This window comes from Thalassorhabdomicrobium marinisediminis, assembly GCF_003072065.1.
In the GTDB taxonomy this organism is placed as follows: domain Bacteria; phylum Pseudomonadota; class Alphaproteobacteria; order Rhodobacterales; family Rhodobacteraceae; genus Octadecabacter; species Octadecabacter marinisediminis.
Map to the genome: position 1 here is coordinate 1 of NZ_QCYG01000010.1, position 115,343 is coordinate 115,343.

The following is a 115,343-nucleotide window of genomic DNA, read 5'->3' on the forward strand; positions in this document are numbered from 1 at the left end:
TAGTGGGTTCCCATTCTTCATACTCCATGCAACTCTCTGAATTCTTACAGAATTTGCACTTCGTTTGTGAATCCACCGGGCTCCAGCGAAATGTCTCATAAGGTTAGTTATGTAAAGTGCGCCGCTCGCTGCGCGTTGAAAGGCGGTCGTCGCCTGACCCGCGCCCGGTTGATAGGCGCTGAGACCGCCAGCCTTTAGAGCTGCACCCAGTCGGCGGGGGGTTTGCCTTTGCCGGGGTGGACCTCGCCGCAATTGGGGCAGGTGCGCGCGTCGATGTCGGTGTCGAAAGCCTCGTAGATCTTCGGCAAGGCCGAAACGATCCCTTCCGCGCCGTCGAGCGTTACCTCCGCACGGTGGACAAGAGCCTCGCAGTTGAAGCAGAACCACTCGAACCCCTCGGTCATGCCGGGCTGGCGCGGGGCCTCGACCACGATACCGATGGACCCCTCCTGTGGCCGCTGCGGCGCGTGACGGACGTGGGCGGGCAGCAGGAACACCTCGCCTTCGCGCACCGGCACATCATAGATTTTGCCCCCGTCCGCAATCTTGAGCATCATGTCGCCCTTCTGCTGGAAGAACCACTCTTCGACCGGATCGTCATGGAAATCACTGCGGGTGTTCGGGCCACCGACAACCATCACGATCATGTCACCTTCTTTGTGCAAAAGCTGGTTGCCCACGGGCGGACGCAGCTTGTCGGCGTTCTCCTCGACCCATTTTTTGAAGTTGAACGGCTTGAGTGTCGGATGGGTGGACATGGGACTCTCCCTCGGGATGGCGCGGCGTTGTGGGCAGCCTAAAGCGATCCGGACCACCGGAATACGGATTTCCGCAAATGCCGCTATCCGGTTTCCTGATAGCCGAGGCCTCAGCGCAACATCAGCGCGGTTCCAGCAAGGGCCACCGCGCCAGCCCCAATGAGGCGCGGCAACTGTGCGGGGCGCTGGCCGGTGAGCGCGGCAAGTAAGAGCGCGGCGAAAACCACCTCAAGCGTGCCAAGGGTGGCGACACTGACGACCGTGGTGGTTTGCAACGCCAGAAATTGCAGAAACTGGCCGAGGCTGAGCGCCAGCGCCGCCAGCAGATGCCATGGGCCGTGATCGACCACGAGCGCAGTCAGGCGGCCTTTGCGGCCCCGTCGCAGGCTTGCCGTCGCGACGATCCAGACCAACCCGGCGAGCGCGCCGATGCAGGTGCCGAGCGCCGCGTCGGGCAAGGGCTCAAGGGCCGCGCTGCGCAGGGTATAGGCCAACGCGTAGGCCCCCGCCGAGCCGACGCCGAAGGCCAGCCCGATGCGGCTGAGCGTGCCCGTCCGCAGGGCGCGGGGCGGCAGGTAGATCATCACCCCCGCCAACACCAGCGCGGCCCCCGCGAGGGTCGCACCGTCCGGTAGTTCCGAGAGCATGACGAAGGCCAGCGGCAGCCCGAACACCGGCGTCAGGCGGCGCAGCAGGCTCGCGGTGACAGGGCCGGTGCGCTCAGTCGCTCGGAACATCCATGTGCGGCCCAGCACGGTCGAGAGCAGCCCCGCCGCCACGAAAAGACCAATGGCGGGGGCCGTGTCGGGGGCCAGCAGCGCGTCCAGCGGCACGCGCCCCCAAAGCGCCCAGATGCTGAAGGTCAATGCGGCGGTCACAAGGACGGAGAGGAAGACGCCATTGTCCCCCCGTGCGGTGGCCCGCCCCCGCTGGATCGCGACGCCCGCCGCCCCATAGGCCAGCGCGGCGAGCAGCGCGTAAAGCTCCCCGATCATCGAGGCGTCTTCACAGTTTTAGCCCGCACCCCTCGAAAGCCTTTCGGATGGCGTCTTTCTCGGCGTCGGTCAGCTCCAGCATGGGCGGGCGCACGCGGCCGCCGACCTGCCCCAGCAATTCCTGCCAGTATTTGCCGTGGGCTGTGGGCTTGCCGCCGGGCTTGCTGTCGTGGATAGCCTGCCGCACCGGATCAAGGCTGTCGCGCACCCGCCGCGCCTCTGCAAACTTACCGGCAAAGGCAAGCTCGGTGTATTCGTGCATCCGCAGGTCGTTGGCCGTCTGCAACTGGTAGGGCGGCGAGGAACACAGGTAAAGCTGCCAGCCCAGTTCTTCGATGTTGTCGAGCCAGTCCGGTTCCGCCGAGGTGGAGACGAGGATCTTGTCGCCCACCATTTCCGTCAGGCGGACATACATCTCGCGCGGGACGGAATATTTGATCGCCATGATGTTGGGCAGCTCCGCGATGCGGGCGCAGGTCTCAGGCTCCATCAGATAGCCGCTGTCAGGGTGGCTCCACATGGCGATGCCGATGTCGAGCCGGTCGCACAGGTGCTTGTAGTATTGGTAAAGCGCCTCGTCCCGGTCGGTCATGAAGCTGAGCATCGGCGCGTGGACAACAACGTAATCCGCGCCGCAGTCCTGCGCATGGCGGCCCAGTTCCAGCACGGTGTCGAGGTTCTGGTCCGAGATCGACATGATCGTGCCCGCCTTGCCCGCGCATTCGTCCACGGCGATGGACATGTTACGCTTGCGCTCGTCCAGCGACATGGACCAGAACTCACCCTGCTTGCCCGCCACGAAGAGGCCCTGGATTTTCAGATCGTCGATCCAGTGGCGGATGTTCCGGCGCAGGCCCGCTTCATCAAGGTTCAGGTCCGCGTCAAACGGGTTGAGGGCGGCGGCCCAGATGCCGCGCATGGTCTCGCGCGCGTGGGCTTTGGCGTCGTGCTTGGCGTAGTTCATCGGGCGGACTCCGGCTTGAGGGCTGATTGCCCGCACTAGAGCGTGATGTGGCCGCGAATGCCAATCGGAGCCGCTCTAAGTGGATATTCATATTCCCTATAGCAGAGCGTTTTGGGTTTCGCTTATATAAGGGAGGTGAACAAGGAGGCAGCCATGAAAATCGGGCTTATCGGGGGCGGCGCCATTGGCCGCTATGTGGCGGAGAGGTTAACGGCGCAGGGCGACGGGCCCCATGCGCTCTTGGTGCGACCCGGGCGGCTAGACGAAGCAAGCGGCGACGGGATCGACCGCTTTGGGAGCGTGGCGGACCTGCCGTCGGACATCGACCTGATGGTGGACTGCGCGGGGCACGGGGCGTTGATCGAACACGGTGCGGCAATTCTCGAACGGGGCATCGACCTGATCACCGTCTCGCTGGGGGCTTTGGCGGACCCGCAGCTTGAGGCGCAACTGACGCATGCGGCAGAGGCCGGCGGGGCACAATTGCATCTGGCCAGCGGGGCCATCGGCGCGTTGGACGCCTTGCAGGCCGCACGGGTCGGCGGGCTGACCGACGTCACCTATACGGGCCGCAAACCGCCGAACGGCTGGCGCGGCTCCCCTGCAGAGGACCACCTCGACCTTGACGCCTTAAATGAGGCGGCGACCCATTTCGAAGGCACCGCCCGACAGGCGGCCACCGACTATCCCAAGAACGCCAACGTGGCCGCCGCCGTCGCGCTCGCGGGGATCGGCTTCGACGCTACACAGGTCCGGCTGATCGCCGATCCGCAGGTGACGGCAAACATTCACGAGGTCACCGCCAAAGGCACCTTCGGCCAGTTCACCTTCCATATCGAGGGCACCGCCCTGCCCGACAATCCGCGCAGTTCCGCCCTTGCGGCGATGAGCGTGATTGCCGCGATCCGGCGACGCCGTGCCGCGATCACCACGTAAGGCAAGCAACCATGGCCTCGAACCACACCCGCATCGTCGACCGCGCGCTCACCCGCCTCAAGCTGCGACAGCTGCGTTTGCTGGTGAAGGTGGGCGATCACGGCAGCATCCAGCACGCCGCGCGGGAGCTTGGCATCTCGCAACCCGCCGCCACCAAGATGATCCAGGATCTCGAGCTTGATTTCGAGGTGCAACTGTTCGAGCGCACCAATCGCGGCGTCGTGCCCACAGTTTTCGGAGAGGCGTTGATCCGCCACGGCAAACTGATCTTCGCGCAGGTGTCCAACGCGGCGCAGGAGCTGGACGACCTGAACGAGGGCAACAGCGGGCGGGTGGTGGTCGGCACCCTGCTCGCCGCCTCCCCTGCCCTTTTGCCGCGTGCGATCAACCGGCTGGTGCAGGACCGCCCCAACGTTGCCGTGAAAATCGTCGAAGGCACGAACGAAGCCCTGATGCCGGCCCTGCGTTCGGGCGAGATCGACCTGATCGTCGGACGTCTGCCCAGCCACCGCCACCGCGCCAAGATCGAACAGGAGCAGTTCTTCGAAGAGAAGGTAATGGTCGTCGCGGGGCCGGATCATCCCTTGGCTGCGGCGCAGTCCGTATCCTTCGACCAGCTTGAACCCTTCGGCTGGATCCTGCCCCCGATCGAGACGACGTTGCGACGGCAGACAGACCAGTTCTTTGTCAAACAGGGGCAATACCTGCCGCCCACGGTCATCGAGTCGGTGTCCTACCTTGCCAACCGGTCGTTGTTGCGGTCGAGCACGCTGCTCGGCCTGCTGCCCGCCCCCGTGGCCGCACTGGATATCGAGGCCGGATTGCTCAGTGCAATCGATTGGGATGTGCCCTTTGGCCGCCGTCCGGTCGGGGTGTCCTATCGCGGCGACGGAAGCCTGTCCCCGGCCGGAGCCGCCTTCGTGCAGGCCTTGCGGGATGAGGCGGCGGCGATGCGCCCCTAGTATCAAGGAAACGGATACCAGTATACGGCCAATTCCATTGAGGTGATGGCCGACCCTGTGGGACCGTGCCCCCGATCCCGGACAAGCACGAGGCCCCCCATGAGCACCTATCCCGAACTCAAGCTCTATATCGACGGCGCATGGCGCACGACCTCAGACGATATGGCGGTGATCAACCCCGCCACCGAAGAGGAGATCGGCCGTTTGCCCAAAGCGGCGGTCTCGGACCTGGACGACGCGCTCACCGCGGCCGAGGCCGGGTTCCGTCTGTGGCGGCGCACCGCCCCGCGCGCCCGTGCCGACCTGATGCTGAAGGCCGCCAAGCTGCTGCGCGAGCGGCAGGAAGAGATTGCCTGCTCGATCACTGCCGAACACGGCAAGCCGCTGGCGCAGGCCCGGCTTGAGGTGATCCGCGGGGCCGAGTTCATCGAATGGGACGCGGGCGAGGCCGTGCGCACCTATGGCCGCGTCATCCCGTCAGCCCAAGGCGTGCGCTACGTCGTCCACCATGAACCCGTCGGCGTGGTGCTGGGCCTGTCGCCGTGGAACTTCCCGATGAGCCAGCCCTGCCGCAAGATCGCAGGCGCGCTGGCCAGCGGCTGTTCCATCATCCTCAAGGCCGCCGAAGAAACCCCCGCCGGAGCGCAGCACATCGTGCAGGCGTTCCACGACGCGGGCCTGCCCAAAGGGGTGCTGAACCTCGTCTTCGGGGATCCCGCGCAGATCTCCAGCCACCTGATCGCGCAAGAACCTGTGCGCCTTGTCGCCTTCACCGGCTCGACCGCCGTGGGGCAGCACCTGACGACGCTCGCCTCGCAACACATGACCCGCGTGTTGATGGAGCTGGGCGGCCATGCCCCCGTGATCGTCTGCGACGATACGGACGTCGAGGCCGCGGCGACAAGCTGCGCCATCCGCAAATATCGCAACGCCGGACAGGTCTGCACCTCGCCCACGCGGTTCTTCGTTCACGAAAGCCTTTATCAACCCTTCGTCGACACCTTTGTTCAACGCGCCAAGGCGGTCGTCGTGGGCAACGGCGCCGAGGACGGGGTCGAGATGGGCCCCCTCGCCAACGACCGTCGCGTGCCCGCGTTGCAAGCCTTGGTTGAGGATGCTCGCGCCAAGGGGGCCGACGTGCTCACCGGCGGCGCACGGCACGGCAACACCGGCTATTTCTTCCAGCCCACGGTGCTGGCCCATGTCCCCGACGAAGCCAAGGTCATGCAGGAAGAGCCCTTCGGCCCCCTTGCCGTCATCAACCCCGTCGCCTCACTGGATGAGGCGATTGCCAAGGCGAACAGCACGGAATTCGGTCTGGCTGCCTACGGTTTCACCAACCGCGCCGACTATATCGAGCGCATGTCCGACGAGGTCGAGGCGGGCAACATTTCGTTCAACACGCTCGAAGCCTCCCTGCCCGAGACTCCCTTCGGCGGTGTGAAGTCCAGCGGCTACGGACGCGAAGGCGGCACCGAAGGGCTGGAGAACTACATGAACGTCAAAAACATCTCGCACAGCATGAAGATCGTTTAAGCGGCGCGGGTTGGGGCGACGGCAAACTTCGGCGTCGAGCCTATAGTAACCGTGCCGACCTAGCAGCTATTCCCCGTTGCAACACCGCATGCTTTGCAGAAGACGGCCCACCGCTGCCGCTCACGCCCATCGCAGGATGCTGCGTCGCGGTTCGGCGAAGGCGTTTCGCAAGGTTTTGGCGCAACAGCGTGATCGAAATGCCGAGCCAGACTTGAGACCCGCGTGAGAAACTGAATATATTGCAACATATGAACTCGCGATGCTCGACTATTCACTGCGAGGGACACACAAGATGTCGGATCGAGCTTTTGGGGTTTAATTCATGAGACGATGGTTTTGGTATGCAGCCGCGGTGTTCGTTTTAGCCGTCGGAATAACGTCCTGCTCAAAAACACAAGATTATATATTCGGATGCAACAATCCGACCGGTTATTGTAGAGGAAATGTGCCCGACGCTCATGCTGTTGGGGGACCTGCATGGTTTCTATGGCGCGCCACGGCTCCAGAGCGGCTGGCTTATTTTAGTGAGAAGTGTTCAGCATTCGATCCATCGCAGTCCGCCCAGGATGTCAGGTCATGCGCTCTTGATACAATAGAACGCGAAACCCATCATTATTGCGTCATGTATTACCTGCCTCCGATGAGGCCGAGTAATGACGCGGAGGCGGCAGATCGTCGGCGCAATTTTGAAAACTGCAAACGGAACGTCTTGTCACAACACGGACTGTGAATCTCGACAATCCGGTTTTAGACAGCCCCCCTCACGATCTGCCCTTCGGGGCTTTCTTCGCGCGCGCCACATCCGCTTCGTTCCAGAAACCGATCCAGATGCCCTCGTCCTTTTCGACCTCGGTCAGGCGGTCGACGCGGGCGTCGGTGATGGTGGTGCGGGTGCGCAGACGTTCGGTCCAGCGCAGCAGCTCCGCGCCCAGCCGGTCGCGGGTCTCGGCATGGGCGGGATCGTCGCCAAGGTCGCGGAACTCCTGCGGGTCGGTCTCTAGATCGAACAGCATGGGGCGGAAGCCGGTGACATGGACCAGCTTCCAGCGCCCGTCAAAGACCATGACCGCGCGGCTGTCGCGGATCTCGGTGCCCAGCAGGGTCCGCGCCTCACGGAAGGCGAAATCGTATTCGGACACGGCCGTGCCACGCGGCCAGTCTTTGGCTCCGTGCAGCAGCGGCATCAGGGAGTGTCCTTCGAGAATGTGGTCCGGCACCTCGCCGCCCGAAGCTTCGATCAAGGTCGGGACGAGGTCGATGGCTTCCACAAGGTCGCTGTTCACCGTCCCGCGTGTGGCATCCGCTGCCGGGTCGGGATCGACCACAATCAGCGGCACGCGGACGGAAGGATCGTGGAACAGTTCTTTCTCGCCCAGCCAGTGGTCGCCCAGATAATCCCCGTGGTCCGAGGTGAAAACGATGAGCGTATCGTCAAGCTTGCCCGCCGCTTCAAGATGGGCCATCAGCACGCCGATCTGGTCGTCGATCTGGGTGATCAGGCCCATATAGGCGGGGATGACGGCCTCGCGCACGTCATCACGGGCCATGCATTTCGAGGTGCGATGCGCGTGATAGGCCGCGAGCAGCGGGTGCGGGTCTTGCAACTCTTCCTCACTGCGGATCGCGGGCGGCACGTCCCCTGCTCCGTACATGTCGTGATAGGGCGCGGGCGCGATGTAGGGCCAGTGCGGCTTGATGTAGGACAGGTGCAGGCACCACGGATCGTCGCCCGCCTGATCGATGAACTCCATCGCTCGGGTGGTGGTGTAGTTGCTTTCGGAATCCTCCAACTTCACCCGCGCAGGCCGGCCTGCGTTCTGCATCAGCCAGCCGGACAGGATCGTGCCGTCCTCGTCCTCGCCCGAGTTGGCCCAATCCTCCCACGGGTTTTCCCCGTCGTAGCCCTGTTCGTTCAGGTAGGCGTTGTAATGCGACGGCATCTTGCCGCCCGTGGGGTGGACCCCGTCGAGCCTGTCCCAGACCTCGAACCCGCATTCCGACAGCAGCGCCCCGATGTCCGAGGATGTCTCGACCCCCAGCCGCTGCATCCCTTCGATGTCGGCGGTCATATGGGTCTTGCCGCAGAGCACCGTGCGCAGGCCGTGGGGGCGAAGGTATTCGCCCAGCGTCCGTTCCCCCACCTTGAGCGGCACCATGTTCCAGCTTGAGCCGTGACTGCGCACATAGCGGCCGGTGTAAAAGCTCATCCGGCTGGGGCCACAGATCGGCGACTGCACATAGGCGCGGTCAAAGCGCACGCCACGGGTCGCCAGCGCATCAATGTGTGGCGTGCGGATCGACGGGTGGCCGGTGCAGCCCAGATAGTCGAACCGCAACTGGTCGCACATGATGAACAGGATGTTGCGCGGGCTCATGTCACCAGAGAACGCTTCTGGAACTGCTCCTCTTTATAGCGTTCTTCCTTGAGGATCGTCTCGAGCGTGTCGACGGCGGCGCGAATGTCGTCCTCGGTCGTGAACAGCGGTGTAATGCCGAAGCGCATGACGTTCGGGGCGCGGAAGTCTCCGATGACATTAGCGGCGATCAGGGCTTGCATGGCGGCATAGCCGTGCTCGAACGCGAAAGAGACGTGACTGCCACGGGCCTGCGGGTCGCGCGGGCTGACAAGGGTCAGGCCGGGGCAGCGGGCCTCAACCTCTTGGATGAACAACTCCGACAGTTCAATGGACTTCGCGTGCAGGTCGTTCATGTCGACCTTGTCCCAGATGTCGAGTGCTCCTTCCAGCAGCACGAACGAGGCAATCGACGGTGTCCCGATGCGCATCCGTTCGATCTTGTTCGGCATGGGGCGGTAGTCGGTGTCGAAGGCAAAGGGCGCTTCATGGCCATACCAGCCGCTCAGCACGGGTTCGACCCTGTCCAGCAGACGCTCGGCCACATGGATGAAGGCCGGCGCGCCGGGGCCGCCGTTGAGGTATTTGTAGGTGCAGCCGATGGCGAAATCCGTGTCGCAGCCCGCGACGTCCACCGGCACCGCCCCGGCGGAATGCGCCAGATCCCAGACCACCACCGCGCCCACGGAATGGGCCTTGTCGATAATCGCCTTCATGTCGTGGCGGCGTCCGGTGCGGTAGTCCACCTCGGTGATCATCACCACGCCCACCTCTTCGGTGATGCCGTCCATGACATCTTCGGGGTCCGGTGTGCGCAGCTCGTGGCCGGCGTCCTTCAGCTTCATCAGCCCCTCGACCATGTAAAGGTCCGTGGGAAAGTTGCCGTTGTCCGACAGGATCACCTTGCGGTCCGGCACCAGCGCCATGCCTGCGGCGACGGCTTGGAACACCTTGATCGACAGGGTGTCACCCACCACGGTCGTGCCCGCAGGTGCGCCGATCATGGCACCGACACGGTCGCCCAAAGTGTTGGTCTGCATGAACCAGTTCTTGGTGTTCCAGCCCTTGATCAGCTCCGTCCGCCATTCGTCATTAAGAAACCGCGTCATCGCGGGAACGCTGGCCTTCGGCATGGGCCCAAGGGAGTTGCCGTTGAGGTAGATCATCCCCTCGGGGAGGTCGAATTGGTCTCGGGTCCATGCGAAATCGGTCATGGTGTCTCCTCTCAAGGTGGGGCGGCCTGTCGTGCGAAAGCATGTCGCGGCAAGGCCGGGGCGGTCAGCCGGTCTTTGTCGCAGATACCGGACCGCGCTTATCCGTGCCTGTGTATTGCTGCGAAGTTGGTATGCCAATAGCCGATAGCAAAACCGCCTGAGGCCCGCGCTCCTCTGGCCCCGCAAGTTTTTGCTACATTCCGCCGCCCTCCGGAACACATGCCCGACCGCGCGGGTTTTACCTTCAACCCGAAACACGCAACCAAGGAGCCGCTATGTCGACCGAGACCTTTACCGCGATGGAGAGCCCGCAGGACCAGCCGGGGGATGAGCACAAGATGGACCCGAAACCGGACTACGCGCCGCGCTACGCCGGTTCCGACCGGCTCAAGGGGAAGTCCGCCCTGATCACCGGCGGGGATTCCGGGATCGGGCGCGCAACGGCGGTGCTCTATGCCCGTGAAGGGGCGAATGTGGCGATCGTCTATCGCAATGAGACCCGCGACGCCGAAGAGACGCAGAGATTGATCGAAGCGGAAGGCGGCAAAGCGCTGCTGATCGCGGGCGACGTGGGGGAGAAATCCTTTTGCGAGGATGCCGTGCGACAGACCCTCGACCGGTTCGGCCAGTTGGACATTCTTGTGAACAACGCCGCCGAACAGCACGCCCAGCAAGAGCTTGAGGACATCGAAGAAGCGCAAATCGAGCGGACCTTCCGCACGAATATCTTCGGCACCATGTTCATGACGCAAGCCGCCCTGCCGCATTTGGAGAAAGGCGCGCGGATCATCTGCGTGACCTCGATCACCGCCTACAAGGGGCAGGATCTGCTGGTGGATTATGCTTCGACCAAGGGGGCGATCCTCGCCTTCCTGCGCGCCATGTCCAGCAAGCTCGCCTCGCGCGGGATTCTGGTCAACGGCGTGGCGCCGGGGCCGATCTGGACGCCGTTGATCCCGGCCTCCTTCCCCAAGGACGCAGTCGAGGATTTCGGCAAGAACGCGCCCTTGGGCCGCCCCGGACAGCCAAACGAAGTGGCCCCGGCCCTGCTGTTCCTCGCCTCCGAGGATTCGTCTTACATGACGGGGCAGGTCCTGCATCCGAACGGTGGCACGCTGATCGGCGGCTAGGTCGGCCCCGGCCCCTTAACATCGGCCATTTGTCATAGCGCTTGACAAATGGTCACCCCCTGCCCGATTTTGTCGCCAGATGGCCGCTGCGCGGGTCCTGCGTTTCTACGCAAACGCGCGGCGCCACGGCACATGAACGGGAGCATTCACCATGAAAACCACCCTCACCGCCGGCCTTCTGGCCGGTGTCGTCGCGTCCTTCGCCGCACAAACCTCCGCGCAGGACATGTCGGCGCAGCAGGCTATTGAGGCATTGAACCTCGGCGCCTTGGCCGAGCTTTACGAGAGCGGCGCTGCAGGTCCGGACACCTCGCCCGCGGAAGCCCTTTTGATCGACATGGGTGCGCTCACGTCCGAGGATCTGGGCGACAGCGAGGCCGCTTCCGCCAAGCTCGACCGCTTTGTTGCGGACCTTCAGGACCGGTCGGAAAGCTACATCGGCAACGTCTCGGACCGCAACATCGTCGAGCGCGTCCTCAAGGCCTGGGACGAGGCGACGGTGATCGAGGATGAAGCGGTTCTGGGTCTGCTCAACGGGCTGGTCGATCAGGGGTTCATGACCGGTTACAATGTGCTCGATACCGCAGACTTGTCGAACTTCGACCCCGAACTGATGCTGCGCTACGGTCACAGCAGCATCGACCACGCGGTGCAGCTTCTGTACCTGATGAAGCGCGAAGGCTTCGACCCCAAGGTGCAATTCACGCCGAAATCCTCGGCCTTCGTGTTCCTGCCGGAATGGGGCGAGCCGCCGGCCAGCGTCGTGACCTTCGACAGCGGTACGATGGTTAACGTGATGGTGGAATACAACCTCGACTTCGAGTTCTCGTCGGTCGAGCGCAAACAGGCCTTCATGGACCTGATCAACGATTACGCCAAGCGCGATGACGAGGATGAGGCCGGGTTGATCATCGACGCCTGGTGGCAGCCGTTCTACCGGTCCTACGTGCCGATGGACCGGTATGAGCCGCTGAGCGAGAACCGGGTGCAGATCGGCGGCTATCAGGCCGATATCGTGACCCTGCCCGCCGACGCCGCCCCCATGGTCGAGAAGATCGCCACCGTCGACGGGGTGGGTGAGGTTTCCACGACCGAGATCTGGGTGAACCCCGCCTTCTATCGCTACATGGTCGGCGACTTCAAATAAGCCCCGAACCAACCCATGGCGCGCTCCGGTCGGGACCGGGGCGCGCTACATCTGTGCGGGGCGCAGCTTGACGAGACATGTGTGCGCGATGGGCCCTTGCGCGAGTTTCGAGGTGCCGCGATCCTCGGTCAGCACGTTGGGATTGCCGTTCAGGCACAATCCCTCGACCTGACGGGACGGGTTGAACCACGCCCCCGTCGCCATCTGCGCCACCCCCGGCCGCACCGCATCATCCAGCACCACCCGCGCAAGACAGGCACCACGGCTGTTGAACACCTCGACCGCCGCCCCATCGGACAAGCCCCGCGCGGCTGCATCCTTCGGGTTGAGGCGCAGCCGTTCCAGCCCGCCGGGCCGGTCGCCCTGGCTGACGAGGCCGTGGTCCAGTTGCGAATGCAGCTTGGTGCGCGGCTGGTTCGAAATCAGGTGCAGCGCGTCCGTGTCACCGTTGCCAAGCCACTCGAACGGCTCAAGCCAGGTGACGTGGCCCGGGCAATCGTCATAGCCGAAACTGTCGATCTCGGCGCTCCAGAGTTCGATCTTGCCACTCTTGGTGGGGATCGGATGGGCCTGCGGATCGGCGCGGAACGCCTCGAACATCACATTGGGTTTGTCCGGGACGGGCACCTTGTGCCAACCGCGCGCGCGCAACGTGTCATAGTCGGGCAGCTCCACGCCCGCAGCGCGGGCACGGTTGCGGCTTTCGCCGTAAAGGTGGCGCTGCCAGCCGTCTTGGTCGCGCCCCTCGCTAAAGGCCGCGCCCAGCCCCATGCGTGTGGCCAGCCCGTGGAAAATCTCATAGTCGTTTCGGGTCAAGGGCGGCGGCGCGGACACCTGTTCCATGGCGATGATGTAAGGATCCCGCCCGCTCATGCTGATGTCGGAGCGTTCCAGCGGGTTGGTGCAGGGCAGCACGATGTCCGCGTGTTGCGCCGTGGCCGTCCAGCACCAATCGTTAACGACAACGGTGTCCGGGCGGCGCCACGCCGCGCGCAGCCGGTTGAGGTCTTGATGGTGGTGGAACGGGTTGCCCCCCGCCCACCAGATCAGGCGGGTGTCGGGGTAGGTCAGCTTCTGCCCGTTGTAGTCGAACGCTCCGCCGGGGTTTTCCAGCATGTCCGTGATCCGCGCGACGGGGATGAAGCGCTGCACCGGATTGGCCCCCTGGGGCATCGCCGCATAGGGCAGGCTGTGGTTCTCCAACCCCAGCGAGTTCACCGCCGAATAGCCCAGACCGAAGCCCCCACCGGGCAGCCCGATCTGGCCCAGCATCGACGCCAGCGTGATCGCGGCCCAAAAGGGCTGTTCCCCGTGATCCTGCCGCGTGAGGGACCAACTGGCCGAGATCATGGTCCGTTTGCGGTGCATCTTGCGCGCAAGTTCAAGGATCACCTGCGGATCAATGTCGCAAATTCCGGCGGCCCATTGGGCAGTCTTGGGCGTGCCGTCCTGCGCGCCGGTCAAATAGGCGGCGAAGCGGTCGAAACCCACTGTGCAGCGGTCGAGAAAGGCCTGATCGTGCAGCCCCTCGGTCAGCAACGTGTGGCACAGACCCAGGATCATCGCCACGTCGGTCGAGGGGCGCGGGGCGATCCACTGTGCGTCTAGGGCGGCGACGGAATCGTCGCGAAGCGGTGAAACAGTGACGAATTCCACCCCGTTTCGCCGCGCGTCCAGCATGGCTTCGCGCTGCCGGTGCCGGCCCGTGCCGCCTTGGGAAATCTGCCCGTTGCGCAGGGGCAGTCCGCCGAAGGCGACGAACACTTCACTGTTGTCGACGATGCTCTGCCAATCCGTGGTGTCCGCCGCCGCAACCCAGAACCCGCCGATCACATGTTCGCAAATCACCTCTCCCGCAGCGAGGCTGTAGGTATTCACCGACGTCGTATGCCCGCCAATCAAGTTCAGGAATCGCCGCAGATGGCCCTGCGCGTGGTGGAACCGGCCGGCGCTGGCCCACCCGTAGGACCCGCCGTAAATGGCCTCATTCCCGTAGGTCTGCGTCACGCGGGTCAGCTCGTCCGTCAGAAGGGATTCGACCCTGCCCCAGCTGACTTCGACGAAATCATCCGCCCCGCGCCGGTCGCGGTTGCGGCCTTCGGGATCCTCCAGCCAGCCCTTGCGCACCATCGGCGCGGTGATCCGCGTGGGTCCGTCGAGCACGCCGAAATAGCCCTGCGCGATGTTCGACGGATCGACGTCCTCTTCAAAAGGATGCAGCGCCTGCAGGGTCGTGCCGTCTGTCTCGGCGCGGTAGGTGCCCCAATGCATCGCGGTCAGGGGCATGTGACTGCGGTCGGGTCGGTCAGTCATCGGTCAGAAGTCCCGTGGCAATGTCACAGCAGGTTACCAAATGGGTCGTGAAGCCGCCCCGGATCGCCGCGCGGGTGGCGGCCGTTTTGTCCGCGCCCGAGGTCGCAAGAAGCCCAAGCTCTTTGCCGCGCATCTCCGCGACGGTCGTGCCCATGATCCGGTCGTCAATCTCGCCGGGGATCGGCTGGCCCTCGGCGTCGATGAAACGCCCGCAAATCACCGCTGCGGCCCCCCTGGCGCGGTAACGCTCCAACGTCTCAAGCCCGACCACACCGCTGCGCAAAACGTGACTGTCTTGGCCAACAGAGCCTGCGGCGAACAGCACCTTGTTGCAAGTGCGGATCGCGTCGAGCTGGGCGGCGATCACCGGCTCTTGCCGCAGCAGCGCCGCAAGTTCCGGACTGTCCAGCAACAGCGGCGCGTGCAGGTTGATGCAGTTGGCGGAGAACTTCATCGCCAGATTGGCCGAACAGGTCTCGGCCGCGAATCCAAGCGGCGTCGCGCGTGAGCCCACAAGCTGCACGATGTCGAGGTCGGGCATGGCGATCTCTTCCACCTCGGTCGAGATGTGGAACACCGTCTCGCCCCAGGACACGCCGAGCCGGTCTCCGGGCCCAAGCAGGTCCGGCAACAGCTCGGCCGCCGCCCGCGCGACCCGCAACAGGGTCGCCTGCGGATCGTCCGGCAGGCCCGGCACCACGAGCACATCCGCCAGCCCGTATTTCTGCTTTACCTCTTCGGCCAGCTTGCGTTCGCGGAACACCTCCGGCTGCAGCGACACGCGCACATAGCCCTTGGCCCGTGCCTGTGCCAGGTAGTTGACCACCGTGCTGCGCGACAGGCCCAACCGTTCGGCAATCGCCGCCTGGCTCATGTCGTCGTGAAAATAACACCAGGCCGCCTCGATAATCTGCTGTTCGGTGCGGGATTTCAGGCCGTTACCGGGCAAGGCGCGCCCTCCGGTTGCGGAACACCAGCATCAGCACGACGATCGCCAGCACGTAGGGCACGCTTTCCGTCAGTTGCTGGGGCAGGCCCAGCCCCTGCATCCGGAAGCCGAAGGCATCGACCAGCCCGAACAGGAGCGCCGTCGGCAACACCCAAAGCAGCCGCGCGTTGCACATCATCACGATCACCAACGCGATCCAGCCGCGCCCGGCGCTCATCCCGTCGGTGTAGAGTGTGACGTTCGAAATCGAAAGCTGCGCGCCACCCATGGCGCAAAGCGTGCCGCAGGTGATCAACGCTGACGTCTTGAGCGCCTCGGGCGAGACGCCCACCGTCCGCATCGCCGCATCGTTCTGCCCCGCCGCGCGCAGACGCAGCCCGTATTTGTGGTTTTTCAGGAACCAATGCACCACGAAGACCATGATCACCGCGAACCAGACCAGGATCGACTGCCCCGAGAGAAAGTCCCCCAGCAGTGGAATATCGGCCACCGGGCCAAGATCGATGCGCGGCAGTTGCACAATGCGGGGATCGTCAAACTGGCCCGACACGCCGAAAATCTGCCCCAGCAGGAACGCCGTCAGCCCGATGGCCAGCACGTTGAACCCGATGCTGACGATAATATGGTCGCCGCCGCGCGTGACGCCGAAATAGGCAAAGACCAGCCCCGACAGCGCCCCGGCCACCATGGCGACCCCCAACCCCGCAAGCGCGTTGCCGGTGTAATAGGTGCCGACCACGGCGAAGAAGGCACCGATCAGCATCATGCCTTCGAGCGCGATGTTGAACACGTTGACCCGTTCGCACAGCGCGCTGCCGATGGCGGCCAGAAGCACCGGCGTGAACAGCCGCGGGATCGAGTCCATCAATGCGCTGTCGAAAAACATCTAGCGGCCCTTTCCGTCACGACCCGAGAGCATCTTGCCCGCCACACCCGAGAGATACAGCACGATGATCGCCTGAATGATCTGCCCCACCTCACGCGGGATGCCGACGCTGCGTTCCATGCCGATGGCCCCGGTGGCCAGGGCAGCGAAGAAAAAGGCGGTGATCGGCGTGACCCAGGGAATGATCGCGGCCATGAGCACGGCGGCAATCCCCGTCCAGGCGTAAAGCGGCGCGGTGAGCATGCCGTCGATAAAGCGCTGGTTCATGCCGAAGACAGCGACGAAGCCTGTCATCCCCGCAATGGCACCGCTGATCATCAAGGTGCGGTAATAGAGCCTGCGCGTGGGAAAGCCCGAGGCCCGCGCGAAGCCCACGCTGTAGCCCTGCATCCGCACCCGGTAGCCGAAGACGCTGGTGCGTTCGAGGACGATCACGACAAGCGCGGTGATACCGATCAGCACGATCCCGTAGTCAAGGATGGTGCCGGTGAACCGCGGCAGGCCCGCTTCGCGCAGAATGCGGAAAGATTGCGTCGCCCCGCTGTTCACGTCGCGGAACGGGTGCGAGACGAAGTAGGACGCAAGATAGACCGCCGGATAATTCAGCAAGAGCGAGCCAATGAGCAAAGGCACATTGGTCGCCCGTTCGATCAACCCCGCCAGCATGGCCCAAAGGGCCGCGACCACCATGGCCCCCAGCAGCGCCGAGACGGTGACGACCAGTGGCGGCGCGGGCAGATAGACCCCGATCATCGCCGCGGTCAGCCCGCCCAGCACCAACTGGCCCTCGGCGCCGATGTTGAGCAATCCGGCGCGGAACGACACCAGCACCGACATGGCTACTCCAAGCAGGATCGCGAAGCGGCTGAGCGTGGAGTAAAGGTTGAAATTGTTGCGCCCGCCGAAGGCTCCGTTGAGGAAGGCCAACACGGCTTCGCGCGTGGGGGCAAAGGCCAGCAGAAGCACCAGCCCGAGGGCGACCACCCCGATGGGCAGGGCCACCTTGCGCAGGGTTCGGGTCATGCCGGCACCCCTTCCCGTCCGCCGGTCATCGCGGCCCCCACGGCGATGGCGTCCAGCCCGTCGCGCGGGAAGATGGCGTTCAAGGCCCCGTCGCAGAGCACGCCAACGCGGTCGGACAGGGCGAACAACTCCTCAAGGTCGCTGCTCACGAGAACCACAGCGCAGCCGGTCGCCGCTAATTCGAGGATCTGCTTGTGGATGAAGGTAATCGCGCCTACGTCGACGCCCCAGCAGGGGTTCTCCACCACCAGAAGCTGCGGGCGGGCCGACAACTCACGCGCGACGACGATCTTCTGCTGGTTCCCACCCGAGAGCTTCGCCACCGTCTGCCGGTCCGAGGGGGTGCGGATGTCGAAGCGGTCGATCAGGTCGCGGCTGAACTTGCGGATGCGGGATTTCGTCAGGAAGCCGCGGGTGGAAAAGGCGCTTTTGCCCTCGCGTCCGGCGATCAGGTTTTCCGCAACGGAGCCCGCCTGCGCCAGCCCCATCGCCATGCGGTCCTCAGCCATGTAGCCCAGCCCCAGCGCGCGGCGCGCGGCCACGTCGAGCGGCAGGATGTCACGGCCCGCGAAACGCACCGCGCCCTGTGCGCCTTCCAGCCCGACGAGCGCGTTGACCAGCTCTTTCTGGCCATTGCCGGACACGCCGGCGATGCCGAACACCTCGCCCGCGTGGACCTCGAAGTTTACGTCGCGCAGGGCGGGCTTGCCCTGTTGCCGCTGCACGGTAAGGTTGGCGACCGAAAGCACCACATCGGCCCCCGCGGCGCTGTGTTTCTCAACCACCTCAATCCTATCGCCCACCATAAGCTCGGCCAGTTCTGCCGTGTTGGTCTCTGCCGTGGCCCGTTCGGCCACCAGCTTGCCCCGCCGCATGACCAGAATCCGGTCGGCGTTGTCCATCACCTCATCCAGCTTGTGGGTGATCAGCACGATCGACGTGCCCTGCGCCTGCAACCGCGCCAGCATCCGGTACAGCGCGATGCTTTCCTGCGGCGTGAGCACCGCCGTCGGCTCATCCAGAATGACGACCGAAGCACCGCGATAGAGCAGTTTGACGATCTCGACCTGTTGACGCGCATCGACGGGCAGATCGGCCACCTTGCGATCCAGATCGAGGGCGAAATCGAAGTCGCGCAGGATCTCTGTCGCCCGAGCGCGGTGGGTGGCAAGGGGGATGCGCCCACCGCGGCCGGTGTCCTCTTGTCCGACGATGATGTTTTCCAGCACCGTCAGATCAGGGTAGAGCATGAAATGCTGGTGCACCATGCCCAGCCCCGCCGCAATCGCGTCGCGCGCCGACCGCATCGCCTGTGGCCGCCCCGCGATTTCCACCGTCCCCGCGTCCGGATCGAGCAGCCCGAACAGGATGCCCATGGTGGTGGATTTGCCGGCGCCGTTCTCTCCGATCAGGGCGAGGAATTCGCCTTTGCGCACTTCGAACGACACGTCTTGCAAGGCCTGCGTCGCTCCGAAGGCCTTGCTGATGCCCGACAGGCGGCAGACCGCAGGCGTTGACGTTTCATTCTGCTTCACACGCGCCCCCACGGTCGGCCTGCCTTCCATTTACCGCCACGCCTGCAGCGGCCTGAACCCTTCGGTTCAGTTCGCCATCAGCGGATCGTTGACCTCAAGCGTGCCGTCGATGATCTCTTGGGCGATGGCCTGCACCTGTGCGGCCACCTCGGGATCCTCTGCGATCATGCAGCCACTTTCGGCCATCACGGCAGGATCGCTCAGCGCCACCGCGCCCATGCCACCCTCGGCCAGCCCGTAAGAGGCAAAGTGCGCCTCAGCCCCGCCCTGAATGGCTTCGATGGACTGCAGGATCGCTTCGTCCACCTGCTTGAGGGCGACGTCATACATCTGCCCCGGTGCCGCGTCGCACTGGATCGTGTCCACGGCCATGGTAATGAAGCCCTGTTCGCTCGCCGCTTCGAACACCCCGTAGGAGCCGCCCGCAGCCGCGCCGTAGATCACGTCGGCCCCGGCCGCACTCAGCGCCAGCGCCTGTTCCTTCGCGCGCACCGGATCGGAGAAGGCGTTCTGCCCGCCGACCCAGCGGGTCTCCACGGTCACATCGGGGTTCACGTGCTTCGCGCCATCGGCAAAACCGCCGGTGAAGCGGTGCATGAAGGGAATGTCGATCGGGCCGACCACGCCGACGGTGCCCGTCTCGGTCTTGAGGCCGGCGATTGCGCCCATCAGGAACGACGATTCATGCTCGCGGAAGACAGCGCAATGCACGTTGGCGGGGCGCTCCTCGGACGGGCAAGCATCGACCAGAAGAAAGTCTGTATCCGGCGCGGTGGGGGCGACTTCCATCACGCCATCCACGGCCGAGAAGCTGATGCCGATAATGATATCCGCGCCGACGCTGGCGGCGGCATAAAGGTTTTCGAGCATCGCTTGCGGAGCTTCGCTTTCATAGGTCTCGACGCTCGCGCCGATCTGCTCACCCGCGGCTTCCGCGCCGGCCCGTCCGAGAACGAGGAACGGGTTGTTCCCGATGGGGTTCGGCGTGATGTAGATGATCGAGGTGTCCTGCGCCGTGGCCGCCGCTCCCGAAAGCGCAAGCGTCAACCCCGTTGCCAAGGCCGTCGTCAGGTATTTTGCCGTGAAATGTGCCATCTGGTCTGGCTCCCTGTTGTGTCAGCTCCAAGCCGCCCCTGCGGCCCTGTTCACCCGCCTTGTAAGCCGCATCGGCGGCACACGACAAGCACGGAATGAACCCTCCATACCGCAGGCTCCGCGATTTTTGCACAAATGTCAACGCGCCTGTTTTTTGTGTTTTTTCTTTCCTTTCCGGAATTGACGGTGCTAAGGATTGGCCGGTCAAACCGGACAGGGGGAACGAGTCATGCTTAAGGCGCAAGTGTTGGAAGCGGTCGAGGCGATCCGAAAGCGAAGCGACGTGGTGCCCGAACTGGCGCTGGTTCTGGGGTCCGGCCTGGGGCCGCTGGCGGACCATATCGACGGCGTGACGATCCCCTATTCCGAGATTCCCCATTTTCCCGTCTCGACCGTGCAGGGTCACGACGGGGTTCTGATCGTCGGCACCCTGTTCGGCCGCACCTGCGTGGCGATGCGGGGTCGGGTGCATATGTATGAAGGTTATTCCGCGCAAGAGGTCACCTTTCCGATGCGGGTCATGGCGGCCCTGGGCGCGACGACCACGGTGATCACCAATGCCGCCGGTGGCATGGGCGATGGCATGGTGGTGGGCGACATCGTCGCCATCGAGGACCATCTGTCGCTGGCTGTGGCCGCCGGGTTCGACCCCTTGCGCGGCCCCAATGAACCCGCCTTCGGTGAGCGGTTCGTGTCAATGAACAAGGCCTATGACCCCGAGCTGATCGCGCTGGTGCAATCTCTGTCGCCGATGGTGTCGCGGGGGGTCTATGGCCATGCCATCGGCCCCAGTTTCGAGCCCCCGGCGCTGATCCGGTTCCTCAAGCAGGCGGGCGTCGATCTGGTGGGCATGTCCACCGTGCCCGAAGTGATCGTCGCGCGGCACATGGGGCTGAAGGTTCTGGCGCTTTCGGCCGTGACCAATATCGCCGTCAGCTCCGTCAACGACGCCCATGTCACCAACGAGGATGAGGTCTGGGAAGCGGTCAAACTGGTGCAGCCCAAGCTGCTCACGTTGATGGAGGCGCTGATCCCCGTCCTGCCCCGCGCCGACAGCGGGTCCGCAGCATGAACGTGCAGGTCGATACCTTAATCCACAACGGCACCGTCCTGACCATGGATGCCGAACGCACGGTGCATGACGGAGGTTTCGTCGCGCTCACCGATGGCAAGATCAGCCATGTGGGTCCCGCGTCCGGCGCCGCAGAGCTGGCCGCGACGACTCGCATCGACGCGCAGGGCGGGCTGATCCTGCCCGGCTTCATCAACACCCATTGCCACGCGGCGATGGCGCTGTTTCGCGGGCTGGCGGACAACGTCAATCTGGACGGGTTCCTCAACACTGTCTGGGCCGCCGAAGCCGCCCACATCACGCCCGAAACCGTCGAACAGGGCGCGGCGCTGGCTATGGCGGAAATGGCCCTGGGCGGGGTGACCCATGTGCTGGATATGTATTGGTATCCGGACGCCACCATCACCGCCGCGCGGACCGTGGGCCTTGGCATCACCTCGGGCCCGCCGATGTTGAACGTCGAGGGCGTGGACGGGCTGTCGTGGGACGACCGGATCGCTTTCACGCGCAATTTTCTGGCCCGCTATACCGAGGTTGACGGGGTGCAGCCGATGCTGGTGCCCCACGGGTGCTATACGCTCGATGCCGACAAGCTGGCACAGATCGCCCAGCTTGCGCAGTCGGAGGGCGTCGGCGTTCATATCCACGCGGCCGAAGCCGATTGGGAAATGGACCTTGTGCAAAAGGCCTATGGCACGACCCCGATCCGCGCGTTGCAGCAGGCCGGTCTGTTGGAGCAACCGCTGTTGCTCGCCCACGCGGTGCATCTGGACGACGCCGAGATCGACATGCTTGCCGCCGCGAACGTCGCCGTGGCCCATTGTCCGCTGTCCAATGCCAAGCTCGCCTCAGGCACGGCGCGGATCGGCGATCTTGCGGCTAAGGGCGTAACCCTCTCGCTGGGCACGGACGGGCCGGCCAGCGGCAACGACCTTGATATGTTCGCCACCATGCGCCTTACCGCGCTGCTGCACAATCTGCGCACCGGCACCTCGGACACGCTGCACGCCCGCGACATCGTCGCCATGGCGACCTGCGGCGGGGCGGCCGCGCTGGGTCTGGCGGACCGGACCGGCACGCTTGAGGTGGGCAAACAGGGCGACGTGACCGTGATCGCCACCGATGCACCGCACAACGTGCCCACTTACGACCCCTATTCGACGCTGGTGTTCAGCGCCGGCCGCAGCGACGTGCGCCACGTCTTCGCGCGCGGCCGGGCGATCGTCAGCGACCGCGCGCTGACCACGCCGGTCGCGCCGCTGATCGACGATGTGAAACGGCTGGCCACAGCCATCAGAAGTGAGACGACGTAATGGCATTTCGTGCAATTGAATGGCTGGATGACAGCGACACCCTGCAGCTGATCGACCAGAAGGTCCTGCCGCAGCAGGTGCGCTATCTTGAGCTGAACACCACCGCCGAGATTGCGCGCGCGATCCATGACATGACGGTGCGCGGTGCGCCCGCCATCGGGGTCGCCGCCGCGTTCGGCATCTTGCAAGCGGCCCGCAGCTTTGCCGACGCGCCCGCAGAGGAGATGCAGAGCGCCCTGCAACAGGCCGACGCGGTGCTGCGGGCCTCGCGCCCGACGGCGGTCAACCTGTTCTGGGCGCTGGACCGGATGAAGGCCGTCTGGGCCGATGCTACAGATCCCGCCAACCTGCCCGCGGCCCTACACCGCGAAGCACTGGCCATCGAGGAAGACGACATCGCCGTGAACCGCGCGATTTCCGCCGAGGCGCTGAAGATCCTGCCGCAGAAGGTGACGTTCTTCCACCACTGCAACACCGGATCGCTTGCCACCGTCGATCTGGGCACCGCGCTTGGCATCATCCGCAGCGCCCATGAGGCGGGGCACGAGGTGTTCGCCTACCTTGATGAGACCCGCCCCCGCCTGCAGGGAGCGAAGTTGTCGTCGTTCGAACTGCTGGAATTCGGCGTGCCCCATGCCATCGTCGTGGACGGCGCGTCAGCCCATATCATGCGCACACAGGACGTGGACATCGCCGTGGTCGGCTGTGACCGCGTCGCGGCGAACGGCGATGTGGCCAACAAGATCGGCACCTATAACCTCGCCCTCGCGGCCGCCGACAACGACGTGCCTTTCTATGTCGCCGCCCCCATGTCCACCATCGATTTCGCGACCCCCGACGGCGACGCCATCGAGATCGAGGAGCGCGACAGCGCCGAAGTGACCGAGATCAACGGCCACGCCATCGCGCCGCCCGACGCGCCCGCGTTCAATCCGGCCTTCGATGTGACACCGAACCGCCTGATCGCGGGGATCATCACCGAATACGGCATCGCCCGCCCGCCCTTTACCGACAGTCTGGCCGCGATGCGAACCGCACAGCAAAATGCCCTCAAGGAGGACGTATGAGAAACGAAAAAACCACCGAAGACATCGCACTGGGCATCCGCCGCCGCGTCTTCGAACATGCCATGCGCAACAACGGCGGGTATCTGTCTCAGGCCTGCTCGGCCGCCGAGCAGCTCGCCTGGCTCTATAACGAAGAGCTGAACCTTGGCGCGCCGACCTTGCCGATGATCCCGAAACCCTTTGAGGGGGTGCCCCATGCGGACAACCCCGATTACCACACTGGCGCGGGTTACAACGGCCCGTTCGAGCCCGAGTTCGACCGGCTGTTCATCGCGCCCGCGCATTACGCGCTCGTCGCCTATGCCACGCTGGTGGAAACCGGACGCATGGCCGCCGAAGGGCTCGAGATGTTCAATCAGGACGGCTCAAGCGTCGAGATGATCGGCGCGGAGCATTCGCCGGGGATGGAGGTTCACAACGGCACACTTGGCATCGGTCTTTCGACCGCCGCCGGTCTGGCCTGGGGGCGCAAGCGGCGCGGCGAAACGGGCCGGGTTTGGGTCTATATGTCCGACGGCGAGGTGCAGGAGGGCCAGACCTGGGAAGCCATTCAGGCCTGCGCGCATCACCGGATCGACAACGTCAAGGCGATCATGGATGTGAACAACCAGCAATGTGACGGCGCCATGGACAGCGTCATGGAAGTGCGCGACATCAAGGCCAAGATCGAAGCCTTTGGCGGCGTCGCCGTCGAGTGCGACGCCCACAATCTTGACGAGATGCGCGAAGCGGCCAAAACCCCGCACGAGGGCAAGCCGCTGATCATTCTGGCGCAGTCCAACCCGTTCCACGCGATGCCGATCCTGGAAGAGCGGTTCCCCCGCCTCCACTACGTGCGCTTCAAATCCGAAGAGGAACGCGCCCGCATGAATGCCTCAATCGCCGAGTCGCTGGGTGTCGAACCCATCGACTACGCCCACTAAGCCGGAGTTGTCCCAATGGTAGAAATGGTAAACCGCCCCTATGAGGCGGCCTTCGAAAAACACGCCTTGGCCAATCCGGACGTCTTGTGCATCTCGGCCGACCTCACCTCGTCGTGCGAGATCGACAAGTTCCGCGACAACCACCCCGACCAATTCCTGTCGATGGGCATGGCCGAGCAGAACATGATGAGCTTTTGCGGCGGCCTTGGCCTCGCCGGTTACCGCCCCTTCGTGCACACCTTTGGCGTGTTCACCTACCGGCGGCCCTATGACCAGCTCATGGCGTCGATCGCCTATCCCCGGCGCAAGGTGCGGATCATGGGTTTTCTGCCCGGTATCACCACCCCCGGAGGCATGACCCATCAGGCCATCGAAGACATCAGCGTCATGCGGTCGATGCCGAACATGACGATCCTCGAGACCGGCGACGCGACCGAGGTCGAAAGCATCTGCGAAGCCGCAGACAGCATCGACGGTCCGGTCTATTGCCGCGTGCTGCGCGGCTCGGTCCCGCGTCTGTTCGACACGCCGATTGTCGTGGGCCAGATGCGGGAGATCTCGCTGGGCGAGGACGTGTTGATCGTCACCGCGGGCATCACAACCGAAGAGGCGCTGCGCGCGACGGCGGCGTTGGAAAAGGCCGGTGTGTCGGTGCGGCACCTGCACCTCAACACCATCAAACCGTTCAACGATCAGGCGCTTCTGGACCATATCAATTCGGTCAGGGGCGGTGTGATCACCCTGGAAAACCACGTCACCGAAGGTGGAATAGGGTCGCTTGTGGCCGAAGTCATGGCCGACAACGGCGTTGGCAAGAAGTTGCGGCGGCTGGGCCTGAAAGACACCTACGCCCACGGCGGCAGCCGCGCCTATCTGATGCGCTATTACGGGCTGGACGCGCTGGCGCTGACGCAAGGGGTTGAAGAGCTTCTGGGCCAGCCGCTCAACATCACCGAAGACGATCTGGCGCAGGCGCGGGTCGAGGCGGTTCATTCGCTCGCCAAGGCCGAAGGCCTCTGATGGAGCGTTTCACCGTCACCTATCGCATCGTGGCCGACGACGACCACGATGCCGCCGCCCGTGCCGATGCCATCGCGCTTGAGGATACCGTCGAAATCCCCCGCGACGTGGTGCCCAAGGGCTACGTCGAGGACGTGATCCTTGGCCGGGTCGAGGATGTCACGCCCACGGGCGACGCCGTCTGGTCCGCGCGGATCGCCTATCACATCGACAGCGTCGGCCACGATCTGGCGCAGCTGCTCAACGTGATCCTGGGCAACGCCTCGATCTTGCGCGGCGTTAAAGCGGTGGACCTGACGCCCGACGCCGCCCTGCGCGCGCGCTTTCCCGGCGCGCGGTTCGGCGCGGCGGGCGTGCGTGCGCTCACCGGACGCAGCACTGGCGGCTTTGTCTGCCCGGTGATCAAGCCGCAGGGCACCTCCTCGGACAGTCTTGCCCAATTGTGCTACCTGACCGCCGTGGCCGGGGCCGATATCGTGAAAGAGGATCACGGCCTTGCCGGGCAGGACGCCGCGCCCTTCCGGGAGCGCGTCACCGCCTGCGCCGCCGCCGTGGCCCGCGCCAACGCCGAACGGCAAGAGAAGGGCGACCAGACGCAGGCGCTGTATTTCCCAAACATCAGCGGCCCCGCCCACAAAATCCACGATAACGCCCGTTACGCCCGCGATGCCGGTGCCGATGGGCTGCTGATCATCCCCGGGCTTTACGGCTTCGACGCGATGAACCAGCTTGCGCAGGACGATGAACTGGACCTACCAATCATGGCGCACCCCAGCCATCTGGGGCCCTATGTGCTGTCGCCGGATCACGGCTACGGCCACGGGATGCTGTTCGGGCAACTCATGCGTCTTGCGGGGGCCGATATCTCGGTCTTTCCCAACCATGGCGGGCGCTTCGGCTTCTCGGTTGAGGAATGCGACGCCATCGTCGCCGATTGCCGGGACCCATCAGGGGTCGGCCCCGCAATCCTGCCCAGCCCCGGCGGCGGCATGTCGGTCGAGCGCTTGCCCGACATGCAACGACAATACGGCGCGGATTGCGTCTATCTTCTGGGTGGCAGCCTGTTGCGGGCGGGGGATGGCATCGGTGATGTGATCCGGGACATGCGCCGCGCCTTGACCCCGTAGGGCAATCGCAAACGTGGGTGAAAGAATTATTGCATATATCTAAAAATTTTAGATAGTCTGATCTTGCAAGAAGATCGGAGCCGCCCATGACCGAAACCGCCCACCCCGACCCGACCGGACAACAGCCGCCTGTCGGGGCCCTGTTGCGGGCGGCGCGGCGCAGTCAGAACCTGACCTTGCAAGAGCTTAGCACCCGCTCCGGCCTCTCGGTCGGCTACCTGAGCCAGATCGAGCGCGACATCGCGACCCCGTCGCTGGGTTCGCTCAACCGGTTGGCGGCGGCGCTCTCGCTGGATCTGGGGCACTTCATTCCGCTGCCCAATGCCCGTGGCCTTGTCACCCGCAAACAGGATCGCGAAACGATCTGGGTGCGCGAGGGCGGCATGACCTATGAACGGCTGCACGGCGAATTCGTGGGCGCGGCCTTCTCCGCGTTCCTTATCACCATGCCCGCCGGGTTCGTGACGGAAACCGACATTCACACGGGTGAGGAGTTCGTCGAGGTGCGCAGCGGCCGGGTGATCTTTACCATCGGTGAACGCGACTACGATCTGCAGGCTGGCGACACGCTGCATTTCAACTCCGACCAGCGCCATCAGGCCCGCAACCCCGAAGGCGATCCGGCGGTGCTTTTCTGGCTTGGCAACGGTCCGACCTTCCAGATGACCCCGCAATCGGGCACCTCGGCGTGACCGGGGCCAGCCGACTTCCCCTGATGTGGCTGGCGCAGCGCATCGGCATGATGCTTCTGACGCTGCTGGCGATCATCACCCTGACCTTTGCGCTGATGCACGCGGTGCCCGGCGGGCCCTTCGTGTCGGAGAAAATGCTCGCCCCCGAGATTGAAGCCGCGCTGAACGCCAAGTTCGGATTGGATCAGCCGATCTGGCGGCAATACCTCAATTATCTGGGCGGCGTGCTGACCTTCGATCTGGGACCGTCGTTCAAATACCCCGGCGTCAGCGTCAACAGCATGATCGCCGACGGACTTGCCGTGACCGCGCAGACCGGGCTTCTGGCGATGATCTGCGTGGTGGCCGTGGGTGTGCCCGCGGGGATCGTAGCGGCCCTCAACCGTGGGCGCTGGCCGGACACGCTGGCGATGTTCCTTGCCAGTCTGGGCATTGCCGTGCCCTCTTACGTTATCGCCACGGTGGCGCTTTACATCTTCGCGCTGCGGCTTGGTTGGACCCCGGCCTTCGGGCTGGACGACTGGCGCGGCTACATCCTGCCGGTTGTGGCGCTGTCGGGCTTCTGGATGTCCTTCGTCGCGCGCCTCACACGGTCCAACCTGCTTGAGACGATGTCGCAGGACTACATCATGACCGCCCGCGCCAAGGGTCTGCCCGCGCGCACGGTGATGCTGCGCCACGGGCTGCGCAATTCGCTGATTCCGGTGGTCACCGTGCTGGGGCCCGTGGTGGCCAACCTGCTGACCGGAAGCTTCGTGATCGAACAGATCTTCGCCTTGCCGGGGATCGGCCGGCATTTTGTGCAGTCGATCACCAACCGCGATTATACCGCGATCATGGGGATCACGATTTTCTATGCGGTCTTCCTGATGCTGATGATCCTGATCGTCGATCTGCTTTACCTCTGGCTTGACCCGCGCATTTCATACGGAGACCGCAAATGACCCGACCGGCCATTGCGCCTGATATGTGGCTGCCCCTTGATCCGCAGACCGGGCGCCCGGGCGATCCGGTGGTGGGCAGCGCCAGCCTTGGCTTCTGGGCCGGAGTGCGGTCGCGGCTCTGGCGGCACCGTCCGGCGATGGCGGGGCTGGGGTTCATCATCCTCCTTATCGTGGCGGCGGTGTTCGGGCCGATGCTGTCACCCTACAGCTACTTTCAGCAGAACCTTGAGCTGTCGAACCTGCCGCCCGTCTATCGCCCCTATACGGTGGCCGAGGGCGTGCAGGTTCACGTCAACACCAGCAACCTAAGCCTTTACGAGGTCGGCGACGGGGGCGGGCTGACCGGCCTGCTGCGGCCGGACGGGCGCGACATGATCAACCGTCAGACCACGTGGGAAATTGCGGGCAAGACCGTGGTGCTGGACTACGGTCAGCGGCCCGCCGTGCTGACCATTGACGGCGAGGTCGCGCAAGCCGGCGGGCGCAAGCTCAACCGGCGCAACCCCTTCGGCACCGACCAGTTGGGCCGCGACGTGCTTGTGCGGCAGCTTTACGGCGCGCGAATCTCGCTGCTGGTGGCCGCCGCCGCCGTGCTGGCGAATTTCGTGATCGGCGTGGTCTATGGCGGGGTTTCCGGCCTGCTGGGCGGGCGCGTGGATGCAGTAATGATGCGCATCGTCGAGATCGTCGCGACGATCCCGCTCACGCTTTATGTGATCTTGATGATGGTGGTGCTGCAATCGGGGCTCCTCTCGGTCGTGCTGGCGATCGGCACCGTCTATTGGGTGGACATGGCGCGGGTGGTGCGGGGGCAGATCCTGACGCTGAAAAGTCAGGACTACGTCGCCGCCGCGCGCACCATGGGGGCCTCGACCTCGCGCATCCTGTTCAAACACCTGCTGCCCAACGCCTTTGGCCCGATCCTTGTGACGCTGACCATGCTGATCCCCTCGGCTATCTTTATCGAAAGCTTCATGAGCTTCATCGGCCTTGGCGTGACACCGCCACAGGCAAGCTGGGGGACGCTGACCTCGGAAGCGGTGGAGACCTTGCGCGCCTATCCGCACCAATTGTTCTTTCCCGCCGTGGCGATCAGCCTGACCATGCTGGCGTTCAACTTCCTCGGCGATGGTCTGCGCGATGCGCTGGACCCGAGGTTGTCGTCATGACCGCGCCTCTGCTGTCCTTGCGCGATCTGCGTACCGAATACCGCACCGACCGGGGCGTGGTGCAGGCCGTGCGCGGCGTCGAACTGACCCTCCACCGGGGGGAGATTCTCGGGCTGGTCGGGGAGAGCGGGTCGGGCAAGTCCGTCACCTGCATGAGCCTTCTGAAACTGCTCAAACGCGGGGGGCACATCACCTCGGGCACGGCGGACTTCGACGGCGTCGACCTGCTGAGCCTGTCGGACCGGGCGCTGACCCGGGTGCGCGGTGACCGCATCGGCGTGATCTTCCAAGACCCGATGTCGGCGCTTAACCCCACGATGACCGTGGGCCGCCAGATCGTCGAGGTGCTGATGCAGCACCGCCGGATCGGCAAGAACGCCGCCCGCGCCCGCGCGGTCGAGTTGTTCAAACTGGTGCGTATCCCCTCGCCCGAGACCCGCATCGACAATTATCCCCATGAATTCTCCGGCGGAATGCGGCAACGGGTGATGATCGCGATTGCGCTGGCCTGTGAGCCGGACATCCTGATCGCGGACGAGCCGACGACCGCGCTGGATGTGACGATCCAGCGGCAGATTCTGGCGCTGCTGAAAGAGCTGCGCGACCGGCTGGGCATGGCGATTATCCTTGTGACCCATGACCTTGGGGTGATCGCCGAGACTGCCGACCGGGTCATGGTGCTTTATGGCGGTCAAGTGATGGAGGAAGCCCCGGTCGCGGACCTGTTCGCGGCCCCGCAGCATCCCTACACCCGCGGGCTACTGGCGGCGATCCCCGATCCGCGCCTTGCGGGGCGGCCGCTGTCGCCGGTGCGCGGCAGCCCGCCGGACATGCGCAGCCCGCCGCCCGGTTGCCCCTTCGCGCCCCGCTGCCCCCGCGCCATGCGGATCTGCGCCACGCCGCCGCCGATGTATGACGGCACGGAGTCCGCCCGCCTGCGTCCGACGCAACGCAGCCGCTGCTGGCTGGCCGATACCAATGCCCCTGCCCCGACCCCGGAGCCCGCAGAATGACCCGCCCCCTGCTCGAACTTCACGACCTGGAGATGCACTTTCCGACGCGGCACGGCGTGCTGAAAGCGTTGGACGGGGTCAGCCTGACGATCCAGCGGGGCGAGACCTTGGGCCTTGTGGGGGAAAGCGGCTGCGGGAAATCCACCCTCGCCCGGGCACTGATCCGGCTCTATCGCCCGACGGGTGGCCGCGTGGTGCTGGACGGGACCGACATCACGACGCTGGGGGACAAGGCGCTGAAACCCCACCGCAGGCGGGTGCAGATGATTTTTCAAGACCCTGTGGCGGCTCTGAACGGGCGGATGACCGTGGGGGAGTTGATTGCCGAACCGCTTGAGGTGATGGGCATCGGCACTGCCAAATCCCGCCGTGCGCGGGTGGCCGCGTTGCTCGATCAGGTGGGGCTGGGGGCCGAGGCCGCCGACCGCTACCCCCATGCCTTTTCCGGCGGTCAGCGGCAGCGCGTGGGCATCGCCCGCGCCATCGCGCTCGAACCCGATCTGGTCGTCTGTGATGAGCCGATCTCGGCGCTGGACGTCTCTATTCAGGCGCAAATCGTCAATATGCTCTCGGAGCTCAAGCGCGACACCGGGTTGGCCTATCTGTTCATCACCCACGATCTGTCGATGCTGCGCCATATCGCCGACCGCATCGGCGTGATGTATCTGGGCAAACTGGTCGAGATCGCCCCGTCCGAAGCGCTGCACACCGCGCCGCGCCATCCCTATACGCAGCTTTTGTGGTCGGCCATTCCAGTCCCCGATCCGGAGGCCCGTCGCGACGATGCGTTCGAGACGGGCGAGGTGCCCAGCCCGCTGGACCTGCCATCCGGTTGCCGGTTCCGCACCCGCTGCCCCCGCGCGACCGCGCTTTGCGCTGAAGTAGAGCCTGATCTGACGCTGCACGACGACGGCCACGCCGTCGCCTGTCATCACCCGCTGCCCGCTGGCAGCACATCTCATACTCAGGAGGAGAGAGAGAATGCGTAAACTGTTCATGTCCACCGCCTTTGCCGCGCTTGTCGCGGGGCCAGTGCTGGCCGCAGGCGATCTGACCTATGTGGTCAACAACGAATCCGCGACCTACGATCCCGGGCTGACGTCCGAGACCTTCGCCGCGCCGATCATCGGCAACACCTTCGAAGGCCTCGTGCGCTTCACCGAAGAGGGTGAGATCGAAGGCGCCATGGCTGAAAGCTGGGAAGTCTCCGAAGACGGGCTGACCTATACCTTCAAGCTGCGCGACGCCAAATGGTCCGACGGAAAGCCCGTCACCGCGCAGGATTTCGTCTATGCCTGGATGCGTGTGCTTGATCCCGCTGCAGGTGCCAAGAACCCGTCGATGTTCTATCTGATCGACGGGGCCGAGGCGCATTACGCCGCCGGTGGAGAGGGCGACGTGGCGATTTCCGCGCCCGACGACAAGACGCTGACCTTCACGCTGACCAACCGCATTCCCTACATGATGCAGCTTCTGACCTACACCAACTGGTTCCCGGTGCGTGAGGATGTAGTCGAGGCCGACCCCGAAGGCTGGACCCGCAACCCCGAAACCTTCATCGGCAATGGCCCGTTCAAGGTGACCGAGTTCAACTTCGGGGAATCCGTCGTCTTCGCCAAGAACGATGCGTACTATGGGGCCGAGGACGTGTCGCTCGACACCCTGACCTTCCGGTTGATCCCCGATCAGGCGACCGCGCTCACCGCGATGGAATCCGGTCAGGTGGACGGGATCGAAGCCGTGCCCGCGCCGGAAATCCCCCGTCTGATGGCGGAAAGCGACGCCTTTATGATCGTGCCGGCGTTGGGGACGACCTATGCGTTCTTCAACCCTGCACAGGCACCGCTGGATGACGTGCGCGTGCGCAAGGCGCTGTCCATGGCGATCGACCGGCAGGACATCGTGGACTTCGTTCTGCAATCCGCCGATCAACCCGCCATCGGCCTTGTGCCCTATGGCATGACCCTGAACGGTGAGGATTTCCGCGACGGTGTCGATACCTACGGGCTAGACGCGGACGCCCAGCCCGAGGCTGCTGCGGCCCTGCTGGCCGAGGCCGGCTATCCGAACGGCGAAGGCTTCCCCGAAACCGTGTTCGTCACCTACACCTCGCCGCCCATCGAAAAGCTGCTCGAAGCGATTCAACAGATGTGGAAGGAAAACCTGAACATCGACGTCTCCATTCAGGCGACCGAGTGGCAGGTCTATTATCCCGAAGTGCAAAAGGTCGAATACCAGATCGCGCAGATGGGCTGGGGCGCGGATTATCCGCACCCGATGACCTTCCTTGACGTCTTCCTGCCCGACAGCCCCAACAATCTGGCGGCTTGGCAGAGCGAGGACTTCGCCGCAGCGGTTGATGCGGCCAAGGCCACCGCGGACGAAGCCGAGAGCCTTGCCGCTATGCGCGAAGCCGAGGCCGTGTTGATGAACGACCACGTCATCCTGCCGATGTATCACCGCTACAACTACATGATGATGTCGCCGGATGTCGAAGGGTTCTGGCGGTCATCGCTCAACGTGCCCTACTTCCGCGATGTGACAATCACGGAATAACACGACGGTCAGCGGGCGCTTCGGTGCCCGCTGGCCTTTGCCCTAGGGGAATCCGGCCCCCGCAAGCCCCTCAAGGAACCGCGAGAAGCCGGGCCATTCCCGAAGCGGATTGACCTCGGCCGCCAGCGCCACGCTTTCCTTCGGATCGATCTTCAGAACCTGCGCCGCGCAGGCGCGGGCCTTTTCGGTTTCACCCAGACGGAACAGCGCCGACGCCTTGATGCGCAGCGCGTTCTTCATGTCCGGGTTGACCGCCAACGCCACCTCGGACAATTCCACCGCCGCCGCGTCCTGCCCGCCATGGATCGCCGCCAGCGCGCCGGCAAACCCGTGGGTCACCCGCATCGGGTCCAGCGGGCTGATCGCCAAAGCCCGGCGGGCATAGGCAAGCCCCGTTTCGAAATTCAGATCATAGGTCATGAACAGGCTGCCCCAGCCGAGGATGTGACTGCCATGGGGTTGCAAGGCGGCGGCGCGGGCGACCAGGTCGGCCGTCAAGGGGTAGTCACGAAAGATCATGCCCTGCGCAAAGGCCGTGGTCCAAAGGATCGCCGGGTCCTGCGGATCACCTTTCCACGCTCGCGCGCAGGCCTCCTCAATTGCCGGAGCCACGGTGTCGCGCCCCATGATCCAGCCGCTGCGATAGGCGCGCGTCAGCAGAAACGCCTTGTAGCCATTGGCCGCCGGGTGGTCGGGATCGGTCGAGAGGACCTCGTCCACCAGAGCAAGCGCCGCCTCATTGCCCGTGCGGTCAAAACTCCAGATCGCGTGGCGCGCCTGACAGAGTTTGGCAAAGATGGTCGGGTCTTCGGCGGCGCGCGCGGGCGGAAAGATCCAATCCGGCCGGGGCGGCTGCGCCTCGGTCAGCATTCCGGCAATCCTTTGGGCCGCCCCGTCGGCCAGCACTTGCAGGGTTGCGCCCTCAACCGTGACGGTCTGCGCCTCTGCGGTGGTGAGGTCGTTCAGCGTCAGAGTCAATTCTGACGAGTTTTCGGGAGTAAACCTGCCGCGCAGCGCATGGCTGACCCCCATCTCGGTCAACGCCTCGGGCGAGCTGTCGAAGGCAGGCTGAAAGGTCGTGTGATGGGACAGCGCCCGCGCCTGCGCCAGACGCACCACCTCGTTCAACACGTCTTCTGCCAGCGCCGGACCACGCCAGTCGGGTGCGTCGGTCGCAAACGGGAGCGCGCAGAGCACGGGGCGTGCGGTTTTCACGATCCGGCTTTGCGCCTTGGCCGATGTTTCCTGCATGCTCCGGTGCCTCCTGCGGTGGGTTGCGAAAAGGCTAGGCCAGCGGGACACCGCAAAAAAGTGAGAAATACGCGAAGGTCGTCTAAGTTTTAGACCGATCATCGCGGCAGACCCGCAGCAGCCAGCGCACCACCGCCTGAACCGCGCCCTCTTCCGCGCGCTCCGGCGTGACCCGCAACACATAGACCCAGTCGTGGTCGATGATCCGGTCGGAACAGGGCAGAAGCGCGCCGCTTTCTAGATGCTGCGCTACCAAAGCGCAGCGCACAAAACCCACGCCAAGCCCCTGCAGCACCGCCGATTGCAGCAGGGCCGAGCCTTCCAGCAGCAGATGCGCGGCGTCGCCCACCAGAGTGGTCTGCGCGTCGGGGCGATGCGCACTTATCCATGCGGGCCACATGCGCAAATCCTCATCGTGGATATGCGGCCCCGCCTCGAGCAGTTCGGCCGGGGACAAGCCAGACGATTGGACCAGTCGTGGCGAACAGGCGGGGATCGCGTCACCGGGAAACAGAATCTCGTCACTGGCCAGAACCGCAGCCCGGCGCAGGAACAGAACCTGCACGTCGGGTTTTGCCATGGTCGGCCGATCGGCGAAGGCCATCGAAATATGTAGGCGCACCTCGGGATGGGCGCGAGCAAAATCGGGCTGGTTCGGCAGAATCAGCTCGGTCGCCAGAAGTGGCAAGGTCGCCACGGTCACGGGATCGACCCGGCGCAGGGGCAGCCGGTCGACTTCATGGCGCACCTCGTCAAACGCGCGGTGCGCGGTCATGGCAAGGCTGCGTCCCGCATCGGTCAGCACTGTGCTGCGCCCGCCGCGCTTGAACAGCGGCGTGTCGGACCAATCCTCAAGCACCTTCACCTGATGGCTGACCGCGGAATGGGACACCCGCAGCTGTTGCGCGGCCCCAGTGACCGACCCGGCCAGATAGATCGCCTCAAGCGTGCGCAGGGACTTCAGGGGCGGCAATCTTCGGACGGGGGGCGTGCTGGTCATGTTAGCTATTTAGACGATAACCGCAAAGTTTCTACTTTTCTTTTGCGTGTGCCCCGTCATGGTATCCACAAGGGAGCCCACCACACCGCAAGGATGTCCAGATGACCCAGACATTGCGCCTCAGCATTGCCCAGATGACTTCGACCAACCGGCACGAGGGCAATATCGCCTGGATGGAGGAGGCCGCCGCGCAGGCGGCAGAGGACGGCGCGCAGATGCTGGCCCTGCCCGAGGCGTCGGGGCTGGTGAACAAGGACCGCGACGATGCCCTGCGGCTTGTGGTCGATCACGACGCCGACCCTTTCATCGCCGCCTGCCGTGAGGCTGCCGCGAAGCACGGGCTGTGGGTTCAGACCGGATCGACGCCGGTGAAGGGGCCCGATGGCGTGGATGGTCCGCGGTTCCTCAACCACGGGGACATGATCGACCCCGATGGCCGGATCGTTGCCGGATATGACAAGATCCACCTGTTTGACATTCATCTTGACGGCAAACCACCCACTGGGGAATCCCGCCGCTACGGTCCGGGCCGTCGCGCGGTTCTGGCTGACACGCCGTGGGGGCCGGCGGGGCTGGCGATCTGCTACGACCTGCGGTTTCCGCAGCTCTTCCGCGATTACGGCCAGCGCGGCGCGACTTTGCTTTTCGTGCCCTCTGCCTTTACCGTTCCCACAGGCCGCGCCCATTGGGAGGTGCTCTTGCGCGCGCGAGCCATTGAAAACGGCGCGTTCGTCATCGCGGCGGCGCAGGTCGGCAAGCACGACGACGGGCGGGTGACCTACGGCCATTCGATGGTCGTCAATCCGTGGGGCGAGGTGCTGGTCGACATGGGGTCCGACGGACCCGGATTGCGCACCGTCGATCTGAACCTCGACGAAGTTGCCGCCGCCCGCCGCCAGATCCCGTCCTTGCAGAACGGGCGCGACTACAGCTTCGACGACTGAGCCTGCCATACGATTTACCGAAGGGAGACCGAGAATGTTCCACAAAAACGTCCTATCCGCGGCCTTTGCACTGGCGCTTGCCGTGCCCTTGGCTGCGCAGGCCCAAGACCGGCCCGACATCACCCTTGCCGTCGACAACCTGTGGGAGACGATGGACCCCGTGATCGGCATTTCCACCTCGGGCGCGCGGGTGCATTACAACGTGTTCGACACGCTGATTTCGCGCAACCGCTGGGAAGACCCCGACGGCGCGACGCTGGTGCCGCAACTGGCGACAAGCTGGGAACGCAAGACGCCGTATATCTGGGAACTGACCCTGCGCGAGGGCGTGCCGTTCCACGACGGGCACATCATGGACGCCGAGGACGTGGCCTTTTCCATGTCCGCCGAGCGGCTTTGGGGGCCGGAACCCCTTGCCCCGCGCGGCACCCGCTATGCCGCCAATATCGTGCGTGTCGAGGCGACCGGCCCGCTGACCGTGGAAGTCGAGCTCGACATCGCCGACCCGACCTTCCCCAACCGGCTGGCAACGCCTTTGGGGTTCGTCTTGCCGAAACATTACTACGAAGAAGTGGGCACCGACGCCTTCGGCCAGATGCCCATGGGCACCGGCCCCTACCGCGTCACCAGCTTCGACCCTTCGGTTGAGCTGACCGCTGAGGCCTTTGACGACTATTGGAACGGCCCTGTTCCGGCGGAATCGCTGACCTTCCGCATCGTGCCGGAGTTCTCGACCCGGTTCGCGGGTCTCGTCTCGGGTGAGTTCGACATCATCGTGTCGATCCCCGCCGACCAGATCGAACAGGTGGAAAACGCCGACGGGGTGCATGTTCTGTCGAAGGGGATCGAGAATTATCCCATGTTCGCTTTTAACATGCTCGAAGACGACGAAACCCTCCCTGACAACCCGTTGACCGACCCCAACCTGCGCAAGGCGATGGTCTCTGCCATCGACCGCGATGCTATTGTCGAGGCGCTCTGGGGCGATGCGACTTTTGTGCCCACGCCGTTCAACTTCCCCGAATACGGCGATTACTTCGATCCGGAGCGGGAACGCGCCTACCCCTATGACCCCGAACGCGCGGCCGAGCTTCTCGAAGCCTCGGACTACGACGGGGAGGAACTGGAATGGCACATCACCCGCGGTTTCTATCCGAACTATGAAATCGCCGCCGAATTCATGGTGGAACAGTGGCGCGATGTCGGGATCAACGTGAAGATCACCCTCGTCGACAACTTCAGCTTGGCCTATGAGCGTCCGTTCCATCTGCTCAACATGTCCATGTCGTCGGATTTCTCGGGCGATCCGTGGCGGCCGCTCTGGCTCGACTGGGGCCCAACCTCGAGCCGCGTGAACGCCAGCCACCGGACCTATGTGCCCACGGACAAGTTCCTTGAGCTGGGCGAAGCCTTCGTGCAGGCGCAGGATTTCGAGACGCGCTATGCGGCCTATCTCGATCTTGTCGCCGAGTGGGAGGACATCACCCCCGGCATGTATCTGTGGCGCAACGTGGTCAGCTACGGGGTGCGCGATGATCTCGACTGGGATCCGGGCAACTCGGCCGTCACCATCTTCGACAAGCGTTACCTGAAGAACTGACGTTCATGACCGTATTGACGATCAACGGGCTCTCGGTTGCCTTGCCTTCGGGTGGCGACCGGGCCTTGGCGGTTGAGGGGGTCAGCCTGTCCGTCGCCAAGGGCGAGACGCTGTGCCTCGTGGGGGAGAGCGGATCGGGCAAATCCGTGATCGCGCAGGCGGTCATGGGGATGCTGCCGCCGCAACTGCCCATCACGGCGGGGAGCATCGCCTTTGACGGTGCCCCCCTGCCCGCGCAACGCAGCGATGCGTTCTTGCGGTTGCGGTCGGTGCGGATGGCGATGATCTTTCAGGACGCCAGCGCCAGCCTTGATCCGCTGCGGCGCGTGGGCGACCAGCTTGAGGAAATTGCCGAAGTGCACGGGATCGATCGGGCCGCGCGCAAACGCAAGGTCGCCGAGATCCTGCAGGCGGTGCGTCTGCCCGATCCGGCGAAACTCGCGCGGGCCTATCCACATCAGCTCTCCGGCGGGCAGGCGCAGCGGGTAGTGATCGCCGCTGCGCTGCTGCTCGATCCCGAACTGCTGATCGCGGACGAGCCGACGACCGCGCTGGATGTGACCACACAGGCGGAAATTCTGGCGCTGATCGACGATTTGCGGCGTGAGCGTGGAACGGCGGTGCTGTTCATCACCCATGATTTTGGCGTGGTCAGCGACATCGCCGACCGCGTCGTCGTGCTCCGGCAGGGCGAGATCGTCGAAACCGGTGCGGCCAAGACGTTGCTGGCCGATCCGCAACACCCCTACACCCGCACCCTTCTCGCCGCGGCCACGGCCCGCGGTGCGCCGCGAGACACCGAACGCTCGGACGTGGTGATGGCGGCACAGAATATCCACCTGACCTACGGTCTTGGCGGTCTGTTCAACCGCCGCGAGGTTGAAGCCGTCAAGGATGTCTCCTTGACCCTGCACCGCGGACGCACGACAGCGGTGGTCGGGGAAAGCGGCTCGGGCAAATCCTCACTCGCGCGGTGCCTGCTGCGGCTGGAGGAGGTCACGAGCGGCACGATCACCTTTGAAGGGCGTGACATCACCCACCTGCACGGGGCCGAGATGCAGGCTCTGCGCAAACGGATTCAGGTGGTGTTGCAAGACCCCTTCGGGGCATTGAACCCCCGCCGCACCATCGGGTCTGCCATCGCCGAAGGGCCGATCATCCACGGCGCGTCCAAGGCCGAGGCCCGCGCCAAGGCGGAAGAGCTGCTCGACCTTGTCGGGCTGACACCGCAGGCTTTTGACCGGCACCCGCACGAGTTTTCCGGCGGCCAGCGACAGCGCATCTGCATCGCCCGCGCGCTGGCTCTTGATCCCGACGTGTTGATTGCCGACGAATCCGTCAGCGCGCTGGACGTCTCTATTCAGGCGCAAATCCTTGATCTGTTCCGCGAATTGCAGGCGCGATTGGGGTTCACCATGTTGTTCATCACCCACGACCTGCGGGTCGCCGCCGCCATTGCCGACGATCTGCTGGTGATGCAGAACGGCCGCGCGGTCGAACAGGGCGACGCGGCCGAGATTTTCGCCAATCCGCAACAGCCCTATACCCAAGCCCTTCTGGCCGCGGCCCCGGGCAAGGACCTGCCCGAGGTGTCAGCGGCATGATCGGCTACATCGGCTCTCGCTTGCTGCGGGCGGTGGTCACGCTGTTGATCACCATCACGCTGGTCTTCGTCTTCATCCGGTTTTCCGGAGACCCCGCCGCAGCCCTCGCCCCGCCCGACGCGCCGCAAGAGGTGATCGACCAATACCGCCGCGCCCTCGGCCTCGATCAACCGCTGTGGAAACAATACACCGCCTATCTGGGCCAGCTGTTGCAGGGCGAGTTCGGCTATTCGATCCACACCGGCCTGTCCTCGGCGCAGGTTTTCATGGGGCGGCTGCCCTCGACCCTGCTGCTGGGCGGCTCGGCTTTGGCGATTGCCCTGCTTCTGGGCTTGCCGCTGGGGGCGATTGGGGCATTGAACCGGGGCAAGCCCATCGACCGTTTTGCCATGGGCTTCAGCGTTTTCGCCTTTGCCCTGCCCAATTTCCTGTTCGGGTTGATCATCATCCTCGTGGGCGCGCTGGTCTTTCAGACCTACGTCGGCGCCAGTCCGGACAGTTTCGTCGATGTGTTCTTCCCGGCCCTGACCCTTGGGCTTGCGTCCATGGGGGCGTTTGCGCGGTTCGCGCGCTCCTCACTCCTTGAGACCATCAACGCGCCTTTCATGGTTGCGGCCGAAGCGCGGGGCATCGGCGGGCGGCGAAGGCTGCTGCGCCATGCGCTGCCCAATGCGGCGATCCCCTTGGTGACGCTTATCGGGTTGAGCCTTGGCGGGTTGATCGCGGGCTCGGTGGTGACCGAACAGGTCTTCGGCTGGCCCGGTGTCGGGCAGCTTCTGGTGCGCTCGGTCGCCACGCGCGATATTGCCATGGTGCAATTCATCGTGCTGGCGGTGGCGGTGACGATGATCACCGCCAACCTGATCGTCGATCTGCTTTACCTGCTCATCGATCCGAGGATCCGGTCGAAATGAAGAACAAGGTCCCCTTCGTCGTCAAATGCGCCATGGTTTTCGTGGTGCTCTTCGTGCTGTTCGCGCTCTTCGGGCAATGGCTCAGCCCCTATGAGTTCCGCGAGACGTCGCTGCTGAACCGCCTCAAACCGCCGGGAACCGAAGGCTACATCCTGGGCACCGATGCGCGGGGGCGCGATGTGCTGGTGCGGCTGGCCGTTGGCGCGCAGATCACGTTGATCGTGGCGCTGGTGGGCACCATCATCGGCGCGGTTCTGGGCTCGCTTCTGGGGATCCTCGCCGCCGCGCGACGGGGCTGGACCGAGAACGTGATCGTCGCCGCCATCGACGTGCAGGCGAGCTTGCCGATCATCATCGTCGCGCTGTTCGTGCTGGCGATGTTCGACAATTCCTTCACGCTGTTTTTGCTGCTGATCGGCCTGACCGGGTGGGAGGTTTATGCCCGCCTGATGCGCGGTGCGGTCCTGTCGGCCAAGGAACACGGCTATGTCACCGCCGTGCGCGCGCTGGGGGCCTCGCCCTGGCGGATCTATCTGGGGCATATCCTGCCCAACGTGATCTCGGTCGCGCTGGTGCAGTTCACCGTCAACCTGCCGCTGACCATCCTGCTTGAGACCGCGCTGTCCTTCTTGGGGCTCGGCGTGCAATCGCCGCTGACGTCGCTGGGGCAGATCATGTCCGAGGGGCGCGACCGGCTGTTGACGGCGTGGTGGCTCACACTGTTCCCCGGCGCGATCATCTTTCTGCTGGCGTTGTCGGTCAGCCTGATCGGGGACTGGCTTCGCGACCGCTTAGACCCTACATTGAAGGCGAGATAGGCGCAGCCTAACACGAAAGTCAAAACGTGCCGAACCAACCTTCAACCTTGGCGGTGTTTCAGAACCAGACGTTCCGGTCCTTGTGGATCGCAGCGCTCGCGTCGAACTTCGGCGGGCTGGTGCAGGCAGTGGGGGCGGCGTGGTTGATGACCTCGCTCACCGCGTCGGACAGCATGGTGGCGCTGGTGCAGGGGTCGGTCGCGCTGCCCATCATGGTGTTCTCGCTCTTGGCGGGCATCTTCGCGGATAATTTCGACCGCCGCCGCGTGATGCTTCTGGCGCAGGCGTTCATGTTCGCGGTGTCGGTTCTGCTGACGCTGCTGGCGTTCAATGGATTGCTCACGCCGTGGACGCTGCTCACCTTCACCTTCCTGATCGGCTGCGGCACCGCGCTGCACAACCCGTCATGGCAGGCGACCATGGGCGACATCGTCAGCCGCGAGGAATTGCCAACGGCGGTGTCACTCAACTCCATGGGGTTCAACCTGATGCGCAGCGTCGGTCCGGCCATCGGCGGGGCCATCGTGGCGCTGGCAGGGGCGGCGGCGGCCTTTGCGGTGAACGCGTTGAGCTACGTGGCGATCATTCTGGCGCTGGCGCGGTGGAAATCGCCCCGACGGGACACCCATCTCCCGCGCGAGCCCATGGGAAGCGCCTTTTCCGCCGGGCTGCGCTATGTCTCCATGTCGCCCAACCTTCTGGTGGTGATCCTGCGCGGCGCGTGGTTCGGACTGGCCGGGATCGCGCTCTTGTCGCTGCTGCCCATCGTGGTGCGCGAAACGCTACAGGGGACGGCCTTTGTCTATGGCCTGATGCTGGGGTGCTTCGGCGCGGGGGCGGTGGTCGGGGCGCTCACCAACAGCCGCCTGCGCGCGCGCTACAAGAACGAAAGCATCGCGCGCGGCGCGTTTCTGGGCTTTGCGACCAGCCTGATGATCATCGCCGTCAGCACGACGCCCGTGGCCAGCGGGCTGGGCATCGCCGTGGCCGGGGCCTGCTGGGTGCTGGCGCTGTCGATGTTCAACACCACGATTCAGCTGTCGACGCCGCGCTGGGTCGTGGGGCGGGCCATCGCGCTGTATCAGACCGGCACCTTTGGCGGGATGACGTTGGGAAGCTGGCTTTGGGGGACTATCACACACAATTACGATTCCGCTCATGCGCTGGTCGGCGCAGCGGCGGTTCTGGTGGCCGGTGCGCTGGTGGGGCTGCGCCTGCCCCTGCCGGAATTCGCGGGCCTCAACCTTGATCCGCTGAACCGGTTCACCGAACCCTCGCTTCCCTTCGATCTGAGCTACCGCAGCGGCCCGGTGATGATCATCGTCGACTACGACATCGCGAAAGAGGATGTGCCCGTCTTTCTCAAGGCGATGAATGCGCGGCGCAGGATGCGCATTCGCGACGGGGCGAAACAATGGACGCTGCTGCGCGATTTGCACAATCCCGAAAGCTGGAGCGAGAGTTACCACGTGCCCACATGGGGCGAATACGTCCGCCACAACGAACGTCGCACGCAGGCGGATGCCGCGCTCAGCGACCAGTTGCGCGGGCTGCACCGGGGGCCGGGTGGGCCGGTGGTGCACCGGATGATCGAAAGCCACACGGTGCCGCTGCGCGATACGCTGCCGCTCAAACCCGACATCGCCGCCGATCCGCCAGTGCGCAAAGACGCGAGTGCTACGCCGGAGTCCGCTGGCTAGGGCCCACAGGCTCTATCCCAGCAGCAAAAGCTCGAAGGTGACGCAAACGCGGTTGCGGCCGGGGGTCGGCGGCCCCGCCACCGGAGGCCCGTCGAAACCGACAGCGATGGCCGCCGCGCCGGCGTCACCGGTCAATACGACCTCGCTGGCGATGTCGTCGATGGTGGCACCCGGCCCCAGATCCGCACCAACCAGACTGCCCAGCCCCCGGACCCGGGGCGCGGCGCTGCCGATCCGGGCGGCGCAATCGGCGAGTGCATCTTCAAGCAAGACATTCGGGCGCACCGAGGTGAGCAGCGCATTTGGCTGCTCGACCGGCTGCGTTGCCACGGGTCGGAACAGGGTAAAGCCCGTCTCGGTGTCTGGCGCACTCTCATAACGGGCACCCTCCAACAGCCAGAGGTCCACCGGCTGATCGAAGGCAAGTTCGCTTTGCTCGGCCAGCAGATGCCCGGCATGGGCGACACCCTGTGCGTCGGTCCAGAGCCCGTGAACATGGGCGAAGGCTTCGCCGTCACGCAGCCCAAGATGCGCGCCCGCATAGTCGATCATTGCATCTTGCAGCACCGTCGTGGCGCTATACCACGCCACATGTTTGCCATCCGGGGACGGCGCAGGGCGAACGAAAGCCAGCCGCCGCAGCCTCAGGTCTCGAAGGTCGAACCACGCGCCCGCCTCACCCGCAACCTCGGCCATCGCCTGCAAGAGCGGTCGCCCCGCCCGCAACGTCACCCGCCGCTTATCCGCGCGGCAGGGAACCGCCGCGATCCGCGGGGCGGTTGCCGGTCCGGGGTGGCGCAGCACGTGTGGCTCAGACATCGGCGATCTCACCCCGCGCGGCGAGTTCGGCGCGGATCAACTTCTTGGTGATCTTGCCATAGCCGGACTTGGGCAAAGCGTCCCAGAACAGCACCCGCTTGGGAAGTTTGTAGCGCGGCACTTTGGCGCCCAGCCATTCGAGCAAGGCAGCAGCCTCGGGGGCGCTGTCACGGGGAACGCAGACGGCGACGCCAACCTCACCCCAGTCGCGGTCAGGCACGCCCAGCACGGCACATTCAGCGATTTGCGGATGAGTCAGGATCTTCTCTTCCAGCTCGCGCGGATAGATGTTGGACCCGCCCGAGATATACATGTCTGACGCGCGGTCGGTCAGATAGAGGAACCCTTCGGCGTCCATATGGCCCAGATCGCCGGTCAGGAACCAGCCGTTGCGGAACGCCTTGGCGTTGGCTTCGGGGTTGTCGTGATATCCGGCGAAGACCGCAGGCCCGATCACCGCGACCTCACCGGTCTCGCCCACGGGCACCTCGTTTCCTTCCGCGTCCTGCACCTGCACCTGCATGCCCGTGCGCGCAACACCACAGGTGCCGATGCGCATCGCACTGTCGTCAGCCGAATGCTGTGCGGGCGGCAAAACTGTGATGTTGCCTGTCACCTCACCCAGTCCGAAATATTGCACCAGCACCGGCCCCAAAACCTCAAGCGCGCGGACTTGATCGGCGCGATACATGGGCGCGCCCGCATAAACCACATAGCGCAGGCTGGAATGGTCGTATTCGTGAACGGAGGGGTGCTCGACCAGCATCTTGACGATGGTCGGCACGGTAAAGGCATTTGTCACGCGCCAGTCCTGAACCAGACGCCAGACCTCGTCCGGATCGAAGCGCGTGCCGCCGGGCAGGATCGTCTTGGCCCCCCGCGCGACCTGCGCCAGCTGATGCACGCCCGCGCCGTGGGACAGGGGGGCGACGACGATCGAGGCGTCGTCCGGCCCGGTGCCCGGCATCAGGTCGCACAGGTGGTTGGTCACCACGAAAGCCAGTTGTCCATGGGTCAGCACCGCCGCCTTGGGCTTGCCCGTCGTGCCGGAGGTGAAAAAGAACCACGCGGGGTCATCGCGCTCTACCTCGGCGGGTGTGACAGAAGCCTCGGCGTGGGCGGCGACAAGCGCGTCGTAATCGTCCGCCGAGGGTTCGCCGCCGATGGTGACGGCAAAATCGACCCCGTCGCAAGCCTCGATATGAGCGGCGAATTCGGCCCCCGCCAGCAGACCCTTCGCCCCCGAGGATTGCGCGAGCCAGGCCACATCTTCGGGCGTTTGGCGGAAGTTGGCGGGCACCCAGACGCAACCGAGCTTCCAGCAGGCGAAGGCGGCTTCAAACATCTGGTTGCAATTGGTCGATTGCACCAGCAGGCGGTCGCCCTTGGTCATGCCGTAGCGGTCGCGCAGGGCGGCGGCAAAGGCGGTGGCGCGGGCTTCAAGCTCAGCCCAGTTCCATGTTTTTTGCCCCCAGACCAGCCCGATGGCGTCGGGATGGCGGCGCGCGCTCTCAGACAGGAAATGCGCAAGGTTCATCACGCGGGTCGAGACCGGAAAGCTCATGCCACGCGCTCCAGAATCGAGGCGTAAGAGGCCACGGCCGCGCCGCCCATGTTGAACACTCCGGCAAGTTCCGCATCCCGCACCTGCATGGCCTGCGCCTCACCCATCAGTTGCATCGCGGCCATGACGTGCATGGACACGCCAGTGGCGCCGATGGGATGGCCCTTGGATTTCAACCCGCCCGAGGGGTTCACCGGCAAGCGGCCGTCCTTCAGCGTCCAGCCGTCGCGGATCGCCTGCGCCCCCTGCCCCGGCGCGGTCAGGCCCATGGCCTCATACTCCAGCAGCTCGGCGATGGTGAAACAATCGTGGGTCTCAACAAGGCTCAGATCTTCGACGGTGACACCGGCGGCGGCATAGGCCTGATCCCACGCGCGTTTAGCGCCTTCGAAGCGAGTGATGTCGCGGCGCGACAGGGCCAGAGGTTCGTTGGTGTGGCTGCGCGCGCGGAACCGGATCGCGCGGTTCAGATCGGCCGCCACCTCGGGCGCGGCCAGAACCAAGGCCGCCGCCCCGTCGGAGACAAGCGAGCAATCAGTGCGCCGCAAGGGCCCCGCGACCAGTGGGTTCTTATCCGACACGGAGTTGCAGAAGGCCACGTCGAAATCGCGCTGCATGTGGGCCAGCGGGTTGTGAACCCCGTTCTGGTGGTTCTTGGCCGCGATCATGGCCAATGCCTCAGACTGGTCGCCGTGACGTTGAAAATAGGTGGCGGCGATCTGCCCGAAGAGGCCCGCAAAGCCTCCGCCCACGTCCGCCTCTTCGCGGCGGTAGGACGCGCCCAGCAGGATGTCCCCGACCTCGACCCCCGGCGTGGCCGTCATCTTCTCGGCCCCCACGACAAGCGCGATCCGGCCGCGACCGCTGGCGATGAAGTCCATCGCGCCGTGCAGGGCAGCGGTGCCAGTGGCGCAGGCGTTCTCAAATCGGGTGGCAGGCACACGGGACAGCGCCTCATTGCCCATGCCCACCAGCGCGCCCTGAAAATCCTGATCGGAGAAGCCGTTGTTGAACACGCCAACGAAGAGCCCGTCCACATCCTCGGGCCCTAGACCTGCGTGATCCAGCGCGGGACCGGTCACCTGTGCCATGAGCGCTTCGGTGTCCGGAGCGTCGCTGCGGCCGAAGGGGGTGTGGGCCCAGCCCACGATATGCGGATCGGTCATGTCTTGTTCTCCTTTCGGGCGGCATGGGGCATCTGGCGCGCCAACCGCTGTTCAATTTCTTGCACCTCATGGTGCAGCAGGGCCGCCAGTTCACCGTCGCGCGGCGGCTGCATCCGGCTTTCGATGGCGGCGATGGACAAAGCACCGATCACCGAACCGTCCGGACGGCGCAGGGGCACGCCGATGCCCCAGCTTCCGGTGACGATCCGCCCGGGGTTGAGCGCGAATCCCCGGCGGCGGGTGGCCTCTACATCCGCCTGCAACTGCGCGGCATCATACCCCGGATAGCTTCCCTGCAACCGGTCCGCGTTGTCTGCCACCACCTCGGCAACCTCGGCATCGGTCAGCGCGGCGAGAATCGCCAGCGATCCGGCGCCGATGCCCAGCGGATGCTGCGCCCCGGTTTCCAGCGCGTGGGTGCGGATCGGAAAGGCCCCGTCTTCCCGCAGGAGGCACACCGCCGTGGGGCCGCGCCGCATCGTCACGAATGCCGTGTCGCCACTGTCCCGCGCCAGCCGCCGCACCGCGTCTGCCGCGATCTCCAACAAGCCGTGGCGCGGTGTCGCCTGCGTGCCCAGAACATAGCTTTCTTCGCCCAGATGATACAGCCGCGTTACCGGGTCCTGCTCAACCAGACCGCGGCGCATCAGGGCCAGCATCAGCCGCCGCACCGTGGGCTTGCCCAATCCGGATGCGGACATGAGCGCGGACAAGGACACGCCCTCTCCGCCCCCCTGCCCCGCCGCGCGGCCGGTGATCTGCAACAGCGCCAGCGCCCGGTCCACGGCCTGACTACCCCGAACCGGAAGCGCATCCGCGTCGTCCACAATGTGGACCGATTGACGATCACTCACCGCAGCCTCCCCTGCTTTTCACCTCAAGACCTGCGCATTCCGCCACCTCAATGCAAGAAATATCTTGTCGCGGTCGCCGTTCTCTGTTCCACATTGTGGCGAACAAAGGAGGACGTCTTATGAAAATGATCGCAAAGGCCGCTCTGGCCGCCATGTTGGCCACCACCGCGCTGTCCGGTGCCCATGCGGAAACCCTGCGCCTGTCGCACAACACCGGGGACACCACCACTTGGCATCAGGGGGCCGAGAAATTCGGGGAATTGCTGTCCGAGAAGACCGACGGCGCCTACGACGTCCGCGTCTTTCCCAACGCGCAGCTCGCCGGTGGCGACCAGATGCGGCAGGCGGAAATGGTCGGGCGCGGTGCGCTTGACGTGGTGGTCACCTCTGCGATCAACGTGACCCCGCTGGTGCCCGAGATGGCCGTCTTCTCGCTGCCCTATCTCTATGCGGATTACGCGCAGGTCGATGCGACGACCCAGGGTGAGCCTGCAAAACTGCTTGAGGATATCCTGCGCGACAAGGGGATCGAAGTCCTCGCTTGGGGCGAGAACGGCTTCCGCGAAGTGACCAACAACGTGCGCCCCATCACCTCGCCCGAGGACATGAAGGGTCTGAACATGCGCGTGGCCGGTCCGATGTATATCGACGTGATGAACGCCTTGGGCGCCAACCCCCAACAGATGCAATGGGGCGAGACGATGACTGCCTTGCAACAGGGCGTTGTTGACGGGCAGGAAAACCCCATCGGTGCGGTGATCATCCCGCAGCAGGTCTTCGAGGTGCAGAAATACCTGACCACCTGGCACTATTCCTATGACCCGATCTTCCTGGGCGTCTCGTCCGACCTCTGGGCCGATCTGGATGAGGAAACACAACAGCAGATGCGCGACGCCGCCGTCGAAGCGATGGAGTACCAGCGCGAAATCACCCGCGAAGGCACGGCCGAGGGCGTGGCCTTCTTGCGTGAAAAGGGCATGGAGGTCTATGAGCCTTCGCAGGAGGAGCTTGCCGCCTTCCGCGAGGCCACGAAGCCCGCGTTCGACACCTGGGCCGCCGAAGTGGGCACCGAGATCGTCGGCGCCTTTCAAGAGGCCATTGCCGAAGTGCAGGCAGACTGATCGGGCGCAACATTGAAACGGTGCGGCCCCGGAAGACGGGGCCGGGCCGATCCGGGGAGGATCGCCACCATGCGCTTTGTCTTGCGCGAGTTTGAAAAGATCGTTTGCGCCGTGCTGTTCCTTGGCATGACGCTGATCGGCTTCGCCAATGTCGTGGTGCGCTATGCCACCCATTATTCCTTCGCCGTGTCGGAAGAGATCCTGACCAACGGGTTTCTGCTGTTGACCGTTTTCGGCGCAGCAGTGGCCGCGCGGCGCGGGGATCATCTGGCGGTCACACTGGTGCAAGACGCCCTGCCCCGTCGCGCCGCGCAGGCGGTCTTCATCCTTTCGGTGATCCTGTCGGTGATCCTGCTTGCGGCTTCGGCGTGGTTTTCATGGGCTACCCTGATGAACCAGATCAGCAGCGGCATGCGCAGCTACGCGCTGGGGATTCCTGCGTGGTATTATCAGGTCGGCCTGCCCTTCGGCTTCGGCCTTATCATCCTTCGGTATCTGCAACACGCAGCCGAAATTTGGCGCGCCCCGCGTCAGGAACCACAGGCGACCCCCAGTGTTTGATATCCTTGGCATGAGCGCCGGCACCCAGATGATTGTCGGCTTCTTTCTGTTGATCGCCCTGCGGGTGCCCGTGGCCTTCGCGCTTGGCCTGTCGGCGATGTATGCCATGTGGCAGATCGGGTTCGGCTTTGAGCTAGCGGGCGATCTGATCGCCACCGGCATCGCGAAATATGCGCTTCTGGCGATTCCGTTCTTCATTCTTGCCGGCACGCTCATGGGGACGTTGGGGATCGCCGAGCGCATGATCCGCTTCTTCCGCATCCTGATCGGCAATCTGCCCGGCGGCATGGGGGTGGTCGGCACTGTGGTCTGCCTGTTCTGGGGCGCGGTTTCGGGTTCGGGGCCAGCGTCGGTCGCCGCAATCGGGCCGATGATCATCAAGGGCATGCACGAAGACGGCTATCCGCGCGCGGCGGCGGCGGCGCTGGTCTGCACGGGGGCGGCCTTTTCCATCGTCATCCCCCCCTCTATCGGGTTGGTGATCTACGGGGTCATCGCCCAGACCTCGATTTCAACCCTCTTCATCGCGGCGATCATTCCGGGGCTGTTCATGGGGCTGATGATGCTCGTCGTCCTGCCGTTTCTGAAACCGCGCGGGCGGGACAACCTCGACCGCCTGTCCCCCGCCCCCGAGACCGCCGGCTACTGGCGCGCGCTGGGGCGCAGCTTTCGCGAGTCCTTTTGGGGGCTGCTGACGCCCGTGGTGATCCTTGGCGGGATATATTCGGGGATTTTCACGCCCACCGAAGCCGCGCTGGTGGCGACCGTCTATGCGATCCTCGTGGGGGCTTTTGCTTATCGCACGCTCACCCTGCGGGCGCTTTATGACGCGCTTTCGGACGCGGCCTCCTCGTCGGCGGTGGTGATGCTGGTGGTGGCCTATGCGAGCCTGTTCGGCTGGGTCGTCACGGTTGAGGACCTGGTCGGGCAGTATTCGGGCCAGCTTCTGGGCCTGTCCGAGAGCAGCGCGGTGATCTTGATGGTGATCATGCTGATCCTGTTGGTCGCCGGCATGTTCATGGACCCGGTGACGGTGATGTTCATCTCCTTGCCGATCTTCCTGCCGGTGGTGCGCGAATTGGGCTGGGATCCGGTCTGGTTCGGCGTTCTGGTGATGATCAACCTTGCCATCGGACTGATTACGCCGCCGGTGGGGATCAATCTTTACGTGGCGGCGAACATCACCCGCATGCCGTTGGAGCGGATCGCCCGGGGAGCCGTGCCGTTTCTGGTCATCAGCGTGATTGGTCTTGCCATCGTGGCGGCGATCCCCGCACTGTCGTTGGTGCTGCCCGAGCTGTTGCGCTAGCCCTGCACGTCAGTCTTGGGGCGCAACGCGGCGATCTCCGCCACGCGGGCGGCGTTGTCGGGGGCCAGCGTGCCGGCGGCGGAATGCAAGTTGTTCTCGAACCCCACCCGCGCCTTGCCGCCGAGATCGAAAGCCCGTCGCAAACAAGCGGTTTCGGTCTGACCAAAGGCGCAGGCCGCCCAATCGGCCCCCGGCGCGACAGTTTGCAACTGCGCCACCAGCGGAACGAGCGTCTCGGGGTCGGAATACTGGCCCGTGGTGTAGCGCCCCAGCACGATCAGCGCTTGCAGCGGCCCGTCGGGAATGCGCCCGGCCGTTCGCTCATCCGCCAAAAGGGCGATGTCGTCCGCGCCGTAAAGAATGTGCTGCACGGCGATCCCGGCCTCACGCGCCCAATGGTAGAAATCGGGCACAGGACCGTCGGCCAACATCTCGCGGATCGAGACGGATACGGCGGAGGGGACCACGTCGCGCACCAGTTGGCGCTGTTCGTGCGGGGTGTAGCGGCCCACGGCCTCGGTCGTGATCTGGACCTGCATGTCGGGGCAGCTGCGCGTCATCTCGGCCAGCAGCTCGCGGTAGAGCCCCGCGTCCAGTACATGCGCGCCAGAGGCATCGCGGACATGGGCGTGCAGCCCCCCTGCCCCCGCCTCCCAACAGGCTTGGGCGGTGGCAACCGTGTCTTCAACCGTCATCGGCAGTTGCGGATGATCGGCCTTGGTGCGGCGCGCGCCGTTGGGCGCGACCATGATGCGAGGCAGAGCGGTCATTGCGTCAACGCCGTATCGAGGGCGCGACCCAGTTTCTCGACCACTTCATCGAGTTGATCCTCACTTATGATGAAGGGCGGCGCGAGAAGCACGTGATCGCCGTGCTGCCCGTCGATGGTCCCGCCCATGGGATAGCACATCAACCCGGCCTCCATCCCGGCGGCCTTGATCTTCTTGTTGATCGCGCGCGCGGAATTGAAAGGCGCTTTGCTGTCGCGGTCGGCCACAATCTCGAGCCCGCGGAACAGCCCCCGTCCGCGAATGTCTCCGACATGGGCATGATCGGAGAAAGCTGTCTCTAACCGGGCAGACAGAGCCTCACCCAGCTGTTGCACGCGCGGGATGAGCCCGCCTTCGGTCAATTGCGTCACCACCGCCAGCGCCGCCGCCGTGGCCATGGGGTGGCCCAGATAGGTGTGGCCGTGCTGGAAAAAGCCGCTGCCGTCGGCGATGGTGTCGAAGATTTCAGAGGTGCAGAGCATCGCGCCGATGGGCTGATAGCCCGCACCAAGCCCTTTGGCGATGGTCACGATATCCGGCGCGATCCCGTCCTGCTCACAGGCGAACAGCGATCCCGTGCGCCCCATGCCGCACATCACCTCATCGAGGATCAGAAGAATGCCGTTGGCGTCGCAAATCTCCCGGATCCGTTTGAAATACCCCGCGACCGGGGGCACCGCGCCGAGAGTTGCGCCGACGACCGGCTCGGCGATGAAAGCCATGACGCTCTCCGCCCCGAGACGGTCAATCTCGGCCTGCAACTCGTCAGCGACGCGCTGGCCGTAGGCCTCGGCGGTCTCGCCAGGCTCCTGCCCGCGATAGGCGTAGCAGGGCGCGATGTGGCTGGCTTCGATCAGCAGCGGATCGAACTGCTTGCGCCGCCAGGCGTTGCCGCCTGCCGCCAGCGCCCCCAGCGTGTTGCCGTGATAGCTTTGCCGCCGCGCGATGATCCGGTGGCGCTGCCCCTCCCCCTTCTCAAGGAAATACTGCCGCGCCAGCTTGATCGCCGCCTCGATGGCTTCCGACCCGCTTGAGACAATATAGGCGTGATTGATAGCCCCGGGCGCGTGACGCACCAGCAGCGCGGCGAGCGCCTCCGTCGGTTCAGACGTAAAGAATCCGGTGTGCGCATAGGCGATCTGGTCAAGCTGGGCATGCATCGCCGCGCGGACCTTTTCGTTGGAATGCCCCAGACAGGACACTGCCGCCCCGCCACAGGCATCCAGATAGCGTTTGCCCGTATCATCAATGATATAGCACCCGTCGCCGCGAATGGCGGTTGGCAGGTTAGCGCGCGATGCGCGATGGAAAACAGACGACATTTTCAGGTTCCCGGTTCTAGGCGGTTGGAAATCATATTTGCATTTTGCCTTTACTTGCAAATAAATTTGCATATTCATGCGGACAGGACAAGAGGTCCGTTCAACCCAAGGGAGGACATATGAATACCTTTAGCAAACTGATTGCCGCAGCAGCGCTTGCCGTCGCCGGAACAGGCGCCGTCGCTGAAGACCTGATCGTCGCCACGGACACCGCTTTCGTGCCGTTCGAGTTCAAGCAGGACGGGGAATACGTCGGCTTTGACATCGACATGTGGGATGCCATCGCGCAGGATCTCGGCGTCACCTATGAGCTGCGCCCGATGGACTTCGGCGGCATCATCCCCGCGTTGCAGACCGGACAGGTTGACGTGGCGCTCGCTGGAATCACCATCAAGCCCGAGCGTGAGGAAGTGATCGATTTCTCCGACGGCTATTATGACAGCGGCTTCCTGCTCATGGTGCCCAGCGACAGCGACATCACCGGCGAGGCCGACCTGGCCGGCAAATCCATCGCGCTGAAAACCGGAACCTCGGCTGCGGATTACGCGAACGAGAACTTCGGCGAGAGTGACATCCGCCTCTTCCCCAACATCGACAACGCCTATCTCGAACTGCGCACCGGCCGCGTGGATGCGGCGATGCACGACACGCCCAACGTGCTCTACTACATCGCCAACGCCGGCAACGGTGACGTCAAGGCAGTGGGTGAGCAGATGCTGGCCCACGAATACGGCATCGCCTTCCCCAAAGGCAGCGAATGGGTCGAGCGTGTGAACGAAGCGCTCGCCGCCATGCGCGAAGACGGTCGTTATGACGAGATCTACGCCAAGTGGTTCGGCGAAGCGCCCTCGAACTGATCACAACCAGCCCGCCCGCGCCGCACCCGGCGCGGGCCACTTTGAAAAGGGGACGCCATGCAGGTCGACTGGTCCATCATGATCGACTTTATCCCGCAGCTTCTTGCGGGGGCCAAGGTCACAATCTACATCACCGTTCTGGGGTTGATCGGTGGCATCATCCTGGGTGTCATTGCCGGTCTCATGCGCGCCTATGGCGGCAAGATCCTGAACGCCATCGCCTTTACCTATATCGAACTGATCCGCGGCACTCCGATTGTTGTGCAGGTCATGTTCCTGTATTTCGCCCTGCCCGTGCTTGCCGATATCCGGATTGACCCGATGTCGGCGGCGGTGCTGGCCATTGTCGTCAACGCGGGCGCCTATATCGCCGAGATCGTGCGCGGGGCCTTCCTGTCGATCCACAAGGGGCTCACCGAAGCCGGCCTTGCCATCGGGATGCCCCATTGGCAGGTTCTGCTCTATATCGTCGGACCGCTGGCGTTCCGCCGGCTCATCCCGCCGCTTGGCAACCAGTTCATCGTCAGCCTCAAGGACACATCGCTTTTCATCGTGATCGGTGTCGGGGAGCTGACGCGCACCGGACAGGAAATCATGGCCGCCAACTTCCGCGCCGTCGAAATCTGGACCGCCGTTGCGATCTGTTACCTGATCATGACCGGCACCATGACCATCGCCCTGCGCGCCATCGAGAAAAGGATGCGGATCCTATGAGCTTCATCGAATTCAAGAACACCTCCAAATCCTTTGGTCCCCTGCAGGTTCTGACCGAAGTGGACCTGAGCATCGAACAGGGCGAGGTTGTCGTGCTGATCGGGCCGTCCGGGTCGGGCAAGTCCACGCTCCTGCGCTGCATCAACGGGCTTGAGATGATCACCGGCGGCGACCTGATCGTGGACGGGCTGTCGGTCACGGCGGGCAAGAAGACCTTGCGCGAAATCCGTAAGGAAGCCGGCATGGTGTTCCAGCAGTTCAACCTGTTCCCGCAAATGACCGCGCTACAGAACGTGGCCCTTGGCCCCCGCAAGGTGCGCGGCCTGTCCCGCACCGAGGCCGAGACCCAAGCGCAAGAACTGCTCGACAAGGTGGGCCTGTCGGACAAGGGCGGCCACTACCCCAGCGAGTTGTCGGGCGGACAGCAACAACGGGTCGCCATTGCCCGCGCCCTCGCCGTGAAGCCGAAAGTGATGCTGTTTGACGAGCCGACGTCGGCGCTGGACCCTGAGCTGAAGCAAGAGGTTCTCAACGTCATGTTGCAGCTCGCCAAAGAAGGAATGACGATGGTCGTCGTCACCCACGAGATGAGCTTTGCCAAACAGGTCGGCACCCGTCTGATCTTCATGGAACACGGCAAGATCGCCGTGGACGACGATCCGCGCCGGGTGATCGACACGCCGCCGAATCCGCGCATGAAGGACTTCCTCAGCCATGTCGAATAAATCCAATCCGCTGGGCTGGCTGACGGTCTCAGGCACCCCTTATGAGGTCGGGCACGCCATGGGCGTGCAGGGCCGCGACGCGGTGCATAGGCAGCTTTTGCCTTCGGACATCTGGGCCGAGATCACCGGCCCCACCCACGCGCAGACCGTCGCGCGACTGATCGACGACACGCAGGCGAAGTTTCCCGCGATCCACGAGGAACTGCGCGGGCTGGCCGAGGGGCTGGGCCTGCCGTTCCGCGATGTCTTCGCGTGGAACTGTCGTGGCGATTTGCTCGCCTCTGTTCCCGACGGCTGCACCACGATCCTCACCCCCGGTGATGCCATCCAGATCAGCCACAACGAGGATGGCCTGCCCTTCTTTCGCGGGCATTGCTTCATTCTCGAAGCGACTCCTGAGGGCTCGACCCCGTTCCATGCCTTTTGCTACCCCGGCTCGGTCGCGGGGCATACCTTTGGCTGGAACAGTGCCGGTCTGGCGCAGGCGGTGAACAACCTGCGGCTGACCGGGGTGACACCGCAGATCCCGCGAATGGTGCTGGGCCGTGCGGTTCTCGCAGCCGCGTCGTTGCAAGCGGCGATGGATGTGCTGACCGACGATCCCCGAAGCGGCGGGTTCCACATGGGGCTTGCGCAAGTGGGTGAGCCGGACCTGCTAAGCGTCGAATACGGTGGCGGGCGGTCCTCGGTCCGCACGATCACGACCCGCAGCGGCCACGCAAACCACGCGCTGCATCTGGAATGCGGCGGGCAGATCACCACCCAATCGTCCGGAGATCGCCAGATCACCGTGGACCGCCTCGTGACGCAGCCCGAGCAGACCGATCTGGACATTCTGCGCGACACATCGGGCCCCGGCCTGCCGATCCGTCGCGATGCCCCCGACGATCCCGATGACGAGAATACCCTTGCCACCGGCGTGCTGCGCGTTGCACCAACAGGGATCGAATGGAGAATCTATGCCGAAGGAGACGGACCGGCGACCTTTGAAGGCGCGCAACAGCCCGCCTGAGGCACCTCCGGCCACGATCGAAGACCTGCGCGCCCTGCTGATCGATATCACGCAAGGCGCGCAGCCGCGCCTTGGCCCCAAGGCCCGCGCCGCCTTTGGCCGCATTCTGGACGTGCAGAACAGCACCGACCTGTTGTCAATCACGACCCTGTCCGAGCGGATCGACACCAATCCGTCCACCATCACGCGTCTGGCCAAAGCGCTTGGCTATTCCGGTTTTGGCGACTTCCAGAAGGCGCTTTTGTCGACCCGTCTGCGCCAGCGCGGATCGTTCTACCTCAATCAGGCGCAATCTGTCATTTCCAGCGCGGACCAACCGGTGGCGCAGCGGGCGGCGAGCCTGTGTCGCGAAAATCAGGCAAATATCGACCAGTTTATCGACAGCTTCGACGCAACGGCCTTCGAGACCGCAGTGCGCCTGATCTCCGAGGCCCCGCGTGTGACGATCTACGGCATCCGGCAGTTCCACTCGCTCGCGGCGTTTCTGACCTATGGGCTGCGCCTGATCCGCTCGGACGTGACCCTGCTGAATGGCAACGGGCTTGGCGTCGCCGAGGAGATCGGGGCCATGTCCGCAGGGGATTTGTGTATCGTCGCAAGTGTGGCCCCCTATTCGACCCAAGTGGCCGATGCGGCACGTATTGCCCACGAACAGGGTCTAAACGTCATCGCCCTGACCGATCTTGCCAGCTCCCCCCTTGTGTCCCATGCAGCGGCGTCGATCTTCGTGCCCCATCAAAGCAGCTTCATCTCGAACTCGATCACCAGTTACTTCGCCGCTGCGGAATGTATCATCAACGCAGTCGCGGCGGCGAACTCGGAACAGACCGAGAAGGCGCTGATCACGCGGCAGGACCTGTTCAAACGCTTGTCGATCGAAAGCCGCTAAGGCCGGAGGGTCACAGCTCGAAAATATCGCGCAGGTTCTTCACCGGCTGCTGCTCGGAGGTGAGGTTCAGGTCCGCCCGCAGGTGTTCGATATGCTCGCTCACCAACCGCAGCACCTCATCCTCATTCCCGCCCATCAGCGCCTCGACGATGGCGTCGTGTTCATCCGGGCCGCAGTTGAAATATCCGGTATCGCGATAGACCGCAGTGATCAGCGAACTGCGCGAGATCAGATCCCGCAGGATGCTCTGCAACACGCTCGACCCGGTCAGTTCCGCCAGTTTGAGGTGAAACAGACCCGAAAGCCGGATCACATCCGCCAGATGGCCGTCTGCAATCGCTTCGCGTTCGCGTCTCACAATATCGCGCAGATCGTCAGCGGCTTGCGGGGTCAGCTGTCCGGTCAGCTGTGCCGCGACGCGGGTTTCGACCGTGCTTCGCAGATAGAAAACGTCGCGGGCTTCCTGCACGCCGGGCGCGGCCACCTGCGCCCCTTTGTTGGGTATGATATCGACCAGCCCTTCCCGCGACAATTGCAACAGGACCGAGCGGATGCGTGCGCGCCCGACCTCGAAACTCTCGGCCAGTTCTTCCTCTTTCAACCGGGCCCCGGGTGCCAGACGCCCCTGCGCGATGGCCAACCAGATCCGTTCTGCGATTTCAGATGAGTCCATTGCATTCTCCAATTCCAATGTGACCAAGTAGGGCCAACAATACTGCTGACAAGAATGTCGACAGTCCTGCGCTAAATTGCCATAGAACCAGAAATTGAACAGAAGCGCGCCATGAAATTCGACTTTACCACCGAAACACCCGAGGTCCGCTACCGCCTTTTGTCGAACTTTGTCGGCCCCCGCCCCATCGCCCTTGTCTCTACCACTGGGAAAAACGGACCCAATGCGGCCCCAATGAGCTTTTTCAACGTGTTCTCCCACGATCCTGCGATCCTGATCCTCGGGATCCAGAAACGTCTCGACGGGCGCGACAAGGACACCGTGGCAAATATCCAAAGCACTGGCAGCTTCGTGGTCAACATGGTCGATATGGCCATCGCCGAGGGCATGCTGATCTGCGGCCTGCCCTTCGAGCCGGGCGTCGACGAGATTGCCACCGCTGGCTTGACCAAACGGCCCGGCGTTCACGTGCCGGTGCCCTCGATCGCCGAAAGCCCCTGCGTGATGGAATGCATCACTCAAGAGGTGATTGACTACGGGCGGCGCGATCATTCTGGACAAGGTCGTGCACATGGACGTCCGCGACGATTGCCTTGATCCCGAAGGGCGCTACGTCGACCCAGCCGCCTATCAACCGATCGCCCGCCTGCATGCGGACAACTACATCGTGCCGGACGCCCAGTTCGAACTGAAGGCCCCTGCCCTCGACACCATCACGCCCGTGCCGGCGGACACGCGCGCGGATGCCGAGGGGTAGGTAGGTTCAGACCGCCGGAACAGTCTCGGTTTCGCCCGCAGGGGCGCCATTCTCATCTTCCACCCGATGACACGCCGTGCGCGGCTGTCCCGGGTCCTGAAAAATCATCTGCGCCGCATAGCGGCGGCCGTCGGACGCAGTCCCGAACGCGGGCGTGCCGTCCGTCGGTGTGACCAACCCGGTGACCAGGCGCGCGACGGTGGGTTTGCCGCAGCCGGATTCCCCGACCCGCGACAGGCATCCCCCGTCGGGCACATCGAAATCCAGGGTGTCAACGGCTCGCAGCTTGCGCTTCGGGGCCCCTTCCAGAACCCGGTTCAGCCAGGGCGGTGACACATCGAAAATCCGGGTCAGACCCCGGACACTCAAGGCAGGCGGACGGCTCATAGCGTGACCCCTTTATCGTGAAGATGACAGGCGGCAAGCGCCGTTTTTGGCAGGAACGAGTGCGGGAACCTCGACGCGGCAGCGGGGGCCAGCATGGGCGCAGCACGGGTTGAACGCGCAACCTTGCGGGATCGCCGACAGCCGCGGCAAAAGCACCTTGCCGCCCGCGATCTCTCCTGGGGGCTCCAACAGTTGCTGCACGGCCAGCCCGGTCATCGACTTGTCCGCGCCGCTTTCTCCGGCAACCCCGAGGATCTCTCCGGCGGCGATGGAAAAGCTCACCTTGTCCAGCGCGCGCAACGTCCCGTGGCGGCCAGGAAATTGCACGACGAGGCCTTCGACCTGAAGAACGGCTTCAGTCTGGCTCATCGGTGCGTTCCTCCAGTGGGAAAGACGGCGGGAAAACTTCGGACTGCGGGGGATGGTTCTAGCTGCGACCGGGGTATTGCGCCTTCATAGTGTCGAGATCCTGAAAGCCGCGGTCTTCGTCGAAATAGGGCACCGGCTTGCCCAGTTCATCCAGCACCATCCCACCTGCGCGATAGGTGGGCGACAGGAAAACCCGCAGGCCCATTTCTCCAACGGCATCCGCAGCGGCATCGAATTCCGCGACGGTCTCACCCCATTCGCGTTAGAACAGGCTCACAATCGGGGCGCCCGAAGTGATCCCGGACATGAGCAATTGCCCGAAGGCATAGCGCTTCTGAAAGGCGAGGTCCTCGGGGGAATACATCTCACGCGCGCATTCGGCGTAGGCCCGTGGCCAAACGCGACCCTGGCCCAGCCGGGGCTGTGATCGATGCCCAAAATGGTCGTGTCCAGATCGCTGAGCGCATCGAAGCCCACAAACGCGGGGGAGATCAGCGCAGACCCGAAATTGACCACCCAGGCCTCGATGCCCGTGGATTTGCCCGCGTGCAGCACACGGCCGTTTTCAATCAGCACTTCGCCGTCGCGGCACAACCGGTGGCCGTTACCGTTATGCAGCAGCACCCATCCGCCCGGAGCGCAAGCTTGCCTTTTTCGGCAGTGCCCAGTGTCAATGATGAGAGGTCAGAAATGTAACGGCTCATGACATCACCTCATTGTCTTGCGTAAAGACCCCGTCGCGGACAACGACCCGGCCGGATTTCAGGGTCATGCGGCGCGGTGCTGTCGCGGCGGCCGCATGGGCGGGCGTCATGGGCTCGATCGAACACAGATCCGCCAGGGACCCGATTGACAGGTATGCTCGTAGAGCGGCGCGGCAAAGGCGGCCACGACGATCAGCACCAGCACCGCGAACGAGAATAAGGCCGGAGGTTTGTGCGTGAATGACCACCAAAGGTCGCTGTCGCGGAACCGGCGCAGGCGCGATGGGCCCTCCCCGTCCGAGGGCACCATCTGGTTGGCATGACTGACAAAGGGTGTTTCAGGAAGATCAGAGGGCATCGTGCGTGCTTCAGTCGGGGATTAGTCATCGCGTAAACGATATCGACCGAGGTGTTGAGGATGACGAAAATGGCGCTGATGATGGCGAGATAGGCAGCCATCGCAGGGAATTCGAGGTAGGTCACCGTCTGGATGCCCGGCCATTGGAACACTGTCTCAGCGATCAGCACAAAACATACACAAAACATATTTGTAAACAATAATGTTGACACGAACTGATCTGTGACATGCCTATCCACTCGTAAAGCCTGAACAGCACTGCATCAGTGATGAAAAAGATCGCAGATGCTGCGCGGGCCGTCGCCGGGCCAGAGACCGAGATTGTCGCCGCCACTGTGACAACCGCGCCTGCGTCTATCGAGAGCCGCAGCGACGAATCGTCGCGCTCTAAGTGCCGAGGGCTGTCAACGTCATTTCTGAGAACCTCCTGCAGTATGGCTTGGACCGAAAATGCCAAAGCGTTCGCTCGGCTCAGATTCCTGTACTCGCCTTAGAAACTGCAGGTGCATCGGCCACAGAACGCATTCGGGCCGAGATCCGTCGTGCGATGGAGGTTGACGGCGCTGAGGCAACCGTTTTGGGTTGCGCCGGAATGGCCAACCTCGCGATGAATCTCAGTCGCGAATTCCAGATCCCTGTAATCGATGGCGTTGCCGTCGCAGTGAAACAGGCAGAGGCGTTGGTGGCCTGTGGAAGAGCGGAACGTTCGCGCCGTTGCAGCATGCCGCCCTGCCCGCTTAGACCACCGCATTAGAGCGAGCCACTCTGTAGTCCCCGATTGTCCACCGCGGTGGACAATCCTTTCATCAGGCCGCGCGCTGTCCACCGCGGTGGACATCACGAGACACGAGCCTGCATCGACATACGTTTCAGCAAGGTTGACGGCACAAACTGGGTCCGCTTGCACCCCAGCGTGATACTGTGGAAATAGGCCATGAAATCCTTGATGCGGTTACCAAGTTGCAAGACGATAAAAATGGCCGCTGACGCTTTCTGTGCACCAACGCTCCGTTTTGCTTGCTCGAAAACCTGCGGAGGAATCCCCATCATCGGCGCAAGCGTCCGGGCGTGACCTTCAATGTCCGCCCAGGTCGTCAGCCGCTTACAAGAGAAGGACATCGCCTGATCGCAAACCGCGGTCAGCATCTCGGGTTGGATGTTTTCATCGACTGAAGGGCTGTCTAAATCTTTTTTTTCTTTTATAGATATAGAATGGTGCCGGACAGTTTGACCGTCATTGGCGGGCAATTGCGCTGGTTCGGGACTGCGATCCGTGGCGAGGATCTCCAGACACAATGCCTCTGCTTCGCTCAAAATGGCGCGGTAATCAGTAAGACTGAGCTTGCGGCGCAGCGTTTTGCGGGTTTGAGCGACGAATGCAAGATCTGGATCTTGATCTTCAAGTTGCGAAAGTTTGGTGAGGATTTGCTTGCGCAGGAAAATCTTGTCACGCCGTGCGTTCTCGAACTCCTGCGCAATTGCCATCAACTCGCCCGCCCGCTGCAAGAGAGGGGCCAAGGATAGGCCATAGCTCACGCAGGCGCCGCCTGAAGAGCGCACACGGTAGCGTTTGCGGTTCGAGCTGTCCTGCCGGTGGATGAAACCCAGTTCGACAAAGCGACTGATGTGCCGCCGCAGCGTCCGCTCATCAATCCCACCGACACGCTGACAGATCGAGTCATTGGACGCAAAGACCGTCTCACCATGGCCGGGCTTCAGGAAGCTGAGCATGGCCTGCAGGGTTTGCAAGTGCCCCGGGCGGAGGCCAAAAGCGCTGCGGGCATCCCGCAATGCACGGAAAATCGCCCAGATCTCGGTTTGCGAATTGGCGCCGGGAACGCTTGGCGCTCCGGCGGCTTCGATGGATAGTTTGGTAAATGCCATAACTGCATCACGATGACCGTTCGGCCCACAGCTTTCCCGGTCTTTGACGCGGATAAACGCGAAAAAGGGCAACAAAAGTCCGTCCACCGAATCGGTGGCACTTGACCGTCATATAGGAGGTTGCTACATCATGAGTGCTAATCAGATGATGAGGGCTCTCCAGGGGAAACTTTGGGGGGCTCTTTTCTTTCTGGTCCTCGCTTTTCTCCTCTGCTCGGGTTTCACGTTTTGACGCGGGTCAGGATCCTGCGTCGTTCTCCTTGCGCCACTGCTCGAAGATCTGCTGAAGCGAGGCTTCGGCATGCTCTTCAAGCCATCGGGCGAAGTCCGGGTTGTCAATGCGCGCCACCTTGATGGCGAGCGCTTTGTCGTCGACGGTGAGCGTTCCGAGCGTGCCGCCTTCAGGGGCCGTCACCACAGAAGTGCGACGGGCTAGGGTGGGGGCCTTCGTCGCCCGCACCTGCCGCGTGCAAGCCGAGTAGACCGCCTGAAACCTGTCCGGACTGGGCGTGCCGTCGGGCAGGGCGCCGATCACCTCGCGCGCGGTGCCGACAAGATCAACCTTCTTACCCAAAGCGGCGAGATCGGCCCATTGCCGCCGACCGATCCCGTGCGCAGGACCGATCAGGGATACGAGGTCGGCCGGCAACTGGTCCAGCACCACGCGATGGTTGGACACGCCCTGCCGCGTCAGGCCAAGGGCGTCCTGAATGACCTTAGGGCGATAGCCTGCGGACTGCATCTCATTTATAAACAACGATTTTTCGATGAAGGAGGGGTCCAGACGCAGGTTGTTTTCCTGACCCTGCGCAATCAAAGAGGCATCGTCGTCCAGCGTCCGGACGATGGCCTTGATCGTGCCGCCGATCTTGCGGATCGCGGCCAAGCGGCGGCGCCCGTAAACGATGTTGTAGCGGTCCGCCTTCTCCGAGGGCCGCACCATGATCGGCACCTGCTGCCCATGTTCGCGAATGCTCTCCGCAAGCTCATCGATGCTGCTGTCATCCAGCGCCAGACGGTCGCGCAAACCATCCATGTCGATCTGATCGGGGTCGATGTCGCGGATCGAATTGGCGGTGATTTCCCGCAGGGAATCCCGCAGCCCGCCCACGGAGCCAGGCAGTTTCGCAGCGCGTGGCAGGGCAGGGGAGGGGGCCGTGCTGCCCGTCTCGTCCTTGGGGGGCTGGTTGAAGATATTCCGGGCCATCAGCGTCGCCCCCATGACATTTGAATGGTCTGTTCCAACTCGTCCGCCACCCCGTTCACGCTGGTAAGGGCGCGGTCGATCGTCTTGCGGATAAATTGACCCGGATCGACCTCGTAGACCGTCTGTTGGGTCATGCCCGCATCGGAGATCGCGGTGGATTTCAGCATCGGCTCGGTCATCACCTGCCCGGCAAGGATCGAACGCAGATAGCCCGCCATTTGGGTTTGTGGCCCGTCCGAGGGCTCGTATCGGGTGATCAGGAACTTCACGAAATCCCAAGTGACCCGCCGGCCGATGGCGTCTTCGACGGCCTTCACCGTTTCCGAGGCAAGCTTGAGAAATTGGCTCATCGAGGCGATGTCGAGCATGCCGGGCACCACGGTGACCAACAGCCCCGTGGAGGCCGCGAGCGCCGTCAAGGTCAGGAACCCAAGCTGCGGCGGGCAGTCGATCAGAACGATGTCGTAATCTCCCTCGACCTCTTCCAAGGCCAGCGCCAGCCGTTCCGCAAAAATCGGCTGCACGCGGCGGGCGAGGGCATTGGCCGTCTCGGTTTCGTATTCCGAAAGCATCAGCCCTGCCGGCACCATGTCCAGCTTGTGGAAATAGGTCTTCTGGATCACTTCGGACAGGGGCAGCTGATCGTCATATTTCAGCGCGTCATAGATCGTGCCGCCTTCGGCGAACTCGAGCTCGGGCCGAAAGCCGAAGAACGTCGTCAGACTGGCTTGCGGATCGAGGTCGAGCACCAGAACGCGGTAGCCGCGCAGAGCATAGCGCTGCGCCAGATGGATCGTCGCCGTGGTCTTGGACGAGCCGCCCTTGAAGTTGACCACCGAAATGACCTGCAAGCGGTCACCCTCGCGTCGACCGGGTCGGTAGCTCTCGGCGTTCTTTCCGGTCCGTTCCAGAATATCGCGAAGGTTATCAACCTCTTGCGCGGTATAAAACCGATGGCCGCGATTGTCCGTATGCACTTCGGGAAAGCTTCCGTCCTTGTGCCGGTTGCGCAGGTTTGACGGGCTCACCCGCAGCAGGCCCGCGACCTCGGTCGAACTGAAACGCCGAAGGAATTTCCGCTCTTCGGGTTCAAACGCGATCTTCATCTGCCGATCCAGAGATCCTGCAAGATTGTCCGCGAAAGCCCCGATATCAGAAGAGCCTATGCCCTGTGCGAATCCACCGTTAGGTTCATCCATGTCTGCCGCCTGCGTTTGGCCTTTGCGAAGGCTCTTTGTCATTCTGACGGCAAGCAGCGTATCTGACGCATTTTGCCGTCAGAATGGAAATGCCATGTTCCGTTGGGTCCGGCAAGACAAATCTAAATGTTGTGGGAAAGTTATCCACAGTCGCTAGGGAGCCTCTGGTTGCGAATAGCGCCTAACCTGTTGAATTGACGCCTAATTTCAAACCCGGCGGGCAGACAACCTTAAGGCCTCGGGCCGACTATGGTTGCCGCACCCTTGGCGGTCCGACCGCAAACGACACAACCACCCCCACTTCGATTCGGACATATTCCTCTCTCCGGCTTCCTTTTCGCGGCAAACCCGCCATCTAGCGCCAGTAAGGTTGAGAAATCATGAATCCCTCGCGTTTTTCAGCCACCCGATGCAGCAAATACGCTTTCTTTCCCGCGTACCTTGGCATTCGCCCCCTATGCGCTAGGTTTTTCTCCGAAGCGGGCGCCGGTGGCGTTCCGTCAATGCTATTTCGGGGAGATTTTCTGATGACATCGACAAAATTACTGGCCGCCTCTGGCCTCATGGCGCTGCTTTCGACCACGGCACTGGCGGACATCACCGTCTCGTCGAAGATCGACACCGAGGGCGGATTGCTGGGCAATATCATCGCACTGGCCCTTGAGGATGCGGGCCTGCCGGTTGAGCGGCGTTTGCAACTGGGCGGCACGCAGGTCGTGCGCGAAGCCATTCTGGCCGATCAGATCGACATCTATCCTGAATACACCGGCAATGCCGCGTTCTTCTTCGGCGAGGCTGACAGCGACGTCTGGAAGGACGCCGAGGCCGCGCAAGCCCGCGCAGCCGAGCTCGACAAGGGTGAGAACAACGTGATCTGGCTCGACTCCGCGCCCGCCAACAATACATGGGCGATCGCTGTCACAGGGCCAATCGCCGAAGAGAACGACCTGGTGACCATGTCGGACTTTGGCGCATGGGTCGCGGACGGGGGCGAGGTGAAGCTCGCTGCCTCGACGGAATTCGTCTCCTCCCCGGCGGTTCTGCCCGCCATGCAAGAGACCTACGGCTTCGAGCTCACCCAGGATCAGACGGTGATCCTGTCCGGTGGGGACACAGCGGCGACGATTCAGGCGGCGGCGCGGGGCACCTCCGGGGTGAACGCGGCGATGGTTTATGGCACCGACGGCGGGGTGGGCGCTACCGGGTTGGTGGTCATGGAAGACGACAAGGGCGTGCAGCCAGTCTATGAGCCCGCGCCCATCGCCCGCGCCGAGGTGCTCGAGGAATACCCTTCAATCCCGGACGTCCTCAACCCGATCTTTGCCGAGCTCGACATGGCGACCCTGCAAGACCTGAACGGACGTATTCAGGTGGGCGGTGAGCCTGCGGAAGCGGTCGCGCGGGATTATCTGACCCAGGCCGGGGTTCTGGACTGATCCCGGGCACTACGGTGATCCAAGACCGGGTGGCGGGCACGGTCTCGCCGCCCGGTGTTCTGTTTGCGATGCTCGGCGTCGCGGCATTGTTGACCCCGTTCATGACGCTGGCCGCCAACCGCATCGTCGCGGGTGAGGGGGTCATGGCCTGGGCGGTCGCCGCACCGGCTCTGGTGGCACCGGGTTTGCTCGCGGTGGCAGCGGGTCTTTTGCTGGGGGTGCCCGCGGGCAAGCCGTGGCTGCGGCTTTTCGGCTCTGTTTTAGGGCTGTCCGGGCTTCTTTGGCTACTGATGCAAGGGGCACCGGCCTTGCTCGACGGGGAAGGGGGCTATGCACGGGTGTCCCCCGCGATAGGCTTTTGGCTGCTGCTGGTGATCCTGTCACTCTTGCTCGCCGATACGCTCACCGCTTTGGCGCCCGGGCCGTGGATGCGGCTGGGGTTTTTGGCGGTGGCGAGCGCGGTTCTGGGCGTGGTTCTCTGGTCCGGCGCGCTGGCTGATCTTTCGGTGATGCAGGAATTCTCCAGCCGCCGCGATGCCTTTCTCCGTGAGGCGTTGCGGCATCTGGGACTGGCCTTCGGCTCACTCGCCACGGCCACGGTGATCGGCTTTCCCTTGGGCATTCTTTGCCATCGCCGGGCCGGTCTGCGCGGGGCGATCCTGCCGGTGCTGAGCTTTCTGCAAACGATCCCCTCGCTGGCGATGTTCGGCCTGATGATCCCGATCCTCGGCTGGGTCGGCGACGCGGTGCCCGGCGCGCAGGACTTGGGCATCGCGGGCATCGGCTTTGCACCCGCCTTTCTGGCGCTTGTGCTTTATTCTCTGCTGCCCGTGGTGGGCAACACGGCCGCCGGGCTGGCCGCGGCACCGCCAGCAGCCCTTGAGGCGGCACGCGGCATGGGAATGACCCCGCTCCAGCGCCTGTTGCGGGTGGAATTGCCCCTCGGCCTGCCGATCATCCTGACCGGGTTGCGCATCGTTCTGGTACAGAACATCGGCCTTGCGGTGATCGCGGGGCTGATTGGCGGCGGCGGGTTCGGCACCTTCGTGTTCCAAGGCCTCAACCAGACGGCCACCGACCTTATCCTGCTGGGCGCTTTGCCCACTGTCGCGCTGGCCCTTGCGGCGGCCATCGTGATGGATGCCTTGGTGGACCTGACACGCCGCACCCCGAAAGGCACCCCATGATCGAGATCGACGGCATCACCAAGACCTATGGCGCGATGACGGCGGTGGACGCCGTGTCGATGACGGTCGAGACCGGAACCATTACGGTGATCGTCGGCACCTCGGGCTCGGGCAAGACGACGCTGCTGCGTATGATCAACCGGCTGGAAGAACCCAGCGCCGGTGAGGTGCGCATCAACGGAGAGGCGACCCATAGCCTCAAGCCGCACATCCTGCGGCGGCGCATCGGCTATGCCATTCAGGGGCACGGATTGTTTCCCCATCACACGGTGGGGCGCAACATCGGCGCGGTGCCCGAATTGCTGAACTGGCCCAAGGACAAGATCCGCGCCCGCGTGGATGAGCTGCTTGAGCTGTTTTCCATGGACCCCGATGCCTTCCGCGACCGCTATCCGGCGGAGCTGTCCGGCGGGCAGCAACAGCGGGTCGGTGTGGCGCGGGCGTTGGCGTCGCGGCCTGATCTGTTGCTGATGGACGAGCCTTTCGGCGCGCTTGACCCGATCATCCGCACCCGCGCGCAGGAGGATCTGCGGCGTATTCAGCAACGATTGGGCTCAACCATCATGCTGGTGACCCACGACATGGAAGAGGCGATCCGGCTGGGCGACCGTGTGGCGGTCATGGATGGCGGCAAGCTCGTGCAACATGGCACTCCGGCCGAGATCATCGCCGCACCTGCGACGGAGTTTGTGGCCGACATGGTAGGCGATGTGGAACGTCCCCTGCGGTTGTTGTCGCTGATCCCCGCGGGCGAGGTCGTGGAGGAGGGCACAGCAAACGGCGAGGCCCTGCCTGCCTCCGCCAGCCTGCGCGACGCGCTGTCGGCCTGTCTCTGGACGGGGCGCGAGGCTGTGCCGATTGAACGCGACGGAGCGGCGGCAGGGCGGGTAACGCTTGCGGCAATCCGCGCCCGGGCCGAGGCTCACGGATGAGCATCGGGTGGTCTCTGCGGCCAATATTGGCTCTGTTCCTGCTGGTTTTGGTGCTGCGGCCCGAGTGGTTCGCCCCGATGCTGGCACCGCTTGCCCCCGAGGGAGGGCCGGTGATCTATGAGCGTGCCTCGCTTCTGTCGCTGTCGCTAAGCCATCTCGCACTGGTCGCGGCCGCCTCGGCTGCGGCGGTTGTGGTGGCGGTGACGCTGGCGATTCTGGTGACGCGGCCTTCGGGCGCCGCGTTCCGGCCCGTGTCGCGCACGGTGGCCAATATGGGCCAGACCTTCCCGCCGGTGGCGGTTTTGGCGTTGGCCGTGCCTGCGCTCGGGTTCGGCGCAGGGCCGACGCTGGTGGCGCTGTTCCTTTACGGGCTGTTGCCGATCTTCGAGAACGCGGTCACCGGACTGTCCAACCTGCCGCCCGCCACGATGGAGGCCGCGCGGGGCATCGGATTGAACCGCTGGCAACGTCTGGTGCGGGTGGAATTACCGCTGGCCCTGCCGGTGATCCTGACCGGCGTGCGGCTCTCTGTGGTGATTGCCATGGGCACGGCGACGATCGGCTCGACCGTGGCGGCGCGCACCCTTGGTGAGGTGATCATCGCCGGATTGCTGACCAACAACACCGCCTATGTCGTGCAGGGTGGTCTGGTCGTGGGCCTCTTCGCGGTGCTGATCTATGACGCGATGGTGCAGCTTGAGCGGCGGCTGGCGGCGCGTGTGGGTCTTTGATCACTCCGTCGCGCCGGCCCAATCCTGCAACTTGTCGATCACGCCTTCGGTCAGGCTTTGCAGATCGTCCTGAAGCTCAAGCGCAGGGCAAGGCGCATCCAGCCGGTCTTTCATGTCCGACAGGGTGAACCTGTTGGCCCCTTTGAGCGTCTTGAGTTCGTCCCATGTCACCGGCGTGGCCACCGGCGCGCCAGTGCGGGCGCGGATCGAATAGGGGGCGATGGCCGTGGCCCCGCGTTCGTTGCGCAGATAGTCGATGAAAATCCGGCCCTTGCGCTTGGATTTCGACATGCTGGCAGTGTAGCGGTCGGGGAATTTCGTCTCTAACACATGGGCGACGGTCTTCGAGAACAGCTTCACCGTGTCCCAACCCTGACTGCGGCGCAGGGGCAGCCAGACGTGGACACCCTTGCCGCCGGTGACCATCGCGCCCGAGGTCAGGCCAAGATCGGCCAGCGTGTCGCGCAGCTGAAACGCTGCGGCGCGAACGTCCTTCCAGTCGAGCCCCTCGTCGGGATCAAGGTCGAACACCATCCGGTCGGGCCGGTCCAGCCGGTCCGCGCGCGCGCCCCAGATGTGGAACTCGATCGTGCCCATCTGGGCGGCGGCGATCAGGCTTTCAGGGCGGGTGGCGTAAAGGTAATCGGCAGCGTCTCCGTCGCTTTCCTCGATTGCGATGCGCGACAGCTCGGACGGCATTCCGCCGCTGTCGTGCTTTTGGAAGAAACAGGCGTCGTCAATGCCGGAGGGGCAGCGGAAGAGCGACAGCGGGCGGTGCCCGGCCAGCGCGATCGACCGCTCTCCGACACGGGCATAGTGTCTGGCCACGTCGCCCTTGGTGCAGCCTGCGTCGGGGAAAACCGCGCGGTCGGCGTTGCTGATGCGGATACCCGCGATCTTGTTTGAATCCGTCTCTGTTTCGGCGGACATCGGCTCCTCCAGCGTGATTTCATCGGCGGTTTTGTCCGCGCGGAGACCAAGAAAACTGCCATGCCGGACAGCGCCGTCGGCGGTGAACTCGGCGAAATCGACCTCGGCTACAAGGGTTGGGCGCACCCATTTGGCGTCCTTCGCGATGGCCTTGGGCACATCGTCGGCGGGTGGGGTTTTCCGCGGGGTCATCTGAGCCGCGATGTCGTCCAGATCGCTGTCGGAGAAGCCGGTGCCGACGCGGCCACGGTAGCGCAGCCGATCGCCTTCGTGACTGCCCAGAAGCAGCGAGGCGAAGGGGCGGCCTTTCTTGTCGGACGGCGAATAACCAATGATGACGAACTCCTGCCGGCGGGTGCATTTGACCTTGCGCCAGGCTTTGGAGCGGGTGCCGCGATAGGGGGCGTCGATGCGTTTGCTGATGATCCCCTCGGCCCCCGCCTTGCAGGCGCTTTCGAACAGCTCGGGTCCATTGCCGACAATCTGGTCGGTGAGGCGCAGGGGGCCATCAGCGGGCACGCCGGAGAGCAGATCAGCGAGTTTCGCGCGGCGCTCCGACTGCGGTTTCTTGCGCAGATCTGCCCCGTCGAGGTGCAGCAGATCGAAGGCGAAGAACACCAGCCCGGTACCGTCTTTCAACGCCCGTTGCAAAGACGAAAAGGCGGACCCCTCGATCCGCGCGGCCATGACCTCTCCGTCGATCAGTGCTGCGTCGCAGGGCAGGGGGGCGAAGGCCCCGTCGAGGGCGTGGAACCGGTCGGTCCAGTCTTTGCCGGAACGGGTGTAAAGCCGCGTGCCGTCCTTGCCCAAGGCCGCGAGACAGCGATACCCGTCGAACTTGGTCTCATGCACCCAATCGTCCCCGTCCGGTGCAGCCTCGACCAGCGTAGCCAGTTGCGGCTTGACGAAGGCGGGACGTTTGCGGCTGCGGTCGGGGCGGGGGTCAGGGGCGGGTTTTTTCGCAGCGTTCTCGGCAATCTCATCCATCGTGCGGCCCGTGGTGACCGAGATCACCTCGTTGTCCGTCAGGTCATCGGCACCGCCCACGTAAGCGTCACGCTCTTTTATCAGAAGCCAATTCTCGCGCTTTTCTTTGGGCTTGCCGCGCATCCGAACCAGTGTCCAGCGGCCCTGCATGCGCTGGCCTTGCAGGGTGAACTGCAGCTTGCCTTCGGCCAACCCCTCTTCCACGTCCTCTTGCGGCACCCATGTGCCGGTGTCCCACAGCATCACCGTCCCGCCGCCGTATTGCCCCTTGGGGATCGTGCCTTCAAAGGCGCCATAGTCCAGCGGGTGATCCTCGGTCCGCACGGCCAGGCGCTTTTCGGCCGGATCAAGGGACGGCCCCTTGGTGACCGCCCAACTGAGCAGCACGCCATTCCATTCCAGCCGGAAATCGTAGTGCAATCGCGTGGCCGCGTGTTTCTGCACCACGAAGCTGCGCCGCGCCTGTGTCGTGCCGATCTGGCCGCGCGGCTCATCCGTGCGGGTAAAATCCCGCATCCGGTTGTAGTCGGCAAGGGGGTCGGGGGACTTGGCCATCTACGACGCCTTTTTGCGGGTCGTCTTCTTTTTCGGCTTCCTGCCGTCGGCGGCCTTCAGGCTCTCTTTCAGCGCAGACATAAGGTCGACGACATTCTCGCCACCGCTGCTGCCGCCGTCATCGTCGGCATGAACGCGGGGCGTTTTCTTGTTCTTGATCTTGGCGTCCAGAAGCTCTTGCAGGGCCTCGGCGTATTTGTCGTGATAGGCCCCCGCGTCGAAGGGTGCGCTCTTGCGGTCGATGAGCGAGGTTGCGACGTCAAGCAACTCCTTGTCGACCTTCTCGTCCTCGATGTCGGTGAACATTTCGTCCGCCTCGCGCAACTCATCCTCGTAGTGCAGCGTTTCCATCAACAGCCCGTCGCCGCAGGGCTTCACTGCCGCAAGGTATTCCTTGCCGCGCATGGTGACCTGCCCCAGCCCGACCTTGCCCGCCTTGCGCAAGGCATCGCGCACCACGCGGTAGGCGTCTTGCGCCAGATCGTCCGAGGCGGTGATGTAATAGGGTTTGTTGAAATACAGGGGCGAGATTTCGCAGGCATCGACAAACTGCACCAGCTCGAAGGTTTTCTTGGTCTCCAGCTTGATCGCGTCGATCTCGTCAGGGTCGAGGAGGATGTATTCATCGTCGCTCACCTCATAACCTTTGACGATGTCCTCGGACTTCACCGGCCCTAGACCGGGCACCGATTTCTCATAGCGAACGCGCTTGCCCGAGGGTTGGTGGATTTGCCGGAACGACACCCGCGCGCCGGTTTTCGTGGCGGAGAAAATTTCCACGGGGATCGAGACCAGCGACAGGCGAAGCTGTCCTTTCCAGAGTGCGCGCGGAGCCATGGCGATGCCTTTCTGTCGGTTCGTTCCCTGCTCATGTAAGGCAATCGGACCCGGGGTCGAGATTTGGAACCAAGCGCCCCGCACCGGGTTGGTCCTATGCCACCGTGCCACGGTGGGTTGCATATGTGGGAGATTGAAGGTGCGCGGTTTGGCGCTACTCAAAAGAATGCTGCAGCGCGGGCTTACAGGGGCCGCGCTTGTTGCCTTGGCCGCCTGTTACGTGCCGGCCGATCCCGAGGGAACCACCGAAGATGTCACCGGATCGACTTTGCGCGTGGGGCTGTTGACCCCAGAGCTGGACCCGCTTGAAGACGAGGTTGTTGCACGGCTGGCGGGCGCTCTGCAGGCCGAGGTTGAGGTGGTCACCGGCGATCCGCACCAGCTTTTCGACCAACTGACGCACGGCGCTCTGCATATCCTTGCGGGGCAGATCCCTTCCGATACCCCCTTTGCCGATCACGCCGCGCTGAGCGATCCTTTGGGGGTGGTGATGACCTATGACGGGGAAGCGGATTGGGTCTTGCTGCTGCGGCGGGGCGAGAACCGGTTTCTTGTGACAGCAAACCGCGCGATCAAGGGGGCCGGGCGATGAAATACGACGTCCCCGATGAGATTGAACGCAAGCTGCGCCGCGCGCAGCGGCTTGAATGGTGGTCGATCTTCTGGTTGGTCACGATCATCGCGGTGATGTATTTCGCCATGGGTTCCAGCCAGGCGATGAAAACCGCCTGGATCGAAGACACGCTCAGCCTGCTGCCGCCGATCCTGTTCCTTCTGGCGCGAAAGTTCGAGGAGAAAGAGCCGACGCGAAAGTATCCGTTCGGGTTCCACCGTGGCGGCTCGCTGGGGTTCTTTCTTGCGGCGTCGTCGCTGGCGGCAATGGGGGGTTATCTGCTCTTCAGTTCTGCGCGGTCGCTGATGATGCAAGAGCATCCGACCATCGGCAATGTGACCCTGTTCGGCTGGGACATCTGGCTGGGCTGGGTGATGGTTGTCGCGCTGATCTATTCGGTGATCCCGCCGGTGATCCTTGGCCGGATGAAAAAGCCGCTGGCCCGCGCGACGATGGACAAGATCCTTTACACCGACGCCGACATGAACGCCGCCGACTGGAAAACCGGGCTGGCCGGGATCGTCGGGGTCATTGGTGTCGGCTTCGGGTTCTGGTGGGCGGACGCGGTGGCGGCGGGGCTGATCTCGCTCGACATCCTGCGCGACGGTATCCGCAACCTGCGGATTTCGGTGGCGGAGTTGCTTGATGGCGCTCCGCGCAAGCTGGACTCGGCCGAGGTTCACCCCATCGTCGACGAGATCAGCGACACTCTGGCGCGCCGCTATCCCGGGCATCGGGCGCGGCTGCGCGAGACGGGCCGTTTCGTGCGCGTCGATCTGGTGCGGCATGATGAGGACGCCACCCCGCCCGAGGCGATCGACAACTGGCGCGTGGTCGAGGTCACGCAGGAGCTTGGCGACAAGGACCTCAGCTAAGCCGCTCGGCTGGAACCTGCGGGCGGGCGCATACGTTGGGAAGGAAGGGGGTATCTCATGCCAAGTTTTCGCGCGCGCACCATCACCAAGCCAATCCATTCCTGGGCCAAAAAAGCCCTGCCGGCCTTGTCCGAGACCGAGGCGGAAGCCCTCGCCGCCGGGGAGGTCTGGTGGGAGAAAGAGCTGTTTTCCGGCAATCCGGACTGGTCCAAGCTGCACGCGGTAAAGGCCCCGAAACTGTCGCCCGAGGAACAGGCGTTCTTCGATGGCCCCGTGCAAGAGTTGTGCGGAATGATCGACGACTGGAAGATCAACCACGAAACCGGCGATCTGCCCGAAGAGGTCTGGCAGTTCCTGCGCGACAAGAAATTCTTCGGCATGATCATCCCGAAAGAGCACGGCGGGCTGGCCTTCTCGGCCTTTGCCCATTCCGAGATCGTGCGCTTTATCTCGACCCGTTCGGTCGCCGCGGCGGTCACGGTCATGGTGCCCAATTCGCTGGGGCCGGGCGAGTTGTTGCACCAGTTCGGCACCGAGGAACAAAAACACCACTGGCTGCCGCGACTGGCCGACGGGCGCGAGCTTCCCGCCTTCGGGTTGACCAGCGCCGAGGCCGGATCGGACGCCGGCGCGATGATCGACACTGGCGTGATCTGCAAAGGACAATGGCAGGGCGAAGAGGTGCTGGGCATCCGGCTCAACTGGGCGAAACGCTACATCACCTTGTCGCCGGTCTGCACCGTGCTGGGGCTGGCGTTCCAACTGCGCGACCCCGATCACCTGCTGGGCGACATCGAGGACATCGGCATCACCTGCGCATTGGTGCCTACGGACCTTGACGGGGTTGAGACGGGGCGGCGGCATATCCCGTCGTCAACCATGTTCATGAACGGGCCGACGACGGGCACGGATGTGTTTATCCCGCTGGATCACATCATCGGCGGCACGGAATATGCGGGCAAGGGCTGGATGATGCTCATGTCCGCGCTTGCGGCGGGGCGAGGGATTTCGCTGCCGTCCATGGGCTGTGCTGCAATTGCGCTCTCGGCCCACACCACCGGCGCCTATGCCCGCATCCGTCAGCAGTTCAACCTGCCGATCGGCAAGTTCGGCGGCGTGCAGGAACGCATGGGGCGTTTGGCGGCAGACGCCTATGCGATGGACGCCGCGCGGCACCTGACCTGCGCCGGGCTGGACGAGGGCCGCGCACTTTCGGTGATTTCCGCGATCATGAAGCTGCACGCGACCTTCAAAATGCGCGAGGCGCTGAACGATGCGATGGATGTGCATTCCGGCAAGGCGGTGATCGACGGGCCGTCGAATTACCTGCTGCCGCTCTACCGCGCCGTGCCCATCGGCATCACCGTCGAGGGCGCGAACATCGTCACCCGCAGCCTGATTATCTTCGGGCAAGGCTCGATCCGCGCGCATCCGCATATGCTCGACAACATGTTCGCGCTGCAAGAACCCGACGATGAGGTCTCGCTCGAGAAGTTCGACAAGTCGTTCTGGGCGCACGTGGGCCACACGACGAAAACCATGGGCCGCGCCTTCGGGCGGGCGCTCACCGGCGGGCGATTTGCACCAGCCCCCGACGCGGGGGCTGCGACGCCGATCTATCGCCAGTTGGCGCGTTGGTCGGCGGCCTATGCGCTGACGGCGGACGTGCTGTTCCTGACGCTCGGCGGTGCGCTGAAACGCAAAGAGATGATTTCGGGCCGGATGGGCGATGTCCTCTCCGAGATGTATATCCTGTCCGCCGCCCTGAAACGGTGGGAGGACGAGGGCCGGCAAGAGGCGGACCTGCCCGTGCTGCGCTACGCCGCTGCGGGCGGCCTGCACCGGATACAGACCGGTTTGGACGAAGTGGTGGCGAACATGCCGACCCGCTGGGCCGCATGGCTCCTGCGCGCGATCACCCTGCCGGGGGCGACAACGCGCCGACCCGATGACCGGCTGACCGAGGCCTGCAGTGACCTGCTCTACACCCCCTCCGCCGCGCGCGACCGGATCACGGGGCGCTTGCACGAAGGGTGCCAGCGCGACGGGGTGCAACTGCTCAACGCCTGTTTCGCCAAGGTGAGCGAACTGGCCCCCGTGATGAAACGCCTGCGCGAGGCCCGCAAGACCCCGCAAGAGGCTTTGGACGCAGGGCTGCTGAGCGAGGCCGATTTCGCCCGGATCGAAGAAATGCAGACGCTGGTCGATCAAGTTATCGCGGTCGATGAATACTCGCGCGAGGAGTTCGCCGCACTTTTCCCAGCCCCATCGTCCGACACGCCAAACACCAAGGAGGCCGCAGAATGAACGACGCAAACCGCAACAGGGTGTTTCTGGTGGACGGGGCGCGGACGCCCTTCCTCAAGGCGCGGTCGGGGCCGGGGCCGTTCACGCCGGTCGATCTGGCCGTGCAATGCGGCCGCCCCCTGTTGGCGCGGCAGAGCTTTGATCGCAGCCTGCTGGACCTTGTGATCCTCGGCTGTGTCAACGTGATCGCGGACGAGATGAACCCCGCCCGTGTTGCCGCCCTGCGGCTGGGCCTGCCGGAACGGATGGTGGCCTTTACGGTGCAGATCAACTGCGGCTCGGGGATGCAAAGCCTCGACACCGCCTATCGCTACATCCGCGACGGGTCACACCAGATGGTGCTTGCCGGCGGGGCAGAGGCCCTCTCTCACGCGCCGCTGACCCTGCGCCAGTCCGCGGTCGAATGGTTCGGCCAAATGAACGCCGCCAAAGGGCCGCTGGAACAGGCCCGTGCCATGAAGGGGCTGCGGCCCGAGTTCTTCAAGCCCGTTGTCGGGCTGGAGCGTGGGCTGACCGATCCGATCACCGCGCTCAGCATGGGCCAGACGGCCGAGGTTCTGGCGCACCGCTTCGACATCGACCGCAAGGCGGCGGACATGTATGCCATGCAAAGCCACCACCGCCTTGCCGCCGCGCAGGACGAGGGGCGGTTGAAGGGTGAAGTCATGCCCGCCTTCGCGCGCGACGGTTCGGTTTATGACCACGACGACGGCGTCCGCCCCGACAGCGATATGGAAGGTCTGGCCAAGCCCAAACCGGTCTTCGAGCCGCCTTACGGCAAGGTCACGGCGGGCAACTCAAGTCAGATCACCGACGGCGCAAGCTGGTGCATTCTGGCCTCGGAACGCGCGGTTGAGGAACACGGGCTCGCGCCGCTGGCCGAAATAACCGACAGCGAATGGGCCGGGCTCGATCCGTCGATCATGGGGCTGGCCCCCGTGCTGGCGGCGACGCCCATCGTGCAGCGGCAGGGCCTGAGCCGTGAGGATATCGACCTGTGGGAGCTGAACGAAGCCTTCGCGGCGCAGGTCTTGTCGTGCCTTGCCGCATGGGACGACGCCGAATTCTGCCGCGAGATACTGGGCCTCGACGGTGCCTTTGGCCGGATCGACCGCGACCGGCTGAACGTCGATGGCGGGGCGATCTCGCTGGGCCATCCGGTGGGCACAAGCGGCAACCGTATTGTGCTGCATCTGGCGAACGCGATGAAAGAGCGCGGGGCGAAACGCGGGATCGCGACCGAGTGCATCGGCGGCGGTCTGGGCGGTGCGATGATGTTGGAGGCTGCGTGATGACCGGACGTGTATTGAGCCATCTGGGCGAAACCAGGCTTGAGCTGGGGCCTGTCGAGCCGGGGCCCGGACCATGGCGCAGCGCGCGGGACGCCGACAATGTGCTGTGGCTGGTGCTTGACGTGGACGGCAGCAGCATGAACACCATCTCGGAAGAGGTTATTCGCGCACTCGATTCCGCGTTGCAAGACGCCGAGGCAGATCTGCCGAAAGCCGTGGTGATCCGCTCCGGCAAGGTCGCAGGCTTCGCTGCCGGGGCCGACATCACCGGGTTCGAAAAAATGTCCAGCACCGGCGCGACTGAAATGCTGCAAGAGGCGCATCGCGTGCTCGACCGGCTCGAGGCTTTGGACTGCCCGACGATCTGCGTGGTCCACGGTGCCGCCCTTGGCGCGGGGTTCGAGATTGCTTTGGCTTGCGATTACCGCATCGCTACGCCGGGCGCGTCCTTCGGCCTTCCGGAAGTGCAGCTTGGCCTGCATCCGGGGCTGGGTGGCACCTTCCGTCTGCCTGCGCTGATCGGCCCGACTGAGGCGATGACCCTCATGCTCACCGGCAAGACGGCGCATACGAAACGGGCGAAATCCTTGGGCATTGCCGATCTGGTGGTGGAAGAGCGCCACATCGCCGCCGCCATCGCTTCGGTGATCGACGGTGAGGTGAAACCCGCCGCCTCGGGCTTCACCGCGCGCGCCTTCGGCTTTGATCCCGCGCGCAGTCTGGCTGCTCGCAAGATTCGCAGCGAGACCGAGAAGAAGGCCCCTGCGAAACACTATCCCGCCCCCCATGCCTTGATCGACCTGTGGGAGGAATACGGCGACGACCGCGACCGGCTGCAAAAGGCCGAGACCGACAGCTTCGCACTGCTGCTGCGCTCCGAAGCCTCGCGCAATCTGCGGCGGGCGTTCTTTCTGCGGCAGGGCCTGAAAGACGCGGGCCGGGGAGAGGATGGCATCACCCACGTCCACGTGATCGGCGCGGGTTCCATGGGCACTGAGATTGCCGCCATGGCCGCAATCCGGGGCAAACAGGTGAGCCTTGGCGATCTGTCGGAAGAGGCGCTCGGGCAAGCGGTGAAACGCACCGCCGAGATCTGCAAGGACAAACACCTCGACAGCCTCGAAACCCGCGACGCGCTGGACCGCCTGATGCCGGACCCCAATGGTTACGGATTGGCTCAGGCCGATCTGGTGATCGAAGCGGCAAGCGAGGATGCCGAGGTCAAGGCGAAGATTTTCAAGGGTTTGAAGGGCAAGCTGAAGAAGGACGCCATCGTGGCGACCAATACCTCAAGCCTGTCGGTGGACGATCTGGCGGCGAACGCGCCTGCGAAGTCGCGCTTTGCCGGGCTGCATTTCTTCAACCCGGTCTCGAAAATCGATCTGGTCGAAGTGGTGCGCGGCACCGCCACCAGCGACAAGACGGTGCAACGGCTGGCTGCCTTCTGCGGGGCCATCGGCAAACTGCCCGCAAGGGTGGCCGACAGCCCCGGTTTCGTCGTCAACCGGATGCTGGTCCCCTACATGCTGGAAGCAATGGTGCTGATGGATGAGGGCGTCTCGAAAGAGGTGATCGACACCGCTGCTTTGCGCTTCGGGATGCCCATGGGTCCGGTGACGCTGGCCGATCAGGTGGGGCTGGATATCGGGCTGCACGTGGCCGAAAGCCTGAGCGACAGCCTCGAGACGAAAATGCCCCCCATCAGCGACGATCTCAAACGGCGGGTCGAGGCGGGCGATCTGGGCAAAAAGACCGGCAAGGGATTCTACGACTGGTCGAAAGGCACGCCGCATCCGGATGCCGATCTTGAGGATGCGCCCGACGATCTGCGCGACCGGCTGATCCTGCCGATGCTCAACGCCGGGGCCGAGGGGCTGCGCCGCAACGTGGCCAAATCCGCCGACCAGATCGACGCCGCAATGATCTTCGGCACCGGCTGGGCACCGTTCCGCGGCGGGCCCATGTGCTACGCGCAAACGCGCGGCATCGACGACGTGGTGCGCCGCCTGAGAGAGCTTGAAGCCGCCCACGGGCCCCGCTTCGCTCCCGACGACGGATGGTCGCGCTTTGCCTGACGACGGGTCCACGTTCCGCGACGCTACCGCCCTCGCGCGGGACATCTTCGACCGCACGGACGGAGAGGTGCGGCTGGCGCTCCCCCTTGGGTTGGGAAAGCCGATCACGCTGGTCAACGCGCTGACCCGCATGGCCGCCGACGATCCGTCCCTGTCGCTGACCATCTTCACTGCACTCACCCTACAACGGCCACGCCCCTCGTCGGACCTCGAAGACCGCTTCCTCGGTCCGGCGATGGAGCGGCTTTTCGGCAACGCGCCGCCGCTCGCCTATGCCAAGATGATCCACGAAGGCACCTTGCCCGACAACATCACCGTCTCGGAGTTCTTCTTTCAGGCGGGCGCGTGGCTGGGCAACGACTACGCGCAGCGGCACTATATCCCCGCCAACTACACCCATGCGCGCGACGTGCTCATGGCGCGAAAGCCTAACGTTCTGGTGCAACTGATGCCACGGCAGGGCGACCAGTTCAGCCTGTCGTGCAACACCGACATTTCCGCCGACCTGTTCGCGGCGCGGGCCGCCGGTGAGATGGATTTCATCGCCGTGGCGGAGGTCTGCGACGCGCTGCCCTTCATGGGCGGCCCTGCGGTGATCACCGCAAAGGAGGTGGCACTGGTTCTTGATCCGCCCACGCAGATCGACCTGTTCTCTGCCGTGCGCCGCCCGGTGTCCGACGCGCAACACGCCATCGGCCTGCATGTGTCACGGCTGGTTGAGGATGGCGGCACGCTGCAGATCGGCATCGGAGCGATTGGCGACGCCGTGGCCCATGCGTTGCTGCAACGGGACCGTGGCACGCTTGGCCCGGTCTGGTCGGATGCGCCGGTGCCGCTGCAGGGCGACGGGATCGCGCCTTTTGATGAGGGGCTCTATGCGGTGACCGAAATGCTCGTCGGCGGGTTGGTCGCCTTGTTCGAGGCTGGCATGATCCGGCGCGAGGTTGCGGGGGCGGCGATCCACGCGGGCTTCTTCGTCGATGCGCGCGACATGTATGAACGCCTGCGCGCCATGCCCCGGCCCCAGCGGGACAAGATCGAAATGCGCCCTGTGAGCTTCACCAACGCGCTCTACGGGGATGAAGCGGCAAAACGGGCCGCGCGGGTCAAGGCGCGTTTCGTCAACGGGGCGATGCAGGTGAACCTGCTGGGCGACGCCATGTCCGACGCCGCCAAACCGGGACAGGTGGTCAGCGGCGTGGGCGGGCAGTTCAACTTCTTCGAACAGGCTTTCGCGCTCGACGACGCCCATGCGGTGCTCACCCTGCCGGCCACGCGCACGTCCGGGGGCGAGACCTCGTCGAATATCGTCTGGCAGGTTCCCGTGGTCACAGTGCCACGGCACATGCGCGATATCGTGGTGACGGAATACGGCGCGGCGTTCCTGCGCGGTCAGACCGATGAAGAGGCGATCAAACGGTTGATCTGCATCGCCGACAGCCGGTTTCAGGCCGAATTGGTGACGCAGGCGCAAGAGGCCGGCAAGCTTGCGCCCGATTGGCAGGTCCCCGCTGCGCATCGCCAGAACACGCCTCAGGCCATCGCCGCATGGCGCGCAACGCACCGGGACCTCTTGCCGGATTATCCTCTTGGCACGGACTTCACCGCGATCGAGCAGGCGCTTCTGCCCTGTCTTGAAGTCCTGTCCAACGCCGCCGGTCGCAAACGGGACTTAGCGGGGCTTCTTGCAGCCTCACTCACCGCGCCCGCCCATCCGCAAGAGGGTGCGATGATGCGCCGTATGGGCTATGATCCCGCGCCGAAATTGACCGAGCCGTTGCAGGCCCGCGCCCTGCGGGGCGCCATGCGCAAGGTCGCGGCCTGCACGCTTTGAGGGCCACATGGAACTTTGCCTGCCGGTCCCGCGTTTTCCTGTAATTACAGGGAGACTTCGACGACGGGAGGCCGGACATGACCGGGACACAGGCGCGCGCACATCACACCACCAAAGGCACGATCGGACATTGGTGGACCCTTTTCATGGCAGCGGTGCTGAGCGTCATCGGCCTTCTGCTCGCGGTCGGCGGCGTCTGGCTCGCCACCCTCGGAGGGTCCTGGTATTATCTGATCGCCGGTCTGGGTCTCGTCCTGGCCGGCGTTTTGCTGTTCGGCAGCCATATCGGCGGGTTCTGGATCTACGTTCTGGTCTATATCGGCACCTGGATCTGGGCCGTGTGGGAGGTCGGGATGGACCTTTGGCCGCTGGTGCCTCGGGTCGTGGCGCCTACGGTTCTGCTGATTCTTTTGCTGTTCTGCCTGCCGTATCTGCACCGCGCCAAACGGTTCGGCCTGCAGCGCGGCATCGCGGCGGCCCTGACAGGATTGGCGCTGGTGGGGTTTGGCGCGCCCGAGGTGCAGGCGCAAGAGGGCGATACTGTTCCCGTGACGGAGCCCGCCGAGCAGGCTGACCCCGAAGCACCCGGGACGCCGGAAGCGGAAGCGCCCCAAGCCGCGAGCGAACCCGACGCAACCGCTGAGGGCGACACCCCGCCTGATGCCACCCCAACCGCTGCCGACACCGCGCCAGACACCGGCCTTGCCCGCGCGCCGCAGCCTCCGTTCGAGATCGGCGCGGATTGGCCGGCCTATGGCGGCACCTATGCCGCGACCCGCTATTCCCCCCTCAATCAGATCACCCGCGAGAATGTCGGTCAGCTTGAAGAGGCTTGGCGCTATCGCACCGGCGACATGCCCACCGATGACGCGGCCTACAGCCCCGAGAACACGCCCCTGAAGGTCGGCGACAGCCTCTATCTGTGCTCTGCCAAGAACATCCTGATCGCGCTGGATGCAAAAACGGGGCGCGAGGAATGGCGCTTCGATCCCGGCGTGTCCAACGACGCGATCCCCTACGGCGCGACCTGCCGCAGCGTGGTCTATTACGAGGCCGCGGACCTTGACGACGACGCCCTGTGCAAGACCCGCGTGATCGAGGCGACGATCGACGTGCGCCTGATCGCGGTCGATGCGCAAACCGGCCAGTTGTGCCCGGACTTTGGCCGCGAAGGCATGGTCGATCTGAACGAAGGTCTGGGGGACACGGTGCCCGGCTGGTATGCCATGACCTCACCCCCCACCGTGGTGCGCGGCGTTCTGGTGGTCGGTGCGCAGGTCTCCGATAATGAGGCCGAGGACGCACCCTCGGGCGTGGTGCGCGGCTACGATGTGGTCACCGGTGAGCTCGCCTGGGCCTGGGATCTCGGCAACCCCGACCGCACCGGTGCCCCACCAGAAGGCGAGGTTTACACCCGTGGCACGCCCAACATGTGGACCATCGCCGCCGGAGACGATGACCTCGGGCTGGTTTATCTGCCCATGGGCAACAGTTCGGTCGATTACTACGGCGCGAACCGGACCGAGGCCGAGAACGAGTATTCCACATCGCTGGTGGCTCTCGACGTGACCACGGGCAAGCCTGCGTGGCACTTCCAGACCGTGCATTACGACGTCTGGGATTACGACCTCGGCTCGCAACCCACCTTGCTGGATTTCCCCACGGACGAGGGGCCCGTGCCCGCACTGGTCCTGCCCAGCAAGCAAGGCCAGATCTACGTGCTGGATCGCGCCACAGGCGAACCCCTGCACCCGGTTGAGGAACGCGAGGTGCCCATCGGCGGGGTCGAGCCTGAGAACCTGTCGCCCACCCAGCCCTATTCCGGCTATGCCGCGTTGAACCAGCCGCCGCTGACCGAAAAGGACATGTGGGGGATGTCCCCGCTGGACCAGCTTTGGTGCCGCATCCAGTTCCGCCGCGCCTACTACGAGGGCGAATACACGCCGCCCTCGGTTGAGCGCCCGTGGATCCAGTATCCCGGCTACAACGGCGGCTCGGACTGGGGCAGCATCGCGGTGGACACCGACCGGGGCATTATCATCGCCAACTACAACGACATGCCCAATTTCAACCAGTTGATCCCCCGCGAAGAAGCGGACGCCCGTGGCTTGCGGCCGATCAACGAAGGCGGCAGCGACGAGGGCGCGCAGGGCGCTCCGCAAGCGGGCGCGCCCTATGCCATCGACGTCAACGCGGGCTGGCGTTTGCCCACCGGATTGCTGTGCAAGGAGCCGCCCTATGGCGGTATCCGGGCGATCGATCTGGAAACCGGAGAGACGCTCTGGGATCAGCCGATCGGCACCGCCCGCAACAACGGCCCCTTCGGCATTCCGTCGCGCCTGCCGCTGCGGATCGGCACCCCGAACAACGGCGGCCCGATCATCACCGCCGGTGGGCTGGTGTTCATTGCCGCCACCACAGATGATCTGTTCCGCGCCATCGACATCGAGACAGGTGAGGTCCTGTGGGAGGTCGTGCTGCCCGCAGGGGGCCAGACCACTCCGATCACCTATGAGCAAGACGGCGAGCAATACGTCGTCATCTCGCCCGGTGGACATCACTTTATGGAAACGCAGGTGGGGGATTACGTGATCGCCTACAAACTGCCCGGTGGCGAATAACACCGTGAAAGGGGAACGCATCCATGGTGGAGGCGGAACAGGATAAGCATGCGGGCCCGGAGGGCGAGACCGAGCTCAAGCGGGTGATGGGCCCCGGGCTGCTGCTGTTGTTCATCGTCGGCGACGTCCTTGGGACGGGCATTTACGCGCTGACGGGCAAGGTCGCCGGAGAGGTGGGCGGCATCGTCTGGTTGCCGTTCCTTGTGGCCTTCGTTCTGGCGGCGGTGACCGCCTGCAGCTATCTGGAACTGGTGACGAAATACCCCCGCGCCGCGGGGGCCGCGCTCTACACACACAAGGCGTTCGGCGTGCACTTCCTGACCTTTCTGGTGGCCTTCGCAGTCATGTCTTCGGGCATCACCTCGGCCTCGACCGCTTCGCGCGCCTTTGCCGAGAACTTCGGTGAGAGCATCGGCTTCGGCACGGGGGCCTTCGGGGTTACGACTGTCGGGCTGGTGTTCATGGCGATCATCGCGGCGGTGAACCTGCGCGGCGTCGGCGAAAGCGTGAAGATGAACGTCGTCTTCACCTGTATCGAGCTGTCGGGCCTTGTCATCATCATCCTGATCGGGGCTTGGGCGCTGACGGACGGACAGGGGGATTTCGCCCGCGCCTTCGACTTCAGCGACGTGGGCGAAAAGGGCATCTTCTGGCCCGTCATCGCGGCCACCACGCTGGCTTTCTTCGCCATGGTGGGATTCGAGGATTCGGTGAACATGGCGGAGGAATCGAAGAACCCGACCAGGATTTTCCCCAAGGTCCTGCTGGGCGGGCTGGTGTTGACCGGCATCATCTATCTGCTGGTCTCGATCACCGCCATCGCCCTTGTCGACGCCGACAGCCTGAGCGAGGGCGCAACCCCGCTTCTCAAGGTGGTCGAGGTCGGCGCGCCGTGGTTGCCGCTGAGTGTGTTCGGGATCATCACCATGTGCGCCGTGGCCAATTCCGCGCTGATCAACATGCTCATGGCCTCGCGCCTGCTGTATGGCATGGCGAAAGAGAATGTGTTGCCTGCGGTGCTGGGCAAGGTCCTGCCTAACCGCCGGACGCCCTGGATCGCGATCCTGTTCACCACCGCGCTGGCCGCCGCACTCATCACCTTTGTCGGCGCGGTGCCCGCCTTGGGCGGCACCACGGCGCTGTTGCTGCTGGCGGTCTTTGCGGTGGTGAACGTGGCCGTGCTGGTGCTGCGCTCCGACACCGTTGAGCATGAGCATTTCACCGCGCCGTTCGGTCTGCCCTATCTTGGCGCGGCCAGTTGCGCCTTCTTTGTCGGGCCGTGGACCGGTCGCGATCCGGTGCAATATCTGATCGCTGGTGTCTTGCTGGGGTTGGGTGTGGCGCTTTGGGGTGGCACGGTCGCCTATATGAAATCCAAGGGCAAGACGCCCGGCATCGACGATGCAGAACATCTGGCTGAGTGACGGAATGGGGCAGGGACGACGACAGCACAATTGGAAAAGCCACGCCGCTTTGACGGGGATTCTGTTGCTGGCGGGTTGCGGCAGCGGGCGGCAATCGGTGCTGAATCCTGCGGGCGACGACGCGCTGATGCTGTTCGATCTGGCGCGGGTGATGTTCATCGGCGCGCTGATCCTGTGGCTGCTGGTTGCCGCGCTCTTCATCTATGTCACCCGCATCGCCCCGCGCGAGTTTTCGCGCTGCAGCGCCGAGCGGCTGATCGTCGGCGGCGGGGTGATCTTTCCGGTGCTGTTGCTGGGCGCGCTGCTGATTTACTCCCTGCCGCTCATGTCCTCGCAACGAGAGGCGGACGACGGGCTTGAGGTCCAGATCACCGCCGAGCAATGGTGGTGGCGGGTTAATTACGTCCTGCCCAACGGCGACACGATCACCTCGGCCAATGAGTTGCGGCTACCCGTGGGCGCGCGCACGGGGCTCCGGCTCAACGCGCATCGGGTGATCCATTCGTTCTGGGTGCCCGCCCTGGGCGGCAAGACCGATATGATCCCGGGGCGCGAGACCTTCATGTCCCTCAAGCCCGAAACCCCCGGCATCTATCGCGGCCAATGCGCGGAGTTCTGCGGTGCCTCGCACGCCTTGATGGCCTTCGAGGTCGTGGCGATGGAGCCCGAGGCGTTTGCCGCATGGCTTGCCGCCGAAGCCGCCGACGCGGTGCCGCCGCAAACGCCGCTCGCCCGGAAGGGGGCCGGGGTCTTCGCGCGCGAGGGGTGCGGCGGCTGCCACACCGTGCGCGGCACGGATGCGCAGGGGCAGGTGGGGCCGGACCTGACCCATGTGGGCAGCCGGGTGTCGCTTGGCGCGGGGATCCTGCCCGACGGGGTCGAGGATTTCGCGAACTGGATCGCCCACACCGAAGACCTGAAGCCAGAGGTCGCCATGCCGACCTATGATTACCTGAGCGACGGCGACCTCACCGCGCTTGCCACCTATCTGGAAGGGTTGGAATGACCGAAAAGCTGCACATGCCCGCCCCCGAAGGCCCCTATCCCCCGACGGAGGAAATGCTGTCGGTTCCGGTCCCGCATGAGGAGCAGGAGCGGGGCAAGGCAGAACTGCGCGCGGCGTGGAAAACCCCCACCGGCTGGCGCTACTGGTCGGCGGTCAACAACACCGAGGTGGGCGTCTGGTATACGCTCACCGCCTTTGGTTTCATGCTGCTGGCCGGATTGCTGGCGCTGGCGATGCGGGTGCAACTGGCGTTCCCGGGGATGGAGTTCCTTGACGCCGACCGCTTCAACCAGTTCTTCACCATGCATGGCTCGGCGATGATGTTCCTGTTCGCCGTGCCCATGTTCGAGGCGATCTCGATCCTGCTGCTGCCCGCCTTCGTTGGCTCCCGCGACATGCCCTTCCCGCGCCTGTCCGCCTATGGCTACTGGTGTTTCCTGATCGGCGGCATCTTCGTCATGGGCTCTCTGCTGTTTGACGCAGGGCCCAAGGCGGGCTGGTTCATGTATCCGCCGCTGGCCACCAAGGACGAAGGGATCGGGCCGGACGTCTGGCTTTTGGGCCTGTCGTTTATCGAGGTCGCCAGCATCGCGGCGGCGGTGGAATTGATCGTCGGCGCGCTCAAATGCCGCCCGCCGGGGATGCGCGTCAACCTGATGCCGCTTTACGCGTGGTACGTGCTGGTCGTGGGCGGCATGATCCTGTTCGCCTTCCCGCCGCTGATCGCGGGAGACTTTTTGTTTGAGCTGGAACGCTCGTTCGACTGGCCCTTCTTCGATCCGACGCGGGGCGGTGACCCGATGCTCTGGCAGCACCTGTTCTGGATTTTCGGCCATCCGGAGGTCTATATCGTTTTCCTGCCGTCCATCGCCGTGGCCGCGATGATCGTCCCCACGGTCGCGCAGCGCCCGATGGTCGGCTATTCGTGGATCGTGCTGAGCGCCGTGGGCACCGGCTTTCTGTCCTTTGGCCTCTGGGTGCACCACATGTTCACCACCGGCTTGCCGCAGATCTCGCTGGGGTTCTTTTCGGCCGCGTCCGAGGCGGTGGTGATCCCCACGGGCATCCAGCTGTTCGCCTTTGTCGCGACCCTGATGGTCGGGCGCGTGAAAATGAGCCTGCCGATGCTCTGGATCGCGGGCGCGCTGGCGATTTTCGTAGCAGGCGGGCTCACAGGAGTGATGCTCGCCATCGTGCCGTTCAACTGGCAGGTCCATGACACCTATTTCATCGTCGCCCACCTGCATTACACGATTTTCGGCGGCATGGTCTTTCCGGTGATCGCGGGGGTCTATTACTTCTACCCATTCTTCGCCAAGAAACTCCTGTCCGAGCGTCTGGGCCGCTGGTCTTTCTGGCTGATCTTCAGCGGGTTCAACATCACCTTCCTGCCGATGCATATGACGGGCCTTCAAGGCATGCCGCGCCGCGTCTTCACCTATCCCGAAGACAGCGGCTGGGCGCTGCTCAACCTCGTCTCGACCGTGGGCGCGTTTATCATCGCGGCGGGTTTTGCGGTGTTTTTATATGATCTTTTGCGCTCCAAGAAGCATCAGGGCCAAATTCCCCGCAACCCGTGGGGCGCGGGCACGCTGGAATTTTCTCACGACGTCCCCGAGGAGTCTTGGGGCGTCCGGTCGATCCCCTATATCCGCAGCCGCTATCCCCTGTGGCAGCAGGACAAGATCGTTGAGCGAATGGACGCAGGGCGGTTCTATCTGCCCGATGCGCCGGACCACCAGCGCGAAACCATCGTCACCAGCGTGATCGACGCCAAGCCGCTTTACGTGCAGCCGATCACCGGGCCTGCGTGGATCTGCATGTTGGCGGCGGTGTTCACGGGCGGGGCGTTCATTTTCCCGACGTTCCACATCTACACGCCCGCGATCGTCTGCGCCGCTTTCGCCATCGTCTGCGTGTGCTACTGGCTTTGGACGGCCACCGCGCGGCCGCCCCGATCGAACATGCGCGACGCGGGGTTGGGGCTGCGCCTGCCGACCTATGCCTCGGGCCCGAACACGGTGGGCTGGTGGGCCATGTGGATCACCATGCTGGGGGATTCCACGGCCTTTGCCTCGCTCGTGTTCGGGTTCTTCTTCTACTGGACCGCGCGACCCGACTTCCCGCCCGCCGGGGCCGAGCACGCCATTGGCCTTTGGGTGGCGCTGGCGGCTTTGTTGCTGGTGGTGTCCTGGGCCGCGACGCTTACAGCGCGTGAAGTGAACCACCGCGGGCACGTGAACGCGGCCCGGTTGGCGCTCTGCGTGGCCATCGCCGCTGCCCTTGGCGGGGCGGGGGCGGCCTATCTGGCGGTGGCCGACCTTGATCCGACGTCCCATGTCTATCCGGCGATCCTCTGGGCGCTTATGGTCTGGCTGGTGGTGCATGTCGGCGCGGGCGTCATCATGCAGGGCTATTGTCTGGCCGGAAGCCTCGCCGGGAAGTTGACGCCGCTGTATGACGCGGACCTGCACAACGTGGCCCTGTTCTGGCACTTCATCGGCCTGAAGGCGCTCGTCACGGCAGCGGTGCTGGGCCTTGTTCCGGGGTGGCTGACGTGACCGACATCAACAAACATGAAGAGCAGAAACGTTTTCGCGCCGAAGCGACCAGCCTGTGGAAAATCACCTTCGGCCCGCTGGTCTGGGCGGTGCATTTCGTGGCGACCTACGGGCTGACGGCGCTGACCTGCGCCAAGGGTTGGCCGCTGGACCCGCTGCGCATCGGCGTGGGGGTCGGCACGGTGCTGGCGCTGGCGGGCATCCTCTGGCTGGGGTGGGGCGCTTGGGCGCAATGGGACACCCTGCGCGACCGCGAATGGGAGAATGACGCCCCGACCGACGAAGACCGCCATCAGTTCCTTGGGCATGCGGCCTTTCTGCTGTCGATTATTTCTTTCATCGGGGTCGTCTACGTGGCCCTGCCGATCCTTCTGTTCGGGTCCTGCCAATGAAGGCCGCTTTGGGATATGCCGGGGTCGCGGGGCTGGCGGCTCTGTGGCTGCTCCCGTGGGAGGTTTGGTTCGCCACCGATTTCCCCCTGCACATGGTGCGCCACATGGGTCTGGTCGCCGTGATCACGCCGCTTCTGGTGCTGGGGTTTCCGGCCCTGGGCACGGCCTTCGCGCTGTCGCCCTTGGCCGGCGCGGTGATCGAGTTCCTTGTCGTCTGGGGCTGGCACGTGCCTGCGCTGCACGGCGCGGCGGACGGCGGCGGGTGGGCGTTTGTGGCGGAACAGGGCAGCTTCCTTCTGGCGGGGTTGCTGGTCTGGGGTGGTGCGCTGCGCGGCGGGCAGCCGCTGGCCGGGGCCGGGGCGCTGCTGCTCACCTCGATGCATATGACGCTGCTCGGGGCGCTGATGATCCTTGCCCCCCGTGACCTTTACGCCGCGGTCTGTGGCCGTCTGCCTGATCTGGGCGGGCAACAGTTGGGCGGGTTGTTGATGCTCGGCATCGGCACGCCAATCTATCTGGTCGCCGGTCTCGCGCTGGTCGGACAGGCGTTGCAGCCGGAAAGGAGCACCGCATGAGACAGGTTTTATGGACCCTTGCGACCTTGGCCGGACTGGCCGTTCTCGGCGCCGCGGCGGTGATCGGGTTCGGGCTTTACAACACCTCGGCCCGGGGCGCGCATCTGCCCGGCATCGGCTGGGCGCTGCATACGACCTTCAAGCAATCGGTGCGCCTGCGCGCCCCTGCCACCGAAGAAGTGCCGGCGGATCTGCGCCATCCGGACCGCGCAGCCCTTGGCGCCTTGCATTATCAAAACGCTTGCGCCTTCTGCCACGGCTTCCCCGACGCGGCCCGCCCCGCCACGGCGATGGCGATGAACCCGCGCCCGCCCCATGTGACCGAAGCGGTGGCCGATTGGGACGCCCGACACATGGGCTGGATCGTGCAAGAAGGCGTGAAGATGAGCGGCATGCCCCATTGGCCTGCCGAGGGACGCGAGGATGAAGTCTGGTCGGTGGTCTCCTACCTCATGGCGATCAAGGAAGGGACGGAACTGCCGCCGCGCCCCGCCTCTGCGACCTGCACCGCTTGTCATGGAGAGGACGGCGACACCACGAACGCCTATATCCCCCGGTTGGATCTGCTGACCCCGGATCAAATCGCGCAGGCCTTGCGGCACTACCGCAGCGGCGCGCGGGAAAGCGGCATCATGGCCGCCGTGGCGCGCGACCTTGAGGATGCTGAGATCGCCCGCGCCGCCCGCGCCTTTGGCCGGTCCGACCCCGCGCCAGCGCCGATCCCGGACCCGGAGGCTCCGGCGGCGCTGCTGGCCACGCGCGGCACCGGTGATGTGCCCGCCTGCACCGCTTGCCACGGCCCCGAACGGGACGCGGAGGCCCCCATTGCGCCGGTGATCACCGGGCAGAACGAAGGCTATCTGCGCGCGCAGCTTCGGCTCTGGCGCGACGGGGCGCGGGGCGGCGGGGTGCGCGCCGAACTCATGCGCAAGGCCGCGCAAGACCTCACGGATGCCGAGATCGACAACCTTGCCGCGTTTTTCGCGGGCCTCGCCCCCGCCGAACCCTGATCTAATCCCCCGTGGGCACGCCGTTTGCGCCATTGTCCCCTTGAAACCCGTCTGATTTCCGGTTCAAGTCGCCGCCGATCCATTCTGCGCGGGCGGAAGGACGGACGCCGAACAGGAGGGCGGATGCGACACGGGTTTCTCAGGATCTGCCGTTGGCTTGACCGGCTGACCACATGGATCTGCGCCAGCGCCTGTGCGGTGCTGACCGGCGCGGTTCTGGCCATCGTCATCCTGCGGTTCGGCTTCGACAGCGGCTTCGTGAAACTGCAAAACCTCGCGGGCTATTCCTTCGCGGTGCTGCTGATCCTGTCGCTGCCCTATTGCCTGCGGCGCGGGGGCCACGTGCGGGTTGAGGTGCTGTCGGAACGGCTTCCCGCAGGCTACGGGCGTGTGGCGGACTGGGTGGCGCTGGCTCTGTTCATCGTGCCGGTGTTCGGCCTGCTGGTCTGGGCCTGGCTGCCCGATCTGGCCTACAGCTGGCGCATCCGAGAGGGCGCGATCGAGACCGGCGGCCTGGGCGGTATCTTTCTGATCAAATCCATGCTGCCGCTGGCCGGTGCGCTGATGATCCTGCAAGGGCTTGCCGTGTTGCTCGATCCGCGGTTGACCGACCAATGAGCGCGCACGAGGGCTATCTTCTGGCGATGGTGCTGGCGCTGTTCGCAGGCATCCTGAGCGGCATCCCGGCGATGTTGGCCATTGCGGGCGTGCCGCTGGTGATGGCGGTGATCGGCAGCTTCACCGGCGTCTTCGATCTGGGGTTCCTGAGCTTCTTTCCCGCGCGGGTTTACGGCGTGATGTCGAACCCGTTGCTGATGGCGGTGCCGCTGTTCGTGCTGATGGGCGTGCTGCTGGAAAAATCGCGACTGGCGGAAAGCATGCTCGACGTGCTGGGCCGGATGCTGGGTGGCTCACCGCGAGGCATGGGGCTGTCGGTGCTGGTGTTTTCCGCGATCATCGCGGCCTCGACCGGGATCGTCGGGGCGACGGTCGTGATGCTGGTGCTGATCGCCCTGCCCACGATGCGGCAGGCGGGGGTTCCCAAGAGCCTCTCGGCCGGAATCATCTGCGCCTCGGGGACGCTGGGGCAGATCATCCCGCCGTCGATCCTGCTCGTGCTCTTGGGCGACCAGATCGGCAACACCTATCTTGAGGCGCAGCAGAAAGCGGGCAATTTCGCGCCGGACCCGGTCTCGGTCGGTGACCTGTTCGCCGGGGCCCTGTTGCCCGGTCTGATGCTGGTGGGCCTTTATGGGCTGTATATTTTCGTGCGGCTGCGGCCCACGGCGCGCGGCGTCATCGCGCCCGCCACCAAACGCCCCGTGCGGCGGCGCGAAATCCTGTCGAGTTTCGCACCGCCGTTGTTGCTGATCCTGTCGGTGCTGGGCTCTATCCTTGGCGGGATCGCCACCACCACGGAGGCCGCAGGGCTGGGCGCGGTCGGCGCGTTGATGCTGGCGGGCTATCGCAGCGGCGTGGCGGGCACAGGCCGGGTGCTAGTGCTGGCCGCCGTGGCCGCCGCCTTTGCCCTGATGGCGCTGCGCCTGTTCAGCGATTCCCGGACCGAGGCCACGGGCCTTGCGATCTTTGCGGCGGGGCTTGCCCTGATGCTGGTGCTGGGGGTGATCGTAGCGGGCGCACGGCTGTGGGCCAGTGGCACGCTGCAGACGGCCGTGGGCGATACGGTGCGCATCTCAGGCATGGTCTTCGGCATCGTGGTCGCGGCCTCGATGCTGGCTTTGGTGTTCCGCGGCTTCGGCGGCGATGAGCTCGTGACCCAAGCCATGGCCGCAGTGCCCGGCGGCACATGGGGTGCGCTGGCGATGGTGTTGCTTGTTGTGTTCCTATTGGGGTTCATCCTCGAAGCGGTCGAGATCATCTATATCGTCGTGCCACTGCTGGGACCGCCCATTCTCGGCGGAGACATCTCTCCGGTGTGGTTCGGTCTGCTGCTGGCGATGAACCTGCAGACCAGCTTCCTTACGCCGCCATTTGGCTTCGCGTTGTTCTACTTCCGCTCAACCGCGCCGCGCGACATCACCACGGGCGACATTTATCGCGGGGTTGCACCCTTTGTGGCGCTGCAGCTTCTGGGGCTTGGCCTGCTGATCGCCTTCCCGGCGCTGGCCACATGGCTGCCGCGTCTGGTCTTCGGTCCGTGAACCCCCTACGACTTATGCAACCGATTTGAAGGAAAAGGGAGAATTTCCATGAAACGCAGAACTTTCATCGCCTCGGGGCTGGGCGTGACCGCCGCCGCAGGCAGCCTTGCGGCGCCCGCGCTGGCGCAGGGCAATATCGAATGGAACCTGCCCACCGCGTTCCCCAAGAACGCCCCCGGCGTCGGCTCCAACGTGGTCAATTTCGCGCAGAAGGTCGCAGAGATGTCCGACGGACGGCTCAGCTTCAAGGTCTTCGGGGCCGGTGAACTGGTGCCCCCCTTCGCGGTCGAGGATGCAGTGCAGCAGGGCAACGCGCCCGTGGGCCACGGTCCGACCTATTACGCGGCGGGCAAGAACCCGGCGCTGCACTGGTTCACCGCCGTGCCCTTCGGCATGACCGCAGGTGAACAGGTGGCCTGGCTGAAATACGGCGGCGGGCAGGAGATCTGGGACGACATCTACGCCCAGCGGGATCTGGTGCCCTTCTACTGCGGCAACTCCGGCACCCAGTCCGCCGGCTGGTTCAAGAACGAGATCAACAGCGTTGACGACCTCAAAGGCCTCAATATGCGCATCGCCGGTCTGGGCGGTGAGGTTTTCCGCAAGCTTGGCGTGAACGCGGTGCTGATGCCCCCGCCCGAGATTTTCCAGGCGCTGCAGTCCGGCGCGATCGATGCGGCCGAATGGGTCGGCCCGATGCTGGATCAGGCCTTCGGTCTGCAAAAGATTACCAAGCTGTGCTACCTGCCCGCGCTGGTCGAACCGGGCGCAGGCCTGTCGGTGGTGTTCAACAAGGATGCCTGGGCCGAGCTGTCGCCCGATCTGCAAAGCATCGTGCGCAACGCCGCCGCTGCCGCTGCGCTCGAGAACCACGCGAACTTCGACTATCACAACGCGCAAGCCATGGCCGCGCTGAAAGCCGATGGCGTCGATTTCCGCGCGTTCAACGATGATATTGTCGACGCCATGCGCACCGCCTGGCTTGAGGTGCAGGACGAGCTGACCACGCAAAGCGAAGACGTCGCCCGCGTGCGCGAAAGCTACGACGCCTATCTGGAAAGCGCGCGGGATTATGCCAGCGCGATGGCTCTGCCCATGCTCTCTGGGCGCAGCTGAATCGCAAAACGGTCAGGCCGGGGCTTCCGGCCTGACCGCTTCTGAACGCTTTGAGACGGGTTTCAGGCTGTCCGGTTCTCGGCCATCCGCGCGAGACCTGCTGCGAACGCACTCACCTCCATGTCTTCCTTCAACGCCCGCAGGAAAAACGCCTGCTGGGTTTCCGGCGCAAGGCCTCCGGCCGGGGGATCACGATCCAGATTGGTCGGGAAGGAATAGCCCTCGGCCGTGGCGGCGATGGCAGCCTTCAGCGCGGCGGGGCTCAGGTCGCTTGTGTCATGGGCCCGTTTCGCATGGGGGAAAAGCGTGCGGCACATGCCGTCACGATCGACCGATTCCATCGCCCGCCCGAAGGCCGAAGAGACCTGCAACAGATTGGCCATGCGGTGGATGTCGGCGCTGGTGTTGGCCCCGGCTGCGTGGAACAGCGCCGGATTGAAGAAAACCGCGTCGCCCTTGGCCAAGGGCACCTGCACGCAACGCGCCTCGAACAGCGCGCGAAAATCGTCACGTCGCCATGCGGCGTAGCCCGCGCGATACTGTTGCGAGAAGGGCAAGAGCTTGGTCGGCCCGCTTTCAACCGGCATATCGCAATGGGCCACCGCCCCTTGCAGGGTCAGAGCCGGGGAGAGGTCGTGCACGTGGGCGGGATAGGCGGTGCTGACCTCAGCGCTTTGGAAGCCAAGGTGATAGTCCCGATGCGCCTGCTGCGCGGCCCCGCCGGGATGCACGAGATTGATCTGCGCCGTCATCTGGTAGTTCGGGCCAAGCCAGGCTTCGCAGACCGCGGCTATGGCCTCATTGGCGAAATAGCGCAGGAACAGCTCGGGGGCGGCTTCGCACAACTTCTGCAGCGCGTTCCAGATCCGGTCGTTCGATCCTGCCGCGGCAAAATGGTCCGCGCCGCCGCCGGAACCCGCTTTCTCCTCTGCGATGATCTGCTCGTAGACCTGCGTGGCCTGATCAAGAACGTCAGTCTCCGCATAGGCCCCTTTGAGGACCAGCACACCGGCCCCGGACAAAAGCCCCTGTGCCCATTCCGCCATGAGGGTCTGTCCCGCCGCCGGATCCCCCAGCTTCGCCGCCAGATGCCCCATGTCATAAAGGGGGATATTGGCGACGATCTCGCTGGCCTGTGGCACCGTCGCCGGGTCCAGCGTTTGCCCGATCAGCGCCTCGAAATCTGCGATCTCGCAGGCCTCCGGCTCAAAATACCCTGACGTTTGCGGCTGATGATCCTTCATCCCAGACCCTCCTTGCTAAAGAAAACCCTAAACGGTGCCGCCAAGGCTGCCTTCGAGCACCGCAAGCTCTTGCCCGCCGGCCATCATGTCCTGCAGCTCTTCGGCGGTGATCTCACCCTTCTTAGCGGTCCCCAGCGTGGTGCCCCGGTTCAACACCGTGAACCGGTCGCCCACAGCCAGCGCGTGACGCACGTTGTGGGTGATGAAGACCACAGCCACCCCCTCTTTGCGCACCTTGTCGATGGTGGCGAGGACGTTGGACGTCTGCCGCACCCCCAGCGCGCTTGTCGGCTCGTCAAGGATCAGCACTTTCGCTCCGAAATGCACCGCGCGCGAGATGGCCACCGTCTGCCGTTCACCCCCCGAAAGCGTGCCAACCGCCTGATCGGGGCCGCGCAGGTTGATGCCCATTTTCTTCATCGCTTCCATCGTGACCGTGTTGGCGTGCTCGTGATCGAACAGCCGGATCGGGCCGATTTTGCGGATGGGTTCATTGCCCATGAAGAAATTGCGGCTCACGCTCATCAACGGGATCATCGCAAGATGCTGGTGCACCGTGGCAATCCCCGCCGCCATGGCATTGCGCGGGCGGGCGAAGTTCATCGGTTTGCCGTCAAAGACAATCTCGCCCTTGGTGGGCTTGTGAACCCCCGACATGGTCTTGATAAAGGTGGATTTTCCGGCGCCGTTGTCGCCCAGAAGGCAGTGGCATTCACCGGGGAAGATGTCGACCGAGACTCCGGCCAGCGCGATGACGCTGCCGAAATGCTTCTCGATGTTCTTCATCTGGATGATCGGTTCGGACATATCAACGCTCCCCTGTGATGATGCGGCGGATGTAGGTGTTGAGGATCACCGCCGCGAGGAGGATCACGCCCAGGAAAACACGGAACAGAGAGCTTTCGACCCCGGCAAAGAACAGCCCCTGTTGCACGACGCCGAAAATCAGCGCCCCAAGAGCCGCGCCGATGACCGACCCGTAGCCCCCCGTTAGCAAGGCCCCGCCAATCACCACGGCGATGATCGCCTCGAACTCTTTGAGCAAACCACGGTCCGCCCCGGCCGAGCCGAACTCCATCACTTGACAGACGGCGAAGACGGTGGCGCAGAAGGCGGTGAACATGAACATCTTGATTTTAACGGCGGTGACCGGAACACCGGAATTGCGCGCCGCATCGGCATCGCCGCCGGAGGCAAAGATCCAGTTGCCAAAGCGCGTGCGGGTCAACAGCCAGTGCCCGAAGATCACCAGCCCAAGCGCCCAGATGATCAGCATCGGAATGCCGTCAACCACAGGCTCTCCGATCCGGCTGCCCCGCTCGAACGTTGAGATCACACCGGCGTCGCCGAGCCATTGGAAAATCGGCTTGCCGATCTTCGCCCCGAACACCGCCGCCAGCCAGTCGCCCTCGGCCGCCTCGCGGATGCCGCCGATGATGGTTTTGCGCTCAAGCGTCTGGGGAATGAAAATCGTGAAGCCGCGCAGGATGAACAGGGTCGCCAATGTGACGATGAAACTGGGCAGGCCCGTCTTGACCACGATGTAGCCGTTCAAAGCGCCGAACGCGATGCAGATGGCAAAGGTGATCAGGATGGCGATCCACATCGGCAGCTCGTAGGTCACGCCGAAGATGGCGATCATCATGCCGGCAAACCCGATCATCGACCCCACCGAGAGGTCGAACTCACCGGCGATCATAAGCAGGCAGGCGCCCACGGCGATAATCATGAACTGCGCCGAGACGACGGACCAGTTCATCACGCCTTGCGCGTTGAACATGCCGCTGTCGTGGGCGAACAGGAAGAAAAATACGAAAACTGCGACGGTGCCAACGATCCCGCCCAACTCGGGCCGGATCAGGGCTTGCCGCAGTCTTGACGTTTGCTTGATTCGTTCGTCTGTATGCGAGACGTCAGCCATGGGCTATCCCCTTGTTCAGGCTTATAGATTTGGGAAAAAAGGGGCAGCCGTGGTCGAAGCCTCGGCTGCCCTTCGGGTCTGGTCGCTTAGCGATATTCGCCCGCGAACTTCTCGACCATCTCGAGCCCGTCGGCGGTCACGAAGCCGGGGCCCGAGTTGATGTTGTTGCCGGGCAGAACGCCGTAGCGGTCGTAGTTGGCCAGCACGACGACGGGCAGATAGGCCTGCAGGAACGGCTGCTGGTCGATGCCCCATTGGATCGTGCCATCCTTGATGCCGGCGACGATGTTGTCGCCCAGATCGAAAGTGCCGAAGTAGATGTCACCAGCGATGCCCATTTCTTCCACGGCAAGGATCGTCGGGTCGGCTGAGACGGGGCCGAGCGTCAGGATCGCGTCAGTCTCCGGATTGGCATTGAGATAGGCGGTGACGCGGTTCTTGATCTCCGAGGGGTCTTGTCCGGCGTCGATCATCGATTCGCCCAGATCGATGCCCAGTCCGTCTGCAAAGCCACGGCAGCGTTCCGCCACCACCGCGTTGGAGATCACGTGGTTGACGCAGACGAAGCTTTCCACACCATCATCCTTGGCCCGCTGACCGGCGGCAAGGCCTGCGTCATATTCCGGCTGGCCCACGAACATCAGCGCCCCGACTTCGCGGGTCTGCTCGGGCGTGCCCGAGTTCATGATGATCACATCAATGCCCTGATCGACCGCCTCGCGGATGGGGCCGGACAGCACGTCGAAGTCGGCCAGCGTGGTGATGATCCCGTCCGGCTGAGAGGCCGCGGCCTGTTCGATGATCCGCGCCATGTCGGCCAGATCGCCGGTGGGCGGGTTGCGGTATTCGACGGTCACATCAAGCTGCTCTCCGGCCAGCGCGATGCCGTTCTTGACCGTGTTCCACCAGCTGTCGGAATCCGGCGCGTGGCTGACAAGGATGTAGGTCAGGTCGTCGCCGTGCCCGTCCGCCACGGCGGTGGTCGCAAGAAACGGTGCGGCCACCAGCGCTGCAGAGGCAAGTAATTTGCTCATCTTGGATGTCATGATTTCCTCCCTAGGAATAAATGTGTGACGGCTGATTGGCAGGCAGCTCCCCAGCGTCGCCCCGAATGAAAGCATGAGTCGTTTTATTTTGCAACCGGTTGCAAAAATTACTTCGACCGGGCTAGTTTTATTCCATATAAACAGTCGCATTCTCGACCTGTTACCGATTGCACAAAGGAACGCCATGTCATGCCTGTGACCCTCAGGGATGTTGCGGCCCGCGCCGGGGTCTCTGCCTCGGCCGTGTCGCGAACCTTTACCGATGGCGCTTCGGTGTCGGAGAAAATGCGCCGCAAGGTCGAGAAGGCCGCGCTTGAGCTGGGCTATTCGCCCAATGCGCTGGCGTCCTCTCTCACCACCGGGCGTACGAAACTGATCGGGCTGGTGTCGAACAACTTTCACAACCCGATCTTTCTTGAGGTTTTCGACCTGTTCACCCGGCTGTTGCAGGACAAGGGCCTGCGTCCGCTGCTTTTGAACCTGAGCGGGGCGCATGACGCGGTGACGTCGGTGCGGCTGTTGCAGCAATATTCGGTCGACGGTGTCGTCGTCGCCTCGTCCACCTTGCCGCCTGAATTTTCCCGCGCCTTCCGCGATGCGGGCGTGCCCGTGGTGAACAGTTTCGGGCGATTCTCCACCGCGCCCGAGGTGCATGTGGTGGGGGTCGACAACTCTGAATGCGGACGCATGGCCGCCCGCGCGCTGGTCGAACGGGGCTACCGGTCGGTCGCTTTGATGGGCGGACCCGAAACGGCCACCTCGACCCAGGACCGGTTTCGCGGCTTCAGTCAGGAGCTCGCCAAACATCCCCATGTCGCGCACAGCCATTCCTTCGCCGAGGATTATTCCTTCGACGCGGGCCGGGCGGAGATGCAGCGGCTCTTGTCCGAAGGCCCCCCCGCCGAAGCCTATTTCTGCGGGGATGACGTCTTGTCCATCGGCGCGCTGTCAGCGTTGACCGATGCCGGGCTGAAGGTGCCCGAGGATGTCGGCATCATCGGCTTCAACGACATGGAAATGGCCCGTTGGGAGAACATCAATCTGACCACCATCGGGCAGCCGATCTCGCAGATTATCCATTCCTCGGTCGAGCTCATCGTCGACATGGTGGATGAGCCGGACCGCATGCCCGAGGTCCGGCTGTTTCCCTGTAAGCTGGTGGAGCGGGGCACGCTGCGCCCGCTCCCTGCCGATTAACCTTTTGTTAAATAAGCATAACCTTATCCGCGGATAAGGTCTAGCGGAACATCGGCGGGCGCGCATCGACCCAGACGCCGCTCTCCCGCGCAGAGGCGACCGCCTGATGCACCGCCGCCATCGACCGCACGCCATCCTCGGCAGTGGGCAATCCATCTCGGGCCTCGCCGCGAATGCTGGCCGCAAGGTCGACGTAGATATTGGCCACCGCAAGGGGGAACCCCTCGGGATGGGCAATCGGGACGCGGCTCAAACGTTGCGCCTCATCCGACAATCCGCCCTCGCCTTTCTCGATGATCTGGGTGCGGCCGCCGACGGGGGTGAAATAGACCTGATTGGGCTGCTCCGACGCCCACCGCATCCCGCCGGTCTCGCCGAACACCTGAATGTCGAACCCATGCTGTCGCCCGATGGCCACGGACGAGGTCCAGAGCCGCCCGACGGTGCCGCCTTCCATGCGGAAGTTCACCATCGCGTCGTCTTCCAGCGTGCGGCTGGCAATGGTCGAGGCGAAATCGGCACTCAGCGCGCGCACGGTGTCATCGGCAATGAAACTCGCCATATGCAAGGCGTGGATGCCGCAGTCGGCAAACTGCCCCGACACGCCGGCCATCGCCTGATCATACCGCCAGCGCACCCGCGGGTTGTCGGCGTCCGTGGCGTCTCCGTGGTGACCGTGGGCGAAATTGGTCACGATCAGGCGCACCTTGCCGATCGCGCCGGAGCGGACGATCTCGCGCATCTCGCGCACCATCGGGTAAGCCGAATAGCAGTAGTTCACCGCGCAAATCTTGCCCGAGGCGCGGGCGATCTTGACGATCTCTTCCCCCTCCTCGACGGTCATCGTCATCGGCTTTTCGCACAGGACGTTGAAGCCCGCTTCCAGAAAAGCCTTGGTGATCTCGAAGTGGGTGGCGTTCGGCGTGGCGACCGTGACCAGATCCACCTTGTCGTGGCGCCCTGTCTCACCGGCGAGCATTTCGCGCCAGTCGCCATAGGCCCGGTCGGGCGCCACGCCAAGGGTCTGCGCATAGGCGCGGCCCTTGGCTGCATCATGGTCCAGCGCGCCTGCGGCCAGAACGAAATTACCGTCGGCCTGCGCGCCCAGCCGGTGTGCCGGTCCGATCTGGCTGCCTTCGCCGCCGCCGATCATGCCCCAATTCAATCGTGTCATAGTCTCTCCTGTCGGGCGCGCGGCCCTTACTGTGTCCGGGGAAGGGGCCCCGTGGGGCGCTGTCTAGAATCCGATGCTTTGCAGATATTCACGGTTGGCTTTCGCGTCTTCCATCGGGGTGCCGGGCATCGAGGGGTCGCAATCCTGCTCGACCGTGCACCACCCCTCGTATCCGTGATCCAGCAAGACCTGCCGCACGGCGGGGAAATCCACGTCGCCCTGACCCAGATTGCAGAAGATGCCCTGACCACAGGCGTCGTAAAAGCCTGTGCGCTTGTCGATCACATCGGTCTTCACCGCCGGGTTGATGTCCTTGAAATGCATGTAGCTGATGCGGTCCATATGGCGCTTCATAAAGGCCACGGGATCATAGCCGGCATAGGAATGGTGGCCGGTGTCGAAGCAGATTTTCAGGATATCTTCGTCCACCTCGTCAAGCAGGCGCTCAAGCTCAGGCTCGAAATCCAGAAAGCCCGCCGCATGGGCGTGGATGCCCACGGTCAGCCCGTGATCCACGCCGATCTTGGCGCTTTCCTTGATCCGGTCGCGGTAGGCGGTCCATTCGGCCTTGTCCATCTGCTCGGCCTCGGTGGCGCGGCCAGCGGTGGGGGCGCGACGGGGCGAGATGCTGTCGATCAACACCAGATGTTTGGCGCCATGCGCTTGCAGCGCCTTGCAGGTGCGCAGCGTGCCGTCGAGCACGTCATCCCAGGCGTCAGGATCGTGATAGGGGCGGAACACCACGCCGCCGATCAGCTCCAGATCGAATTCGGACAGGGCCTCCCCCAGCACAGCAGGGTCTTCGGGCATGTAGCCGACGGGGCCAAGTTCGATCCCCTTATAGCCCGCCTCCGCACATTGGCGCAGCACCTCTCGCCACGCAGGGTAGTTGGGGTCAGAGGCGAATTCGATGCCCCAGGAGCAGGGGGCGTTGCCGATGCGGATGGTCATATGGGTTAGCCTTTCGGAATGGTCTGCCAACTGCGGCTTTGCGCCGAGGTCAAGGCGGTGTCGATAACGCGGGCCACGTCGAGCCCGTCACGGAAGGTGGGCCAGACAGGCTGGCCGGTGTGGATGGCCTGCAGGAAATCCCGGGCCTCGATGATGATCTGGTCCTGATAGCCCGTGCCGTGGCCGGGGCCTTGGCAAAAGGGTTCATAATCGGGGTGGGCCGGTCCGGTGAGGATCTTGCGGAAGCCGCGCTCAGCCTCGGGGCCTTCGGATTTGTAAAGCCAGATCGCGTTCTGGTCTTCCTGATCGAAACGGATCGCGCCCTTGGTGCCCGTCACCTCATACGCGTAGCCCATCTTGCGGCCCGTGGCGATGCGGCTGAAGAACATATGCCCCATGGTGCCATTGGCAAAACGACACATGATCTGGCCGTGATCGTCGTTGGTGACAGTGCCGCCCGGGCGGGTGTGGTGGACGGTTTCCAACTCGGCCACAAGGCTGTCGAGTGGCCCGATGAGCGCCAGCGCCGCGTTGATCATATGCGGGGCAAGATCGCCCATGGTGCCATTGGCCATGCCTTCGGTGCGCCAGTTTGCGGGCGCGTCGGGGTTGGCGAGGAAGTCTTCGGTGTGCTCCCCCCGGAACCACGTGATCTCACCAATGGCGCCCTCGGCGATCAAGGCCCGCGCGTATTGCGAGGCCGGCGTGCGGATGTAGTTGTAGGCGACCATGTTGGCCACGCCCGCGGCTTCGGCCGCTTCGGTCATGGCCGCCGCGTCGGTCAGGTCCGCGCCCATGGGCTTTTCGCACAGCACCGGCTTTCCCAAGGCGAAGGCCACTTCGGCGATGGCGCGGTGGGTGGATTGCGGCGTGGCGATGACGATGGCGTCGACCTTGGGATCATTGACCAGTTCCCGCCAGTCATCCGTTGCGCGGGCAAAGCCATAGGCGGCGCGGTAGCGCTCGGCGCTTTCGGGCGTCGAGGCGCAGATCATCTCGAGCCGGGGGCGCAGCGCGGTGTTGAACACGGCCCCCACGGCGGCCATCGCGACGGAATGGGCCTTGCCCATGTAGCCGCCGCCCAGAATGCCAATGCCGATGTCAGCCATCTCGTGCCCCTTCCTAAAACCCGTTTGCAACCGGTTGCAAAATGGTTATCGTGAGATTCGCAGACACGCAAGACGCAATCGTTTTGCCGGGCTTAAATCGGAGAGCTATCACCATGACCGACGCGACGATCCGCCTGACCACGGCGCAGGCCATCATCCGCTATCTTGAGAACCAGTTCATCGAAATTGACGGGGATGAGCTGCGGATCTGCGGCGGGGGTTTCGGCATTTTCGGGCACGGCAACGTCACCTGTCTGGGCGAGGCGCTGTATAACGTGCAGGACACGCTGCCACTGTATCGCGGCCAGAACGAGACCGGCATGGGCTTCGCGGCGGCGGGCTATGCCAAGGCGTGGCTGCGCCAGCGTTTCATGTTTTGCACCGCCTCGGCCGGGCCGGGCACGACGAACCTTTTGACGGCGGCCGGGCTGGCCCATGCCAACCGGTTGCCGGTGCTGCTTTTGTGTGGCGATACCTTTCAGACGCGGCTGCCCGATCCGGTCTTGCAGCAGATGGAGCACTTCGGCGATCCGACGTTCGGCGTGAACGATGCCTTCAAAGCCGTCAGCCGCTACTGGGACCGCATCACCCATCCGGCGCAGATCATCCAGTCGTTGCCCAATGCGCTGGCGACGATGCTGGACCCGGCCGATTGCGGCCCGGCGTTCCTTGGCCTGCCGCAGGATGTGCAGGGCTGGGCCTATGACTATCCCGAAGGCTTCTTTGCCAAACGGGTGCACAAGATCCGCCGCCAGCGCCCCGACCGGGACGAAGTTGCCGCCGCCGCCGCCGCGATCAAGGGCGCGCAACGGCCCGTGATCATCGCCGGGGGCGGGGTGCAATACTCCGGCGCGGTGGCCGAGTTGACGGCACTGGCCGAGGCTCTCAACGCGCCGGTGATCGAGACCATCGCAGGCCGCGCCAACCTGCTGGCGACCCATCCTTTGAACATCGGACCGGTAGGTGTCACCGGATCGGACAGCGCCAACACCGTCGCCGCTAAGGCCGATGTGGTCGTGGCCGTGGGCACGCGGTTGCAGGATTTCACCACCGGGTCATGGACGGCCTTTGCCAAGGACGCACAATTCATCGGCGTCAACGCAGGGCGCCACGACGCGATGAAACACATGTCCCTGCCGGTGGTGGGCGACGCCAAGATGACACTGGCCGAGTTGCAAGAGGCGCTCGACGGGGTTCGCGCGCCCGACGACTGGACCGCCTTCGCCAAAGAGCAACGCGCGGCGTGGGACGACTACGTGGCGGAGAATGTGAAACCGGGCAATCGCCCCAACTCCTATGCGCAGGCCATTGGCGTCGTGAACGATCTGTGCGACCCGCGCGACCGGATTGTTGCGGCCGCCGGTGGGCTGCCCGCCGAGGTGACGGCGAATTGGCGCACGCTGGCGGTCGGCACCGTGGATGTGGAATTCGGCTTCTCCTGCATGGGCTACGAGATCGCGGGCGCATGGGGCGCGCGGATCGCCCAAAGCCAGCGCGAACCCGAGCGGGACACGATCACCTTCTGCGGGGACGGCTCTTACCTGATGCTGAACTCAGACATCTATTCCTCGGTGCTCACGGACAAGAAGATGATCGTGCTGCTGCTCGACAATGGCGGGTTCGCGGTGATCAACAAATTGCAGAACAACACTGGCAACGAGAGTTTCAACAACCTCATTGAGGACACGCCAACGGCGACGCGGCAATTCACCGTAGATTTCGAAGCCCACGCCGCCGCGATGGGGGCCAACGCCGAAACCGTCGCCAATCCGGCCGAACTGGCCGAGGCGTTCAAACGCGCCAAGGCGGCCGACAAGACCAGCGTCATCGTGATGCAGGTCGACGCCTATGAGGGCTGGACCACCGAAGGCCACGCTTGGTGGGAGGTGGGCACGCCCGAAGTCTCTGACAGCGCCCGCGTCCGTGCCGGCCATGAAGAGACCGAGGCCGGTCGCGCCGATCAGCGCAGGGGCGTGTGATGCGCGCGATAGAAGGGATCAAGGGCGGCAAGTTCGTCGTTATCGGCCGCGTGGGGATGGACCTGTCGCCGCTGGACCGCAGCCAGACGGAACGGGCGAGCGAAATGTTCGTCGCCATGGGCGGAAGCTCGGCCAATACCGCCGCGGGCTTGGTCAAACTGGGTCTCGCCGCCGATCTGGTCACCTGTGTGTCCGATGATGCGGTGGGGCGCTATTGCCTCAACCAGCTGGACCATTACGGCGTCGGGCGCAGCCATGTGCGCACCATTCAGGGGGAAGAGCGCACGTCGCTTGCGATCTATGAAACCCGTGTCGAAGATCATCAGTCAGTGATCTACCGCAACAACGCGGCGGATTTCCGGATGGACTTTCCCGACGTCGAAGGGGTGGATTACAGCCGGTTCACCGCGCTGATCACCGCCGGGACGGTGTTCGCCGCCGAGCCGTCGCGCAGCGCCGCCTTCCGCGCTTTCGAGCTGGCCAAAGCAGCGGGGCTGCCGATCATCTTCGACATCGATTATCGACCCTATTCCTGGCCTTCGCCGCAGGTCGCCGCCGAGGTGCTGTCGCGCGCGGGCGATCTGGCCGATGTGGTTGTCGGCAACGATGAAGAGTTCGGCTTCATGGCGGGCGACATCGACAAGGGCCGCGCCAAGGCGCGGGACCTCGCCCGCAGCAGCGCCGAAATCGTGGTCTATAAAATGGGCCAGCACGGCGCGATCACCTACGTGGGTGACGAGGAAATCCCCACCGGGATCTTCCCCGCCGAAGCCGTCAAACCCACCGGTGCGGGCGACAGTTTCATGGCCGGGTTCATGTCCGGTCTGGCCCGGGGGCAAGATATGAAAACGGCGATCCTGCGCGGCTCGGCCTGCGCGTCGATCGTCGTGTCCCGCCCGGGGTGCGCCCCCGCGATGCCCGATCACGACCAGCTTGAGGCGTTTTTGAAAGATCATCCCGGCCCCACGGCTGGCCCCACGAGATAAGGATATTTCCATGCATATTGCCCCCCACGACAATCACAACAAACCCATCGTCGGCGCAGATGATCCAACGGTGCCGCTGAACTATTTCAACATTGTCAAACTCAAATCCGGCGAGGCGTTCGAGTATCAGGTGCCCGGCTACGAGACCTGCATCGTGCCCGCCACCGGCACCGTCACGGTCGAGGTTGAGGGGCTGACCTACACCGCGCTTGGCGGGCGCGGCACGGATGTCTGGGACGGCGAGCCACAAGGCGTCTATATCCCCTCGGGCGCCAAGGCGCGGATCATTTGCGAAAGCGCGCAGACCGAGACCTTCATCGCGGGCGCGAAATACGACAAGGTGCTTGAGCCCTTCGACGTGCGCGAACATGACTACGTGCAATACGGGTCCGACGACACCAAGACCCATCGGTGCATCAAGCACATTCTGGGCCAGAAACAGCACGACAAGGTCGGGCGCCTGCTGGTGTCGGAGCTCTTCACTGTGGGGCAAGGCGGCTGGTCGGGCTTTCCGGCGCACAAGCACGACACGGACCGCAAGGACGACGCGGGCAACATCATCGAGACGCGCCACGACGAGACCTACAATTTCCGCTTCCGCCCCAACCACGGAGCGGGCGTGCAGATCATCCAGCATGAAGAGGGCAAGCCGGGCGATGCCTATCAACTGATGGACGGCTCCACGATCCTGCTGGGCTCGGGCTATCATCCTTGCGTCGTGATGCCGGGGTACGAGATGTATTACTTCACCATCCTCGGCGGCTTGTCCCAGCGCAGTCTGGTGCAGTTCTTCCAACCGACCCATGCCTATCAGGTGGAAACGATCCCCGGGATCAAGGACATGGTCGCCAAGTTCAAATAACGCGCTTGGCCCCAAGCAATGCCCCCCGGGGGCCGCAACAGACTGGAAACTGCCGATGCCTTTGGTCACCCTTGCCGATGTCCTGCAACCTGCCCTGCGCGATGGCTATGCCGTGGCGGGCCTTGTCACTCTGGGGTGGGAGGATATGCGCGCCTATGTCGCCGCCGCCGAGGCCGAGGGCTGCCCGGTGATCCTGCAGGCGGGGCCCGGCTGTCGCGCCCACACGCCCCTGCCGGTGCTGGGCAAGATGTTCCGGCATCTGGCCGAAGGCGCCAGCGTGCCGGTCGTGGCGCACCTCGACCACGGTTACACCTTCGACGAGTGCCGCGAAGCGCTGGACTCCGGCTTCACCTCGCTGATGTTCGACGGGTCGCGCAAGCCCCTGACCCAGAACATCGACGAGACCGCGCAGATCGCCGAGATGGCCCATGCCGCAGGGATTTCCTGTGAGGGCGAGATCGGGTTTGTCGGCTATTCGGGGGGCGAATCCTCGGCCGGGACCGACCCCGAAGAGGCCGCCCGTTTCGCGGCCGAAACCGGGGTGGATGCCATGGCGATCTCGGTGGGCAACGTGCATTTGCAGACCGACAAGGAGGGGGGGCTGGATGAGCCAAGGATCCGCGCCATCGAAGCGCTGACCGACGTGCCGCTGGTGATCCACGGCGGCTCTGGCGTGCCGGTGGCGCAGCGCAGCGCCTTGGCGCGCACCTCTCAGGTGTGCAAGTTCAACATCGGCACCGAGTTGCGCATGGCCTTCGGCGCCGCCTTGCGGCACGCCGTCAACAGCGATCCTGGGCGGTTCGACCGCAACCAGATCCTTGCAGACACCCACGACCCGCTTGTGACCGCGACGCGCGGCGTTTTGCGGGCTTTCATGAAGGACGCATAGAATGATCCGTGTCGGTATTTTGGGCTGCGGCCGTATTGGACAAGTCCACGCCCGCACCTTGCGCGCGATGGATGGGGCGACGGTCGTTGCCGTGTCCGACCATTTCCCCGAGGCAGCCGAAGCGCTGGCGAAGACCTGCAGTGCCGAGGTGCGCAGCACCGATGAGATCATCGCCAGCGACGATGTGGACGCGGTGATCGTCGGCACCCCGACGGACACGCATTTCGCCATCATCGAAGCAGCAGCCAAGGCCGGCAAGGCGATCTTCTGCGAAAAGCCGGTGGACATGTCCGCCGAAAACATCCGGACCTTGATCTCGATCGTCGAGGACGCGGGCGTGGCGTTTTTCACCGCGTTCAACCGGCGGTTCGACCCGAATTTTGCCAACGTGCAGCAGCGCATCACGGCGGGCGAGATCGGCGACGTCGAGATTGTCACGATCCTGTCGCGCGATCCGACACCGCCCCCGGTGAGCTATATCGAAAGCTCGGGCGGGTTGTTCCGGGACATGATGATCCACGATTTCGACATGGCGCGGTTCCTGCTGGGCGAGGATCCGGTGTCGGTCTATGCGGTGGGCTCCGCGCTGGTGGACCCCGAGATCGGCAAGGCGGGCGATGTGGACACGGCGGCGGTAACGTTGACCACCGCCTCGGGCAAGATCTGCCAGATCAGCAATTCACGCCGCGCGACCTATGGCTATGACCAGCGGATCGAGGTGCATGGCTCGGGCGGGATGCTGCGGGCGGCGAATGTGTTGGAGAATACGGTCGACGTGGCCACGGCGGAGGGGTTCCGCGCGGCGCCGACGCTCAATTTCTTTCTGGAACGCTATGAGGCGGCCTATGCCAACGAGATGAAGGCCTTCATCGCGCACCTTTCGGATGCATCCGTGCCGGTGCCGGGGATCAAGGACGGGTTGCAGGCGCAGGTGCTGGCCGATGCGGCACAGCAATCGCTTGAGACCGGACAGCCGGTCGCGGTCTGATCGGGGTCCCCCGCGCAAGGGTTCACCTGCGCGGGGGGAGTGTTCTTAGGCCCAGACGTTGGGCAGCAGCGCGTCGGGGACGTTCTGGAAGCTGACGGGGCGCAGGAAGCGCCGGATCGCCATCGTGCCGACCGAGGTGCCCGAGAAGGTGGCCGCAGGGTAAGGGCCACCGTGGACCATGGCATCGCTGACTTCGACCCCCGTGGGGAAGCCGTTGACCAGCAGACGCCCGGCCTTGCGTTCCAGCACGGTGACAAGGCGCTTGGCCGCGTCGGTGTCGGCGTCGTCCATGTGCAGCGTGCAGGTGAGCTGCCCGGCGAGGTCTTTGGCAAGCTGTTCCATTTCATCCAGATCGGCGACACGGACGACGATGCCCAAAGGCCCGAAGACCTCATGCGACAGGTCAGGGTTCGCGCGCCAGTCGGCGCCGCTGGTCACGAAAAGCGCAGGTGCCGCCGTGCGGCCGTCGCACTCTTTCGACAGGACGCTTTCAACCGCGCCCGTGGCAACCACGGCGTCGCGGCCGCTGCGATAGGCTTCGGCGATCCCGTCGGTGAGCATGGTCTGGCCGTCAACCTCACCCAGAGCTTTGGCAGCGGCGTCGATGAAGGCGTCCGCATCCGGCCCGTCCAGCACCACGGCCACGCCGGGATTGGTGCAGAACTGGCCCACGCCCATGGTCAGCGATCCGGCCCAGCCTTCGCCCAAGGCGGCGGCGCGGTCGGACATGGCATTCGGCAGCAGGAACATCGGGTTCACGGACCCCAACTCACCGAAGAAGGGGATCGGCTCGGGGCGGGCGGCGCAAAGGTCATAGAGCGCACGGCCACCGCGCAAGGAGCCGGTGAAGCCAGCCGCGCGGATCAGCGGGTGTTCCACCAGCGCCTTGCCCACGTCGAGCGATCCGCCGTGCACCATCGAGAAGGTGCCCGGATGCAGGTCGCATTTGGCCACGGCGGCGGTGATCGCATCGGCCACAAGCTCAGCGGTCGCGGGGTGGGCTTCGTGGCCCTTCACGACGACGGGACAGCCCGCTGCCAATGCCGACGCCGTGTCGCCGCCTGCGGTGGAGAAGGCCAGCGGGAAGTTCGAGGCCCCAAAGACCGCGACCGGGCCGATGGGCCGCTGGATCAGCTTCAAGTCCGGACGCGGCAGAGGTTCGCGGTCGGGCAGGGCGGTGTCATGCCGCCGGTCGAGGTAGTCGCCCTTGCGGATGTGATCGGCGAACATGCGCAACTGGCCGATGGTGCGGCCGCGCTCGCCCTCAAGGCGGGCGGTGGGAAGGCCGGTTTCGGCGTGGCCCATCTCGGTGATTTCGGCGCCGCGGGCGTCGATCTCGTCGGCGATGGTCTCAAGGAAGCGGGCGCGGGTCTCGGTGTCGGTGTTGCCGTAGTCCACAAAGGCCGCATCCGCCGCGCGCACGGCGCGGTCGATCAGCTCGGGGTTGCCGGCGGCAAAAGAGTGGCCCTCCCCCGCGATGGGCGAGGAGGTGAACCGCGCGTCTGCGTCGATCTGTTCGCCTGCGATCAGGTGTTTGCCGTGGGGCGTATAGGTCATGTATCTCTCCTGTTTAGGTCGGATTTCGGGTGGCCCGGGGGCCTATCGTCTCAGGTGACGACGAAGCCGTGGGCATAGGGATCACGGTCGTCGATGAAAATGGTGTTGATGCCGGTCTGGCGCGCCCACCCCCCGATCGAGGGGATGATCGCATCGCGGTCGCCCACCTTGGCGGCGGCTTCGACGCGGCCCTTGAACAGGCTGCCGATGATGCTCTCGTGCACAAAATCATCCCCAACCGCAAGCGACCCGCGCGCGGCCAGATGCGCCATGCGCGCCGAGGTGCCGGTGCCACAGGGCGAGCGGTCAATCGCCTTGTCGCCGTAGAACACCGCGTTGCGGGCATGGGCGTCGTCCCGCGTGGCCGCGCCGGTCCACAGGATATGCGACAGGCCGTTGATGGCGGGGTTTTCGGGATGCTCGAAGCTGTAGGCTTCGTTGAGGGCGCGGCGCAGCTTGGGGCTGTAGCCCACAAGCTCTCCGGCGGTGAAATCGGCCATGTCGCGGAAGTTCTCTTGCGGCTCGACGATGGCATAGAAGTTGCCGCCATAGGCCACATCGACAGTGACTTTGCCCAAGCCTTCGACCTCGGCCTCAAGCCCTTCGGCATAAAGGAACGCAGGCACGTTGGTCAGGCGGACCTCTTCCACGAAGCGGCCCTCTTGCCGGTATTCGACGGTGACCAGACCGGCGGGCGTATCTAGGCGCAGCTTGCCCGGCTCACGCGGGGTGACAAGGCCGTTTTCCAGCGCCATGGTGACGGTGCCGATGGTGCCGTGGCCGCACATGGGCAGGCAGCCCGAAGTTTCGATGAACAGCACGGCGACGTCGCAATCGTCGCGCGTGGGCGGATAGAGGATCGCGCCGGACATCATGTCATGGCCGCGCGGCTCGAACATCAGGCCGGTGCGGATCCAGTCATATTCGGCAAGGAAATGGGCGCGCTTCTCGATCATGTTGGCGCCCTCAAGGCGGGGGCCGCCCCCCGCCACCAGCCGCACGGGGTTGCCGCAGGTGTGGCCGTCGAAGCAGGAAAAACTGTGGTTGGTCATGGTCTGTCCTTCAAGAAGCGCTGTGGCGCGAATGGTGTCAGGTCAAGGGCGGCGGGGCGTCCGGCGACCAGATCGGCCACCAGCTCGGCGGTGCCCGCCGATTGGGTCAGCCCCAGATGCCCGTGCCCGAAGGCCAGCACCAGATCGGGGTGACGCGGGGCCGCGCCGATCACCGGCAGGCTGTCGGGCATGGAGGGCCGGAACCCCATCCACTGCACGCCGCCCGTGGTGTCAAGCTCGGGCAGGAAATCGCGCGCCTTGTCGAGCAGGATCTGCGCCCGTTTCATGTTCGGCGGCAGGTCCAGCCCGCCCAGTTCAACCGCGCCGCCGACGCGCAGACCGTCGCCGATGCGGGTCACGACGAAGCCGTGGGACGAGAATGTCACATGGGTGCGCAGATCGAAAGCGCTGGCGGGCAGGGTGGTGTTGTAGCCGCGCTCGGTCTCCAGCGGGAGCTTGAGGCCGAGGGGCCGCAGCAGGGTGTTGGACTGCGCGCCCGCAGCCAGCACGACCTTGTCGAACTGCGCCGTGCCGCCGTCGTGCGTCACAGTCACGCCCGGCCCGCTGGTGTCGAGCCCGCGCACCGCCGTTTGCAGAATTTCGCCCCCGCCCGCGACCACGCGTTCGGCCAGCGTCTTGACCCAAAGCTCCGGATCGGTGGTGTTGAACCAGTCGGGGGTGAACACGGCCGAGGTGAACTGCGGATTGAGGCCGGGCTGCACCTCGCGGATCGCGTCGCGCGAAGTCAGGGTTTCGAAACGGATGCCCGCGGCGGCGCGTTCGTCCCAGCCCGGTTTGGCAGCGGCCAGTTGGCGCGGGCTGTCGTAGATCTGAAGCTGGCCCTCGCGGCGGATCAGATCGTGCATGTCGTGCGTGTCGAGCAGCCGGTCGAGCGCCTGTGCGGAGAGTTGCATCATCGCGGCCTGCGCATCCCGCGCGGCGGCGTAGCGGCGCGGGGTCGAGGCCCCGGCAAAGCGCACAAGCCACGGCAGAAGCTTCAGGGCATAGGCCGGACGGATCGACAGCGGCCCCAAGGGGTCCAGCAGCCATTTTGGCGCCTGTTTCCAGATGCCCGGGGTGGCCAGCGGGATGATGTCGGCAAAGGCAAAAGCCCCCGCATTGCCGCGCGACGCGCCCTGCGCCACGCCCTCGGGGTCGAAAAGCGTGACCTGATGCCCGTCGCGCATCAGCGCCTGCGCGGCGCTGACCCCGATCACTCCTGCACCGATAATCCCTATGCGCATGGGGCACCTCTCGTCTTCATCGCCAATGTCTTACCGATCCCCACTTTCGGTGTCGACAGAAATAATACATTTGGCAATTGCCCATATGCTCGCTTAAGACTTGCAACGAGACTGGTTTTCCACGGGATGGATTGATGAGCACAGCGAGCAGTGTGACTGGAGCAAAAAGCAAGAACGGGCGCAAGCGGGGGTCCGGCGTCGCCGTGGTCTATGAGACCCTGCGGCGAGAGATTATCGACCTGACGCTGGCCCCGGGCAGCCCCATTGACGAAGTGCAGCTGTCCGAGCGGTTCGAGATGTCGCGCACCCCCGTGCGCGAGGCGCTGGTGCGGCTGGCGGCGGAGAACCTGATCACCATCCTGACCAACCGCGCCACGGTCGTCTCGCAGATCGATTTCGTCAATATGCCGGCGTTTTTCGATGCGCTGACGCTGATGTATCGGGTCACCACGCGGGGCGCGGCGGAAAACCGGACCGAGGCCGATCTGGAAAAGATCCGCAAGTTGCAGGCCGCGTTCGCGCGCAGCGTCGAATCGAGCGACGCGCTCGAGATGATCTCCACCAACCGCGATTTCCACTACGGGATCGCCGAAGCGGGGCGGAACAAATATTACATCAACCTGTTCGCGCAGTTGCTGGACGACGGGTTGCGCATCCTGCGGCTGTATTATTCGTCGTTCAACGATGATCTGCCGCCCCAATATGTGACCGAACACGATGACCTGATCGACGCGATCGCGCGGCAGGATGTCGAAGCGGCCGATAAGCTTGCGCTGGCCCATGCGGACCAGATCGTGAAGCAGATCCAGTCCTACGTGGCCGCTGACCGCCGCACCAGCACCGGACTTTCGCTTTAGGTCGCCCGCCCGCGCGGGGTATTTCTTACCGCAGATCAAGCGCTTGGCTCTGGGCGCCCCGATAGGGGCGTGCGGCGATGGGGCGTGTTGCCCGCCGCGCGGGCAAAACGTGATCGACCGTCGCTCTGCTGTGGGTTGACAGAAAATGCAACGCGTATCACACTTGTCGACAATGATTACACAAAGGGAGAACTGTATGATCACGTCTTTCCATGGGGCGCGCCGCGCGGCCCTTGCAAGCACAGCCGTCGCGCTGGTGATGGCCGGGGCGATGCCCGCTTTGGCGCAGGGGCAGGAAGGCGGCGTTCTGCGCATCCTCGGCTCTGGCGATCTAGGCCGGTTGGACCCGATGACCGTTGCTACGGTCGGCGACAACAACTTCGTGCGCGCAACAGCCCGCACGCTGATCAGCTACGAAAGCTCGATGGACGAAGACGCGCGCATCGCGCCCAAGGCGGACCTTGCGACCGAGGTGCCCGAGCCGACCAACGACGGGCTGACCTACACCTTCACCCTGCGCGACGGCATCACATGGGACGCGCCAGACGGCGCGCGTGACATCGTGGCGGCGGATTTCGAACGCGGCCTCAAGCGAACTTGCAACCCCTCGCTCGGTACGCCGTTCCTGACATACTACGTCTCGCTCATCGAGGGCATGGATACATTCTGCGACGGCTTCGCCGAAGTCGAGCCGACCGTCGAGGCGATGAAGGACTACATCCAGAACAACGACATTTCCGGCATCGAAACCCCGGACGAGGACACGGTGGTGTTCAACCTGACCGAAGAGGCGGGCGATTTCATCTACATGCTCTCGCTGTCCGCCGCGGCCCCCGCGCCGGTCGAGGTTCTGGACTACCTCCCCGACAGCCCCGAATACCGCGAGAACTTCATCTCGTCGGGGCCCTATACGCTGGCCGAGAACATCCCCGACGTGCAGACCCGTCTGGTTCGCAACCCGTCGTGGAACGCGGACAGCGACCCGCTGCGCGCAGGCTACGTGGACGAGATCGAGCTGACCTTCGGGCTTCAGGCCGATGCGGCGATCCAGCAGATTCAGGCCGGTGACGCCGACATGCTCTATGACATCCTTGTGCCACCGGCGCTGATCCCGATGTTGCAGGCCACTGGTGACGACAAGCTGGTCGCAATCTCGACCGGGCGGACGGCGTTCATCTTCATCAACACCAAATCCCCCAACGTGGACGGGGCCTTGGCCGATGTGCGCGTGCGTCAGGCGATCAACTATGCGATCAACAAGGCGGCCGTGGTGCAGCAGCTGGGCGGGCCCTTCGTGGCCGCACCCCAGAACGGGATCTTCGGACCCGGCCTGCTGGGCTATCACGATTTCGACCTCTATCCGTCCGAGGATGCAAAGGGCGATCCGGAAAAGGCCCGCGAACTGTTGGCCGAAGCCGGATACCCCGATGGCATCAGCCTGAAGATGCCGTTCCGCAACCTCAACAACGAAAGCGCCATCGCGCAGACGTTGCAGGCGAGCTTTGCCGAGGCCGGAATCGAGATCGAGCTGATCCCCGTCTCTGCGGCGGACTACTACTCCAAGTATATGACCAACCCGCAGAACACGACCGACGGCGCATGGGACATCGCCCCGGTGAGCTGGTCGCCCGACTGGGCCGGCGGGGCCGCGCGTTCGGTCTTCCAGCCGCAGTTCAGCTATGACGGCCGGCACCAGACCTACAACTACACCGACTACAACAACGATGAGGCGAACGCCCGCGCCAAGGAAGCGATCAACGCCACCTCCGCCGAAGAGGCCGCGCGCCTCTGGGGTGAGGTCGACGAGATCGTGATGGCCGATGCGCCGGTGGCGCCGTTCATCTCGCAGAACGTGGTGGTGTATCACAGCGACGCGGTCGAGAACTTCGAGCCCTACGCCCTGGGCGCGAACGGCGACTGGACCAACGTCTGGCTCGATCGCTGATCTGCCCTGACGGACAGGGGCGCGCCGCACGATCTGCGGCGCGCCCTTTCTCTTCCCCCTTCCCTCGAAGCAGCCCCAAGGACCCGCCATGCCGTTGATCGAGGCGCGCAATATCTCCATCCGCATCCCCACCGAAGACGGTGTGGTCCACGCGGCCCGCAACCTGTCCTTCACGGTCGAGGCCGGCAGCCTGTTCGGCATTGCCGGGGAAAGCGGGTCGGGCAAAAGCGTTTTGATTCAGGCGATCATGGGGCTTCTGCCGCAAGCCGAAATCGAGGGCGAATGCCTGTTTCAGGGCCAGGACCTTCTGGCCATGTCGCAAGACGAGCTGCGCGCCCTGCGGGGGCGCCAGATCGGCATGGTCTTTCAGGACCCGCTGTCGAGCCTGCACCCCTATTACAGCATCGGCCGCCAGATCACCGAGGTGATCCACACCCATGAGGACGTGTCGAAGGCCGAGGCCCGGCGCCGCGCGGCCGAGATGCTCGAGAAAGTCGGGATCGTGAACGCCGCCGCACGGCTCGACGATTTCCCGCACCAGTTTTCCGGCGGTATGCGCCAGCGCGTGATGATCGCCATGGCCCTGATCCTTGAACCGCCGCTGATCTTCGCCGACGAGCCCACCACCGCGCTGGACGTGACCGTGCAGGCGCAGATCATGGAATTGCTCAAGCGGATGTGCGACGAGCTGGGCGTGACCATCGTGATGATCACCCACGATCTGGGGCTTTTGTCCTCGGTCGCGGACCGGGTGATGATCCTTTACGCAGGCCACCGGCTTGAGCTTGGCCCCGCCGGCGCGGTCTTCGGCACGCCGGCGCATCCTTATACGCAAGGTTTGCTGCTCTCCTCGCCGGGGATTTCCGGCCCGGATGAGGCTTTGATGTCGATCCCCGGACGCCCGCCCAGCCTGCTCGCCACGCCGCGCGGCTGCATCTTCGCGCCCCGCTGCCCGCAGGCGCAAGACATCTGCCGCACGCCGCCACCGGTGCGCGAATACGCCGATGGCAGCGCGGCGCTGTGCCATTTCGAACCGGTGCCCCACGACATGGAAGCGCTGAGCCACGGCGACCGCATGGCCGATGCGACCGGAGCCGCGCCGCTGGTGTCGATCCGGGGGCTGACCAAGACCTACCGCA

At 64.4% G+C, this 115,343-nt stretch carries 103 protein-coding genes (1 of these 103 running past the window's edge); 63 read left to right on the plus strand and 40 right to left on the minus strand.

The features are described 5' to 3' along the window. Window positions 1-194: 194 nt before the first annotated feature. The 3 genes from DC363_RS14535 to DC363_RS14545 form a co-directional block, all read right to left on the minus strand. On the minus strand, window positions 195-758 hold the full coding sequence (locus DC363_RS14535; protein ID WP_108641887.1) for a 3-hydroxyanthranilate 3,4-dioxygenase: 564 nt from the start codon (window positions 756-758) through the stop codon (window positions 195-197). Between the two features lie 110 nt (window positions 759-868). Continuing rightward, a complete protein-coding gene (locus tag DC363_RS14540; RefSeq protein WP_108641888.1) occupies window positions 869-1,753 on the minus strand; it encodes a DMT family transporter in 885 nt (294 codons plus the stop codon). A 10-nt stretch (window positions 1,754-1,763) separates the two neighbouring features. Beyond that, window positions 1,764-2,717, minus strand: a complete 954-nt coding sequence (locus DC363_RS14545; protein ID WP_108641889.1) for a dihydrodipicolinate synthase family protein — start codon at window positions 2,715-2,717, stop codon at window positions 1,764-1,766. Window positions 2,718-2,870: 153 nt separating this feature from the next. Here DC363_RS14545 and DC363_RS14550 point away from each other — a divergent pair, with 153 nt between their 5' ends. The 3 genes from DC363_RS14550 (at window position 2,871) to DC363_RS14560 (ending at window position 6,151) form a co-directional block, all read left to right on the plus strand. After that, window positions 2,871-3,653: an aspartate dehydrogenase gene (locus DC363_RS14550; RefSeq protein ID WP_108641890.1), complete on the plus strand. Its 783-nt coding sequence runs from the start codon at window positions 2,871-2,873 to the stop codon at window positions 3,651-3,653. 11 nt (window positions 3,654-3,664) lie between these two features. Further along, window positions 3,665-4,615 (plus strand): LysR substrate-binding domain-containing protein, encoded by a 951-nt coding sequence (locus tag DC363_RS14555; RefSeq protein ID WP_108641891.1) that lies wholly within the window; start codon window positions 3,665-3,667, stop codon window positions 4,613-4,615. A 99-nt stretch (window positions 4,616-4,714) separates the two neighbouring features. After that, on the plus strand, window positions 4,715-6,151 hold the full coding sequence (locus tag DC363_RS14560; RefSeq protein ID WP_108641892.1) for an NAD-dependent succinate-semialdehyde dehydrogenase: 1,437 nt from the start codon (window positions 4,715-4,717) through the stop codon (window positions 6,149-6,151). A gap of 761 nt (window positions 6,152-6,912) precedes the next feature. Here the strand turns inward: DC363_RS14560 and DC363_RS14565 are convergent. Then, on the minus strand, window positions 6,913-8,526 hold the full coding sequence (locus tag DC363_RS14565) for an alkaline phosphatase family protein (RefSeq protein ID WP_108641893.1): 1,614 nt from the start codon (window positions 8,524-8,526) through the stop codon (window positions 6,913-6,915). After that, window positions 8,523-9,719 (minus strand): kynureninase, encoded by a 1,197-nt coding sequence (gene kynU, locus DC363_RS14570; protein WP_108641894.1) that lies wholly within the window; start codon window positions 9,717-9,719, stop codon window positions 8,523-8,525. Before kynU ends, DC363_RS14565 begins: the two co-directional genes overlap by 4 nt. Window positions 9,720-9,994: 275 nt before the next feature. On the opposite strand from kynU, the gene DC363_RS14575 reads away from it, so the two are divergent. Further along, window positions 9,995-10,849, plus strand: a complete 855-nt coding sequence (locus DC363_RS14575) for an SDR family oxidoreductase (RefSeq protein WP_108641895.1) — start codon at window positions 9,995-9,997, stop codon at window positions 10,847-10,849. Between the two features lie 151 nt (window positions 10,850-11,000). Beyond that, on the plus strand, window positions 11,001-11,996 hold the full coding sequence (locus DC363_RS14580) for a hypothetical protein (protein ID WP_108641896.1): 996 nt from the start codon (window positions 11,001-11,003) through the stop codon (window positions 11,994-11,996). A gap of 45 nt (window positions 11,997-12,041) precedes the next feature. Here DC363_RS14580 and DC363_RS14585 read toward each other — a convergent pair whose 3' ends face one another. From DC363_RS14585 to DC363_RS14610, 6 genes are all read right to left on the minus strand, one after another. Further along, the gene (locus tag DC363_RS14585; RefSeq protein ID WP_108641897.1) at window positions 12,042-14,309 is read right to left on the minus strand and encodes a molybdopterin-dependent oxidoreductase; all 2,268 of its coding nucleotides are present in this window, start codon (window positions 14,307-14,309) and stop codon (window positions 12,042-12,044) included. Then, complete coding sequence (locus DC363_RS14590; RefSeq protein ID WP_241963016.1) at window positions 14,302-15,258, minus strand: sugar-binding transcriptional regulator; 957 nt, start codon at window positions 15,256-15,258, stop codon at window positions 14,302-14,304. Before DC363_RS14590 ends, DC363_RS14585 begins: the two co-directional genes overlap by 8 nt. Next, complete coding sequence (locus DC363_RS14595) at window positions 15,248-16,144, minus strand: ABC transporter permease (RefSeq protein WP_108641898.1); 897 nt, start codon at window positions 16,142-16,144, stop codon at window positions 15,248-15,250. Before DC363_RS14595 ends, DC363_RS14590 begins: the two co-directional genes overlap by 11 nt. After that, window positions 16,145-17,167 (minus strand): ABC transporter permease, encoded by a 1,023-nt coding sequence (locus tag DC363_RS14600; protein ID WP_108641899.1) that lies wholly within the window; start codon window positions 17,165-17,167, stop codon window positions 16,145-16,147. Beyond that, window positions 17,164-18,702 carry an ABC transporter ATP-binding protein gene (locus DC363_RS14605; RefSeq protein ID WP_241963017.1) on the minus strand — a complete coding sequence of 513 codons (1,539 nt, stop codon included), beginning with the start codon at window positions 18,700-18,702 and terminating at the stop codon, window positions 17,164-17,166. The genes DC363_RS14600 and DC363_RS14605 overlap by 4 nt, the downstream gene beginning before the upstream one ends. 66 nt (window positions 18,703-18,768) lie before the next feature. Then, window positions 18,769-19,797, minus strand: coding sequence for a BMP family lipoprotein (locus tag DC363_RS14610; RefSeq protein ID WP_108641901.1), 1,029 nt, complete (start codon window positions 19,795-19,797; stop codon window positions 18,769-18,771). A gap of 229 nt (window positions 19,798-20,026) precedes the next feature. On the opposite strand from DC363_RS14610, the gene DC363_RS14615 reads away from it, so the two are divergent. The 12 genes from DC363_RS14615 to DC363_RS14670 all read left to right on the plus strand — a co-directional run bounded on the left by DC363_RS14615 (window position 20,027) and on the right by DC363_RS14670 (window position 32,693). After that, a complete protein-coding gene (locus DC363_RS14615; RefSeq protein ID WP_108641902.1) occupies window positions 20,027-20,869 on the plus strand; it encodes a purine-nucleoside phosphorylase in 843 nt (280 codons plus the stop codon). Then, entirely contained in the window at window positions 20,866-22,182 is a 1,317-nt protein-coding gene (locus DC363_RS14620) for an amidohydrolase family protein (RefSeq protein ID WP_108641903.1), read from the plus strand. The genes DC363_RS14615 and DC363_RS14620 overlap by 4 nt, the downstream gene beginning before the upstream one ends. Further along, complete coding sequence (gene mtnA, locus DC363_RS14625) at window positions 22,182-23,249, plus strand: S-methyl-5-thioribose-1-phosphate isomerase (RefSeq protein WP_108641904.1); 1,068 nt, start codon at window positions 22,182-22,184, stop codon at window positions 23,247-23,249. The genes DC363_RS14620 and mtnA overlap by 1 nt, the downstream gene beginning before the upstream one ends. Continuing rightward, window positions 23,246-24,172, plus strand: a complete 927-nt coding sequence (locus tag DC363_RS14630) for a transketolase (RefSeq protein ID WP_108641905.1) — start codon at window positions 23,246-23,248, stop codon at window positions 24,170-24,172. The genes mtnA and DC363_RS14630 overlap by 4 nt, the downstream gene beginning before the upstream one ends. A 15-nt stretch (window positions 24,173-24,187) precedes the next feature. Further along, window positions 24,188-25,192 (plus strand): transketolase family protein, encoded by a 1,005-nt coding sequence (locus DC363_RS14635; protein ID WP_108641906.1) that lies wholly within the window; start codon window positions 24,188-24,190, stop codon window positions 25,190-25,192. Continuing rightward, complete coding sequence (locus tag DC363_RS14640) at window positions 25,192-26,319, plus strand: RuBisCO large subunit C-terminal-like domain-containing protein (protein ID WP_108641907.1); 1,128 nt, start codon at window positions 25,192-25,194, stop codon at window positions 26,317-26,319. The genes DC363_RS14635 and DC363_RS14640 overlap by 1 nt, the downstream gene beginning before the upstream one ends. An 86-nt stretch (window positions 26,320-26,405) precedes the next feature. After that, complete coding sequence (locus DC363_RS14645) at window positions 26,406-27,011, plus strand: helix-turn-helix domain-containing protein (protein WP_108641908.1); 606 nt, start codon at window positions 26,406-26,408, stop codon at window positions 27,009-27,011. Continuing rightward, the gene (locus DC363_RS14650) at window positions 27,008-27,955 is read left to right on the plus strand and encodes an ABC transporter permease (RefSeq protein ID WP_241963018.1); all 948 of its coding nucleotides are present in this window, start codon (window positions 27,008-27,010) and stop codon (window positions 27,953-27,955) included. Before DC363_RS14645 ends, DC363_RS14650 begins: the two co-directional genes overlap by 4 nt. After that, window positions 27,952-29,124: an ABC transporter permease gene (locus DC363_RS14655; RefSeq protein WP_108641910.1), complete on the plus strand. Its 1,173-nt coding sequence runs from the start codon at window positions 27,952-27,954 to the stop codon at window positions 29,122-29,124. Before DC363_RS14650 ends, DC363_RS14655 begins: the two co-directional genes overlap by 4 nt. Beyond that, window positions 29,121-30,137 carry an ABC transporter ATP-binding protein gene (locus DC363_RS14660; RefSeq protein ID WP_108641911.1) on the plus strand — a complete coding sequence of 339 codons (1,017 nt, stop codon included), beginning with the start codon at window positions 29,121-29,123 and terminating at the stop codon, window positions 30,135-30,137. The genes DC363_RS14655 and DC363_RS14660 overlap by 4 nt, the downstream gene beginning before the upstream one ends. Continuing rightward, window positions 30,134-31,126 (plus strand): ABC transporter ATP-binding protein, encoded by a 993-nt coding sequence (locus DC363_RS14665; protein WP_108641912.1) that lies wholly within the window; start codon window positions 30,134-30,136, stop codon window positions 31,124-31,126. The genes DC363_RS14660 and DC363_RS14665 overlap by 4 nt, the downstream gene beginning before the upstream one ends. Next, window positions 31,119-32,693, plus strand: coding sequence for a peptide ABC transporter substrate-binding protein (locus tag DC363_RS14670; protein ID WP_108641913.1), 1,575 nt, complete (start codon window positions 31,119-31,121; stop codon window positions 32,691-32,693). Before DC363_RS14665 ends, DC363_RS14670 begins: the two co-directional genes overlap by 8 nt. Window positions 32,694-32,735: 42 nt before the next feature. Here the strand turns inward: DC363_RS14670 and DC363_RS14675 are convergent, their stop codons facing one another. Next, complete coding sequence (locus DC363_RS14675; protein WP_108641914.1) at window positions 32,736-33,944, minus strand: tetratricopeptide repeat protein; 1,209 nt, start codon at window positions 33,942-33,944, stop codon at window positions 32,736-32,738. An 82-nt stretch (window positions 33,945-34,026) separates the two neighbouring features. Then, complete coding sequence (locus DC363_RS14680; RefSeq protein ID WP_108641915.1) at window positions 34,027-34,944, minus strand: LysR family transcriptional regulator; 918 nt, start codon at window positions 34,942-34,944, stop codon at window positions 34,027-34,029. Window positions 34,945-35,045: 101 nt separating this feature from the next. Between DC363_RS14680 and DC363_RS14685 the strand changes: the two genes are divergently transcribed. The 6 genes from DC363_RS14685 to DC363_RS14710 are packed head-to-tail and all read left to right on the plus strand — an operon-like array spanning window position 35,046 to window position 42,524. Further along, window positions 35,046-35,888 carry a carbon-nitrogen hydrolase family protein gene (locus DC363_RS14685; RefSeq protein WP_108641916.1) on the plus strand — a complete coding sequence of 281 codons (843 nt, stop codon included), beginning with the start codon at window positions 35,046-35,048 and terminating at the stop codon, window positions 35,886-35,888. 34 nt (window positions 35,889-35,922) lie between these two features. Continuing rightward, a complete protein-coding gene (locus DC363_RS14690) occupies window positions 35,923-37,488 on the plus strand; it encodes an ABC transporter substrate-binding protein (RefSeq protein ID WP_108641917.1) in 1,566 nt (521 codons plus the stop codon). 5 nt (window positions 37,489-37,493) lie between these two features. Next, a complete protein-coding gene (locus tag DC363_RS14695; RefSeq protein ID WP_108641918.1) occupies window positions 37,494-39,092 on the plus strand; it encodes an ABC transporter ATP-binding protein in 1,599 nt (532 codons plus the stop codon). Continuing rightward, window positions 39,089-40,006: an ABC transporter permease gene (locus DC363_RS14700; protein WP_108641919.1), complete on the plus strand. Its 918-nt coding sequence runs from the start codon at window positions 39,089-39,091 to the stop codon at window positions 40,004-40,006. Before DC363_RS14695 ends, DC363_RS14700 begins: the two co-directional genes overlap by 4 nt. Further along, window positions 40,003-40,824 carry an ABC transporter permease gene (locus DC363_RS14705; protein WP_108641920.1) on the plus strand — a complete coding sequence of 274 codons (822 nt, stop codon included), beginning with the start codon at window positions 40,003-40,005 and terminating at the stop codon, window positions 40,822-40,824. Before DC363_RS14700 ends, DC363_RS14705 begins: the two co-directional genes overlap by 4 nt. 26 nt (window positions 40,825-40,850) lie before the next feature. Beyond that, the gene (locus tag DC363_RS14710) at window positions 40,851-42,524 is read left to right on the plus strand and encodes an MFS transporter (protein ID WP_108641921.1); all 1,674 of its coding nucleotides are present in this window, start codon (window positions 40,851-40,853) and stop codon (window positions 42,522-42,524) included. 12 nt (window positions 42,525-42,536) lie between these two features. Here the strand turns inward: DC363_RS14710 and DC363_RS14715 are convergent, their stop codons facing one another. Genes DC363_RS14715 through DC363_RS14730 form a run of 4 tightly spaced genes read right to left on the minus strand, consistent with a single transcriptional unit; the run spans window position 42,537 to window position 46,927 of the window. After that, window positions 42,537-43,343 carry a PPC domain-containing DNA-binding protein gene (locus DC363_RS14715; RefSeq protein ID WP_108641922.1) on the minus strand — a complete coding sequence of 269 codons (807 nt, stop codon included), beginning with the start codon at window positions 43,341-43,343 and terminating at the stop codon, window positions 42,537-42,539. Beyond that, window positions 43,336-44,907, minus strand: a complete 1,572-nt coding sequence (locus DC363_RS14720; protein WP_108641923.1) for an acyl-CoA synthetase — start codon at window positions 44,905-44,907, stop codon at window positions 43,336-43,338. Before DC363_RS14720 ends, DC363_RS14715 begins: the two co-directional genes overlap by 8 nt. Further along, window positions 44,904-46,073: an acetyl-CoA acetyltransferase gene (locus DC363_RS14725; RefSeq protein ID WP_108641924.1), complete on the minus strand. Its 1,170-nt coding sequence runs from the start codon at window positions 46,071-46,073 to the stop codon at window positions 44,904-44,906. Before DC363_RS14725 ends, DC363_RS14720 begins: the two co-directional genes overlap by 4 nt. After that, a complete protein-coding gene (locus tag DC363_RS14730; protein WP_241963019.1) occupies window positions 46,070-46,927 on the minus strand; it encodes an IclR family transcriptional regulator in 858 nt (285 codons plus the stop codon). Before DC363_RS14730 ends, DC363_RS14725 begins: the two co-directional genes overlap by 4 nt. A gap of 119 nt (window positions 46,928-47,046) precedes the next feature. On the opposite strand from DC363_RS14730, the gene DC363_RS14735 reads away from it, so the two are divergent. The 3 genes from DC363_RS14735 (at window position 47,047) to DC363_RS14745 (ending at window position 49,918) form a co-directional block, all read left to right on the plus strand. Next, a complete protein-coding gene (locus tag DC363_RS14735) occupies window positions 47,047-48,048 on the plus strand; it encodes a DctP family TRAP transporter solute-binding subunit (protein ID WP_108641925.1) in 1,002 nt (333 codons plus the stop codon). A gap of 69 nt (window positions 48,049-48,117) precedes the next feature. Continuing rightward, entirely contained in the window at window positions 48,118-48,609 is a 492-nt protein-coding gene (locus DC363_RS14740; protein WP_108641926.1) for a TRAP transporter small permease, read from the plus strand. Next, window positions 48,602-49,918: a TRAP transporter large permease gene (locus DC363_RS14745; protein WP_108641927.1), complete on the plus strand. Its 1,317-nt coding sequence runs from the start codon at window positions 48,602-48,604 to the stop codon at window positions 49,916-49,918. The genes DC363_RS14740 and DC363_RS14745 overlap by 8 nt, the downstream gene beginning before the upstream one ends. On the opposite strand, the gene DC363_RS14750 is transcribed toward DC363_RS14745, so the two are convergent. After that, window positions 49,915-50,688, minus strand: coding sequence for a beta-keto acid cleavage family enzyme (locus DC363_RS14750; protein ID WP_108641928.1), 774 nt, complete (start codon window positions 50,686-50,688; stop codon window positions 49,915-49,917). The genes DC363_RS14745 and DC363_RS14750 overlap by 4 nt on opposite strands. After that, on the minus strand, window positions 50,685-52,010 hold the full coding sequence (locus DC363_RS14755) for an aspartate aminotransferase family protein (RefSeq protein ID WP_108641929.1): 1,326 nt from the start codon (window positions 52,008-52,010) through the stop codon (window positions 50,685-50,687). The genes DC363_RS14750 and DC363_RS14755 overlap by 4 nt, the downstream gene beginning before the upstream one ends. Before the next feature lie 119 nt (window positions 52,011-52,129). On the opposite strand from DC363_RS14755, the gene glnH reads away from it, so the two are divergent. The 5 genes from glnH to DC363_RS14780 are packed head-to-tail and all read left to right on the plus strand — an operon-like array spanning window position 52,130 to window position 56,207. Beyond that, on the plus strand, window positions 52,130-52,867 hold the full coding sequence (gene glnH / locus DC363_RS14760) for a glutamine ABC transporter substrate-binding protein GlnH (protein ID WP_108641930.1): 738 nt from the start codon (window positions 52,130-52,132) through the stop codon (window positions 52,865-52,867). Between the two features lie 57 nt (window positions 52,868-52,924). Then, window positions 52,925-53,581, plus strand: coding sequence for a glutamine ABC transporter permease GlnP (gene glnP / locus DC363_RS14765; RefSeq protein ID WP_108641931.1), 657 nt, complete (start codon window positions 52,925-52,927; stop codon window positions 53,579-53,581). Continuing rightward, on the plus strand, window positions 53,578-54,306 hold the full coding sequence (gene glnQ / locus DC363_RS14770) for a glutamine ABC transporter ATP-binding protein GlnQ (RefSeq protein WP_108641932.1): 729 nt from the start codon (window positions 53,578-53,580) through the stop codon (window positions 54,304-54,306). Before glnP ends, glnQ begins: the two co-directional genes overlap by 4 nt. Continuing rightward, window positions 54,296-55,318 carry a C45 family autoproteolytic acyltransferase/hydrolase gene (locus DC363_RS14775; RefSeq protein WP_108641987.1) on the plus strand — a complete coding sequence of 341 codons (1,023 nt, stop codon included), beginning with the start codon at window positions 54,296-54,298 and terminating at the stop codon, window positions 55,316-55,318. The genes glnQ and DC363_RS14775 overlap by 11 nt, the downstream gene beginning before the upstream one ends. Next, complete coding sequence (locus DC363_RS14780) at window positions 55,266-56,207, plus strand: MurR/RpiR family transcriptional regulator (protein WP_158270885.1); 942 nt, start codon at window positions 55,266-55,268, stop codon at window positions 56,205-56,207. Before DC363_RS14775 ends, DC363_RS14780 begins: the two co-directional genes overlap by 53 nt. A gap of 10 nt (window positions 56,208-56,217) precedes the next feature. Here the strand turns inward: DC363_RS14780 and DC363_RS14785 are convergent, their stop codons facing one another. After that, entirely contained in the window at window positions 56,218-56,880 is a 663-nt protein-coding gene (locus DC363_RS14785; protein ID WP_108641934.1) for a GntR family transcriptional regulator, read from the minus strand. Between the two features lie 111 nt (window positions 56,881-56,991). Here DC363_RS14785 and DC363_RS14790 point away from each other — a divergent pair, with 111 nt between their 5' ends. After that, the gene (locus tag DC363_RS14790) at window positions 56,992-57,477 is read left to right on the plus strand and encodes a flavin reductase family protein (RefSeq protein ID WP_241963020.1); all 486 of its coding nucleotides are present in this window, start codon (window positions 56,992-56,994) and stop codon (window positions 57,475-57,477) included. Next, window positions 57,452-57,637 (plus strand): hypothetical protein, encoded by a 186-nt coding sequence (locus DC363_RS17180; protein ID WP_241963021.1) that lies wholly within the window; start codon window positions 57,452-57,454, stop codon window positions 57,635-57,637. Before DC363_RS14790 ends, DC363_RS17180 begins: the two co-directional genes overlap by 26 nt. A 6-nt stretch (window positions 57,638-57,643) precedes the next feature. Here DC363_RS17180 and DC363_RS14795 read toward each other — a convergent pair whose 3' ends face one another. From DC363_RS14795 to DC363_RS14805, 5 genes are all read right to left on the minus strand, one after another. Beyond that, window positions 57,644-58,024 (minus strand): ATP-binding cassette domain-containing protein, encoded by a 381-nt coding sequence (locus tag DC363_RS14795; protein WP_108641935.1) that lies wholly within the window; start codon window positions 58,022-58,024, stop codon window positions 57,644-57,646. A 12-nt stretch (window positions 58,025-58,036) separates the two neighbouring features. Further along, window positions 58,037-58,393 carry an ABC transporter ATP-binding protein gene (locus DC363_RS16995; RefSeq protein WP_196778435.1) on the minus strand — a complete coding sequence of 119 codons (357 nt, stop codon included), beginning with the start codon at window positions 58,391-58,393 and terminating at the stop codon, window positions 58,037-58,039. A 58-nt stretch (window positions 58,394-58,451) separates the two neighbouring features. Continuing rightward, window positions 58,452-58,598, minus strand: a complete 147-nt coding sequence (locus DC363_RS16880) for a hypothetical protein (RefSeq protein WP_158270886.1) — start codon at window positions 58,596-58,598, stop codon at window positions 58,452-58,454. A gap of 68 nt (window positions 58,599-58,666) precedes the next feature. After that, window positions 58,667-59,017, minus strand: coding sequence for a hypothetical protein (locus tag DC363_RS16885; protein WP_158270887.1), 351 nt, complete (start codon window positions 59,015-59,017; stop codon window positions 58,667-58,669). A gap of 186 nt (window positions 59,018-59,203) precedes the next feature. Continuing rightward, window positions 59,204-59,455, minus strand: a complete 252-nt coding sequence (locus DC363_RS14805; RefSeq protein WP_108641936.1) for a hypothetical protein — start codon at window positions 59,453-59,455, stop codon at window positions 59,204-59,206. Between the two features lie 391 nt (window positions 59,456-59,846). Between DC363_RS14805 and DC363_RS17185 the strand changes: the two genes are divergently transcribed. After that, on the plus strand, window positions 59,847-60,209 hold the full coding sequence (locus DC363_RS17185) for an aspartate/glutamate racemase family protein (protein WP_241963022.1): 363 nt from the start codon (window positions 59,847-59,849) through the stop codon (window positions 60,207-60,209). Between the two features lie 83 nt (window positions 60,210-60,292). Here the strand turns inward: DC363_RS17185 and repC are convergent, their stop codons facing one another. The 3 genes from repC to repA all read right to left on the minus strand — a co-directional run bounded on the left by repC (window position 60,293) and on the right by repA (window position 63,745). After that, a complete protein-coding gene (gene repC / locus DC363_RS14815; protein ID WP_241963023.1) occupies window positions 60,293-61,411 on the minus strand; it encodes a plasmid replication protein RepC in 1,119 nt (372 codons plus the stop codon). Window positions 61,412-61,577: 166 nt separating this feature from the next. Further along, window positions 61,578-62,546, minus strand: a complete 969-nt coding sequence (gene repB / locus DC363_RS14820; RefSeq protein WP_241963024.1) for a plasmid partitioning protein RepB — start codon at window positions 62,544-62,546, stop codon at window positions 61,578-61,580. Further along, window positions 62,546-63,745, minus strand: coding sequence for a plasmid partitioning protein RepA (repA, locus tag DC363_RS14825; protein WP_108641939.1), 1,200 nt, complete (start codon window positions 63,743-63,745; stop codon window positions 62,546-62,548). Before repA ends, repB begins: the two co-directional genes overlap by 1 nt. 527 nt (window positions 63,746-64,272) lie before the next feature. On the opposite strand from repA, the gene osmF reads away from it, so the two are divergent. The 4 genes from osmF to DC363_RS14845 are packed head-to-tail and all read left to right on the plus strand — an operon-like array spanning window position 64,273 to window position 68,031. Then, window positions 64,273-65,181 carry a glycine betaine ABC transporter substrate-binding protein OsmF gene (gene osmF / locus DC363_RS14830; RefSeq protein WP_108641988.1) on the plus strand — a complete coding sequence of 303 codons (909 nt, stop codon included), beginning with the start codon at window positions 64,273-64,275 and terminating at the stop codon, window positions 65,179-65,181. 14 nt (window positions 65,182-65,195) lie between these two features. Continuing rightward, window positions 65,196-66,368, plus strand: a complete 1,173-nt coding sequence (locus DC363_RS14835; protein ID WP_241963025.1) for an ABC transporter permease — start codon at window positions 65,196-65,198, stop codon at window positions 66,366-66,368. Beyond that, entirely contained in the window at window positions 66,365-67,300 is a 936-nt protein-coding gene (locus tag DC363_RS14840; RefSeq protein WP_108641940.1) for an ABC transporter ATP-binding protein, read from the plus strand. Before DC363_RS14835 ends, DC363_RS14840 begins: the two co-directional genes overlap by 4 nt. After that, window positions 67,297-68,031 carry an ABC transporter permease gene (locus DC363_RS14845; protein WP_108641941.1) on the plus strand — a complete coding sequence of 245 codons (735 nt, stop codon included), beginning with the start codon at window positions 67,297-67,299 and terminating at the stop codon, window positions 68,029-68,031. The genes DC363_RS14840 and DC363_RS14845 overlap by 4 nt, the downstream gene beginning before the upstream one ends. Here the strand turns inward: DC363_RS14845 and ligD are convergent, their stop codons facing one another. Continuing rightward, window positions 68,032-70,503: a DNA ligase D gene (gene ligD, locus DC363_RS14850; RefSeq protein WP_108641942.1), complete on the minus strand. Its 2,472-nt coding sequence runs from the start codon at window positions 70,501-70,503 to the stop codon at window positions 68,032-68,034. After that, window positions 70,504-71,340, minus strand: a complete 837-nt coding sequence (ku, locus tag DC363_RS14855) for a non-homologous end joining protein Ku (protein WP_108641943.1) — start codon at window positions 71,338-71,340, stop codon at window positions 70,504-70,506. A 148-nt stretch (window positions 71,341-71,488) separates the two neighbouring features. On the opposite strand from ku, the gene DC363_RS14860 reads away from it, so the two are divergent. The 16 genes from DC363_RS14860 (at window position 71,489) to DC363_RS14935 (ending at window position 93,203) form a co-directional block, all read left to right on the plus strand. Continuing rightward, a complete protein-coding gene (locus DC363_RS14860) occupies window positions 71,489-71,932 on the plus strand; it encodes an enoyl-CoA hydratase (RefSeq protein WP_146180799.1) in 444 nt (147 codons plus the stop codon). Further along, a complete protein-coding gene (locus tag DC363_RS14865) occupies window positions 71,929-72,828 on the plus strand; it encodes a cation efflux transmembrane domain-containing protein (protein WP_108641945.1) in 900 nt (299 codons plus the stop codon). The genes DC363_RS14860 and DC363_RS14865 overlap by 4 nt, the downstream gene beginning before the upstream one ends. A gap of 57 nt (window positions 72,829-72,885) precedes the next feature. Continuing rightward, window positions 72,886-75,135, plus strand: coding sequence for an acyl-CoA dehydrogenase (locus DC363_RS14870; protein WP_108641946.1), 2,250 nt, complete (start codon window positions 72,886-72,888; stop codon window positions 75,133-75,135). Continuing rightward, the gene (locus DC363_RS14875; RefSeq protein WP_108641947.1) at window positions 75,132-76,427 is read left to right on the plus strand and encodes an acetyl-CoA C-acetyltransferase; all 1,296 of its coding nucleotides are present in this window, start codon (window positions 75,132-75,134) and stop codon (window positions 76,425-76,427) included. The genes DC363_RS14870 and DC363_RS14875 overlap by 4 nt, the downstream gene beginning before the upstream one ends. Beyond that, a complete protein-coding gene (locus tag DC363_RS14880; RefSeq protein WP_108641948.1) occupies window positions 76,427-78,502 on the plus strand; it encodes a 3-hydroxyacyl-CoA dehydrogenase NAD-binding domain-containing protein in 2,076 nt (691 codons plus the stop codon). The genes DC363_RS14875 and DC363_RS14880 overlap by 1 nt, the downstream gene beginning before the upstream one ends. Beyond that, the gene (locus DC363_RS14885; protein ID WP_108641949.1) at window positions 78,495-80,336 is read left to right on the plus strand and encodes an acetyl-CoA hydrolase/transferase C-terminal domain-containing protein; all 1,842 of its coding nucleotides are present in this window, start codon (window positions 78,495-78,497) and stop codon (window positions 80,334-80,336) included. Before DC363_RS14880 ends, DC363_RS14885 begins: the two co-directional genes overlap by 8 nt. Window positions 80,337-80,413: 77 nt before the next feature. Continuing rightward, complete coding sequence (locus DC363_RS14890) at window positions 80,414-82,957, plus strand: membrane-bound PQQ-dependent dehydrogenase, glucose/quinate/shikimate family (RefSeq protein ID WP_241963026.1); 2,544 nt, start codon at window positions 80,414-80,416, stop codon at window positions 82,955-82,957. A 23-nt stretch (window positions 82,958-82,980) separates the two neighbouring features. Next, on the plus strand, window positions 82,981-84,381 hold the full coding sequence (locus DC363_RS14895) for an APC family permease (RefSeq protein WP_108641950.1): 1,401 nt from the start codon (window positions 82,981-82,983) through the stop codon (window positions 84,379-84,381). 4 nt (window positions 84,382-84,385) lie between these two features. Continuing rightward, the gene (gene coxB, locus DC363_RS14900) at window positions 84,386-85,387 is read left to right on the plus strand and encodes a cytochrome c oxidase subunit II (RefSeq protein ID WP_108641951.1); all 1,002 of its coding nucleotides are present in this window, start codon (window positions 84,386-84,388) and stop codon (window positions 85,385-85,387) included. Next, window positions 85,384-87,948, plus strand: coding sequence for a cytochrome c oxidase subunit I (gene ctaD / locus DC363_RS14905; protein WP_108641952.1), 2,565 nt, complete (start codon window positions 85,384-85,386; stop codon window positions 87,946-87,948). The genes coxB and ctaD overlap by 4 nt, the downstream gene beginning before the upstream one ends. Next, the gene (locus DC363_RS14910; protein WP_108641991.1) at window positions 87,945-88,340 is read left to right on the plus strand and encodes a hypothetical protein; all 396 of its coding nucleotides are present in this window, start codon (window positions 87,945-87,947) and stop codon (window positions 88,338-88,340) included. The genes ctaD and DC363_RS14910 overlap by 4 nt, the downstream gene beginning before the upstream one ends. Further along, window positions 88,337-88,915, plus strand: a complete 579-nt coding sequence (locus DC363_RS14915; RefSeq protein ID WP_241963027.1) for a cytochrome c oxidase assembly protein — start codon at window positions 88,337-88,339, stop codon at window positions 88,913-88,915. Before DC363_RS14910 ends, DC363_RS14915 begins: the two co-directional genes overlap by 4 nt. Then, window positions 88,912-89,925, plus strand: coding sequence for a c-type cytochrome (locus tag DC363_RS14920; protein ID WP_108641953.1), 1,014 nt, complete (start codon window positions 88,912-88,914; stop codon window positions 89,923-89,925). Before DC363_RS14915 ends, DC363_RS14920 begins: the two co-directional genes overlap by 4 nt. A 123-nt stretch (window positions 89,926-90,048) precedes the next feature. Beyond that, entirely contained in the window at window positions 90,049-90,543 is a 495-nt protein-coding gene (locus DC363_RS14925; protein WP_108641954.1) for a TRAP transporter small permease subunit, read from the plus strand. Beyond that, window positions 90,540-92,087 carry a TRAP transporter large permease gene (locus tag DC363_RS14930; RefSeq protein WP_108641955.1) on the plus strand — a complete coding sequence of 516 codons (1,548 nt, stop codon included), beginning with the start codon at window positions 90,540-90,542 and terminating at the stop codon, window positions 92,085-92,087. Before DC363_RS14925 ends, DC363_RS14930 begins: the two co-directional genes overlap by 4 nt. A gap of 48 nt (window positions 92,088-92,135) precedes the next feature. Then, the gene (locus tag DC363_RS14935) at window positions 92,136-93,203 is read left to right on the plus strand and encodes a TRAP transporter substrate-binding protein (protein ID WP_108641956.1); all 1,068 of its coding nucleotides are present in this window, start codon (window positions 92,136-92,138) and stop codon (window positions 93,201-93,203) included. A 62-nt stretch (window positions 93,204-93,265) separates the two neighbouring features. Here DC363_RS14935 and DC363_RS14940 read toward each other — a convergent pair whose 3' ends face one another. The 4 genes from DC363_RS14940 to DC363_RS14955 all read right to left on the minus strand — a co-directional run bounded on the left by DC363_RS14940 (window position 93,266) and on the right by DC363_RS14955 (window position 97,414). After that, complete coding sequence (locus DC363_RS14940; RefSeq protein ID WP_108641957.1) at window positions 93,266-94,447, minus strand: phytanoyl-CoA dioxygenase family protein; 1,182 nt, start codon at window positions 94,445-94,447, stop codon at window positions 93,266-93,268. A gap of 27 nt (window positions 94,448-94,474) precedes the next feature. Beyond that, entirely contained in the window at window positions 94,475-95,254 is a 780-nt protein-coding gene (locus DC363_RS14945) for an ATP-binding cassette domain-containing protein (RefSeq protein ID WP_108641958.1), read from the minus strand. Between the two features lies 1 nt (window position 95,255). Further along, on the minus strand, window positions 95,256-96,368 hold the full coding sequence (locus tag DC363_RS14950) for an ABC transporter permease (protein ID WP_108641959.1): 1,113 nt from the start codon (window positions 96,366-96,368) through the stop codon (window positions 95,256-95,258). A gap of 86 nt (window positions 96,369-96,454) precedes the next feature. Further along, entirely contained in the window at window positions 96,455-97,414 is a 960-nt protein-coding gene (locus tag DC363_RS14955) for a sugar ABC transporter substrate-binding protein (RefSeq protein WP_108641960.1), read from the minus strand. 189 nt (window positions 97,415-97,603) lie between these two features. On the opposite strand from DC363_RS14955, the gene DC363_RS14960 reads away from it, so the two are divergent. Continuing rightward, a complete protein-coding gene (locus tag DC363_RS14960) occupies window positions 97,604-98,611 on the plus strand; it encodes a LacI family DNA-binding transcriptional regulator (RefSeq protein ID WP_108641961.1) in 1,008 nt (335 codons plus the stop codon). Window positions 98,612-98,651: 40 nt separating this feature from the next. Here the strand turns inward: DC363_RS14960 and DC363_RS14965 are convergent, their stop codons facing one another. From DC363_RS14965 to DC363_RS14975, 3 genes are all read right to left on the minus strand, one after another. Continuing rightward, the gene (locus DC363_RS14965; RefSeq protein WP_108641962.1) at window positions 98,652-99,785 is read right to left on the minus strand and encodes a Gfo/Idh/MocA family protein; all 1,134 of its coding nucleotides are present in this window, start codon (window positions 99,783-99,785) and stop codon (window positions 98,652-98,654) included. 63 nt (window positions 99,786-99,848) lie between these two features. Further along, on the minus strand, window positions 99,849-100,736 hold the full coding sequence (locus DC363_RS14970) for a TIM barrel protein (protein WP_108641963.1): 888 nt from the start codon (window positions 100,734-100,736) through the stop codon (window positions 99,849-99,851). A 5-nt stretch (window positions 100,737-100,741) separates the two neighbouring features. Then, on the minus strand, window positions 100,742-101,845 hold the full coding sequence (locus tag DC363_RS14975; RefSeq protein WP_108641964.1) for a Gfo/Idh/MocA family protein: 1,104 nt from the start codon (window positions 101,843-101,845) through the stop codon (window positions 100,742-100,744). A gap of 113 nt (window positions 101,846-101,958) precedes the next feature. Here DC363_RS14975 and iolD point away from each other — a divergent pair, with 113 nt between their 5' ends. From iolD to iolG, 5 genes are read left to right on the plus strand one after another with little or no spacing between them, the layout of a single operon-like run. Next, a complete protein-coding gene (iolD, locus tag DC363_RS14980; protein ID WP_108641965.1) occupies window positions 101,959-103,824 on the plus strand; it encodes a 3D-(3,5/4)-trihydroxycyclohexane-1,2-dione acylhydrolase (decyclizing) in 1,866 nt (621 codons plus the stop codon). Beyond that, the gene (gene iolC, locus DC363_RS14985; protein ID WP_108641966.1) at window positions 103,824-104,810 is read left to right on the plus strand and encodes a 5-dehydro-2-deoxygluconokinase; all 987 of its coding nucleotides are present in this window, start codon (window positions 103,824-103,826) and stop codon (window positions 104,808-104,810) included. The genes iolD and iolC overlap by 1 nt, the downstream gene beginning before the upstream one ends. 10 nt (window positions 104,811-104,820) lie before the next feature. Beyond that, complete coding sequence (locus DC363_RS14990) at window positions 104,821-105,672, plus strand: 5-deoxy-glucuronate isomerase (RefSeq protein WP_108641967.1); 852 nt, start codon at window positions 104,821-104,823, stop codon at window positions 105,670-105,672. 55 nt (window positions 105,673-105,727) lie between these two features. After that, window positions 105,728-106,561, plus strand: coding sequence for a class II fructose-bisphosphate aldolase (locus DC363_RS14995; protein ID WP_108641968.1), 834 nt, complete (start codon window positions 105,728-105,730; stop codon window positions 106,559-106,561). A 1-nt stretch (window position 106,562) separates the two neighbouring features. Beyond that, the gene (gene iolG / locus DC363_RS15000) at window positions 106,563-107,549 is read left to right on the plus strand and encodes an inositol 2-dehydrogenase (protein ID WP_108641969.1); all 987 of its coding nucleotides are present in this window, start codon (window positions 106,563-106,565) and stop codon (window positions 107,547-107,549) included. A gap of 45 nt (window positions 107,550-107,594) precedes the next feature. Here iolG and DC363_RS15005 read toward each other — a convergent pair whose 3' ends face one another. From DC363_RS15005 to DC363_RS15015, 3 genes are read right to left on the minus strand one after another with little or no spacing between them, the layout of a single operon-like run. Further along, complete coding sequence (locus tag DC363_RS15005) at window positions 107,595-109,106, minus strand: aldehyde dehydrogenase (NADP(+)) (protein WP_108641970.1); 1,512 nt, start codon at window positions 109,104-109,106, stop codon at window positions 107,595-107,597. Window positions 109,107-109,156: 50 nt separating this feature from the next. After that, window positions 109,157-110,158 (minus strand): 4-hydroxyproline epimerase, encoded by a 1,002-nt coding sequence (locus DC363_RS15010; protein ID WP_108641971.1) that lies wholly within the window; start codon window positions 110,156-110,158, stop codon window positions 109,157-109,159. Next, a complete protein-coding gene (locus DC363_RS15015; protein ID WP_108641972.1) occupies window positions 110,155-111,402 on the minus strand; it encodes an NAD(P)/FAD-dependent oxidoreductase in 1,248 nt (415 codons plus the stop codon). The genes DC363_RS15010 and DC363_RS15015 overlap by 4 nt, the downstream gene beginning before the upstream one ends. Window positions 111,403-111,536: 134 nt before the next feature. On the opposite strand from DC363_RS15015, the gene DC363_RS15020 reads away from it, so the two are divergent. The 3 genes from DC363_RS15020 to DC363_RS15030 form a co-directional block, all read left to right on the plus strand. Continuing rightward, window positions 111,537-112,259 (plus strand): GntR family transcriptional regulator, encoded by a 723-nt coding sequence (locus DC363_RS15020; protein WP_108641973.1) that lies wholly within the window; start codon window positions 111,537-111,539, stop codon window positions 112,257-112,259. 196 nt (window positions 112,260-112,455) lie between these two features. Beyond that, the gene (locus DC363_RS15025) at window positions 112,456-114,204 is read left to right on the plus strand and encodes an ABC transporter substrate-binding protein (protein ID WP_196778436.1); all 1,749 of its coding nucleotides are present in this window, start codon (window positions 112,456-112,458) and stop codon (window positions 114,202-114,204) included. An 88-nt stretch (window positions 114,205-114,292) separates the two neighbouring features. After that, on the plus strand, window positions 114,293-115,343 hold the 5' portion of the coding sequence (locus tag DC363_RS15030) for an ABC transporter ATP-binding protein (protein ID WP_108641974.1). It continues 797 nt past the right edge of the window; the window shows 1,051 of its 1,848 coding nt (coding positions 1-1,051); the start codon lies at window positions 114,293-114,295; the stop codon falls past the right edge of the window.

Coding starts and splice junctions, on each gene's coding strand:
- DC363_RS14535 (WP_108641887.1), bottom strand. CDS start 758: ATGTCCACCCATCCGACACTCAAGCCGTTCAACTTCAAAAAATGGGTC.
- DC363_RS14540 (WP_108641888.1), bottom strand. CDS start 1,753: ATGATCGGGGAGCTTTACGCGCTGCTCGCCGCGCTGGCCTATGGGGCG.
- DC363_RS14545 (WP_108641889.1), bottom strand. CDS start 2,717: ATGAACTACGCCAAGCACGACGCCAAAGCCCACGCGCGCGAGACCATG.
- DC363_RS14550 (WP_108641890.1), top strand. CDS start 2,871: ATGAAAATCGGGCTTATCGGGGGCGGCGCCATTGGCCGCTATGTGGCG.
- DC363_RS14555 (WP_108641891.1), top strand. CDS start 3,665: ATGGCCTCGAACCACACCCGCATCGTCGACCGCGCGCTCACCCGCCTC.
- DC363_RS14560 (WP_108641892.1), top strand. CDS start 4,715: ATGAGCACCTATCCCGAACTCAAGCTCTATATCGACGGCGCATGGCGC.
- DC363_RS14565 (WP_108641893.1), bottom strand. CDS start 8,526: ATGAGCCCGCGCAACATCCTGTTCATCATGTGCGACCAGTTGCGGTTC.
- kynU (WP_108641894.1), bottom strand. CDS start 9,719: ATGACCGATTTCGCATGGACCCGAGACCAATTCGACCTCCCCGAGGGG.
- DC363_RS14575 (WP_108641895.1), top strand. CDS start 9,995: ATGTCGACCGAGACCTTTACCGCGATGGAGAGCCCGCAGGACCAGCCG.
- DC363_RS14580 (WP_108641896.1), top strand. CDS start 11,001: ATGAAAACCACCCTCACCGCCGGCCTTCTGGCCGGTGTCGTCGCGTCC.
- DC363_RS14585 (WP_108641897.1), bottom strand. CDS start 14,309: ATGACTGACCGACCCGACCGCAGTCACATGCCCCTGACCGCGATGCAT.
- DC363_RS14595 (WP_108641898.1), bottom strand. CDS start 16,144: ATGTTTTTCGACAGCGCATTGATGGACTCGATCCCGCGGCTGTTCACG.
- DC363_RS14600 (WP_108641899.1), bottom strand. CDS start 17,167: ATGACCCGAACCCTGCGCAAGGTGGCCCTGCCCATCGGGGTGGTCGCC.
- DC363_RS14610 (WP_108641901.1), bottom strand. CDS start 19,797: ATGGCACATTTCACGGCAAAATACCTGACGACGGCCTTGGCAACGGGG.
- DC363_RS14615 (WP_108641902.1), top strand. CDS start 20,027: ATGCTTAAGGCGCAAGTGTTGGAAGCGGTCGAGGCGATCCGAAAGCGA.
- DC363_RS14620 (WP_108641903.1), top strand. CDS start 20,866: ATGAACGTGCAGGTCGATACCTTAATCCACAACGGCACCGTCCTGACC.
- mtnA (WP_108641904.1), top strand. CDS start 22,182: ATGGCATTTCGTGCAATTGAATGGCTGGATGACAGCGACACCCTGCAG.
- DC363_RS14630 (WP_108641905.1), top strand. CDS start 23,246: ATGAGAAACGAAAAAACCACCGAAGACATCGCACTGGGCATCCGCCGC.
- DC363_RS14635 (WP_108641906.1), top strand. CDS start 24,188: ATGGTAGAAATGGTAAACCGCCCCTATGAGGCGGCCTTCGAAAAACAC.
- DC363_RS14640 (WP_108641907.1), top strand. CDS start 25,192: ATGGAGCGTTTCACCGTCACCTATCGCATCGTGGCCGACGACGACCAC.
- DC363_RS14645 (WP_108641908.1), top strand. CDS start 26,406: ATGACCGAAACCGCCCACCCCGACCCGACCGGACAACAGCCGCCTGTC.
- DC363_RS14655 (WP_108641910.1), top strand. CDS start 27,952: ATGACCCGACCGGCCATTGCGCCTGATATGTGGCTGCCCCTTGATCCG.
- DC363_RS14660 (WP_108641911.1), top strand. CDS start 29,121: ATGACCGCGCCTCTGCTGTCCTTGCGCGATCTGCGTACCGAATACCGC.
- DC363_RS14665 (WP_108641912.1), top strand. CDS start 30,134: ATGACCCGCCCCCTGCTCGAACTTCACGACCTGGAGATGCACTTTCCG.
- DC363_RS14670 (WP_108641913.1), top strand. CDS start 31,119: ATGCGTAAACTGTTCATGTCCACCGCCTTTGCCGCGCTTGTCGCGGGG.
- DC363_RS14675 (WP_108641914.1), bottom strand. CDS start 33,944: ATGCAGGAAACATCGGCCAAGGCGCAAAGCCGGATCGTGAAAACCGCA.
- DC363_RS14680 (WP_108641915.1), bottom strand. CDS start 34,944: ATGACCAGCACGCCCCCCGTCCGAAGATTGCCGCCCCTGAAGTCCCTG.
- DC363_RS14685 (WP_108641916.1), top strand. CDS start 35,046: ATGACCCAGACATTGCGCCTCAGCATTGCCCAGATGACTTCGACCAAC.
- DC363_RS14690 (WP_108641917.1), top strand. CDS start 35,923: ATGTTCCACAAAAACGTCCTATCCGCGGCCTTTGCACTGGCGCTTGCC.
- DC363_RS14695 (WP_108641918.1), top strand. CDS start 37,494: ATGACCGTATTGACGATCAACGGGCTCTCGGTTGCCTTGCCTTCGGGT.
- DC363_RS14700 (WP_108641919.1), top strand. CDS start 39,089: ATGATCGGCTACATCGGCTCTCGCTTGCTGCGGGCGGTGGTCACGCTG.
- DC363_RS14705 (WP_108641920.1), top strand. CDS start 40,003: ATGAAGAACAAGGTCCCCTTCGTCGTCAAATGCGCCATGGTTTTCGTG.
- DC363_RS14715 (WP_108641922.1), bottom strand. CDS start 43,343: ATGTCTGAGCCACACGTGCTGCGCCACCCCGGACCGGCAACCGCCCCG.
- DC363_RS14720 (WP_108641923.1), bottom strand. CDS start 44,907: ATGAGCTTTCCGGTCTCGACCCGCGTGATGAACCTTGCGCATTTCCTG.
- DC363_RS14725 (WP_108641924.1), bottom strand. CDS start 46,073: ATGACCGATCCGCATATCGTGGGCTGGGCCCACACCCCCTTCGGCCGC.
- DC363_RS14735 (WP_108641925.1), top strand. CDS start 47,047: ATGAAAATGATCGCAAAGGCCGCTCTGGCCGCCATGTTGGCCACCACC.
- DC363_RS14740 (WP_108641926.1), top strand. CDS start 48,118: ATGCGCTTTGTCTTGCGCGAGTTTGAAAAGATCGTTTGCGCCGTGCTG.
- DC363_RS14750 (WP_108641928.1), bottom strand. CDS start 50,688: ATGACCGCTCTGCCTCGCATCATGGTCGCGCCCAACGGCGCGCGCCGC.
- DC363_RS14755 (WP_108641929.1), bottom strand. CDS start 52,010: ATGTCGTCTGTTTTCCATCGCGCATCGCGCGCTAACCTGCCAACCGCC.
- glnH (WP_108641930.1), top strand. CDS start 52,130: ATGAATACCTTTAGCAAACTGATTGCCGCAGCAGCGCTTGCCGTCGCC.
- glnP (WP_108641931.1), top strand. CDS start 52,925: ATGCAGGTCGACTGGTCCATCATGATCGACTTTATCCCGCAGCTTCTT.
- glnQ (WP_108641932.1), top strand. CDS start 53,578: ATGAGCTTCATCGAATTCAAGAACACCTCCAAATCCTTTGGTCCCCTG.
- DC363_RS14775 (WP_108641987.1), top strand. CDS start 54,296: ATGTCGAATAAATCCAATCCGCTGGGCTGGCTGACGGTCTCAGGCACC.
- DC363_RS14780 (WP_158270885.1), top strand. CDS start 55,266: ATGCCGAAGGAGACGGACCGGCGACCTTTGAAGGCGCGCAACAGCCCG.
- DC363_RS14785 (WP_108641934.1), bottom strand. CDS start 56,880: ATGGACTCATCTGAAATCGCAGAACGGATCTGGTTGGCCATCGCGCAG.
- DC363_RS14790 (WP_241963020.1), top strand. CDS start 56,992: ATGAAATTCGACTTTACCACCGAAACACCCGAGGTCCGCTACCGCCTT.
- DC363_RS17180 (WP_241963021.1), top strand. CDS start 57,452: ATGGACGTCCGCGACGATTGCCTTGATCCCGAAGGGCGCTACGTCGAC.
- DC363_RS14795 (WP_108641935.1), bottom strand. CDS start 58,024: ATGAGCCGTCCGCCTGCCTTGAGTGTCCGGGGTCTGACCCGGATTTTC.
- DC363_RS16995 (WP_196778435.1), bottom strand. CDS start 58,393: ATGAGCCAGACTGAAGCCGTTCTTCAGGTCGAAGGCCTCGTCGTGCAA.
- DC363_RS16880 (WP_158270886.1), bottom strand. CDS start 58,598: ATGGGCCTGCGGGTTTTCCTGTCGCCCACCTATCGCGCAGGTGGGATG.
- DC363_RS14805 (WP_108641936.1), bottom strand. CDS start 59,455: ATGCCCTCTGATCTTCCTGAAACACCCTTTGTCAGTCATGCCAACCAG.
- repB (WP_241963024.1), bottom strand. CDS start 62,546: ATGGCCCGGAATATCTTCAACCAGCCCCCCAAGGACGAGACGGGCAGC.
- repA (WP_108641939.1), bottom strand. CDS start 63,745: ATGGATGAACCTAACGGTGGATTCGCACAGGGCATAGGCTCTTCTGAT.
- osmF (WP_108641988.1), top strand. CDS start 64,273: ATGACATCGACAAAATTACTGGCCGCCTCTGGCCTCATGGCGCTGCTT.
- DC363_RS14840 (WP_108641940.1), top strand. CDS start 66,365: ATGATCGAGATCGACGGCATCACCAAGACCTATGGCGCGATGACGGCG.
- DC363_RS14845 (WP_108641941.1), top strand. CDS start 67,297: ATGAGCATCGGGTGGTCTCTGCGGCCAATATTGGCTCTGTTCCTGCTG.
- ligD (WP_108641942.1), bottom strand. CDS start 70,503: ATGGCCAAGTCCCCCGACCCCCTTGCCGACTACAACCGGATGCGGGAT.
- ku (WP_108641943.1), bottom strand. CDS start 71,340: ATGGCTCCGCGCGCACTCTGGAAAGGACAGCTTCGCCTGTCGCTGGTC.
- DC363_RS14865 (WP_108641945.1), top strand. CDS start 71,929: ATGAAATACGACGTCCCCGATGAGATTGAACGCAAGCTGCGCCGCGCG.
- DC363_RS14870 (WP_108641946.1), top strand. CDS start 72,886: ATGCCAAGTTTTCGCGCGCGCACCATCACCAAGCCAATCCATTCCTGG.
- DC363_RS14875 (WP_108641947.1), top strand. CDS start 75,132: ATGAACGACGCAAACCGCAACAGGGTGTTTCTGGTGGACGGGGCGCGG.
- DC363_RS14880 (WP_108641948.1), top strand. CDS start 76,427: ATGACCGGACGTGTATTGAGCCATCTGGGCGAAACCAGGCTTGAGCTG.
- DC363_RS14890 (WP_241963026.1), top strand. CDS start 80,414: ATGACCGGGACACAGGCGCGCGCACATCACACCACCAAAGGCACGATC.
- DC363_RS14895 (WP_108641950.1), top strand. CDS start 82,981: ATGGTGGAGGCGGAACAGGATAAGCATGCGGGCCCGGAGGGCGAGACC.
- coxB (WP_108641951.1), top strand. CDS start 84,386: ATGGGGCAGGGACGACGACAGCACAATTGGAAAAGCCACGCCGCTTTG.
- ctaD (WP_108641952.1), top strand. CDS start 85,384: ATGACCGAAAAGCTGCACATGCCCGCCCCCGAAGGCCCCTATCCCCCG.
- DC363_RS14915 (WP_241963027.1), top strand. CDS start 88,337: ATGAAGGCCGCTTTGGGATATGCCGGGGTCGCGGGGCTGGCGGCTCTG.
- DC363_RS14920 (WP_108641953.1), top strand. CDS start 88,912: ATGAGACAGGTTTTATGGACCCTTGCGACCTTGGCCGGACTGGCCGTT.
- DC363_RS14925 (WP_108641954.1), top strand. CDS start 90,049: ATGCGACACGGGTTTCTCAGGATCTGCCGTTGGCTTGACCGGCTGACC.
- DC363_RS14930 (WP_108641955.1), top strand. CDS start 90,540: ATGAGCGCGCACGAGGGCTATCTTCTGGCGATGGTGCTGGCGCTGTTC.
- DC363_RS14935 (WP_108641956.1), top strand. CDS start 92,136: ATGAAACGCAGAACTTTCATCGCCTCGGGGCTGGGCGTGACCGCCGCC.
- DC363_RS14940 (WP_108641957.1), bottom strand. CDS start 94,447: ATGAAGGATCATCAGCCGCAAACGTCAGGGTATTTTGAGCCGGAGGCC.
- DC363_RS14945 (WP_108641958.1), bottom strand. CDS start 95,254: ATGTCCGAACCGATCATCCAGATGAAGAACATCGAGAAGCATTTCGGC.
- DC363_RS14950 (WP_108641959.1), bottom strand. CDS start 96,368: ATGGCTGACGTCTCGCATACAGACGAACGAATCAAGCAAACGTCAAGA.
- DC363_RS14955 (WP_108641960.1), bottom strand. CDS start 97,414: ATGACATCCAAGATGAGCAAATTACTTGCCTCTGCAGCGCTGGTGGCC.
- DC363_RS14960 (WP_108641961.1), top strand. CDS start 97,604: ATGCCTGTGACCCTCAGGGATGTTGCGGCCCGCGCCGGGGTCTCTGCC.
- DC363_RS14965 (WP_108641962.1), bottom strand. CDS start 99,785: ATGACACGATTGAATTGGGGCATGATCGGCGGCGGCGAAGGCAGCCAG.
- DC363_RS14970 (WP_108641963.1), bottom strand. CDS start 100,736: ATGACCATCCGCATCGGCAACGCCCCCTGCTCCTGGGGCATCGAATTC.
- DC363_RS14975 (WP_108641964.1), bottom strand. CDS start 101,845: ATGGCTGACATCGGCATTGGCATTCTGGGCGGCGGCTACATGGGCAAG.
- iolD (WP_108641965.1), top strand. CDS start 101,959: ATGACCGACGCGACGATCCGCCTGACCACGGCGCAGGCCATCATCCGC.
- iolC (WP_108641966.1), top strand. CDS start 103,824: ATGCGCGCGATAGAAGGGATCAAGGGCGGCAAGTTCGTCGTTATCGGC.
- DC363_RS14990 (WP_108641967.1), top strand. CDS start 104,821: ATGCATATTGCCCCCCACGACAATCACAACAAACCCATCGTCGGCGCA.
- DC363_RS14995 (WP_108641968.1), top strand. CDS start 105,728: ATGCCTTTGGTCACCCTTGCCGATGTCCTGCAACCTGCCCTGCGCGAT.
- iolG (WP_108641969.1), top strand. CDS start 106,563: ATGATCCGTGTCGGTATTTTGGGCTGCGGCCGTATTGGACAAGTCCAC.
- DC363_RS15005 (WP_108641970.1), bottom strand. CDS start 109,106: ATGACCTATACGCCCCACGGCAAACACCTGATCGCAGGCGAACAGATC.
- DC363_RS15010 (WP_108641971.1), bottom strand. CDS start 110,158: ATGACCAACCACAGTTTTTCCTGCTTCGACGGCCACACCTGCGGCAAC.
- DC363_RS15015 (WP_108641972.1), bottom strand. CDS start 111,402: ATGCGCATAGGGATTATCGGTGCAGGAGTGATCGGGGTCAGCGCCGCG.
- DC363_RS15020 (WP_108641973.1), top strand. CDS start 111,537: ATGAGCACAGCGAGCAGTGTGACTGGAGCAAAAAGCAAGAACGGGCGC.
- DC363_RS15025 (WP_196778436.1), top strand. CDS start 112,456: ATGATCACGTCTTTCCATGGGGCGCGCCGCGCGGCCCTTGCAAGCACA.